The 110,347-nt window shown below is 60.3% G+C and carries 111 protein-coding genes (2 of these 111 running past the window's edge); 58 read left to right on the top strand and 53 right to left on the bottom strand.

What is annotated here, in order from left to right:
* Positions 1–818: the 3' portion of a LysR family transcriptional regulator gene (locus ACO07T_RS07085; RefSeq protein ID WP_422048814.1), read on the top strand. The gene continues 91 nt to the left of window position 1, outside the view; the window shows 818 of its 909 coding nt (coding positions 92–909); its start codon lies off the left edge, out of view; the stop codon is at positions 816–818.
* Between the two features lie 7 nt (positions 819–825).
* On the opposite strand, the gene ACO07T_RS07080 is transcribed toward ACO07T_RS07085, so the two are convergent.
* Positions 826–3,453, bottom strand: coding sequence for an ATP-binding protein (locus ACO07T_RS07080; RefSeq protein ID WP_422048813.1), 2,628 nt, complete (start codon positions 3,451–3,453; stop codon positions 826–828).
* 155 nt (positions 3,454–3,608) lie between these two features.
* A complete protein-coding gene (locus ACO07T_RS07075; RefSeq protein WP_247743965.1) occupies positions 3,609–4,196 on the bottom strand; it encodes a molybdopterin-dependent oxidoreductase in 588 nt (195 codons plus the stop codon).
* A gap of 212 nt (positions 4,197–4,408) precedes the next feature.
* On the opposite strand from ACO07T_RS07075, the gene ACO07T_RS07070 reads away from it, so the two are divergent.
* From ACO07T_RS07070 to ACO07T_RS07060, 3 genes are all read left to right on the top strand, one after another.
* The gene (locus ACO07T_RS07070; RefSeq protein ID WP_422048812.1) at positions 4,409–5,026 is read left to right on the top strand and encodes a LuxR C-terminal-related transcriptional regulator; all 618 of its coding nucleotides are present in this window, start codon (positions 4,409–4,411) and stop codon (positions 5,024–5,026) included.
* A 141-nt stretch (positions 5,027–5,167) separates the two neighbouring features.
* Positions 5,168–6,094 carry a lipid A-modifier LpxR family protein gene (locus tag ACO07T_RS07065; protein WP_422048811.1) on the top strand — a complete coding sequence of 309 codons (927 nt, stop codon included), beginning with the start codon at positions 5,168–5,170 and terminating at the stop codon, positions 6,092–6,094.
* Between the two features lie 125 nt (positions 6,095–6,219).
* Entirely contained in the window at positions 6,220–7,287 is a 1,068-nt protein-coding gene (locus ACO07T_RS07060; protein ID WP_422048810.1) for a Hint domain-containing protein, read from the top strand.
* Between the two features lie 8 nt (positions 7,288–7,295).
* Here ACO07T_RS07060 and ACO07T_RS07055 read toward each other — a convergent pair whose 3' ends face one another.
* Positions 7,296–7,673, bottom strand: coding sequence for a VOC family protein (locus ACO07T_RS07055; protein ID WP_422048809.1), 378 nt, complete (start codon positions 7,671–7,673; stop codon positions 7,296–7,298).
* A gap of 51 nt (positions 7,674–7,724) precedes the next feature.
* Here ACO07T_RS07055 and ACO07T_RS07050 point away from each other — a divergent pair, with 51 nt between their 5' ends.
* A complete protein-coding gene (locus ACO07T_RS07050; RefSeq protein ID WP_422048808.1) occupies positions 7,725–8,261 on the top strand; it encodes a winged helix-turn-helix transcriptional regulator in 537 nt (178 codons plus the stop codon).
* Here the strand turns inward: ACO07T_RS07050 and ACO07T_RS07045 are convergent.
* Both ACO07T_RS07045 and ACO07T_RS07040 read right to left on the bottom strand, forming a co-directional pair.
* A complete protein-coding gene (locus ACO07T_RS07045) occupies positions 8,233–8,859 on the bottom strand; it encodes a hypothetical protein (protein WP_422048807.1) in 627 nt (208 codons plus the stop codon). The two genes, ACO07T_RS07050 and ACO07T_RS07045, sit on opposite strands and share 29 nt — an antisense overlap.
* A 146-nt stretch (positions 8,860–9,005) precedes the next feature.
* A complete protein-coding gene (locus tag ACO07T_RS07040) occupies positions 9,006–10,001 on the bottom strand; it encodes a quinone oxidoreductase family protein (RefSeq protein WP_422048806.1) in 996 nt (331 codons plus the stop codon).
* 92 nt (positions 10,002–10,093) lie between these two features.
* On the opposite strand from ACO07T_RS07040, the gene ACO07T_RS07035 reads away from it, so the two are divergent.
* From ACO07T_RS07035 to ACO07T_RS07010, 6 genes are all read left to right on the top strand, one after another.
* Positions 10,094–10,927 carry a LysR family transcriptional regulator gene (locus ACO07T_RS07035; protein ID WP_422048805.1) on the top strand — a complete coding sequence of 278 codons (834 nt, stop codon included), beginning with the start codon at positions 10,094–10,096 and terminating at the stop codon, positions 10,925–10,927.
* Positions 10,928–11,094: 167 nt separating this feature from the next.
* Positions 11,095–11,715: a 30S ribosomal protein S4 gene (gene rpsD, locus ACO07T_RS07030; protein ID WP_209064300.1), complete on the top strand. Its 621-nt coding sequence runs from the start codon at positions 11,095–11,097 to the stop codon at positions 11,713–11,715.
* Between the two features lie 268 nt (positions 11,716–11,983).
* Positions 11,984–12,340, top strand: a complete 357-nt coding sequence (locus ACO07T_RS07025) for a hypothetical protein (RefSeq protein WP_209064302.1) — start codon at positions 11,984–11,986, stop codon at positions 12,338–12,340.
* A 268-nt stretch (positions 12,341–12,608) separates the two neighbouring features.
* Positions 12,609–13,694, top strand: a complete 1,086-nt coding sequence (hisC, locus tag ACO07T_RS07020; protein WP_209087632.1) for a histidinol-phosphate transaminase — start codon at positions 12,609–12,611, stop codon at positions 13,692–13,694.
* Positions 13,691–14,626, top strand: coding sequence for a prephenate/arogenate dehydrogenase family protein (locus ACO07T_RS07015; protein ID WP_422048804.1), 936 nt, complete (start codon positions 13,691–13,693; stop codon positions 14,624–14,626). Before hisC ends, ACO07T_RS07015 begins: the two co-directional genes overlap by 4 nt.
* The gene (locus ACO07T_RS07010; RefSeq protein WP_422048803.1) at positions 14,623–15,474 is read left to right on the top strand and encodes an extensin family protein; all 852 of its coding nucleotides are present in this window, start codon (positions 14,623–14,625) and stop codon (positions 15,472–15,474) included. The genes ACO07T_RS07015 and ACO07T_RS07010 overlap by 4 nt, the downstream gene beginning before the upstream one ends.
* Before the next feature lie 9 nt (positions 15,475–15,483).
* Here the strand turns inward: ACO07T_RS07010 and ACO07T_RS07005 are convergent, their stop codons facing one another.
* The gene (locus ACO07T_RS07005; protein ID WP_422048802.1) at positions 15,484–16,482 is read right to left on the bottom strand and encodes a DUF2125 domain-containing protein; all 999 of its coding nucleotides are present in this window, start codon (positions 16,480–16,482) and stop codon (positions 15,484–15,486) included.
* A 69-nt stretch (positions 16,483–16,551) separates the two neighbouring features.
* Between ACO07T_RS07005 and ACO07T_RS07000 the strand changes: the two genes are divergently transcribed.
* The 3 genes from ACO07T_RS07000 to ACO07T_RS06990 all read left to right on the top strand — a co-directional run bounded on the left by ACO07T_RS07000 (position 16,552) and on the right by ACO07T_RS06990 (position 20,660).
* Positions 16,552–17,076 carry a gamma-glutamylcyclotransferase gene (locus ACO07T_RS07000; RefSeq protein ID WP_422048801.1) on the top strand — a complete coding sequence of 175 codons (525 nt, stop codon included), beginning with the start codon at positions 16,552–16,554 and terminating at the stop codon, positions 17,074–17,076.
* A gap of 104 nt (positions 17,077–17,180) precedes the next feature.
* Positions 17,181–18,419 (top strand): biopolymer transporter ExbB, encoded by a 1,239-nt coding sequence (locus ACO07T_RS06995; RefSeq protein ID WP_422048800.1) that lies wholly within the window; start codon positions 17,181–17,183, stop codon positions 18,417–18,419.
* Between the two features lie 3 nt (positions 18,420–18,422).
* On the top strand, positions 18,423–20,660 hold the full coding sequence (locus ACO07T_RS06990) for a peptidoglycan -binding protein (RefSeq protein WP_422048799.1): 2,238 nt from the start codon (positions 18,423–18,425) through the stop codon (positions 20,658–20,660).
* Positions 20,661–20,717: 57 nt separating this feature from the next.
* On the opposite strand, the gene ACO07T_RS06985 is transcribed toward ACO07T_RS06990, so the two are convergent.
* The 3 genes from ACO07T_RS06985 to gloB all read right to left on the bottom strand — a co-directional run bounded on the left by ACO07T_RS06985 (position 20,718) and on the right by gloB (position 25,046).
* A complete protein-coding gene (locus ACO07T_RS06985; RefSeq protein WP_422048798.1) occupies positions 20,718–21,680 on the bottom strand; it encodes a M23 family metallopeptidase in 963 nt (320 codons plus the stop codon).
* Positions 21,680–24,010: an ATP-dependent Clp protease ATP-binding subunit ClpA gene (clpA, locus tag ACO07T_RS06980; RefSeq protein WP_209064318.1), complete on the bottom strand. Its 2,331-nt coding sequence runs from the start codon at positions 24,008–24,010 to the stop codon at positions 21,680–21,682. Before clpA ends, ACO07T_RS06985 begins: the two co-directional genes overlap by 1 nt.
* Positions 24,011–24,278: 268 nt before the next feature.
* Positions 24,279–25,046, bottom strand: a complete 768-nt coding sequence (gene gloB / locus ACO07T_RS06975; protein ID WP_422048797.1) for a hydroxyacylglutathione hydrolase — start codon at positions 25,044–25,046, stop codon at positions 24,279–24,281.
* A gap of 61 nt (positions 25,047–25,107) precedes the next feature.
* Between gloB and ACO07T_RS06970 the strand changes: the two genes are divergently transcribed.
* Positions 25,108–25,848: a class I SAM-dependent methyltransferase gene (locus tag ACO07T_RS06970; protein WP_209087618.1), complete on the top strand. Its 741-nt coding sequence runs from the start codon at positions 25,108–25,110 to the stop codon at positions 25,846–25,848.
* Between the two features lie 157 nt (positions 25,849–26,005).
* On the opposite strand, the gene ACO07T_RS06965 is transcribed toward ACO07T_RS06970, so the two are convergent.
* Positions 26,006–27,580 (bottom strand): hypothetical protein, encoded by a 1,575-nt coding sequence (locus tag ACO07T_RS06965; protein ID WP_422048796.1) that lies wholly within the window; start codon positions 27,578–27,580, stop codon positions 26,006–26,008.
* A gap of 439 nt (positions 27,581–28,019) precedes the next feature.
* Here ACO07T_RS06965 and ACO07T_RS06960 point away from each other — a divergent pair, with 439 nt between their 5' ends.
* From ACO07T_RS06960 to ACO07T_RS06935, 6 genes are all read left to right on the top strand, one after another.
* Positions 28,020–28,580, top strand: coding sequence for a F0F1 ATP synthase subunit delta (locus ACO07T_RS06960; RefSeq protein WP_209079564.1), 561 nt, complete (start codon positions 28,020–28,022; stop codon positions 28,578–28,580).
* Complete coding sequence (gene atpA / locus ACO07T_RS06955) at positions 28,580–30,118, top strand: F0F1 ATP synthase subunit alpha (protein WP_209064330.1); 1,539 nt, start codon at positions 28,580–28,582, stop codon at positions 30,116–30,118. The genes ACO07T_RS06960 and atpA overlap by 1 nt, the downstream gene beginning before the upstream one ends.
* Before the next feature lie 12 nt (positions 30,119–30,130).
* The gene (locus tag ACO07T_RS06950; RefSeq protein ID WP_209079565.1) at positions 30,131–31,003 is read left to right on the top strand and encodes a F0F1 ATP synthase subunit gamma; all 873 of its coding nucleotides are present in this window, start codon (positions 30,131–30,133) and stop codon (positions 31,001–31,003) included.
* 16 nt (positions 31,004–31,019) lie between these two features.
* Positions 31,020–32,444 carry a F0F1 ATP synthase subunit beta gene (gene atpD / locus ACO07T_RS06945; protein ID WP_209064333.1) on the top strand — a complete coding sequence of 475 codons (1,425 nt, stop codon included), beginning with the start codon at positions 31,020–31,022 and terminating at the stop codon, positions 32,442–32,444.
* A gap of 11 nt (positions 32,445–32,455) precedes the next feature.
* Positions 32,456–32,851: a F0F1 ATP synthase subunit epsilon gene (locus tag ACO07T_RS06940; RefSeq protein ID WP_209064335.1), complete on the top strand. Its 396-nt coding sequence runs from the start codon at positions 32,456–32,458 to the stop codon at positions 32,849–32,851.
* Positions 32,852–32,964: 113 nt separating this feature from the next.
* Positions 32,965–33,318, top strand: a complete 354-nt coding sequence (locus ACO07T_RS06935) for an H-type lectin domain-containing protein (protein WP_422048795.1) — start codon at positions 32,965–32,967, stop codon at positions 33,316–33,318.
* 126 nt (positions 33,319–33,444) lie between these two features.
* Here ACO07T_RS06935 and ACO07T_RS06930 read toward each other — a convergent pair whose 3' ends face one another.
* The gene (locus ACO07T_RS06930) at positions 33,445–34,506 is read right to left on the bottom strand and encodes an alpha/beta hydrolase (RefSeq protein WP_422048794.1); all 1,062 of its coding nucleotides are present in this window, start codon (positions 34,504–34,506) and stop codon (positions 33,445–33,447) included.
* Between the two features lie 120 nt (positions 34,507–34,626).
* Here ACO07T_RS06930 and ACO07T_RS06925 point away from each other — a divergent pair, with 120 nt between their 5' ends.
* Together ACO07T_RS06925 and ACO07T_RS06920 are read left to right on the top strand one after the other, a co-directional pair.
* Complete coding sequence (locus ACO07T_RS06925; protein ID WP_422048793.1) at positions 34,627–35,217, top strand: TetR/AcrR family transcriptional regulator; 591 nt, start codon at positions 34,627–34,629, stop codon at positions 35,215–35,217.
* A gap of 227 nt (positions 35,218–35,444) precedes the next feature.
* Positions 35,445–36,002: an adenylate kinase gene (locus tag ACO07T_RS06920; protein ID WP_422048792.1), complete on the top strand. Its 558-nt coding sequence runs from the start codon at positions 35,445–35,447 to the stop codon at positions 36,000–36,002.
* 54 nt (positions 36,003–36,056) lie between these two features.
* On the opposite strand, the gene ACO07T_RS06915 is transcribed toward ACO07T_RS06920, so the two are convergent.
* Together ACO07T_RS06915 and ACO07T_RS06910 are read right to left on the bottom strand one after the other, a co-directional pair.
* Positions 36,057–37,115 carry an ABC transporter ATP-binding protein gene (locus tag ACO07T_RS06915; RefSeq protein ID WP_422048791.1) on the bottom strand — a complete coding sequence of 353 codons (1,059 nt, stop codon included), beginning with the start codon at positions 37,113–37,115 and terminating at the stop codon, positions 36,057–36,059.
* A complete protein-coding gene (locus ACO07T_RS06910; RefSeq protein WP_209064345.1) occupies positions 37,112–37,906 on the bottom strand; it encodes an IclR family transcriptional regulator in 795 nt (264 codons plus the stop codon). The genes ACO07T_RS06915 and ACO07T_RS06910 overlap by 4 nt, the downstream gene beginning before the upstream one ends.
* Before the next feature lie 148 nt (positions 37,907–38,054).
* Between ACO07T_RS06910 and ACO07T_RS06905 the strand changes: the two genes are divergently transcribed.
* The 12 genes from ACO07T_RS06905 (at position 38,055) to ACO07T_RS06850 (ending at position 51,517) form a co-directional block, all read left to right on the top strand.
* Positions 38,055–39,311: an ABC transporter substrate-binding protein gene (locus ACO07T_RS06905; RefSeq protein ID WP_209064347.1), complete on the top strand. Its 1,257-nt coding sequence runs from the start codon at positions 38,055–38,057 to the stop codon at positions 39,309–39,311.
* A 100-nt stretch (positions 39,312–39,411) separates the two neighbouring features.
* The gene (locus tag ACO07T_RS06900) at positions 39,412–40,338 is read left to right on the top strand and encodes a carbohydrate ABC transporter permease (RefSeq protein WP_422048790.1); all 927 of its coding nucleotides are present in this window, start codon (positions 39,412–39,414) and stop codon (positions 40,336–40,338) included.
* A gap of 1 nt (position 40,339) precedes the next feature.
* Complete coding sequence (locus ACO07T_RS06895; RefSeq protein ID WP_422048789.1) at positions 40,340–41,188, top strand: carbohydrate ABC transporter permease; 849 nt, start codon at positions 40,340–40,342, stop codon at positions 41,186–41,188.
* Positions 41,185–43,251: an alpha-galactosidase gene (locus ACO07T_RS06890; RefSeq protein WP_422048788.1), complete on the top strand. Its 2,067-nt coding sequence runs from the start codon at positions 41,185–41,187 to the stop codon at positions 43,249–43,251. Before ACO07T_RS06895 ends, ACO07T_RS06890 begins: the two co-directional genes overlap by 4 nt.
* A complete protein-coding gene (locus ACO07T_RS06885; RefSeq protein ID WP_422048787.1) occupies positions 43,248–44,957 on the top strand; it encodes an IlvD/Edd family dehydratase in 1,710 nt (569 codons plus the stop codon). Before ACO07T_RS06890 ends, ACO07T_RS06885 begins: the two co-directional genes overlap by 4 nt.
* Positions 44,957–45,718, top strand: a complete 762-nt coding sequence (locus tag ACO07T_RS06880) for an SDR family NAD(P)-dependent oxidoreductase (RefSeq protein ID WP_209064356.1) — start codon at positions 44,957–44,959, stop codon at positions 45,716–45,718. Before ACO07T_RS06885 ends, ACO07T_RS06880 begins: the two co-directional genes overlap by 1 nt.
* Positions 45,719–45,721: 3 nt before the next feature.
* On the top strand, positions 45,722–46,612 hold the full coding sequence (locus tag ACO07T_RS06875) for a 2-dehydro-3-deoxygalactonokinase (protein WP_422048786.1): 891 nt from the start codon (positions 45,722–45,724) through the stop codon (positions 46,610–46,612).
* 4 nt (positions 46,613–46,616) lie between these two features.
* Positions 46,617–47,222 carry a 2-dehydro-3-deoxy-6-phosphogalactonate aldolase gene (locus ACO07T_RS06870; protein WP_422048785.1) on the top strand — a complete coding sequence of 202 codons (606 nt, stop codon included), beginning with the start codon at positions 46,617–46,619 and terminating at the stop codon, positions 47,220–47,222.
* The gene (locus ACO07T_RS06865; protein ID WP_422048784.1) at positions 47,219–48,079 is read left to right on the top strand and encodes an SMP-30/gluconolactonase/LRE family protein; all 861 of its coding nucleotides are present in this window, start codon (positions 47,219–47,221) and stop codon (positions 48,077–48,079) included. The genes ACO07T_RS06870 and ACO07T_RS06865 overlap by 4 nt, the downstream gene beginning before the upstream one ends.
* Complete coding sequence (locus ACO07T_RS06860; protein WP_422048783.1) at positions 48,076–50,013, top strand: beta-galactosidase; 1,938 nt, start codon at positions 48,076–48,078, stop codon at positions 50,011–50,013. Before ACO07T_RS06865 ends, ACO07T_RS06860 begins: the two co-directional genes overlap by 4 nt.
* Before the next feature lie 146 nt (positions 50,014–50,159).
* A complete protein-coding gene (locus ACO07T_RS06855) occupies positions 50,160–50,615 on the top strand; it encodes a MarR family winged helix-turn-helix transcriptional regulator (RefSeq protein ID WP_422048782.1) in 456 nt (151 codons plus the stop codon).
* 5 nt (positions 50,616–50,620) lie between these two features.
* Positions 50,621–51,517, top strand: coding sequence for an alpha/beta fold hydrolase (locus ACO07T_RS06850; RefSeq protein WP_422048781.1), 897 nt, complete (start codon positions 50,621–50,623; stop codon positions 51,515–51,517).
* 103 nt (positions 51,518–51,620) lie between these two features.
* On the opposite strand, the gene ACO07T_RS06845 is transcribed toward ACO07T_RS06850, so the two are convergent.
* Together ACO07T_RS06845 and ACO07T_RS06840 are read right to left on the bottom strand one after the other, a co-directional pair.
* Positions 51,621–52,535 (bottom strand): manganese-dependent inorganic pyrophosphatase, encoded by a 915-nt coding sequence (locus tag ACO07T_RS06845; RefSeq protein ID WP_422048780.1) that lies wholly within the window; start codon positions 52,533–52,535, stop codon positions 51,621–51,623.
* 104 nt (positions 52,536–52,639) lie between these two features.
* A complete protein-coding gene (locus tag ACO07T_RS06840) occupies positions 52,640–53,641 on the bottom strand; it encodes a TraB/GumN family protein (protein WP_422048779.1) in 1,002 nt (333 codons plus the stop codon).
* 116 nt (positions 53,642–53,757) lie between these two features.
* On the opposite strand from ACO07T_RS06840, the gene ACO07T_RS06835 reads away from it, so the two are divergent.
* From ACO07T_RS06835 to ACO07T_RS06825, 3 genes are all read left to right on the top strand, one after another.
* Complete coding sequence (locus ACO07T_RS06835; protein WP_422048778.1) at positions 53,758–54,417, top strand: DUF2161 domain-containing phosphodiesterase; 660 nt, start codon at positions 53,758–53,760, stop codon at positions 54,415–54,417.
* Between the two features lie 124 nt (positions 54,418–54,541).
* Positions 54,542–55,069 (top strand): GrpB family protein, encoded by a 528-nt coding sequence (locus ACO07T_RS06830; protein ID WP_422048777.1) that lies wholly within the window; start codon positions 54,542–54,544, stop codon positions 55,067–55,069.
* Between the two features lie 22 nt (positions 55,070–55,091).
* Entirely contained in the window at positions 55,092–55,631 is a 540-nt protein-coding gene (locus ACO07T_RS06825) for a chloramphenicol phosphotransferase CPT family protein (RefSeq protein WP_422048776.1), read from the top strand.
* Positions 55,632–55,637: 6 nt separating this feature from the next.
* On the opposite strand, the gene ACO07T_RS06820 is transcribed toward ACO07T_RS06825, so the two are convergent.
* The 5 genes from ACO07T_RS06820 to ACO07T_RS06800 all read right to left on the bottom strand — a co-directional run bounded on the left by ACO07T_RS06820 (position 55,638) and on the right by ACO07T_RS06800 (position 59,895).
* Positions 55,638–56,225 carry an NAD(P)H-dependent oxidoreductase gene (locus ACO07T_RS06820; RefSeq protein ID WP_422048775.1) on the bottom strand — a complete coding sequence of 196 codons (588 nt, stop codon included), beginning with the start codon at positions 56,223–56,225 and terminating at the stop codon, positions 55,638–55,640.
* Positions 56,226–56,364: 139 nt separating this feature from the next.
* Positions 56,365–56,745 (bottom strand): VOC family protein, encoded by a 381-nt coding sequence (locus ACO07T_RS06815; protein WP_422048773.1) that lies wholly within the window; start codon positions 56,743–56,745, stop codon positions 56,365–56,367.
* 67 nt (positions 56,746–56,812) lie between these two features.
* Positions 56,813–57,553, bottom strand: a complete 741-nt coding sequence (locus ACO07T_RS06810) for a helix-turn-helix domain-containing protein (protein WP_422048772.1) — start codon at positions 57,551–57,553, stop codon at positions 56,813–56,815.
* Between the two features lie 378 nt (positions 57,554–57,931).
* On the bottom strand, positions 57,932–59,569 hold the full coding sequence (groL, locus tag ACO07T_RS06805) for a chaperonin GroEL (RefSeq protein ID WP_422048771.1): 1,638 nt from the start codon (positions 59,567–59,569) through the stop codon (positions 57,932–57,934).
* Between the two features lie 38 nt (positions 59,570–59,607).
* On the bottom strand, positions 59,608–59,895 hold the full coding sequence (locus ACO07T_RS06800; RefSeq protein ID WP_209064394.1) for a co-chaperone GroES: 288 nt from the start codon (positions 59,893–59,895) through the stop codon (positions 59,608–59,610).
* 242 nt (positions 59,896–60,137) lie between these two features.
* Here ACO07T_RS06800 and ACO07T_RS06795 point away from each other — a divergent pair, with 242 nt between their 5' ends.
* The 5 genes from ACO07T_RS06795 (at position 60,138) to ACO07T_RS06775 (ending at position 65,613) form a co-directional block, all read left to right on the top strand.
* Positions 60,138–61,637 (top strand): malonate--CoA ligase, encoded by a 1,500-nt coding sequence (locus ACO07T_RS06795; protein WP_422048770.1) that lies wholly within the window; start codon positions 60,138–60,140, stop codon positions 61,635–61,637.
* Positions 61,638–61,640: 3 nt separating this feature from the next.
* Entirely contained in the window at positions 61,641–62,525 is an 885-nt protein-coding gene (locus tag ACO07T_RS06790) for an alpha/beta fold hydrolase (protein ID WP_422048769.1), read from the top strand.
* Positions 62,526–62,758: 233 nt separating this feature from the next.
* Entirely contained in the window at positions 62,759–63,847 is a 1,089-nt protein-coding gene (gene rsgA / locus ACO07T_RS06785) for a ribosome small subunit-dependent GTPase A (RefSeq protein WP_422048768.1), read from the top strand.
* Between the two features lie 150 nt (positions 63,848–63,997).
* Positions 63,998–64,564, top strand: a complete 567-nt coding sequence (locus ACO07T_RS06780) for a hypothetical protein (protein WP_209087567.1) — start codon at positions 63,998–64,000, stop codon at positions 64,562–64,564.
* Between the two features lie 185 nt (positions 64,565–64,749).
* Positions 64,750–65,613: an EamA family transporter gene (locus tag ACO07T_RS06775; RefSeq protein WP_422048767.1), complete on the top strand. Its 864-nt coding sequence runs from the start codon at positions 64,750–64,752 to the stop codon at positions 65,611–65,613.
* Between the two features lie 25 nt (positions 65,614–65,638).
* On the opposite strand, the gene ACO07T_RS06770 is transcribed toward ACO07T_RS06775, so the two are convergent.
* Positions 65,639–66,094, bottom strand: a complete 456-nt coding sequence (locus ACO07T_RS06770) for an NUDIX domain-containing protein (protein WP_422048766.1) — start codon at positions 66,092–66,094, stop codon at positions 65,639–65,641.
* Between the two features lie 111 nt (positions 66,095–66,205).
* Between ACO07T_RS06770 and ACO07T_RS06765 the strand changes: the two genes are divergently transcribed.
* Positions 66,206–66,991 carry an esterase/lipase family protein gene (locus ACO07T_RS06765; RefSeq protein ID WP_422048946.1) on the top strand — a complete coding sequence of 262 codons (786 nt, stop codon included), beginning with the start codon at positions 66,206–66,208 and terminating at the stop codon, positions 66,989–66,991.
* Entirely contained in the window at positions 66,984–68,147 is a 1,164-nt protein-coding gene (locus tag ACO07T_RS06760) for an alpha-D-ribose 1-methylphosphonate 5-triphosphate diphosphatase (protein ID WP_422048765.1), read from the top strand. The genes ACO07T_RS06765 and ACO07T_RS06760 overlap by 8 nt, the downstream gene beginning before the upstream one ends.
* A 114-nt stretch (positions 68,148–68,261) precedes the next feature.
* Here ACO07T_RS06760 and ACO07T_RS06755 read toward each other — a convergent pair whose 3' ends face one another.
* The 6 genes from ACO07T_RS06755 to lgt form a co-directional block, all read right to left on the bottom strand.
* Complete coding sequence (locus tag ACO07T_RS06755) at positions 68,262–69,341, bottom strand: 5-(carboxyamino)imidazole ribonucleotide synthase (protein ID WP_422048764.1); 1,080 nt, start codon at positions 69,339–69,341, stop codon at positions 68,262–68,264.
* Positions 69,334–69,825 (bottom strand): 5-(carboxyamino)imidazole ribonucleotide mutase, encoded by a 492-nt coding sequence (gene purE / locus ACO07T_RS06750; protein WP_422048763.1) that lies wholly within the window; start codon positions 69,823–69,825, stop codon positions 69,334–69,336. Before purE ends, ACO07T_RS06755 begins: the two co-directional genes overlap by 8 nt.
* 247 nt (positions 69,826–70,072) lie before the next feature.
* Positions 70,073–70,213 (bottom strand): hypothetical protein, encoded by a 141-nt coding sequence (locus ACO07T_RS06745; protein ID WP_209064415.1) that lies wholly within the window; start codon positions 70,211–70,213, stop codon positions 70,073–70,075.
* Between the two features lie 177 nt (positions 70,214–70,390).
* Complete coding sequence (gene pgeF, locus ACO07T_RS06740; protein ID WP_422048762.1) at positions 70,391–71,149, bottom strand: peptidoglycan editing factor PgeF; 759 nt, start codon at positions 71,147–71,149, stop codon at positions 70,391–70,393.
* Positions 71,146–72,204, bottom strand: a complete 1,059-nt coding sequence (locus ACO07T_RS06735; protein ID WP_422048761.1) for a class I SAM-dependent methyltransferase — start codon at positions 72,202–72,204, stop codon at positions 71,146–71,148. Before ACO07T_RS06735 ends, pgeF begins: the two co-directional genes overlap by 4 nt.
* Positions 72,201–73,097 (bottom strand): prolipoprotein diacylglyceryl transferase, encoded by an 897-nt coding sequence (gene lgt / locus ACO07T_RS06730; protein WP_422048760.1) that lies wholly within the window; start codon positions 73,095–73,097, stop codon positions 72,201–72,203. The genes ACO07T_RS06735 and lgt overlap by 4 nt, the downstream gene beginning before the upstream one ends.
* A 111-nt stretch (positions 73,098–73,208) precedes the next feature.
* On the opposite strand from lgt, the gene ACO07T_RS06725 reads away from it, so the two are divergent.
* The gene (locus ACO07T_RS06725) at positions 73,209–73,448 is read left to right on the top strand and encodes an accessory factor UbiK family protein (RefSeq protein ID WP_058239539.1); all 240 of its coding nucleotides are present in this window, start codon (positions 73,209–73,211) and stop codon (positions 73,446–73,448) included.
* 65 nt (positions 73,449–73,513) lie between these two features.
* Here the strand turns inward: ACO07T_RS06725 and ACO07T_RS06720 are convergent, their stop codons facing one another.
* A complete protein-coding gene (locus ACO07T_RS06720) occupies positions 73,514–74,338 on the bottom strand; it encodes a PhzF family phenazine biosynthesis protein (protein ID WP_422048759.1) in 825 nt (274 codons plus the stop codon).
* Between the two features lie 262 nt (positions 74,339–74,600).
* Between ACO07T_RS06720 and ACO07T_RS06715 the strand changes: the two genes are divergently transcribed.
* From ACO07T_RS06715 to ACO07T_RS06700, 4 genes are read left to right on the top strand one after another with little or no spacing between them, the layout of a single operon-like run.
* Positions 74,601–75,101, top strand: a complete 501-nt coding sequence (locus tag ACO07T_RS06715) for a YbjN domain-containing protein (RefSeq protein WP_209064425.1) — start codon at positions 74,601–74,603, stop codon at positions 75,099–75,101.
* 31 nt (positions 75,102–75,132) lie between these two features.
* The gene (gene proC, locus ACO07T_RS06710; RefSeq protein WP_422048758.1) at positions 75,133–75,948 is read left to right on the top strand and encodes a pyrroline-5-carboxylate reductase; all 816 of its coding nucleotides are present in this window, start codon (positions 75,133–75,135) and stop codon (positions 75,946–75,948) included.
* Positions 75,941–76,279 (top strand): tRNA-binding protein, encoded by a 339-nt coding sequence (locus ACO07T_RS06705; protein ID WP_209079605.1) that lies wholly within the window; start codon positions 75,941–75,943, stop codon positions 76,277–76,279. The genes proC and ACO07T_RS06705 overlap by 8 nt, the downstream gene beginning before the upstream one ends.
* The gene (locus ACO07T_RS06700) at positions 76,276–77,229 is read left to right on the top strand and encodes a 2-hydroxyacid dehydrogenase (RefSeq protein ID WP_422048757.1); all 954 of its coding nucleotides are present in this window, start codon (positions 76,276–76,278) and stop codon (positions 77,227–77,229) included. Before ACO07T_RS06705 ends, ACO07T_RS06700 begins: the two co-directional genes overlap by 4 nt.
* Positions 77,230–77,266: 37 nt before the next feature.
* On the opposite strand, the gene ACO07T_RS06695 is transcribed toward ACO07T_RS06700, so the two are convergent.
* The gene (locus tag ACO07T_RS06695; RefSeq protein ID WP_209079607.1) at positions 77,267–77,872 is read right to left on the bottom strand and encodes a thymidine kinase; all 606 of its coding nucleotides are present in this window, start codon (positions 77,870–77,872) and stop codon (positions 77,267–77,269) included.
* A gap of 414 nt (positions 77,873–78,286) precedes the next feature.
* Between ACO07T_RS06695 and ACO07T_RS06690 the strand changes: the two genes are divergently transcribed.
* A complete protein-coding gene (locus ACO07T_RS06690) occupies positions 78,287–78,742 on the top strand; it encodes a hypothetical protein (RefSeq protein ID WP_422048945.1) in 456 nt (151 codons plus the stop codon).
* Between the two features lie 3 nt (positions 78,743–78,745).
* Positions 78,746–79,621 carry a helix-turn-helix transcriptional regulator gene (locus ACO07T_RS06685; protein WP_422048756.1) on the top strand — a complete coding sequence of 292 codons (876 nt, stop codon included), beginning with the start codon at positions 78,746–78,748 and terminating at the stop codon, positions 79,619–79,621.
* A 404-nt stretch (positions 79,622–80,025) separates the two neighbouring features.
* On the opposite strand, the gene ACO07T_RS06680 is transcribed toward ACO07T_RS06685, so the two are convergent.
* Together ACO07T_RS06680 and truA are read right to left on the bottom strand one after the other, a co-directional pair.
* Entirely contained in the window at positions 80,026–81,147 is a 1,122-nt protein-coding gene (locus ACO07T_RS06680; protein WP_422048755.1) for a beta-ketoacyl-ACP synthase III, read from the bottom strand.
* Positions 81,148–81,280: 133 nt separating this feature from the next.
* Positions 81,281–82,048, bottom strand: coding sequence for a tRNA pseudouridine(38-40) synthase TruA (gene truA / locus ACO07T_RS06675; RefSeq protein ID WP_422048754.1), 768 nt, complete (start codon positions 82,046–82,048; stop codon positions 81,281–81,283).
* A gap of 107 nt (positions 82,049–82,155) precedes the next feature.
* Here truA and ACO07T_RS06670 point away from each other — a divergent pair, with 107 nt between their 5' ends.
* Genes ACO07T_RS06670 through ACO07T_RS06660 form a run of 3 tightly spaced genes read left to right on the top strand, consistent with a single transcriptional unit; the run spans position 82,156 to position 85,012 of the window.
* Positions 82,156–83,568 carry a YcjX family protein gene (locus ACO07T_RS06670; RefSeq protein WP_422048753.1) on the top strand — a complete coding sequence of 471 codons (1,413 nt, stop codon included), beginning with the start codon at positions 82,156–82,158 and terminating at the stop codon, positions 83,566–83,568.
* Positions 83,565–84,020 carry a GNAT family N-acetyltransferase gene (locus tag ACO07T_RS06665; RefSeq protein WP_422048752.1) on the top strand — a complete coding sequence of 152 codons (456 nt, stop codon included), beginning with the start codon at positions 83,565–83,567 and terminating at the stop codon, positions 84,018–84,020. Before ACO07T_RS06670 ends, ACO07T_RS06665 begins: the two co-directional genes overlap by 4 nt.
* A complete protein-coding gene (locus ACO07T_RS06660) occupies positions 84,017–85,012 on the top strand; it encodes a YcjF family protein (RefSeq protein WP_422048751.1) in 996 nt (331 codons plus the stop codon). The genes ACO07T_RS06665 and ACO07T_RS06660 overlap by 4 nt, the downstream gene beginning before the upstream one ends.
* A gap of 110 nt (positions 85,013–85,122) precedes the next feature.
* Here ACO07T_RS06660 and ACO07T_RS06655 read toward each other — a convergent pair whose 3' ends face one another.
* The gene (locus ACO07T_RS06655) at positions 85,123–85,530 is read right to left on the bottom strand and encodes a group III truncated hemoglobin (protein ID WP_422048750.1); all 408 of its coding nucleotides are present in this window, start codon (positions 85,528–85,530) and stop codon (positions 85,123–85,125) included.
* Positions 85,531–85,837: 307 nt separating this feature from the next.
* Here ACO07T_RS06655 and ACO07T_RS06650 point away from each other — a divergent pair, with 307 nt between their 5' ends.
* The 3 genes from ACO07T_RS06650 to ACO07T_RS06640 all read left to right on the top strand — a co-directional run bounded on the left by ACO07T_RS06650 (position 85,838) and on the right by ACO07T_RS06640 (position 90,078).
* Positions 85,838–86,035, top strand: a complete 198-nt coding sequence (locus ACO07T_RS06650; protein ID WP_422048749.1) for a hypothetical protein — start codon at positions 85,838–85,840, stop codon at positions 86,033–86,035.
* Between the two features lie 404 nt (positions 86,036–86,439).
* Positions 86,440–89,361 carry an isoleucine--tRNA ligase gene (gene ileS / locus ACO07T_RS06645; RefSeq protein WP_422048748.1) on the top strand — a complete coding sequence of 974 codons (2,922 nt, stop codon included), beginning with the start codon at positions 86,440–86,442 and terminating at the stop codon, positions 89,359–89,361.
* Between the two features lie 264 nt (positions 89,362–89,625).
* Positions 89,626–90,078, top strand: coding sequence for a methylated-DNA--[protein]-cysteine S-methyltransferase (locus ACO07T_RS06640; RefSeq protein WP_422048747.1), 453 nt, complete (start codon positions 89,626–89,628; stop codon positions 90,076–90,078).
* Positions 90,079–90,275: 197 nt separating this feature from the next.
* Here the strand turns inward: ACO07T_RS06640 and ACO07T_RS06635 are convergent, their stop codons facing one another.
* The 21 genes from ACO07T_RS06635 to ACO07T_RS06535 all read right to left on the bottom strand — a co-directional run.
* Positions 90,276–90,971 (bottom strand): CDP-alcohol phosphatidyltransferase family protein, encoded by a 696-nt coding sequence (locus tag ACO07T_RS06635; protein ID WP_209064457.1) that lies wholly within the window; start codon positions 90,969–90,971, stop codon positions 90,276–90,278.
* A 119-nt stretch (positions 90,972–91,090) separates the two neighbouring features.
* Positions 91,091–91,915 carry an NAD(P)-dependent oxidoreductase gene (locus tag ACO07T_RS06630; protein WP_422048746.1) on the bottom strand — a complete coding sequence of 275 codons (825 nt, stop codon included), beginning with the start codon at positions 91,913–91,915 and terminating at the stop codon, positions 91,091–91,093.
* Positions 91,916–91,959: 44 nt separating this feature from the next.
* Positions 91,960–93,360, bottom strand: a complete 1,401-nt coding sequence (locus ACO07T_RS06625; RefSeq protein ID WP_422048745.1) for a PepSY-associated TM helix domain-containing protein — start codon at positions 93,358–93,360, stop codon at positions 91,960–91,962.
* 72 nt (positions 93,361–93,432) lie between these two features.
* Positions 93,433–93,786, bottom strand: coding sequence for a DUF2946 domain-containing protein (locus tag ACO07T_RS06620; protein WP_422048744.1), 354 nt, complete (start codon positions 93,784–93,786; stop codon positions 93,433–93,435).
* 13 nt (positions 93,787–93,799) lie between these two features.
* Complete coding sequence (yihA, locus tag ACO07T_RS06615; protein ID WP_209064463.1) at positions 93,800–94,453, bottom strand: ribosome biogenesis GTP-binding protein YihA/YsxC; 654 nt, start codon at positions 94,451–94,453, stop codon at positions 93,800–93,802.
* The gene (locus tag ACO07T_RS06610; RefSeq protein ID WP_422048743.1) at positions 94,453–95,196 is read right to left on the bottom strand and encodes an MOSC domain-containing protein; all 744 of its coding nucleotides are present in this window, start codon (positions 95,194–95,196) and stop codon (positions 94,453–94,455) included. The genes yihA and ACO07T_RS06610 overlap by 1 nt, the downstream gene beginning before the upstream one ends.
* Positions 95,196–97,022, bottom strand: coding sequence for a membrane protein insertase YidC (gene yidC, locus ACO07T_RS06605; protein WP_209087510.1), 1,827 nt, complete (start codon positions 97,020–97,022; stop codon positions 95,196–95,198). Before yidC ends, ACO07T_RS06610 begins: the two co-directional genes overlap by 1 nt.
* 144 nt (positions 97,023–97,166) lie before the next feature.
* Positions 97,167–98,720, bottom strand: a complete 1,554-nt coding sequence (locus ACO07T_RS06600; protein ID WP_422048742.1) for a putative bifunctional diguanylate cyclase/phosphodiesterase — start codon at positions 98,718–98,720, stop codon at positions 97,167–97,169.
* Between the two features lie 61 nt (positions 98,721–98,781).
* Positions 98,782–99,651, bottom strand: a complete 870-nt coding sequence (gene ttcA, locus ACO07T_RS06595; RefSeq protein ID WP_209064470.1) for a tRNA 2-thiocytidine(32) synthetase TtcA — start codon at positions 99,649–99,651, stop codon at positions 98,782–98,784.
* A 286-nt stretch (positions 99,652–99,937) separates the two neighbouring features.
* Positions 99,938–100,441 carry a hypothetical protein gene (locus ACO07T_RS06590; RefSeq protein WP_422048741.1) on the bottom strand — a complete coding sequence of 168 codons (504 nt, stop codon included), beginning with the start codon at positions 100,439–100,441 and terminating at the stop codon, positions 99,938–99,940.
* A 100-nt stretch (positions 100,442–100,541) separates the two neighbouring features.
* Positions 100,542–100,799, bottom strand: coding sequence for a membrane protein insertion efficiency factor YidD (yidD, locus tag ACO07T_RS06585; protein ID WP_422048944.1), 258 nt, complete (start codon positions 100,797–100,799; stop codon positions 100,542–100,544).
* An 87-nt stretch (positions 100,800–100,886) separates the two neighbouring features.
* Positions 100,887–102,194 (bottom strand): ATPase, encoded by a 1,308-nt coding sequence (locus ACO07T_RS06580; RefSeq protein WP_209064475.1) that lies wholly within the window; start codon positions 102,192–102,194, stop codon positions 100,887–100,889.
* Positions 102,195–102,350: 156 nt separating this feature from the next.
* The gene (locus tag ACO07T_RS06575; RefSeq protein WP_422048740.1) at positions 102,351–102,884 is read right to left on the bottom strand and encodes a prepilin peptidase; all 534 of its coding nucleotides are present in this window, start codon (positions 102,882–102,884) and stop codon (positions 102,351–102,353) included.
* A gap of 12 nt (positions 102,885–102,896) precedes the next feature.
* Positions 102,897–103,745, bottom strand: coding sequence for a tetratricopeptide repeat protein (locus ACO07T_RS06570; RefSeq protein WP_209087500.1), 849 nt, complete (start codon positions 103,743–103,745; stop codon positions 102,897–102,899).
* 30 nt (positions 103,746–103,775) lie between these two features.
* Positions 103,776–104,336 (bottom strand): tetratricopeptide repeat protein, encoded by a 561-nt coding sequence (locus ACO07T_RS06565; RefSeq protein WP_209064481.1) that lies wholly within the window; start codon positions 104,334–104,336, stop codon positions 103,776–103,778.
* 25 nt (positions 104,337–104,361) lie between these two features.
* The gene (locus tag ACO07T_RS06560; RefSeq protein WP_422048739.1) at positions 104,362–105,336 is read right to left on the bottom strand and encodes a type II secretion system F family protein; all 975 of its coding nucleotides are present in this window, start codon (positions 105,334–105,336) and stop codon (positions 104,362–104,364) included.
* 12 nt (positions 105,337–105,348) lie between these two features.
* Complete coding sequence (locus ACO07T_RS06555; RefSeq protein ID WP_209079627.1) at positions 105,349–106,317, bottom strand: type II secretion system F family protein; 969 nt, start codon at positions 106,315–106,317, stop codon at positions 105,349–105,351.
* Between the two features lie 6 nt (positions 106,318–106,323).
* The gene (locus tag ACO07T_RS06550) at positions 106,324–107,796 is read right to left on the bottom strand and encodes a CpaF family protein (protein WP_422048738.1); all 1,473 of its coding nucleotides are present in this window, start codon (positions 107,794–107,796) and stop codon (positions 106,324–106,326) included.
* 14 nt (positions 107,797–107,810) lie between these two features.
* The gene (locus ACO07T_RS06545) at positions 107,811–109,049 is read right to left on the bottom strand and encodes an AAA family ATPase (RefSeq protein WP_209087497.1); all 1,239 of its coding nucleotides are present in this window, start codon (positions 109,047–109,049) and stop codon (positions 107,811–107,813) included.
* 299 nt (positions 109,050–109,348) lie between these two features.
* The gene (locus tag ACO07T_RS06540) at positions 109,349–110,002 is read right to left on the bottom strand and encodes an OmpA family protein (RefSeq protein ID WP_209087495.1); all 654 of its coding nucleotides are present in this window, start codon (positions 110,000–110,002) and stop codon (positions 109,349–109,351) included.
* A 14-nt stretch (positions 110,003–110,016) separates the two neighbouring features.
* Positions 110,017–110,347 carry the final stretch of a type II and III secretion system protein family protein gene (locus tag ACO07T_RS06535; protein WP_209064493.1) on the bottom strand. 1,067 nt of this gene lie beyond the right edge of the window, so only the last 331 of its 1,398 coding nucleotides appear in the window; the start codon falls outside the window, past its right edge; its stop codon occupies positions 110,017–110,019.

Here is a 110,347-nt window from a genome sequence, read left to right as displayed (position 1 = left end):
CGGTGACAAAGGCGGTGGCCGATGTCGAGCAAGAGGTTGGAACCGCTCTGTTTTACCGCCACGCGCGCGGGGTGGCTGCCACTGCGCAGGGTCGACAGTTTGTGGATCGCGCGGCCCGTATTCTGGCGGATGTGGATCAGCTCACCTCGGATGTGGATGCGGCGCGGCAAACGCGCGAGCAGGTGCTGCGGATCGGTATTGCGCCAAGCTCCATGGAAGGGTTGATGAGCCGCGCTGTGTGGTCTCTGGTGAATGCGCATCCGGATGTGCGGGTGCATGTGCGGGGCACCTCGTTTGAAGCGGGGCTGCAGCTCTTTCGTCAGGGGGATCTTGATGCGTTTATCGGGCCTTCGCGCCCGCTGATGGCGGAGCCGGGCGCGCGCGCGGAGGCTTTGGCACCGCTGCAAGTGCGGTTGTTTGTGCGCCACGAGCATCCCTTGCTTGGGCGGCAAGTCACTGCGCGGGATTTGGTGGGCTTGCCGCTGATCGTGCCTGAGACCAGCGGACCTTATGCGGAACAGATGCAAAATGTGATGCCGCAGATGGAGGGCGACCTGCTAAGGCGGCTGCATATCATGCAGAACTTCGCGATGGCCGCCGGGGTTGTGGAGCGCAGCGATGCGGTGGGAATGGTGGCGGCCAGCTATGCGGAGAGCCGCCATTTCCGTGCCCGTTTTGACGTGTTGGATTTTCCAGACCAAGGCCCTGTCTCGATGGCTGTGGTGTTTCGCAGCGGCCCGCGACGCGGACAGGCGCTGGGCTGGTTTCTGGAAGCGTTGCAGAGCTTTCCACCCACAACGGGTGCGGAGATGCCTTAGCGCGGTCTCATTCGGCCGCGTCTGAGGGCAGGTGATCCATCAGCGCGGCGCGGGTCTCGCTCCAGATCGCAGGGAAAGCGGCCAAGGCGCGCTCAAACCCGCTGTCGTCTTGCATTTTGGCGGCGGTGTCGGCTTCGACCAGCTGTGCGTGCAGGCTGCGCGCGCCAAAGACCGCCGCGGCCCCTGCCAGATTGTGGCACATTTTGGCGACGGTGGCGGGGTCACTGTCGGGCGCGGCGATCGCGTCGCGCAGCGTGTCCCCTTCGTTGAGGAAGCGGGTGAGCAGCCGAGCAAACGTGTCTGTAGGCAGGCCGGACCGGTTGTTGGTCAGGGTTTTGATGTCGACAGCCACGGAGGCTGTTTTTGCGCCGTCTTCTTCGCCCGAGGCTTTGGCGGTGCTCAGGGTTTGCAACGTGTCCTGCAGGGCCGCCCGATCCAGAGGTTTGGCGAGGAAGCCGTTCATGCCGGCTTCTTTCAGGCGCAGGCGTTCGGTTGGCAGGATATTGGCGGAGACCGCAATGATCGGCGTGTGTTTGTTGGGGCCGTTGCCGCCGCGAATGGCGAGGGTGGCCATCAGCCCGTCCATCACCGGCATGGCAATGTCCATCAGGATCACATCAAAGGCGGCCACGTTGGCCTGTTCCAGACCCTGCTCGCCATCAGCGGCAACGATCACCTCATGGCCGGCATTGCGCAGCATTTCTTCGGCCAGTTCGCGGTTGATGGCGTTGTCTTCGACCACCAGAACGCGGCGTTTGATGGCGGTGGCGGGTGCGCTTTCCTCGGCGTGCTGGGGCGGGCGGCGGCCCGGTGCCATGGGCAGGCGCACCCAGAACACGCTGCCTTGGCCTTCGGTGCTTTCAACCCCAAGTGTGCCGCCCATGGCGGTGACGATGCGGCGTGCGATGCCAAGGCCGAGACCGGTGCCGCCGGGCACTTGCCCAAGGCCGGTGTCGTTGGTGACAAAATCCTCAAACACCTTGTCCAGACGGTCTTCGGCTATGCCGATGCCGGTGTCGCAGACGCGCAGCTCGATCACCGGCGTGTCGTCGATGGTTTCGGGCAGCGCCTCAACCTCAACCGTGATGGCGCCTTTGTTGGTGAATTTGATGGCATTGCCGATCAGATTGAGAAGCACCTGTTCCAGCGCGGCGCGGTCGGTGCGCACCCAGGCGCGCGGGGCCCCTTCCCAGCGCCAACTGAGGGCGTTGCCGCGCGCGGAGGCTGCGCTCAGTTGGCTGTCGACCAGCTCCTGAAGCAGAACCGACAGGTCTGTGCAGGCCAGTGAGATATTGAGCACACCGGCCTCATGGCGGGCGATATCAAGCACCGTGTCCACATGGCGCATGAGCACGCGGCCCGAGATTTCCATATTGCGGATGTAGCGGGTTTGCGCGGTGGTCAGGGCGGTGTCGTTGAGCAGGCTGAGATTGCCGAGCATGCCGTTGAGCGGCGTGCGGATTTCGTGGCTCATCACGGTGAGGAACTCTGCTTTGGCGCGCTCGCCAGCCAGCGCCTGATCGCGGGTTTTGACCAGCTCCTGCTCGGCGGCGACGCGGTCCGAAATGTCATGCATGAAGCCCAAAAGGATCGGGCGGCCGTCTTCTTCGGCAACTTCCACGGAGATTTCGCCGGGGAAGAGCGTGCCGTCGGCGCGCCGCAAATCCGAGCGGATGCGGCCACGGCCCGCGAAATGGTCGGACTGGCCGTTGCGAATGCGTTCCATCGCGGCCTTGTGGATGGCGTCGGTTCCAGGCGGGGCGATCAGGTCGATCACATTCTGGCCGCGAATGTCCTCAAACTTGTATTGGAACATGTCTTCGCAGGCTTTGTTGAATTCCAGCAGGCGGCCTTCGCCGTCGGTCACCAGCACGCCGTCCAGCGAGGTGGTGAGGATGGTGCTCATGCGGTTGTTGGCTTCGGTCAGGGCCTGGCCGTGCTGGCGCGCGAGTCGGTAGTTGTTGAAGGCGTGGATGACCAGCGCAAGCAGGGCGACGAGGAGCAGGGCGATCAGGGCGGTCAGGCGCAGCAGCGTGTCTGCCACTTGCGCGCGCTGGCGGTCTGCCTGTTCGGCGAAGAAGGTCAGCCCTTTCAGGGACAGGGTGCGGGTGTCGTTGCGCAGATGCGCTGAGTCTTTGGTGAGTTGCGGCAAGGCGGCGCGCAGTTCGGCATCGGGCGCGTCAATGATCGGCACCGTGTCGATGACAAAACTGTGCACACGCTCCAGCGCGGCATCAAACTCCGGCACCGAGGTCAGGCGCAGGTAGACGGGCGAGGTCGCCAGCGTGGTGACGCGGCTGTAGAGAATGTCATAGCGCAGCCGCAGGCGGGCGAGGCCGCCTTCCGGATCCAGAATGGCGGTTTCCAGAGCGGTGGTGAAATCGCGGCTTTCCAGCTCGACCTGGTTGAGGGACCAGTCCACGTCATCGGAGGCTTTGGCGCGCACCTCGCGGAAGTTGGAGAGCACCTCATAAGCGGCGTAAGCGGAGAAGACTGTCAGCACACAGACAAGCACGATGAGGCCGATGCTGAGGCGGCGGCGCCAGGGAGAGCGATCTGGGGAAAGGGACGCCCGCGTCGCGTGGCGGCGTTGCGTGGCGTGATCCTGCGCGGTTTGTCCGGAGCGCGCGCTCACGGCTTTGCCTCCGGTACCGGACAGAGACCCGTCATGCTGCGTTCGCGCGAATATACCAAAACCAACCCACATACTTAAACATACGCTTGCGGCGCGCTGAGGAGCCCTTGGGCTCGTGGAAAGACTCGTGACAGGCTTTGCGACATGCGCAAAAGCTAGTCGATGACTTCAATTCTGTCGAGTTGCCAAATGCTGCGCGAGTAGATTTGCGATGTGCGATATTTCTCATCGGAATCAAACGGGTAGATCACCCAGAGCGGGCCTTTTTCACGGCGGTGCATGGTGTCACCGTTCATTTCATAGGCCAGAATGGGCGCGTCGCCTTCAAGCGAAGCAACTGGGATCTCGATGGTGTAGTCGTTAATCGCGGAGGCCCGAAGCGTGTTGCCAGAATTCCCCAATTCTTCAAGCAACAACGCTATCGGTACACCCGTGAACATAAGAACCCCTTCGGTCCATATGGTCGATGTTGAAATGGAGGCTGCCGGTAATTCGCGCAGCATCTCCAAATCGAACTGAGCTGTGTCGTCGACATTGGTTTTGTCGATCGTGCCCGACACAGTCAGGATGACGCTTCCGGATGGCGTGTCCATGGCGTCGGCAGCCCGGAGGGCTGTCGTGAGTGGTAGCAACAAGCTGAGTGCAAGCGCGAAAGTCGCGGATGTTTTTGGTCGCATTTTTCTGCCGCCTCGTTTGCTTGACGTTAGCGTTAACTGCTTGGATTCGATGGTGCACGTGAGCATGAGGATAAACCTCCTATACAAAGGGGTAGGTTTTCGATTTAACCTCGCGTAAGGTGGCGAGGGATGGTCACATATTCGCTAAGGTTGAAAAACAGTGATGGTGTTTCGCGGCAGTAAATGCTTCACTTTTCTCGGCTTAAATGGGGATATCAAACCCTTGCAGTTTCCGGGGCTGGGCGAGATATGTCCAGTACGAAGCGCGGAGTGAGTTGTTGAAGATACTAATCGCTGATGATCATGATCTCTTGAGAGATACCGTGGTGGCGTTTGTGGAAGCGGCCGGTGCGATGTCGACCGTCGGGGTTTCCGATCTGGATGGTGCGCTCGCCGCATTGGATGAAACGGCTGACTTCGATCTTGTGCTTCTGGATTACAATATGCCGGGTATGCGCGGTCTGGACGGGTTGAAGCAAGTGCTTGCGCATAAGGTTTCCCCGCGGGTGGCGCTGATTTCCGGTGAAGCCTCACGCGACGTGGTGCATCGGGCGATGGCGGCGGGCGCTGCCGGATTTGTCCCCAAAACCTTGCCAGCCAAATCTTTGGTCAATGCCATTCGGTTTATGGCGGCAGGGGAGCAATTTGTGCCTGCGGACCTGCTGACCGAAGAGGCGATAAGCACAGAGCGTCACCCGATTGCGCAAAAGCTCACCAAACGCGAAATGGAAGTTCTGCAGGGGCTTGCTGAAGGCAAAGCCAACAAAGAGATCGCGCGTGATCTTGATCTGTCAGAGCCGACAATCAAGCTGCATGTGAAAAATCTCTACCGCAAGATTGGTGCCGCGAACCGGACGCAAGCGGCGCTGATTGCGCGCGAGGCGGAGCTGTTCTGAACCGCGCCGGGCGCACTGCGCGGCTTTGATGCTATTTTGCCGCAAAGTTTCCTTAACTTCACCTGACTGGAGCGCTCAAAGGTTCTTTAAGCGCTTGTGTGCTTTATGCAGCGCCAAGGAAACTACCGCTGGAGATAAACCATGTTGGCGCGCATTTTTGCGACTGTTGTTGCAATTGGAGTCACTGCCGGATTCACTGCGCATTCTGCGATGGCAGAGGGGCGCAGCTATCTTGGGTTTGGCAACCTTCTTGTGAATGATGTGATTGGCGACGGGTTTGACCGCTGGCGCACCGGCTCCTATGGCACCAGCCGTGTCTGGGGATATGATTGGGACGGCGCGTTGCCGGAAGCGGCAGGCGATATTTTAGAGCTGCGCCTGGGGGGCGAGGTGATTGCGCCCAGATCGCTTGTGAACCCAAGCCCCTCTGATCGTCCGTTTGCAGGGATGTTGAGCGCCGGTGTGCACACGCATTTTCAGCGCAGCGGTACGGAATTCGCATTGGGTGGCGATTTGGTGGCCATTGGCCCAATGACCCATCTGGATGAGCTGCAAAACGCCATTCACGACCTGATCAATGTGTCCCAATCCTCACCTGAAGTGCGGGCCGCTCAAATTCCCAACACCTGGCGTCTGCGCGGTGTGGCAGAGATTGGCCGTGAAGTGCGGATGGGCGGGCAGTCCCGCTTGCGTCCGTTTGTTGAGGCACGTGCCGGTGACGAAAGCCTTGTGCGCGCCGGATTTGACCTGACCATCGGCAAATTTGGCGAAGGTGAGCTTTTGGTGCGGGACTGGGTGACCGGTCATCGCTATCGCACGATTCGCAACCATCAGCCGGGCTGGAGCTTTGTGGCTGGTGCAGATGTGGCACATGTTTTTGACAGCGTGTTCCTGCCGGAAGACCGCGGCATCGCGCTAGAGGATATGCGCAGTCGGGTGCGTGCCGGTGTGCATTGGCGTGGCCAGAAACACCATGTTTTTTATGGTCTGACGTGGCTTTCTGAAGAGTTCGAAGCGCAGGATGAGGCGCAGGTTGTCGGGGCCATCAAGCTCGATTTCAAATTCTAAAAGGAGCTGGCGCGGCACGGCCGCGCGGCGCCCTCCGCCGGATTTTGCGGAGAATCGGGTAGGCAATTCTGTCCGATTTTGTTAACCTGCCGTTAATAAAAAAAGACATGGCAGGTTATCGGGCAATGAAGACGGGCTTTCGTGGCACGTTTGTCATCTCCTGGTCACAGACAGAAATAGACGGTCAGAAGGCCGCACCGCTACAAGCGCTGGACACGGGCGTGGTGTGGTCCTGGTCACAGGAAGCCGTCCGTGTGGACGGCCCCACGGGGCTATTGCGTCTGGACCGAGGCGAAGAAGGGGCAAACATCCGCAAACGGGCGGCGCATATGGTGCGTCGGCTGGTTGGGGCTGCGGTGAATACGCAGACCCATGTGACATCTTTGGATGAAATCGAGGTTGAGGATCCGCTCATGGAGGGCGGGTTCGTGGTGACCGACGGCACCGACAGCTATACGGCGACGGTGATCGAGGTTGCGGGCAGTGCCCCGCTGTTGATGTTTTTGGATGAGCTGCCGCCGAAGAACCGGCAGCTCTGGGTGGTGCATCATGCGATGAGCGCGCTGCAGCGCCCGAAGGCGGAGGCCAGCAGCGGTGTGATCTGTTTCACGCCGGGTACGCGCATTGCCACGCCGGAAGGGCCACGCCTGATTGAAGAGCTGCGCGAGGGTGACCGGGTGCAGACCCGGGACAATGGCGCGCAAGAAGTTCAGTGGATTGGCAGTCGCCGGATGACCGGCGCGCGCCTTTTTGCGATGCCCAAGCTGCGCCCGATCCGCATCCGGCCCGGTGCGCTGGGCATTGAGCGCCCTGATCAGGAGCTGATTGTCAGCCCGGAGCACCGGATGCTGGTGCGCGGCGCGGCGGCGCGGGCGCTGTTCAATGTGCCTGAGGTTCTGGTGACCGCGCGGGATCTGGTGAACGGGCGCACGGTTGCGGTGGACAGCGCGCTGAAGGAAGTCACCTATGTGCATCTGCTGTTGCCAAGCCACGAGGTGATCTGGGCCAATGGCGTGGAAACCGAGAGCTTCCACCCCGCCAGTGCGGAGATGGACAGCCTTGCGCCGCAAGACCGCGCGCGTCTGGCCGCGCATCTGCCGGATGTGGCCGACGATCCGCACAGCTATGGCGCCTATGCGCGGCGCAATCTGACCACCAGCGAGGCGGCCATTCTGCTGCATGACGCCGCCTGACCTCTGTCTCAGCCGGTCTGGCTGAGATCTTGTGCGAGCATCAGGGCGTTTTCGTCCGGATCATAGAATGTGGCGAGTTTGACCATGCCCGGGACTTCTTCCGTGGGCCCGTCAAACCGCACATTGGCCCCTTCCAGAGCACTGCGGGCCGCGTCGATGTCCGCAACGCCAAAGACCGGCACACAGTTGCCGGGATTGGGCTCTTCCTGCTCGCCAAAGCCCAGTGTGACGCCTTCGGTGTTGGTGGCCATTTCGCTCCAGCCCGCCTCATCAAGGTGATAGCGCAGCTCAAATCCAAGCTTTTCCTGATACCACGCGGCGCTGGCGTGACGATCTTTGACCGAAAGGGCCAGGGTGATGCGGTTGTCGACGGGGGCGAGAGCCATGGGCGGGTCCTTATGTCTTGTGTGAAATGCAAAATAAAGTAACTATACTTTATGGACATTCATTCCCTTGTCAAGCTGACCTCCCGCGCCTGGGCGCTGGACATTCTGGCGCATATGCATGCGGGGGTGTCGGGGCGGCAGGCCGCTTTGCTGACCGCCACCGGAGCGGGGCGCACGGCATTTGCCGCAAGTTTGCAGCATCTGATGGCGCTGGGACTGGTGGAGCGCAATCCGGGGCATGGGCATCCGATCCGGCCTGAGTTTCGGCTCACGCAGGAAGGCGCGGCGGCGGCGGCGCTGGCGCGTCGCGTGTTACAGGCGGTGCCTGATGGTGCGCAGTTGGGGGTGCTGCGCAAGAGCTGGACGGTGCCGGTGCTGGCCTTGGCAAAACAGCCTCAGCGGTTTTCGGGGCTGCGGGCCGGGTTAGGCGCAATCACAGATCGGGCGCTTTCCGCGTCGTTGCAGCGGCTGGAGGCACAGAACTGGGTGGCGCGGGAGATTGATCTCTCGCAACGGGTGCCGTTTCCGGTCTATCAGGCGGTGAACGCCGGTGGTGAAATCAGCCGGATTGTGGCGATGGCTGCGTGACTTCGGGCGCGGGGCAGACCTTCATCTTTTGCTTCGTGACGTTGAAGTGGGCGTGGTAATAGTAGGGGCTGTCGGGGTCGAGTTTTTTGAACGCCTCAAAGGCCTGATCAAAACCCATGCAGAACAGATTGTCGGTCATGTCAAAGATGTGCTGGATGCCGTCATGGCGGCTGTATTCTTCCTCCGGATACACCTCCTCGTACATCTGATGGGTCACAGCGCGACCCTCTTCTGAGAGGTTGAGGCATTTCACAAAGTCCAGACGCACCTGCGTGTGCGCGATGGTGTAGGGGCTGTGGTTTTCCGCCCTGTCAAAGCTCACGAAATGGGACACGAAATCAGCATTGGCCAGCGCAAGAAGGAAGGGGCGGTGCAGCACGGCGTTAACGGCAAGCGACGTGCCCCGTTCGCGTCCGGCTTCCTGATCGTGATAGTGTTGGAGGTAGAGCGGCGGATCAAAGGCCTCCAGCGCGGCCCACTCAACGGGGCAAAATTCCTGCGCAAGCTCCGCGTAGCTTGGGTTGGCAGGGCGAAACACTGCGAGCGCCAGCAGGAAAGTGACGTAGCCAATAAGGGCTGCCGCAATAAGACGCTTCATAACGTGTTCCACTCAATCTATGCGGTCTTGTTTTGGAGGTGTGCCGCGGCGGGAATGGGGAGTAATTGCGGCGAATTTGGACGGGGCAGGGGGCGATCTGTTGCGAGGGAGGAGTGGCTCCGCCATTTCGGCGGGGCGGCTTGATGTCAGTCGATTGTGAGCACCAGTTTTCCAGTGGTGGCGCCGCTTTCCAATTGTCGGTGCGCCTCTGATGCTTCGGAGATTGGCAAGGTGGAGATTTGCGGGCGCAGGATGTCATTCTCCAGAAGCGCAAAGACGCGGGTTAGGTCGGCCTGGAATGCTTCGGGCGCGTTGAGGAAATAGGTATAGATGTCGCTGACACGCACGGCGACGGACTTTTGGAAGTGTTTGGCGAGATCTTCGGCAAATGTCCCTGTGGGCGGACCTGCGAGGAAGCCAAACAGAACCACAGTGCCCAAGGGGGCGAGGGCGTCCAAATCCGTGGCAAGTGTGGCGCCAGAGATCGGGTTCAGGCTGAGGTCGACACCGCGACCGCCGGTGATTTCTTTGACCTTATCAGTGACGTTTTCCGTGCGGTAGTCGATCACATGGTCGGCGCCCTGAGCGCGGGCATAGTTCATCTTGTCAGTGCTGACCGAGGCGATGACTGTCATGCCGAGGTGCTTGGCGATGTGCTGAATCATGGTGCCAACACCACCAGCGGCCGCATGTACGAGAACCGATTTTCCTGCCGCCGCACCGCCCAAGTTGACCAGCATGTGGTATGCGGTCATGGCGTTCACCGGCAGCGCAGCGGCCTTGGCGAACGGGGTGCTGTTTGCAATTTTGGTGACGTAGGGCGCCGCCACAATAGAGTGGGTGCCATAGCCGCCTGCGCCAATCGGGCCCATCCAGGCAACGCGGTCGCCCACAGCGAATTGGGCGACATCTTCGCCAACGGCTTCTACCACACCCGCGCCTTCCACGCCCGGGACATGGGGCAGGTCGGGCATCATGCCATCAGGCATCTCACCGCGCCGGATAATGGTGTCGATGAAATTCACAGCGGCGGCGTGGTTGCGGATCAGCACTTCGTTTGGTTTTGGAGACTGCGGCGCGCAGGCTACCTTTGTGAGGACGTCGGCGGCTCCGGTGTGGGGGAGCTCAATAGCATAAGGCATGTGTTTTCTCCTGTGTCTGAAGGAGAAGTTAGGTGACCGCGCTTGAGAAGATAATGGTTGAAAATAAGAGTTATAATCTCAAAAATGAGATAATGATCTACAACGACCTTGCCTTGTTTGTCTCTGTCGCGCGCCATCTCAGTTTTTCTGAGGCGGCAGAAAGTCTTGGCATACCTCTCAGTCGGGTGAGCCGCCGGATCGCAGGGTTGGAGACCCAGCTGGGGGTGCGGCTTTTTGAGCGAACCACAAGGCAAGTGCGGCTCACGGAGGAGGGGCGTCGGCTGTTTGATCAGAGCCAAGGCGCGGTTGAGGCGCTCCAGAATGTGGCTGGAATTCTGGAGCTACCGGCACAGCAGACCATTCGCGTGACGGCATCGCCTTTGGCGGCGCGGGTCTCCATCGGGCCGCGGCTCCTGGCCTTTGCCGCAGATAATCCCACGGTCCGGTTTGACCTGATAGCGGCAAATGCCAATCTCGATTTCTTCCGCGACAATATTGATCTCGCCTTTCGGCTGGGGCCGTTGGAGGATTCCAATCTGATTGCCCGGCGGCTCTGGTCTGTGCCTTATCGGTTCTGCGCGGCTGCTGGATTTTGCGAGGCGCATGGAGTGTCGGGGGAGGTGTCACGCGAGGTGCTGCTGGGCCTGCCAGCGGTGTGTACGCAGCAGGCGTGGATTTTGAGCAATGGCGAGCGGTTGCAGCCTTCCAACGTTGCGCATGTGCTCGATGATCTCAATCTGGTGGCTGATGCGGCGCGGATGGACTTTGGCGTGGCGCTGTTGCCTGAAGATCTGGTGAGGGACGGTTTGGTTCCGTTGGAGGTTTCGGATGTGCCGCCGGTGTCGCGGGACATGTATGCGGTCTATCCCAGCCGTCGGCTCTTGCCAGATCGCATGCGCAGGCTTATCGACTTTATGGCAGCTTAAGCGGCGCTGCCACTGATAGGGCACTCCCCGCTTGACTCCCCAAGAATCCCCCGTATAAGCGCGCATTCATTGGTGTTGGTGGCCCTCGCAAGAGGAACCCTGTCACGTCGGCAAAATCCGGCGAGAGGACAACGCCCTTCGAAAACCTGAACGAAGGAGATCAGCAGATGACAAAAAGAACTGCTGCCAAGTACAAAATTGACCGCCGGATGGGCGAAAACATCTGGGGGCGTCCTAAATCCCCAGTCAACCGTCGTGACTATGGCCCGGGCCAGCACGGTCAGCGCCGCAAAGGCAAACTGTCCGACTTCGGCACCCAGCTGCGCGCAAAGCAGAAGCTGAAAGGCTACTACGGCGACCTGACCGAGAAGCAGTTCCGTCGCATCTACGCAGAAGCGGAACGTGTAAAAGGCGACACCGGTGAAAACCTGATCGGTCTGCTCGAGCGCCGTCTGGACGCCGTTGTATACCGCGCGAAATTCGTTCCAACCGTCTTTGCTGCACGTCAGTTCGTGAACCACGGCCACGTGCTGGTGAACGGCAAGCGCGTGAACATCGCGTCTTACCGCGTGAAAGAAGGCGACGTGATCGAAGTGCGCGAGAAGTCCAAGCAACTCGCAGTGCTGCTGGAAGCTGTTCAGCTGGCAGAGCGTGATGTGCCTGACTACATCGAAGCAGATCACTCCAAAATGACCGCAACTTTCGTGCGCGCACCTGGCCTGTCCGACGTGCCTTACCCGGTCATCATGGAACCAAACCTGGTCGTGGAATTCTACGCGAAGAACTAATCTTCGCCGCGACATTTGGAAATTCTGGAGAACCCGCCCTTGTGGCGGGTTTTTCTATGTTTGCAGTGCAGGCTTGGGTTGTGCGTGGGCGATGGGTCGCAAAATCGGTGATTTGTCCAGCGATAAACCTGCTTAACGCCCTGATTTCTATTTACAATTTTAGCGGTTCGGTTGCCAGAATCTTAAAAAAGTGCAAGCGTATCAACAGTATTAACGAGGCAGCATCGGGGGCTGCGCCGGATCGACATTGGTGCAAAGGAGTAAAGGCATGGTCGAAGCGGTCGGAATATTGGGCGAGACCACAGGTTGGCATGGATTGAGCGCGACGCAGAATGCAATGCTGCACGCGGCACTGGCCAAATACAGTGGGCAGGCACCGCAGGTGCCGGTGGAAAGTCCTAAGACAGAAGTGGTTCAACCTGTGCAGCAGGCGGCGCAAACGCAGCGGCCGGCGCATGAGACACAGCGCAATCGCGCCGTGGACGGTGCCGTGATGAGTGCGATCCGTTCGGCGGTGTCGAGCTATCAGAACGCGCAGAACGGCAACTTTGCCACCATCCTGAAAGACAAACTGGATGCGGCGGGGATTGATACCAGCAAATCGGTGGTGGATTACTACACCTGATTGCGGGTTGGCCGCGCGCGGCATCTGACACAGACAGCAGAGGCAGGCGCTTCGTTTCGGGCGCGTGTGATGAGGCGGCATCCTTGGGTGCCGCTTTTCTTTTGTGGGCATTTGATCCGGGGTTCTGGTTCATGCTCTGGCAAGGCACATGGGGTGGCTGGGCAACAGGCGGGCGTTCCGTTGAGGCAAAAGCGCCCCTTGCGGTTGTGATGTCTTTCCAAGCGGGCAGGGCGGGGCTAAACAGCAAGCCAGCGAAGGAGTGAAACGCATGTCAGAAATTCAGCCGCAGCCGGGTGTGTTGGACATCGAGTTGTATGTTGGCGGGAAGGCCACAGTTGAGGGCGTGAAAGACGTTGTGAAACTGTCTTCCAATGAGAACCCATTGGGGTGCAGTGACGCGGTCACCGAGTTTCATGCCAAGACCGGGTTCAACCTGCATCGCTATCCTTCGACCGATCATGCGGAGCTGCGCCAGGCCATTGCAGAGGTGCACGGGCTGGATGTGAACCGCATCATCTGTGGTGTGGGCAGCGACGAGGTGCTGCAGTTCATCGCGCAGGCCTATGCCGGTGTGGGCGATGAGGTGGTCTATCCGGAGCACGGCTTCTCCATGTATCCGATCCTTGCCAAGATGGTGGGCGCAAAGCCTGTGCCGGTGGCAGAGCGTGAACGGGTTGTGGATGTGGACGCCATTCTGGCGGCCTGCACCAAGCGCACGAAGATCGTCTTTATCGCCAATCCGGCCAACCCGACCGGCACGATGATTGGCGGCAATGACATGGCGCGGCTGGCGGATGGTCTGCCCAAGGGCTGTATTCTGGTGCATGACGGCGCCTACACCGAATATGTGCAGGGCTTTGACGGCGGGGCCGGGCTTGTGGAAGCGCGCAGCAATGTGGTGATGACCCGCACCTTCTCCAAGATTTACGGTCTGGGCGGATTGCGCGTGGGCTGGGGCTATGCCTCCAAAGAGATCATTGATGTGCTCAACCGGGTGCGTCAGCCGTTCAACCTCTCAAATATCCAGATGAAGCTGGCGGAAGCGGCGGTGCGTGATCAGGAATGGGTGGCCAAATGCCGGGCGGAGAACACGCGTCTGCGGGCGTGGCTGGCAGAAGCGCTGATGGAGATCGGCGTGCCGTCTGACACCTCCTGCACCAACTTCATTCTGGCGCGGTTTGCCGATCAGGAAGAGGCGGAAGGCTGCAACGCTTACCTCGCCTCCCAGGGGCTGATTGTGCGGCAGGTGGCGGGCTACGGGTTGCCCAACTGTCTGCGGATCACCGTGGGGGATGAGCCAAGCTGCCGCCGGGTGGCCCATGCTATCGGTCAGTTCAAGGCCGGTGCACGATGAGCGACGTGGTGTCCGCGCCGGTTTATAACCGTGTGGCCCTGATTGGCCTTGGGCTGATTGCCTCCTCGATGTTCTGGGCGATCAAACGCGCGGGGCTTGCGGGCGAGGTCACAGGCTTTGCCCGTTCTGAGGAAACCCGCGAGACCGCGCGACGGATCGGCCTGTGTGACCGCGTGTGCGACAGCGCCAAAGAGGCGGTAGAGGGCGCGGACCTTGTGGTGCTCTGTGTGCCGGTGGGCGCGATGGGCGCTGTGGCCGCCGAGATTGCTCCGGCATTGGCGCAGGGCGCAACCGTGACGGATGTGGGCTCTGTGAAGCGCCATGTGATTGACGCGGTGGCCCCGCATTTGCCCGAAGGCGTGCATTTTGTTCCCGCGCACCCGCTCGCGGGTACCGAGCATTCCGGCCCGGAAAGCGGCTTTGCCGAGCTGTTTGACAACCGCTGGTCCCTGCTGGTGCCTGTTGAAGGCAGCGCGCCTGAGGCGGTCGCCAAGCTGCGCGCGCTGTGGGAAGGCATGGGCGCGAATGTGGATGAGATGGACGCGGACCACCATGATCTGGTGTTGGCCGTCACCAGCCACGCGCCGCACCTGATTGCCTACACCATGGTGGGTGTCGCCGACGATCTGCGCCGCGTTACAGACAGCGAAGTGATCAAATACTCCGCCGCCGGTTTCCGGGATTTCACGCGGATTGCGGCCTCTGATCCGACCATGTGGCGCGATGTCTTCCTGACCAACAAAGACGCGACGCTGGAGATTCTGGGGCGCTTCACCGAAGAGCTGTTTGCGCTGCAACGGGCGATCCGCACCGGAGATGGCGATCATCTGCACGCCTATTTCACCCGCACGCGGGCGATCCGGCGCGGCATTATCGAAGCCGGACAGGACACCGCAGAGCCGAACTTTGGCCGGGGTGCGCCAAGCGCATGAGGCGCGTTTCAGGATATCTGCTGGGTGTCCTGAGCTTGGGCGCAGTTTTGACAGCGGCCACGCCCATTGCACAAGCCAATGCGCCCGAGCGCAGCCTGCGCCCTGTGACGCGGCTGATGGTGTTTCCGGTGGCGCTGCCAAGCTTTGCCCCGGACCGGTCTTTGCGCCCTGTGATCCGGCCAGGATCGGGCGGTGCCGTGGCCAATATCGTGCCGGTGTCAGCCTCTGTGCAAAGCTCATTGGCTGCACTGGAGCCAGTGGCGCAACCCATACCCGCACGGGTGACGCGGGAAGAGAAAAAGGCGCGCAAGGCGGCCGGGATCGGTAAGATCTGTCGGGACCGCGATTTGATCGGTAAAGAGGTGCCTCCTGTGCCTGCGAAGCTGCCCGGCTGTGGCATTCGGCGCGGGGCGGTCAAGCTCTATGAAGTGGACGGCGTTGCGCTGAGCACACCGGCGGTGATGACCTGTGACACCGCCAAAGCCCTGAAAAAATGGGTCAACAAAGGCGCAAAGAGAGCCGTGCGCAACTACGGTGGTGGCATCGACACGATTAAGGTGGCGGCGGGCTATTCCTGCCGGACACGCAACCACAAAAAAGGCGCCAAGATCAGCGAGCACGGCAAGGGCAAGGCGATCGATATTTCAGCGCTGGTACTGGAAAACGGCGACACAATCTCAGTGCTGCGGGACTGGGGCAAAGGCAAGCGTGGCCGGATGCTCAAGAAAATGCACAAAAGCGCCTGTGGACCGTTTGGCACGGTGCTGGGGCCGAATTCGGACCGTTTCCACCGCGATCACTTCCACTTTGACACGGCGCGCCACCGTGGCGGACCTTACTGCCGGTAAGCGGCGCGTTTAACGCAGCACGATTTTTGGCGCGGGGCCAATGGGCAGCGGGCCGAGATGGGTTGCGCCGCGTTTGAAAGTCAGCGGAATGTCGAGCGTGTCGGCGTTGCCCGAAAGCCCGGCGATAAAACCAAGCGCCTGCTCGACCGTGTCCACCACAGAGGCGGGCACCTGTTCAGATTGGCGGGCAACCTGCAGAATGTCGCGCCAGTTGACCGCGCGGATGGTGATTTCACCGGTCGGCACACCAAAGCGGTCGATGGTCACGGCGCCGGCGGCATTAAGCTCCAGATCGCCCCAGATGATCTCAGCCAGAGTGAGATCCAGCGCGACGGGCTGTGGCCGGTCCTGTTCAATGGCGGAGCGATCCCACGGGCGGCTGAATTCGGCGGTCAGATCGGTCTGAAAGCTGGAGAAGCTGCGCGGCAGGTCGAGATCTGCAGGCAGGTTGAGCACGGCGGTCGGGGCAAACTCATCGGCCTGAAACGCGAGACGGTAGCGCGCGGGATTATCCTCCTGCCGGTGCATGGCAATGTTCACCGCGTTGGCCAGAAGCTCCCAGCCCTGTGAGGAGCTGATGGCAAGCCCGTCGATTGCGACATTGCTGCGCGCCAGTGTCAAATCGGTGCCCGGCTCCAAAATCAGGGAGGCGCGCATGTCTGTGGTGTTCACCGTCAGCTTTTCAGCCGGGGTCGAAATGGTCTGGGTGTTTGGCCAGACGGCAATCACGTGGTGCGGACGGTAGGTGAGCGCCAAAATCTGAAAGAAGGGCGCATCCCAGGCAACGCTTGTGTCCGGATCCGCGAGGGTCACGTTGGTGAGTGTGCTGTCCAGACGGCTGGGGAAGCCGCGCAGGGAGAGGTCGCTATATTCGGCGACCCAGCCATCATTCTGGCGTGCCTCAAACCATGCGGGGATGCCTTTGGAGAGGCCCCAGTATCCTGCGAGCCAGAAACCGGACCATGCCATGGCCGCCAGAGCAATCAGAACTGTGAGACGTTTCATCATGGCTGGCCCTTTCTCCCCGATCCAGTTTGGTGTTTAACGGCGCAAAGCCAGTAGGACCAGAGGCAGCATATGTGGGTATTTGGATATGGGTCCCTTTTGTGGAACCCCGGTTTTGAAGTCGCCGAACAGGCGGTGGCGCGGCTTGACGGCTGGCACCGCAGCTTTTGCATGCGCTCCATCCATCATCGCGGCACGGTTGAGCACCCCGGTTTGGTGCTGGCATTGGACGCCGAAGTGGGCGCGCATTGTCAGGGGCTGGCGCTGAAGGTGGCAGAGGGTCATGAGGCGCGCACGCTTGAGTATCTGCGCGAGCGTGAGCTGATAAGCTCGGCCTATCTGGAGCGCAACCTGCCGTTGACGCTGACCGATGGGCGCGTGGTAGAGGCGGTGACCTATGTGATCGACCCCGAACATGTGCAGTATTGCCACCTGCCACTGGCGGAGCAGGCGGCGATCATTTCCACCGCTGTGGGCGGGCGCGGGCCGAACACCGAATATTTGCACAACACCGCCAATCACCTGTTTGAGCTGGGCATTGTAGATGCGGATTTGACCTGGTTGTCTCGCGAAGTAAGCAGAATGACCACAGCCTGAGACCGGCGCGGGGCTGGGGCTGGAAATACCTTGGCACATGAAGGACATGCCAGTAGGGTGAGCGCTGAATAACGCAGAATAAACAAGTGTCAGGATCCGTCCTCATGGATCAGCCGGACCGCAAAGTCGAGCCGCATTTCTCTAAGCCAACGCGCCAGATTTTCCTGATGGTGAGCGTTTTGGGAATGACCGGGGCTTTGGGCTATTTTGCCCTGCCGCGTGTCTTGCCTGTGTTTCAGGCAAACCCCTATCTGAATGGCTTTATCATCTTTGTCTTTTTGATCGGCGTGGCCGCGACCTTTGGTCAGGTGCTGTCGCTGATTTCCTCGGTGCGCTGGATCGAGGGGTTTGCGGGGCTGCGCGACGGCTATGACGCGCACAATCCGCCGACGTTGCTGGCACCGCTGGCGAGCCTGCTGAGGGAACGCGGGGCGCATGGGCAGATTGCTTCTTCCTCGGCGCGCTCCATTCTGGATTCGGTGGCCACCCGTGTGGATGAGGGGCGGGAAATCACGCGCTACCTCGTCAACATGCTGATTTTTCTGGGCCTTTTGGGCACCTTCTACGGCCTTGCAACCACCGTGCCTGCGGTGGTGGACACGATCCGCAGCCTTGATGTGGGCGGTGGTGAAGGCGGGGTTGAGGTGTTCTCGCGTCTGATGACCGGGCTCGAAAGCCAGCTGGGTGGCATGGGCGTGGCCTTTGCTTCCTCGTTGCTGGGGCTTGCGGGGTCGCTGATTGTGGGCCTGCTGGAGCTGTTTGCCGGCCATGGACAGAACCGGTTTTATCGCGAACTCGAAGAATGGCTGAGCTCGATCACGCGGGTGGGTTTTGCCACCAGCGATGGTGAAGGCGGCGATATTCAGGTGCTGGGCGCGGCGTTTGAGCATATGTCGGGCCAGCTTGATCAGCTGCGCGAGACCATGATCGAAACCGCGCAGATGCGCGGGCAGAACAGCGGCCAGATGGGCGAGCTGATCGAGGCGGTGAACCGCATGGCGGACCGCGCGGACACGCAGACGCCTGTGACCCAGGCGCTGTTGCGGCTGGCGGAAGGGCAGGAGGCGCTGCTGGCCAAGATGGGCGAAGGGACTGTCGGGGACGGTGGCATTGATGCGGAAAGCCGGATGCGGCTGCGCTCGATTGATGTGCAGATGCTGCGCATTCTGGAAGAGATTTCCGCCGGACGTCAGGAAAGCATGGCGGAGCTGCGCACCGAGCTGAGCGGGATTTCCCGTGTGCTGCGGCGGCTGGCCAAGGCGCAGGAAGCGGAAAACGCCGCGCCCAACACCAAGGTGCAGCTCAAGCGCTCGCCAATCTCCAAAGGTGGGCAGGAGGGCTAAGCTATGGCCCTCTCGCGGCGCACAGGACAACGGTTTCAAGGCTCGATCTGGCCCGGTTTCGTGGATGCGATGACCGGGCTTTTGCTGGTGCTGATGTTTGTGCTGACGATTTTCATGATCGTGCAGTTTGTGCTGAGTGAGACCATCACCGGACAGGAAAGCGAGCTTGATGCGCTTCAGGGCGAGGTGGCGGCGCTGGCGGATGCGCTGGGGCTGGAGCGGACGCGCACGCGCGATTTGGAAGGCGAGCTGAGCGGTTTGACGGCGACGTTGACGGATCGGGACAGCCAACTGCGCGAGCAGGAAGCGCTGATCGCGGCTTTGACGGCAACGCGGGATGCCCAAGGCGCAGCGCTGGAACGTGCGCGGGCCCAGATCACAAGCTTTGAAGCGCAGGTGGCGACACTGCTGGCGCAGCGCGATGACGCACAGGCCAATGTGGCCGCGCTGGAAGTGGCACGCGATGCGCTGATTGATGAACGCGCGGCGCTCAATCTTGCGCTGGCGGCGGCGCGGGATGAAATTGATGCAGGCGCGGAGGCAGCCCGTTTGGCGGCGGCGGAAGCAGAGGCGATGGAAGCGCTGATTGCGAGCCTGCGCGAAGATGTGGCCGAGGGGCAGTTGCAGATTGATGAGCTGGGCGCTGAGGCGGACCAACTGGACCGCGCACTCACCGAGCAGGAACAGCAGCGTTTGCTTGAGGCAGCGGCGGCGGAAGAGCTGCGCAAGCGGTTGGAGAACGCCGATGCGGAGCTGACCGCCATGACGCTGGCGCTGGAAGAGCAGCGCAAAGAGGCTGAGGACACGCTAACGCTTTTGGCCGCGGCGGAGGCTGCGCGGGACGATCTGGACCTGAAACTGGCCGCGGCGCTGGTGGAGGGGCAGGACGTGGGCTCTGATCTGGCGGAGGCCGCGCTGCAACTGGCAAAGCTTCAGACGGAGCTGGACACACGCGATGGTCAGCTGGCTTCGGTGAAAGCGGAATTGGCAGCGACATTGCTGGGGCTTGAAGAGAACCGGCGCACCGTGAGTGATTTGCAGGCGCAACTGGTGCAGGAAGTGGCCGCGCGCGCCACCGCGGAAGCGCAGGTTTCTGAACGCTCTGACGATCTGGCGACGCTTGAGGCCCAATTGGCCGAGGCGCTGGCCGCAAAACTGGCTGCGGAGACCGAAGGTGCTGCCTCTTCTGCGCAGGTGGACGGTCTGACCGCGCGGGTTGCCACGCTTGAAGATCAACTGGCAGCGGCGGTGGCCGCGCAGGTACAGGCGCAGGACAGCGGCAATGATCTGCGTGAGCGGCTTGCGGCGGCTCTGGCGGCGAAGCTTTCCGCAGAGCAGCAGCTGCGCGACGGTGATGATGTGCAACAGGCCCTTGCGGCGGCACTGGCGGCCCAGCGGGCGGCGGAAGCGGCGCAGGCCGACGCGTTGAGCGAGGCGGAACGCCGGGATGTGTTGCTGTCAGAGGCCAACAAAGCGTTGTCAGAAGAAGAGGCCAGATCGGCGGAGAGCCAACGCCAGATCGCAGTGCTTAATCAGCAGATTGCCGCGTTGCGCGCACAGTTGGGATCGCTGCAGGGCATTCTGGATGAATATGCAGAGCGGGATGCGGCGGCGCAGGTCCAGCTTGAGGCGCTTGGCTCTGATCTCAACGCGGCTCTGGCGCGGGCCGCCGCAGAGGAGCGCAGACGGCGGCAGTTGGAAGAGGCGGAGCGCAAGCGGCTGGAAGAAGAGAAGCTGGCGCTTGAGGCCGAGGCCGCTGCGCTGGCGGCGGAGACGCGGGATCTGGCGCAGTATCGCTCTGAGTTCTTTGGGCGTTTGCGCAATGTGCTTGGCGCGCAGGAAGGCGTGCAGATTGTCGGTGACCGCTTTGTGTTCTCTTCAGAAGTGCTGTTCCCGCCGGGTGGTGCGCAGCTGTCACCGGAAGGACAGAGTGAGGTCGCCAAGGTGGCGGGCATTCTGCAGGGCGTGGTGGATGACATTCCGGCAGAGATCAACTGGATCCTGCGGGTGGATGGCCACACCGATGATGTGCCGATTTCCGGTGGCGTTTTTGCCGATAACTGGGAGCTGAGCCAAGCGCGGGCGCTGTCTGTGGTGCGCTATCTGATTGATGTGCTGGGCCTGCCGCCCACGCGCCTGTCGGCCAATGGCTTTGGTCAGTATCAGCCGGTGGATCCGGCGGACTCTGAGGAGGCACGGGCGCGCAACCGGCGGATCGAGCTGAAATTCACAGAGAAATAAGTGGTTCCAAAGGAGCTGTTTGATCATTTGCTGCTCCCTACATGCGGGGCAGCGATCTCATTCTATCGTCAGGATCGTCGTTGACTGATCAAGAATGGCGCCGTCCCGCTTGAGCAGAACCTCACCTGTGTAGGTGCCTTTGGGCCAGCCGCCTTGCGGTGTGCGGCGCCCGCCAGCGCGGAAATACTGTGCCTGTGCGCGGTCCAGCAGCATGGTCTGCGTGTAGACAGCGCCTTGCGGGCCATTGATCGTAAAGGACATCTGATCGCCCGGACGGCTGCCAAAAGCGTGCCCAAACAGCACCAGCGCCTTGGCCTGGGCAGGGATGCGCTCGCGCCCGGCCATGCCGTCCTTGACCCGGTCATATTCCGGAATGCCAACCTCAAATCCGATGCGGATCAAACCGCCCGCCACATAGGAAATAGGCTCTGCCCAGAGGGAGCTGTGTGCGCCGCCGCAGGTGCCGAGGGTGTCGGCGGAGAAGGGATCAACCACCTGATCATTGTGGCGCACAGAGATGTGCAGATGCGGAAACTGTGTGCGCCCGGACAGACCGATCTCGCCTAAGGGCTGGCCGCGTTTGACCTGATCTCCGGTGGCGACGCTGACGGTGTTGCGCTTCATATGGCAATATTGGGTGACCCAGCCGTCGCCGTGGTCAATCGCAACCCCATTGCCGCAGTCGCGCCCGTTGAGTTTGGGAATGTCTTCGGTGCGGATGATCTGATCGCGCATGCCGTCGCGCACGCCCAGAACCACCCCGCCCGCAGCGGCGAGCACATTGACCCCTTCAGCCATGGCCTTGGATGTGGGGAGAGCAAAATCCGTGCCTTTGTGCCCGTCATAAGTCAGCCCGCCGCAAGTGTGATCCCGTGTGCCGCCCGAGCTGTCCTGATCGACATAGTTCTGAATGAAGCAGGTTTCGCCCAGCTCACAGTCGACAGGCAGCGAAAACAATGGCGCGCCCGCAGCGGGGAAAGCTGCGAGCGCGCCAAGAAGTGCGATGCCAGTGAGGCGCATCAGTCCGCCGTCAGCAGCGGCGGCTGTTTGTCGCCAGTGATGCGCGGCTTGTCCGGGCCGGACAGATCGAGCACCAGCTCGCCGTCTCTGACCTTGACCTTGACCACGCCGCCTTTGGCAAGCTTGCCAAAGAGCAGCTCTTCGGCGAGCGGCTTTTTGATGTGCTCCTGGATCACGCGGCCAAGCGGGCGGGCGCCCATCTTGTCGTCATAACCCTTATCCGCCAGCCACTGCGCGGCCTTAGGTGTGAGCTCGATGGTCACGTTGCGGTCCATCAGCTGGGCCTCAAGCTGCAGCACGAATTTCTCGACAACCTGCAGGATGGTCTCTTTCGGCAGCGGCTGGAAGGAGATCACCGCGTCCAGACGGTTGCGGAATTCCGGAGTGAACGTGCGCTCGATCGCAGCGGTGTCTTCGCCCTCGCGACGGTCGCGGCCAAAGCCGATAGCGGCCTTCGCCTGCTCGGTGGCACCCGCGTTGGAGGTCATGATCAGAACCACGTTGCGGAAGCTCACGGTGCGGCCGTTGTGATCGGTCAGCTCGCCGTTGTCCATCACCTGCAACAGGATGTTGTAGACATCGGGGTGGGCCTTTTCGATCTCATCAAGCAGCAGCACGCAATGCGGGTGCTGATCCACGCCATCGGTCAGAAGACCGCCCTGATCAAAGCCGACATAGCCCGGAGGCGCGCCGATCAGGCGGGAGACCGCGTGTTTCTCCATGTACTCAGACATGTCAAAGCGCAGAAGTTCCACACCCAGCGTGTCTGCCAGCTGTTTGGCGACCTCGGTTTTACCGACACCGGTCGGACCGGCGAAGAGGTAGTTGCCGATGGGCTTTTCAGGCTCGCGCAGACCGGCACGGGCCAGTTTGATGGCGGAGCTGAGCGCCTCGATGGCTTTGTCCTGACCAAACACCACGCGCTTGAGGGATTTTTCCAGATCCTTGAGCACTTCGGCGTCGTCTTTGGAAACGTTTTTCGGCGGGATGCGCGCGATTTTGGCGACCACGCCCTCGATCTCTTTCACGCCGATGGTCTTGCGGCGTTTGGAGGCGGCCAGCAGATGCTGCGCGGCACCGGCCTCGTCAATCACGTCGATGGCTTTGTCCGGCAGTTTGCGGTCATTGATGTAGCGCGCAGAAAGTTCCACAGCGGTTTTGATCGCATCGGCGGTGTATTTCACACCGTGATGCTCCTCAAAATACTCCTTGAGGCCTTTGAGGATCTTGATGCTGTCCGGCACGGTTGGCTCGTTCACGTCGATTTTCTGGAAACGACGGGACAGGGCACGGTCTTTCTCAAAGTGCTGACGGAACTCTTTATAGGTGGTGGAGCCCATGGTGCGCAGTTTGCCACCCTGAAGCGCAGGCTTCAGCAGGTTGGAGGCATCCATTGCGCCGCCGGAGGTGGCACCGGCACCGATCACGGTGTGGATTTCGTCGATGAAGAGAACGGCATCGGGGTGATCTTCGAGCTCGGTCACCACGGCCTTGAGGCGTTCCTCAAAGTCACCGCGGTAGCGGGTGCCGGCGAGAAGGGCGCCCATATCAAGGGAGTAGATCGTGGTCTGGGAGAGAACCTCTGGGATTTCGCCCTGCACGATTTTGCGCGCGAGACCTTCGGCGATGGCGGTTTTGCCGACGCCCGGATCGCCCACCAGAAGCGGGTTGTTCTTGCGGCGGCGGCACAGCACCTGAATGCAGCGCTCGACCTCATGATCGCGGCCGATCAGAGGGTCAACGTCGCCTTTGTTCGCTTTGGCGTTCAGGTCGACGCAGTATTTGGCCAGCGCGCTTTCTTTGCCTTCGCCGCCCTCTGCGGTGCCTTCGATGCGCTGTTCGCTCTCATCTTCGGCGCCAGAAACCGGACGCGCCTCGCCAAAGGCGGGGTTCTTGGCCACGCCATGGGCGATGAAGTTGACCGCGTCATAGCGGGTCATGTCCTGCTCCTGCAGGAAGTAAGCGGCGTTGGATTCACGCTCCGCAAAGATCGCCACCAGCACATTGGCACCGGTGACTTCGGTGCGGCCTGAGCTTTGGACATGGATCGCGGCGCGCTGGATAACGCGTTGGAATGCGGCGGTCGGGACCGCCTCGCTGCCTTCGATGTCGGTGACCAGATTGGACAGGTCATCGTCAATGAATTCGATCAGGTCGCTGCGCAATTCGTCGATGTTCACGCCGCAGGCCTGCATCACGCGCAGGGCATCTGGCTCTTCCAGCAACGACAGGAGCAAATGCTCCAGCGTGGCAAACTCATGTTTGCGCTGGTTGGCCTGTGCAAGTGCGGCATGAATGGCTTGTTCGAGCGTGTTTGAAAATGACGGCACGGTGTGACTGCTCCCTCCGAGGTTAGATGAAGGCGGAACCTCCGCGTATCATCATAGGGTCTGTACTGTTAAAGTTTGGTCGATTGTCGGCGGTCTTCAAGGACTTTCTGTAAAATTTGACACAGATTGTCGCAGGATGCAGCCTAAGGTTGGGTCACTCTGTTGTGAAACGCTGAAGGAATGGGCTGCAAAACGGCCAGTAAAGGCTGGATTTGAGGCGGCGCCATGGCTTTGCGCAACGCCGACCTGTATGATTTGGCAAAGCCGATCAAAAATGATCTTTGCGCTTGCGAATTTCGGTGAAGACCTCCTCAGCCGTGGCATCCGGCATGCCGATGGCGGCCTGAAGGGCCGGATCGTCCCCGCGCAGGAAGGGATTCGTGGCCTTTTCCTGCCCGAGGCTGGAGGGCACGGTGAATTTCCCCTCCGCGCGCAAGGCATCCACCTCAAGGATCCGCGCGGTCAGAGCCGGATTGTCCTCGCCCAGAGAGGCGGCAAAGGCGCAGTTGGAGGCGGTGTATTCGTGACCTGAGCAGACGGTTGTGGTGTCAGGAAGGGCGGCGAGCTTGCTGAGGCTTTTAAACATCTGCGCTGGTGTGCCTTCAAAAAGACGGCCGCAGCCCATGGCCATCAGACTGTCGCCGGTGAAGACGGCCTGAGTGTCGGGGAAGTGAAAGGCGATGTGGCCCACGGTGTGGCCTGACACATCAAGCACCACGACTTCTTCACCCGCAAAATCAAAGCTGTCGCCCTCTGCCAGTGCGAGATCCAGCGTGGGCAGGCGGTGGGCGTCGGCGCTGGCACCAATCACCTTGGCGGGATGTTCCGCAAGAATAGCGGCGAGACCGTCGATATGATCCCAATGGTGATGGGTCAAAAGCACATGGCTGAGCTGCCAGTTGCGCTCGGAAAGGGCTGCGAGAATCGGGCCGGGTTCGGGCGCATCGACCAGTGCAGTGGCTCCGCTGGCCTCGTCATGCACCAGAAAGGCGTAGTTGTCTGACAGGCAGGGAATGGTCACGATCTGATGGGGCATGGAAATCCGCCTCTGCATGGTTATGTTAGCACTAGATTTGCCGATCAGAGAGCCAGGCGCAATGCATCTTGATGTGCAGGACCTACGCAATTTCTATTACCGCAGCACTTTGGGGCGTGCGGCCCAAAAGGCTGTGCGTGACGAATTGCTGGAGCTTTGGCCTGAGGCGAAGGGGCAAACGGTCGTTGGGTTTGGTTTTGCGGTGCCGTTGTTGCGGCCCTATCTGGCAGAGGCGCGGCGCGTTGTTGGCCTGATGCCGGGGCCGCAGGGGGTGATGCCCTGGCCTGCGGGGATGGCGAATGTTGCGACGCTCTGTGAAGAGACGCTTTGGCCGATTGCGACGGGACATGCGGACAAGCTGGTGATCATGCACGGGCTTGAAACCAGCGAGCGGCCCGGAGATGTGTTGGCGGAGGCCAGTCGCGTGCTGGGGCCGGGCGGGCGCGCGGTGTTCATTGTGCCGCACCGTTCCGGCATGTGGTCGCGCAGCGATAAGACACCTTTTGGCTTTGGCCGCCCTTATTCTACGGCGCAGCTGGAAGGCTTGCTGAAGCAGCACGGGTTTATGCCGGAGCGGCACCGCGCGACGCTGTATCAGCCGCCAAGCCACAAACGTTTCTGGCGCAAGACCGGCAACCTACTGGAGAGCTTTGGCAAGACGGTGTCGCCGGTGATGGCGGGGGGCGTGCTGATTGTGGAGGCCAGCAAACGGGTTCAGGCTCCAAGCGGGCCCGGGGTGCGCACACGGGTCACGCGGCAACTGGGCGTTCTGGCGCCCAGCCCGGAAGTGGCACCAGCCTAGGGTCTGATGACATTCACCGCACACCCCCGGTTTGAGACCAAAATCCACCAGCGCAAGGCAATTTGGTGATGTAAAGGTGGCCCCTTTTCGAACCAAAATAACGCGCTATGAGCAAAATTCGTCTCGCGCCGGAGCGCGCGCTGAATGTCAACAGACCCTAGGCCACGTTGCGCAGGATGGTGATGCGCGGATCGTCATCGGCGATACCGACACCGCTTTCAAAATCTTCCTCAAGCAGTTTGAGCACCGCCACATCGCCCACGTAGATCTCGGAATAGGCCACTTCAAAGCCGTTGCCGTAGGTGTGGTTGACGATGTCGACCTCGCCCTGCAGCTCGGGCGGGATGTTGATTGTCAGATGATTGCCTGTGAGGGTGCGCAAAACTGCGGGACCCTGATCAAAGGCATCAGGCATCACATTGAGCACCAGCGTGTCATCACCCGCGTTGCCATCCACATAGTGTCCTAGGCCAAAGGTGATGTGGTCATCCCCATCCCCGCCAAAGAGCGCGGTGTCGTTGTTTTTCACCAGATCAGCGGTGATCACATCGTCGCCTTCACCGCCAAAGAGGTGCACTGGTCCGTCGCTAGCCTCGGTCACAGTGATTGTGTCATCGCCTTCACCGCCATGCGCGAGGTGGCTGCCGCCCACAAGTGTCAGCGTATCGTTGCCTTCTTTCAGCGCGATCAGGCTGTTTTCCTCGGCGGTCAGCGTGTCATCGGAGGCGGTGCCGGTCAGATGGTTGAGGGCAAACATGCGATGGGCGCTGGCCCCATTGGTCTCGTCTTTGAAATAGCCGCTGTCAGGGTCAAAGACGCTGGTGAGCTCTACATCCTCCGCAGAGAAATCGGTGACGCCTTCAAGTCGCACAGTGCGGGTTTCGACATTGTCGGGGTTCAGCGGGTTTTGCCAGCTGATGTGCACATCCGTAAAGGCGCCATCCGGATCTGTGGTGGTCGTGATCTCCGGCGTCGGGATCTGCGCGAGGTCGGGCATATTGGCGCTGGCGCCGATGTCGACCAGAAGCATGTCCTCTTCGGTGTCAAAATCGGTGATCCGCGCCACGATGAGGTCTTCGCCGTCCTCGCCATCGCGAATGGCCGTGGCCGCGTCCACATCCAATGCGTAGACATCGGCACCGGCACCGCCGGTCAGCACATGGGCAAGCGTGTCTTCCGGGAAGCCGGACAGGGGCCGCATCAGGAATGTGTCGTCGCCATCGCCGCCATCGGCGTGGGCTGCATCGCCCTCTGCCGACTGGGAGGCTTTCAGAAAGAAGGTGTCATCCCCGTCGCCGCCATAGCCGCGGGCGGCCTGTGAGATGTGCATGTAGTCTTCGCCGTCCCCGCCAAAGCCCTGCACGGAGCCGCCGATCTTGAAGGCGTCGTTGCCGTCTTCGCCGTGAACTTCGCCCGAGCCCCAGGAGATCAATGTATCCTCGCCATCGCCCGCCATAATGTTGTCGCTGCCGCGGGCAATCAGGCTATCGCCGTCATCGGTGCCCATGATCGCGTCTTCGAAAGTCGGGGCGGCGGTATCAGGCTCGGTGGGGGTGTCACCGGAGCTGTCGGGAGTTTCTTCAATCAGGTTGGAGGAGGTGTCCTCATCGGGCTGATCACCCTTTTCCGGCGGAGTGGTCCCATCTTGGTCGTCGTTTGAGGACCCCATCACATCCACAACGGCGGTTGCTGCGCCGATGCCCAGCAGAGAGAGAATTACAAGCGGTCCCATGACTACCTCAGAAATTTAGAATCGGACTCCGTCCGCCGAGGAAGTATTGAGCGCGTAGTAGATTGAAATTTCGTTGATACATGCCGCAGGCGACTGGAACCGCGCTGCGCCGGGCGTGCCGAATTGTCGCACTTTGTGACGCAGCGCAACTTCTGGTCAGCGGCAATATTAGGAAATCTTTTGGGTTTCGCCTATAAAACAGGTCCATAGGATATGTTTACAGCCGCTTGCCCCCGTGTCTTGACAACGGATGGTTTGATGGCTTTGGAGGCCGATTTTCTGACCTCCGTATTGCCGTGCAAACTTGTTGCTAGGCGAGCGTCCCTCTGCTACACCCGCGACGGATTTTAACGCCTCGTTAGTCCCGGGGCCATAAACGCCCTCGTTTTTTGCATACAATTGTATGCGAGAGGTGAGGCCAGCAAGCGGAAGGGTGGACGTGTCCGAACCAGCTTCGATCTCCTCCGGCATTGCAGAACGCTATGCCGCCGCGGTCTTTGAGATCGCACAAGAGAACAATGCGCTGAGCGAATTGGAAAGCAGCCTCGAAGGCCTGAGCGCGGCAGTCGCCGACAGCGCAGAGCTGCGTGATCTGATCAATTCGCCTTTGATCAGCCGCGATGAACAAGGTGCAGCCATCACGGCCGTTGCCCAAAAAATCGGTGTACAAGATGTACTGGTGAACGTGCTGGGCCTGATGGCGCAGAAACGTCGCCTGTTTGTGCTGCCGCAGCTTATTGAGCACCTGCAAGCGATGCTTGCGGAGCACAAAGGCGAAGTGACTGCAGAGGTCACCAGCGCCAAGGCATTGACCAAAACCCAGAGCGAAAAGCTGGCCAAGACCCTGGCCGCGCGCGTGGGCAAAGATGTCAAGATTAATGCGACCGTTGACGCGTCTCTCGTCGGCGGTCTTGTCGTTAAAGTGGGCTCGAAGATGATCGATACCTCGATCCGCTCCAAGCTCGCATCCCTACAGAATGCAATGAAAGAGGTCGGATAATGGGTATCCAAGCAGCCGAAATCTCTGCGATCCTTAAGGAGCAGATCAAAAACTTTGGCCAAGAGGCCGAAGTGGCCGAAGTCGGCCGTGTGCTTTCCGTCGGCGACGGTATTGCGCGCGTCTACGGCCTGGACAACGTTCAAGCCGGTGAGATGGTTGAATTCCCAGGTGGTATTCAGGGCATGGCGCTGAACCTGGAAAACGACAACGTGGGTGTCGTGATCTTCGGTTCTGACCGTGACATCAAAGAAGGTGACACTGTTAAGCGCACCAACTCCATCGTGGACGTTCCAACCGGCAAAGGCCTGCTGGGCCGTGTTGTTGACGGTCTGGGCAACCCGCTGGACGGCAAAGGTCCGATCGACTCTGACACACGTGGTGTTGCAGACGTTAAAGCGCCGGGCATCATCCCGCGTAAATCCGTTCACGAACCAATGGCGACCGGCCTGAAGTCCGTTGACGCGATGATCCCAATCGGCCGTGGCCAGCGTGAGCTGATCATTGGTGACCGTCAGACCGGTAAAACCGCCGTTGCCCTGGACGCGATCCTGAACCAGAAATCCTACAACGACGCCGCAGGCGACGATGAGAGCAAGAAGCTGTACTGCGTATACGTTGCGGTTGGCCAGAAGCGCTCCACTGTTGCTCAGCTGGTGAAGAAGCTGGAAGAAACCGGCGCGATTGAATACTCCATCGTTGTGGCCGCAACCGCGTCCGACCCGGCACCGATGCAGTTCCTGGCACCTTACGCCGCAACCGCGATGGCCGAGTACTTCCGTGACAACGGCAAGCACGCGCTGATCATCTATGATGACCTGTCCAAGCAGGCTGTGGCGTATCGTCAGATGTCCCTGCTGCTGCGTCGTCCGCCCGGCCGTGAAGCGTATCCTGGTGACGTTTTCTACCTCCACTCCCGTCTGCTTGAGCGTTCCGCGAAGCTGAACGAAGACTTCGGTGCAGGCTCGCTGACCGCGCTGCCGATCATCGAAACCCAAGGTGGCGACGTTTCCGCGTTTATTCCGACCAACGTGATCTCCATCACCGACGGTCAGATCTTCCTTGAAACCGAGCTGTTCTATCAGGGTATCCGTCCTGCTGTGAACACCGGTCTGTCGGTTTCCCGTGTGGGTTCCTCCGCGCAGACTTCCGCGATGTCTTCCGTTGCGGGTCCGGTGAAACTGTCCCTCGCGCAGTACCGTGAGATGGCAGCCTTCGCTCAGTTTGGTTCCGACCTTGACGCCGCAACCCAGCAGCTGCTGAACCGTGGTGCACGTTTGACCGAACTGATGAAGCAGCCTCAGTACTCCCCGCTGACCAACGCAGAAATCGTCTGTGTGATCTTCGCGGGTGTGAACGGCTACCTCGACAAAGTGGACGTATCCGAAGTTGGCCGCTTTGAAGAAGCTCTGCTGACCTTCCTGCGCAGCAAGCACGCCGACCTGCTTCAGTGGATCACCGACGAAGATCCGAAGATCAAAGGCGAGGCCGCTGACAAAGTGAAAGCCGTTCTGGACGCGTTCGCCGCTGACTTTTCATAAGGGGTTCGGACAATGCCTAGTCTGAAGGACCTAAAAAACCGGATCGAGAGTGTGAAAAACACTCGGAAGATCACAAAAGCCATGCAGATGGTTGCCGCGGCGAAACTTCGCCGCGCGCAGGAAGCTGCTGAGCAGTCGCGCCCCTATACAGAACGGTTTAACGCCGTTCTGGCCGGGCTCGCGGCCTCGGTTGGCGGCTCTGACTCTGCACCTAAGCTGCTTGCAGGGACCGGCAGCGATCAGACCCACCTTCTGGTGGTGATGACCGCTGAACGCGGCCTCTGCGGTGGCTTCAACGCAAACATTGCTAAGTTGGCGCGTGCGAAAGCTGCGGAACTGAAAGCTGAAGGCAAAACCGTCAAGGTTCTGACCGTCGGCAAGAAGGGCCGTGACGCGATCAAACGCGAATTGGGTGATGACTTTGTAGGCCACGTGGACCTCACCGAGGTGAAACGCGTGGGTTACGACGACGCTCAGGGCATTGCCCGTGACATTCTCGTGCGCTTTGACGCGGGCGAATTTGATGTCGCAACGATCTTCTACTCGAAGTTCGTGAACGTCGTGAGCCAGATCCCGACCGCACAGCAGATCATCCCGGCCGCATTTGAGGCTGAGGAAGGTGGCGAAGCAACTCTGTATGACTACGAGCCCAGCGAAGAGGCCATTCTGGCTGACCTGCTGCCGCGCGGCGTGGCTACGCAGATTTTCTCTGCACTGCTGGAAAACGGTGCCTCTGAGCAGGGTGCGCGGATGTCTGCAATGGACAACGCAACCCGCAACGCAGGCGACATGATCGACAAGCTGACCATCGAGTTTAACCGCTCACGTCAGGCTGTGATCACCAACGAGCTTATTGAAATCATCTCGGGCGCGGAAGCGCTCTAAGAACCGGAGACGAAACATGGCAAACGCAAAAGGTAAGGTGACTCAGGTCATCGGCGCTGTTGTCGACGTGCAGTTCGACGACACTCTGCCGGAGATCCTGAACGCACTGAACACCGAAAACAACGGTAAGAAACTGGTTCTGGAAGTTGCCCAGCACCTTGGTGAAAACACCGTTCGTACCATCGCAATGGACGCAACCGAAGGTCTGGTTCGCGGCGCAGCAGTGGAAGACACTGGCGCTCCGATCTCGATCCCGGTTGGCAACGCGACCCTCGGTCGTATTCTGAACGTGATCGGTGAGCCGGTTGACGAAGGCGGCCCAGTGGAAGCGAAAGAAACTCGCGCCATCCACCAGCCAGCACCTGAGTTCGCTGAGCAGGCAACCGAGTCCGAAATCCTCGTCACCGGCATCAAGGTGATCGACCTTCTCGCACCTTACTCCAAAGGTGGTAAGATTGGTCTGTTCGGCGGCGCCGGCGTGGGCAAAACCGTTCTGATCATGGAACTGATCAACAACATCGCAAAAGTGCACTCCGGTTACTCGGTGTTCGCAGGTGTTGGTGAGCGTACCCGTGAAGGGAACGACCTCTATCACGAGATGATCGAATCCAACGTGATTAAGCCTGACAACCTCGAAGACTCTCAGGTTGCTCTGGTTTACGGCCAGATGAACGAGCCTCCCGGTGCGCGTGCCCGTGTTGCGCTGACCGGTCTGACCCTGGCGGAACAGTTCCGTGACCAATCCGGTACCGACGTTCTGTTCTTCGTGGACAACATCTTCCGCTTTACCCAAGCGGGTTCCGAGGTGTCCGCGCTTCTGGGCCGTATTCCTTCTGCTGTGGGCTACCAGCCAACACTGGCCACCGACATGGGTGCGATGCAGGAACGTATTACCTCTACAAAGTCCGGCTCGATCACCTCGATCCAGGCTGTGTATGTTCCAGCGGACGACCTTACCGACCCGGCACCAGCGACAACCTTTGCTCACTTGGACGCGACAACCGTTCTGTCCCGTGCGATTTCCGAACTGGGTATCTACCCGGCTGTGGACCCGCTGGACTCCAGCTCGCGCCTGATGGACCCATCTGTTGTGGGTGAAGAGCACTACAACGTGGCCTTTGAGGTTCAGGGTATTCTCCAGCGCTACAAGTCGCTGCAGGACATCATCGCGATCCTCGGCATGGACGAACTGTCTGAAGAAGATAAGCTGACCGTTGCGCGTGCGCGTAAGATCCAGCGTTTCCTCTCCCAGCCGTTCGACGTTGCGAAGGTCTTCACCGGTTCTGACGGTGTTCAGGTGCCTCTGGAAGACACCATTGCTTCGTTCAAAGCTGTTGTGGCTGGCGAATACGACCACCTGCCTGAAGGCGCCTTCTACATGGTTGGCGGCATCGAGGAAGTGATCGCAAAAGCCGAGAAGATGGCTGCTGAAGCGGCCTAAGGAGGCCCGACATGGCAAACGAACTGCAATTTGATCTGGTCAGCCCTGAGCGGAGCCTTGCTTCGCTCCAGGCGACCGCCGTGCAGATCCCTGGCGCTGATGGTGACCTCACCGCAATGCCAGGCCATGCGCCTTTGCTGACCTCGCTGCGCCCAGGTGTGGTGCGGGTTCAGACGGCGGATGGTGAGAAGGATTTTGTGGTGACCCGCGGCTTCGCGGAAATCTCTGCAGAGTCGATCTCGGTGATCGCGGAACACGCACATAGCGGTGACACCGTGACCAAGGCAGATCTTGAGGACGTCATCGCAGACGCCCGCAAGGCCGCAGCCGAAGCCGGTGAAGAGCACAAAGACGGTGCGGAGAAATTCCTCTCCGATCTGGAACAGCTCATGGAAGATATGGTCTGATCCCAACCGGGACATGACCAACATGAGGCCTCGCCACCACGGCGGGGCCTTTTGCGTTTTCGTAACCATATTTTGGCTTGATGCTGCCTTTATTGGCTTGCACACAGATGGCGATGAAACGGATACGAAATAGCTATGTCGGGGTGGATCAGGGGGATGTGGCCCTCTTCTCCGACTTTGAAGAAAATGGACAGATGTGGACCGGGGATGGGCCACGGGAGCGGCGCAAACTGGTCAAGTTTCGCTCCAGGTACCGCGTGCCGCCGGCGGTGCATGTGTCATTGTCGCTGTGGGATATGGACAGCGGCCCGAACATCCGATCCGAAGTGGTGGCGGAGGAGATTACCAACCTTGGATTTCAGCTCGTATTCCGCACCTGGGGCGACAGCCGTGTGGCGCGTGTGCGCATGTCCTGGATGGCGATCGGAGAGCTGGCTTATGCGGATGACTGGGTGATCGCGGATTGATGCCTGTGGCGGCGTGCCGAGCCTCGTTGGGGGGAGTCAACAGCCATGGTCGCCGTTCGCCTACCAATGTCAGCTTAAGTGCAGGAGAAAGTGGAGATCATATTGCGATGACCTCCACCACTCATTTTAGGCGTTGAAGAATTCCGCAACGGCATCGGTCGAGGCTTTGACGGCCTCTGGTTTGTAGTAGAAATCCACGTGTCCGAATTCGTCAAAGGCCAGCTCTTTGTGGTCGTTGGTCAGCTTCTCCACAAACTGGGTGGAGCAAGGAGCGGTGAAGGCCGTGCTGCTGTATATTGTCAGGGTGGGCTGCACGATTTTATCCGCATAGGCTTCGGCGAGGGAGAACAATGACTGCATGCTTTGATCGGCGATATGCATGTTCGAAAAATTCGGAACCGCTTCCGGTCCTTTGGCACCTGTGCGGCCGTAGTAGTCATAGCTCGCTTCAGCCATTGATGGGAACGGCGCAGCTTTGACGAAGTCTTCACGTGAAATTTCATCATCTAGTCCGAAGGTATCAACGTAGACCGGCTCGCCAGTTTCATACATTGTCTGCATCGACGCATTTGCAGCAGCAATCATTTGGTTGGTCATGCCACGGTCGGTCCACTGAAATGCATCCGCCGCCATCATGCCGGAGACGAGAGCGATTTTCTTGATGCGGTGGTCGGTCACAGCGGCAGAGGCGATGATAGAGCCCCCCTGGCACACGCCCAGACCGTAGATTTCGTCAACAAACGGCAGGGTGCCAAGATAGGACACGGCGTCCCATGTGTTCTCGATCAGGCGGAACATGTAGCGCGATTTCATATGTTCGCCGGGAAGCGCGGGAGAGGAGCCCATGCCCATGTAGTCGAAACCAAGATAGATAAAGCCGCGCGCGGCCATTTCAGGGCCGTAGGTCGCTGGGATCTGGTCCTTGACCTGCGGGAAGGGGCTGGCACCGACAATGGCCTTGTAGGTCTTGGCCGGATCGAAGTCTTCGGGCAAATACAGATCGCCCACGAGATCAAGGCCGAAGGATTTGAAAGTGACGGGGTTTGTTCCGGGTTTGAAGGACATATCAGAAGCTCCTGCGTTGATGGGAAGGGATGTCTGTTTCGCGCCTGCGCCCCAGCCCGCGAAGGACATCAGGGAAGCAAGCGAGGCGGTTTGGATGAGGTGGCGTCTTGAGAGGTTGGTCATTGTCGTGGTCCACTGGTTTCCAGGATCGTGTTTCACCTTGCTAAAGTAAATCGCTGTGTTTACTTAGGTGGGGTGAGTGTCTCTTGTAAACAGATAATTTTACTTTTGAGGTCGAAAATCGTGAAACGCACTGAAAAAAAACGAAAAGATATTATCGATGCGGCGATCGATGAGTTCCGTGAGCAGGGGTTTCTGGGGGCCAAGACCACCTCAATCGCCAAAAAAGCGCAGGTTTCGAGTCGCACGCTCTACAATCACTTCGAGAGCAAAGAGGCGCTGTTTGAAGCCATCTCGGCGATCATGTTGGAGCAGAACCAGAGCATGGAGCCGGTGGCCTACGACCCAAGCGGCGATTTTGTAGAGCAGTTAAAGGATGCTTTGTGGCGGTATATCGCGGTCATAACAGACGAGACGGCCATCGGATTGAACCGCATGGTTCTTTCTGAGCTGATCCGCGATCTTGAGCGTTCCCGGAAATTCTTCACCGAGACGGAAACCCATGACTATCCGATGACGCGGTTGATTGGAGAGGCCATGGAGGCGGGCGTGCTGCGTAAGGCGGATCCGGTTTTTGCCACCAACCAGCTGTTGGCGCTCGTCAAAAACTTCTTCTTCTGGCCGGAATTTTTCCTCGGCGAGACTCCGGCGCCAAAGGATGCCTTGGATGATTGCGTCGCAATGTTTTTGGCGCACTATAAGGCGGGCGGTTGATCGGGGGGCACCAACGAGAGGAAGCGCCGTTTGGAAGTCGTGGCCGAAGCAATCACCAACCTGGGGTTTCAGCTCGTATTCATCTGGATGGCGATTGGGCAGCTGGCTTATGCGGGTGGTTGGGTGATTTCGGAGTTCCCCTAAGTTGTACGTTCCGATAGGGAAGGCGTTCGCATCGGCCTGTTTCGGCTAAAGCAGCGCAAAAATAGTATTGGGACACATCAAATATGACGCAGTCAGGCGAACAGCCAAAGATTTATGTTTTTGGCGCTTCCGGTAGCGGCTCCACCACTCTGGCGCAGCGCGTTGCGGAGGCCACTGGGCTTGTCCATGTGGATGCGGATGATCATTATTGGGCGCCCGTTGATCCGCCTTTTTCGGTGAAGAACCCGCCTCAGGAGCGGGTGCGCCTGATGAGAGAAGCAATGGGGGATGCTGGTTGGGTGCTGTCAGGATCCTGCAATGGCTGGGGCGAGTCGTTGATGGCGCAGGCTGATCTGTTGGTGTTTACAACGCTAGCGACGGAGATACGTATTCAGCGTTTACGCGCACGTGAATCCAAGCGTTTTGGCAACCGGATCAAAGAGGGCGGCGACATGTACCAAATCCATCGGGATTTCATCGAATGGGCAAAAGGTTACGATGATCCGGCGTTTCATGGCCGCAATATTGAGATGCATGAGCGCTGGATTGAGACGCAGGACACACCAATCTGCCGCATCGATTCCAGTGATCCACTCGACGTATCTGCGCAGGCGGTGTGCCGCGCGCTTGCTGAGCTCTAATGACAGACGCCCCGCTCAAAGAACGGGGCGTCTGTTTGTTTCTTGTTCCGTCACTCAGCGGATGCGCGCGCCGGTGTCGGGGTCAAACAGGTAGATGCGCTCAGCCGGGATTGTGAGGCCGACTTTTGCGCCCTCGGGGCTGCGATCATCGCCGCGTTCCTCAACAATCAGGCGGGTGTCGCCGATGCCGCCCAGATAGCAGTAGGACACGCCACCAAGCGCTTCAGTGAGCTCGATGGTGAGCTGGTCGGCGCTGTGATCCAGTTGCAGATGCTCCGGGCGAATGCCAAGCGTCACTTTGGTCTGGCTCTGCGGCAATGCGATGGGGGAGGGGATGGGCGCGGAGAAGGCCGGGTTTCTCAGCGTGCCGTCCACCACATCACAGTCCAGGAAGTTCATCGAAGGCGAGCCGATGAAGCCCGCCACAAAGCGGTTGTCGGGATCGCGGTAGAGATCCAGCGGCGCGCCGACCTGTTCGATACGGCCATCACGCAGCACCACGATCTTGTCGGCCATGGTCATGGCTTCGACCTGATCGTGGGTCACGTAGATCATGGTGGCGCCGATTTCCTGATGCAGGCGAGCGATTTCCACGCGCATGTCTACACGCAGTTCCGCATCCAGGTTGGAGAGCGGTTCGTCAAACAAGAAGACCTCCGGCCCGCGCACAATCGCCCGGCCAATGGCGACACGCTGGCGCTGACCACCTGAGAGCGCTTTGGGTTTTCGCTTGAGGTATTGATCCAGTTTGAGGATGGAGGAGGCCTTTTGCACCTTCTCCTCAATCTCGGCCTTGGGCACGCCGTTCATGCGCAGGCCAAAGCCCATGTTTTCGGCCACGGTCATATGCGGGTAGAGCGCGTAGGTCTGAAACACCATGGCGACGCCACGCTTGGCCGGATCCATGTGGGTGACATCGCGAGACCCGATGTTGATGGTGCCGCCGGTGGTCTCCTCCAGACCGGCGATCATGCGCAGCAGCGTGGATTTGCCGCAGCCTGACGGGCCAACAAACACACAGAATTCGCCATCTTCGATCTGCAGATCCACGCCGTGGATCACCTGCGTTTCGCCGTATTTCTTGATGGCCCCTTGCAGAGTTACGCCTGTCATGTGGTCGCTACCTTTTGTTGTCTGGTTTCGGGGAAACGCCATGCCTGGGCTTCCCGGCCAATTTGAGCGGCGGTTTCCATCACGCGCGGCGCCCAGGTTTCAAGTTGATCAAGTGAGGTTCGGCTGGTCGGGCCGGTCACGGACAAAGCGCCCAGCATGCGGCCATTGGGTGTGAGAACCGGCGCTGCGATACAGACGATGCCGGGTTCATGTTCTTCCCGGTCAAAGCCGTAGCCGCGCGCCCGGATGTTTTCGAGCTCGGCGCGCAAGTCTTCCCCTGTCACCAAGGTGGTGGGGGTGAAGCGGTGAAAGCTCTGTTGTGCTATCGCAGAAGCCAAAGTGGCTTCGTCCAGAAAGGCCATCATCGCTTTGCCAACGCCGGTGCAGTAGGCGGGGCCAACCTTGCCAGCTTGCGAGTACATCTCAACCGGGTCACGCGCGTTGCGTTTGTCCACATAGAGCACCTGCGAGGCGTCCAGCTGCGCGAGGTGCACGGTTTCACCGGTGGCTTGTGAGAGCGCATCCAGATGTGGGCGCGCGATGGGGGCAAGCGAGCTTTGTGTCCATGCGGCATGGGCCAGACGCACCAGACGAATGCCAAGCGTATAGGTTTGCCGCTCGCTGTCATAAGACAGCATGCCCTGATTGGTCAGGGTTTGCAGAAACCGATAGAGCGTCGCCTTCGGGAAGGCGCTTTGTTCCTGCAGCTCTCCAAAGCGCACAGGCCGCTCAAAGGCGGCCACTTGATCAAGCACATCCAGTGCTTTGCCGACTGTTCCGTCGCCTGCCATGACGCTTCTATGCTCCTCCGCTTTCCTGCGGATCCGCAGGAATCTGTTGACAACCTAGCTCGAACAGGGTGTAGTTTTCAATATGTAAAACGAGGTTTCAAATAATGAAACCAAAACTTACATAATTTTGGAGCACAGGGAGGACACAATGCTTTCCAAAATGAAAACCACTGCAGCCGCGGCCGCGGTTGCTTCGGCGTTTGCTGTACCGGCTTCCGCGGAGCTGAGCGGCGATCTGACCATTTTCCTGGACACGTCGAACCCGGCGCCGCGCGCGACAATGGAAGCGATGATTGCGCGTTTCGGTGAGAAGCACCCGGACCTGAACATCGAAACCACTGTGATCGATCGCGAAGCCTATAAGACCCAGATCCGCAACTTCCTGACCGCAAATGCGCCGGATGTTGCCACCTGGTATGCCGCCAACCGTATGCGCCCCTACGTAGAAGCGGGCCTGTTTGAAGATGTATCCGATCTCTATGCAGAGCCAGCCATCGCAGAAGGTCTGGCTTCCACCAAAGGCGCTCTGACCATTGACGACAAGCAGTGGGGCGTGGCCTACACCTACTATCAGTGGGGTGTTTACTACCGCAAAGACATCTTTGCCGAGCTGGGCCTGTCTGAGCCAACCACCTGGGACGAAGAGAAAGCCAACTGCGCCAAGATCGTAGACTCCGGCCGTGCCTGCTACACCATCGGCACCAAGTACCTGTGGACCGCTGGCGGCTGGTTTGACTATCTGAACATGCGCACCAACGGCTTTGATTTCCACATGGATCTGGCGGCTGGCAACGTGTCTTGGGAAGACGAGCGCGTGAAGCAGACCTTCATGAACTGGAAAGAGCTGATCGACATGGGGGGCTTTATTGCTGACCACCAGACCTACAGCTGGCAGGAAGCGCTGCCGTTCATGGTGAACGGTGAGGCGGCGGCCTATCTGATGGGTAACTTCGCAGTGGCTCCGCTGCGCGAAGCAGGTCTGTCTGATGACCAGCTGGACTTCTATCAGTTTGTGAAAATCAACCCGGACGTTGCACTCTCTGAAGATGCACCAACCGACACCTTCCACATCCCTGCAAACGCGAAGAACAAAGAAGCGGCACGTGAGTTCCTGCGCTTTGCCACTTCGCCAGAAGAGCAGACCATCATCAACAACGGCAAGAACCTGGGTCAGCTGCCTGTGAACGCTGCCTCCTCCGTGGATGATGACAAGTTCCTGCAGCAGGGCTTTGAGATGCTGTCCACCAACTCCACCGGTGGTGTGGCGCAGTTCTGGGATCGTGATGCCCCGGCAGAGATGGCCAAAGTCTCCATGGAAGGTTTCCAGGAGTTCATGGTGAAGCCAGATCAGCTGGACAAGATCCTGGCCAAGCTCGAGCGCGCACGCGGTCGTATCTACAAATAAAAACAAGGCGTTGGCTTGGCCGTCTGGCCAGTTGACCGCCGTTTGACACGAGAGGCGGGGGAATTCTCCGCCTCTCAGCCCTCAAACCCCGGGTTATGTTATGACCGTTTCTTCTGAAATTCCTGAAACCGAAAGCTGGTTCCACCGCAATCAACAGCGCATCGCGCCCTGGGTTTTCCTGGCGCCGGGCATCCTGTTTTTCGCGGTCTATGTGATCGCGCCGGTGTTCCAATCTTTCAACCTGTCGCTCTATGAGTGGGACGGGTTGGGCGAAAAGACCTATGTGGGCTTTCGCAACTATGAAGACCTTTATTGGGAGTATGTAGATCGAGACGCCTTCTTTGTGTCGTTGAAAAACAACGTGCTGTGGCTGTTTCTCTACCTGCTTGCCATTCCTGCTGGCCTGTTCATTGCGCTGTTTCTGAACCAGACCGTCGCGGGCATCCGTATCTATAAGTCGCTGTTTTTCTTTCCCTTCGTGATCAGCCAAGTGGTGGTTGGTCTGGTGTTCAGCTGGTTTTACGATCCGAACTTCGGCCTGCTGAACACGATGCTGGGCTGGGTCGGCATGGGCCCGATCAATGTGCTTGGGAACGAAGACCTTGTGACCTACGGCATCGTTGCTGCGGGTCTGTGGCCGCAGACGGCTTACTGCATGATCCTCTACCTCACCGGCCTGAACGCGGTGGATCCGGAGCAGATCGAGGCTGGGCGTCTGGATGGGGCGAAGGGCTGGAAAATGCTCTGGCACATTATCCTGCCGCAGCTGCGCCCGGCGACCTTCATTGCCTTTGTGGTGACGATCATCGGGGCGCTGCGCTCGTTTGATCTTATCTCCATTATGACACAGGGCGGCCCGTTTGGCAGCTCGCGTGTGCTGGCTTACTACATGTTTGAAGTGGCGCTGTCGGAATACGGTTTCCGCATGGGCTATGGTGCGGCGATTGCCGTGGTGCTGTTCCTGATCATGCTCTGCTTTATCACCTACTTCCTGTGGTCGATGTACCGCGAAGAGAAGGGGCGCTGAGATGTTTCCACAACCGATTGAAAAACAGCCTCATGCCGCGCAGCTTGCCTACAAGACCATGCTGCCGATTGCGCTGCTGCTTTGGCTCGCGCCACTGCTGGCCGTGGCTCTGTTCTCCATCAAGCCGGATGCGGATTTCACCTCCGGCAACTATTGGGGGCTGCCGTCAAGCTTTGAGGGGGCAGCGAACTATGGGCGGGTCTTCTTTGACTCCGATATGCCGCGCTATCTGCTGAATTCCTTCATGATCACCATTCCAACGGTGATCGGGGCGGTGGCGCTGAGCTCGATGACGGGGTTTGCGCTTGGGATTTACAAGTTCCGCGCCAACCTCTGGATCTTCTTTATGTTTGTGGCCGGAAACTTTGTGCCGTTTCAGATCCTGATGGTGCCGGTGCGCGACCTGACGCTGGACATGGGGCTTTACAACACCAAGACCGGTCTCGTGCTGTTCCATGTGGCCTTCCAGACCGGGTTTTGCACACTGTTTATGCGCAACTTCATCCGCGCTCTGCCATTTGAGCTGATTGAGGCGGCACGGGTGGAAGGCGTGAGCGAGTGGCGCATCTTCTGGTATGTGGTGCTGCCACTGATGAAACCGGCTTTGGCGGCGCTGTCGGTGCTGATCTTCACCTTCATCTGGAACGACTACTTCTGGGCGGTGGTGTTGACACAAGGGGCGGAGAGCCAGCCTGTGACCGCGGGGATCACCTCGTTTAACGCGCAGTATCGTGCGGCGTACCACCTGATGAGCGCAGGCTCGATTGTGGCGGCGCTGCCCCCTGTGGCGATGTTCTTCCTGATGCAACGGCACTTCATTGCCGGTCTCACTTTGGGAGCTGTGAAGTGACGCAAGCTTTGCAAACCTGGCGCATTGATGCGCCGGGTCAGACATTGGTGCTTGGTTCAGACGGGGGCGTGCCCGGCGCGCTCTACTGGGGCGCTCCGTTGCCTGTGGGAGACGATTTGAGCGCACTTGCAGCGGTGACCGCGCGAGACGTGACCGGCGGCATGATCGACGCACTGCCCGCCCTGTCGCTGTGTCCGGAAGCGGGCAACAGCTTTCAGGGGCAAGCGGGGCTGGTGGCTTACCGCGATGGGCAGGCGCTTTATCCACGTTTCAAGCTGGTTGAGGCCGACGGCGCGCGCTTTGTCTGCGAGGACGCGGAGGCCGAGCTGATCCTGACCTTCACTTTCGCCGTTGAGGGCGATGTGATTGCCGCGTCAACCACGCTGTCCTCCCATGCGGAGATCACCCTGCACCATCTGGCCGCGCCGGTGTTGCCGGGGGCGCAGATGGGGGCGGAGATTTTGCATTTCTCGGGCCGCTGGGTTGGTGAGTTTCAGATGGAACGCAGCCCATGGCGCGCAGGGGTTCTGATGCGGGAGGCGCGCACGGGCCGTTCCGGCCAGGAGCACCCGCCGCTGGCCTATTTTCCTGAGCAGGGCGCAAGCAATACACAAGGCCAGGTCTTTGCGATGCACTACGGCTGGTCCGGTGGGCACGTGATGTATGCCGAAGAGCTGCCCGATGGACGGCGTCAGATCCAGTGGGGCCATGCCACCGGAACGCGCCGCACAGGGACGCGGTTTGAGACCGGAAAGCTCTATCTCTCGGTGTCTGACACAGGGTTGAATGGCTGCGCGGTGGCGTTTCAGCGCCATCTGCAGGAGCATGTGGTGACCTGGCCGCATCCGGAGCGTCCGCGCCCGGTGCACTACAATTGCTGGGAAGCGATCTACTTTGACCACGACTTTGAGGAACTCAAGGCGATTGCCGACCGGGCGGCGGCGCTGGGCGCGGAGCGCTTTGTGCTGGACGATGGCTGGTTCGGGAAGCGCGATGACGACACCTCCAGCCTTGGGGATTGGGACATTGATCCACGCAAGTGGCCGGACGGGCTGAGCCCGCTGATTGATCATGTGGCGTCGCTTGGGATGGTGTTTGGCCTGTGGTTTGAGCCGGAGATGGTCAACCTCGACAGTGATCTGGCACGGGCACATCCGGAGTGGATCCTGGGGCCGGTGGATCAGATCGAAGGGCGCCAGCAGCGGGTGCTGGATATGGCCAATCCTGAGGTGCGCGACCACCTTTACGGCAAGATCAGCGCGATCCTGGAAAGCCACGACATTGATTACATCAAGTGGGATCACAACCGCTTGCTGCCCGTGGCCGATGCGGCGCAGGCGGAGGGCATCTATGCGCTGATGGGGGCGCTTCGCGCGGCTTTCCCGCAGGTGGAAATCGAGAGCTGCGCCTCTGGTGGGGGGCGGATCGATGCGGGGATTTTGCGCCATACGCAGCGGGTTTGGCTGAGTGACAGCAATGACGCGCTGGAGCGGTTGCGCATTCAGCATGATGCGGCGCTGATGCTGCCCGCGGCGATCACCGGCAGCCACGTTGGGCCACGCCATTGTCACACCTCCGGACGGGTGCATGACATCCATTTCCGCGCCTGGGTGGCGGCGCAGCGGCATATGGGGTTTGAGATGGATCCCCGTGAGCTGACCGATGCGGAAGCGGAGGTGCTGCGCCGTGTCACCGCGTGGTGGAAGGTCAATCGGGACTGGCGCATGTCAGCGGACATTCTGCGGCTGGACGTTGCGGACAGCAGTGTGATTGCGGAGCAGCAACTGGCGCAGGACAAGACGCGCTTTGTGGTTTTTGCCGGTAAGGCGGACACCGGGAGTCAGATCATGCCGCGCCCTCTGAGGCTCACGGGTTTGGAGCCGGATGCGCGCTATGAAATTGAGCTGATCAACCGCGATGAGGCACATCATTTGTCCCGTCGCGAGATGCCGATAAAAGACAGGCCGCTCACGGTGAGTGGCCAGATATTGATGCAACACGGACTCATCCTGCCGTGGTCCTTCCCGGACCGGATGTGGGTGATTGAAGGAAAACGAGTATGACCAAGAAACGCCGCTCCCAGCATTGGTATGGCAAGCTGGACAAAGACGGGTTCATTCACCGCAGCTGGATGAAAAACCAAGGCTTTCCGGATCACGCTTTTGATGGGCGCCCGATCATCGGGATTTGCAACACCTGGTCGGAGCTGACGCCTTGTAACTCGGGTCTACGCACGCTGGCCGAAGGCGTGAAGCGCGGGGTCTGGGAGGCGGGTGGCTTCCCGGTCGAGTTCCCGGTGATGTCGCTGGGTGAAACCCAGATGAAGCCCACTGCGATGCTGTTCCGCAATCTGCTGGCGATGGATGTGGAAGAGAGCATCCGCGCCTATGGGATTGACGGTGTTGTGCTGCTGGGCGGCTGTGACAAGACCACGCCGGGGCAGCTGATGGGCGCGGCGTCTGTGGACCTGCCGACCATCGTTGTGAGCTCCGGCCCGATGCTGAACGGGAAGTTCAAGGGCAAGGACATTGGCTCTGGCACCGATGTCTGGAAGTTCTCTGAAGAGGTCCGCGCGGGCGAGATGACCTTGCAGGATTTCATGAATGCGGAAAGCGGCATGAGCCGCAGCGCGGGCGTGTGCATGACCATGGGCACGGCCTCCACGATGGCCTCCTTGGTGGAAGCCATGGGCATGGCGCTGCCGACCAATGCGGCATTGCCTGCGGTGGATGCGCGCCGGATGGCGCTGGCGCATCTGACCGGCAAACGCATTGTGGAGATGGTGGATGAGGATCTGAAACCTTCTGACATCCTCACCAAAGAAGCCTTTGAAAACGCCATTCTGGCCAATGCGGCAGTGGGGGGCTCCACCAACGCTGTGGTGCATTTGCTGGCGCTTGCGGGCCGTGTGGGTGTGGACCTGACGCTGAAAGATTTTGAGATCGGCTCAGACATCCCGCTGCTGGTCAACTGTATGCCGTCGGGCAAATACCTGATGGAAGATTTCTGCTATGCAGGCGGTGTGCCTGCCGTGTTGAGCCAGTTGAAGGATCACGTGCGTCCGGCCAACACCGTGTTGGGCAAAGATATTGCGACCTATCACGAGGGGGCTGAGATCTATAATGACGACGTGATCCGCCCGCTCGATAATCCGGTTAAACCCGCCGCCGGTCTGCGTGTGCTGCGGGGCAATCTTGCGCCCAACGGGGCGATTGTGAAGCCTTCCGCGGCGACGGATGCGCTTTTGGAGCATGAGGGCGAGGCCTTTGTGTTTGAGAACATCGAAGACCTGAAAGCCAATATTGACCGTGACGATCTGCCGGTGACGCCGGAAACTATTCTGGTGCTGAAAGGCTGTGGCCCGAAGGGCTATCCGGGGATGCCGGAGGTGGGCAATATGCCGATTCCGGCCAAGCTGGTGAAAGAGGGCGTGCGAGATATGATCCGTGTGTCGGATGCGCGTATGTCAGGCACGGCCTTTGGCACGGTGATCCTGCATGTCAGCCCGGAAGCACAGGCCGGGGGCACGCTGGCGCTGGTGAAAACCGGTGACCGCATCAAAGTGTCAGCGCAAAACGGTGTGCTGGAGCTGCTGGTGGATGAAGCAGAGCTTGAGGCGCGCCGTACCGACTGGCAGCCCGATCCAGAGCATTATACACGCGGCTACGCAAAACTTTATTACGACCACGTGTTGCAGGCCGACAAAGGTGCGGACCTCGACTTCCTCGTCGGCAAGGATACACGTTTGGTCACACGGGAGAGCCACTGATGGCAGGCACGATTTTTCCAGATCTCAAAGGCAAGTCCGTTTACATCACAGGCGGGGCCAGTGGAATCGGCGCGGCCCTGACCGACGGGTTCATGGCGCAGGGCGCAAAGGTGGCCATCATCGGGCGCTCCGCTGCGGATGACTTCATCGCAGAGATGGAAACCAAACACGGCGCAACGCCTCTGTTCATGCAGGGTGATATCTCTGACATTCCGCGTCTGCGCGAGACCATCCAGCAGGCGGTGGGAGAACACGGCGGTCTGGATGTGGTGGTGAACAACGCCGCCAACGACCAGCGCCATGCACTCGATGAGGTGGACGAAGCGTTCTACGACTGGATGCAGGCGGTGAACCAGAAAGCCTATTTCTTTGCCTGTCAGGAAGCGGCGCGGCAGATGACGGACGGCGGCTCGATCATCAATTTCAGCTCGATCAGCTACATCATGGGCAACGCAGGCTACCCGATTTACACGGCGGCCAATGCGGCGATCACGGGGATGACCCGTTCGCTGGCGCGGGAGCTGGGGCCAAAAGGCATTCGCGTCAATGCGCTGGCACCTGGCTGGGTGTTGACCCAGAAACAATTGGACATGTGGGCCGAGCCGGAGGCGCTGGCGGCGCATATGGAGCGTCAGTGCCTCAAAGAGCATCTGAAGCCCGAGGATATGATCGATCCGACGCTGTATCTCGCCTCCAATGCCAGCCGGATGATGACGGGCCAATGTATGGCAGTGGACGGCGGCGTTGTGGTTTCGGGGTAAGTGATGAGCGTGCAAGCAGAATGGATTGCGGTGGATTGGGGCACCTCTCGGTTGCGGGTCTTTGCTATGGCGGGCGAGAGGGTGCTGGCCACGGCAGAGTCCGAGCAGGGCATGTCCAAGCTCAGCAAGGCAGAGTTTGAGCCAGCTCTGATGGCGCTGGTTGGCGATTGGCTGGGCGATGGCGTGACCGATGTGATTGCCTGCGGCATGGTTGGCGCGCGTCAGGGTTGGGTTGAGGCGCCTTATAGCGCGGTGCCTGCGCCTGCCTTGGCGGAACGGATCATTCGCGTGCCAGACACGGATGCGCGCCTGCGCGTGCATGTGGTGCCGGGCCTGAAGCAGATGAAACCCGCCGATGTGATGCGGGGCGAAGAGACCCAGGTTGCTGGGTTTCTGTCCAAGCATCAGAACTGGGACGGTGTTTTGTGCCTTCCGGGGACCCATACGAAATGGGTGCACGTGAGCGCGGACGAGGTGGTGAGCTTTCGCACCTTCATGACCGGAGAGATGTTTGCGCTTCTGTCCAAACAGTCGGTGCTGCAGCACTCGGTTGGCGAAGGCTGGGACGAAGAGGCCTTCCGCGCGGGCATGGATGTAACGCTGTCGCGCCCGGAAAATCTCGCGACAGAGCTGTTTGCGATCCGGGCCAGCGACCTGCTGGAGGCGACGCCTGCGGCTGTTGGCCGTGCGCGGCTCTCCGGCCTTTTGCTGGGCGCTGAGTTGGCGGCATCGCGCCCCTATTGGCTGGGGCAGCAGATCGCAGTGATTGGCGATGCGGCGCTTTCAAATATCTACGCTGAGGCGCTCAAGGCGCAGGGCGGGTTTGTCTCTGTGGTGGACTGCCAGGAAATGACACTTGCGGGGCTGATCGCCGCGCGCAACCTTTTGGGATAACAACATGAGCCGGTCGATTATTGCGATCTTGCGCGGGGTGACCCCGGGCGAAGTGGACGCGATTGCACAGGAAATTCTCGCTGCAGGCATTGATAAGATCGAGGTGCCGCTGAACTCGCCGGAGCCGCTGGAGAGCATCGGGTTGCTGGCAAAATCCATCGGCGCGCAAGCGCTTGTGGGCGCGGGTACGGTGCTCGATGTGGCGCAGGTGGACGCGGTGAAAGCGGTTGGTGGGCAGTTGATTGTTTCGCCCAACTGCGATGTGGACGTGATTGCCCATACCGCAAGCCTTGGCATGGAAAGCTGGCCCGGCGTGTTCACCCCGACAGAAGCTTTTGCCGCGCTGAAGGCTGGCGCAACAGGGCTGAAGCTGTTCCCCGGTGATATGGCGGGGCCAGCAGGCCTTAAAGCGATGCGCGCCGTGCTGCCCAAAGACCGTGCAGTCTATGCTGTGGGCGGTGCGGGGCCGGATAACTTTGGTGAGTGGGTCGCGGCAGGCGCGAGCGGGTTTGGCATCGGCTCTGCGATCTACAAGCCGGGGATGAGTGCAGCTGATGTGCGCGCCAAGGCAGATGCGATTGTGGCGGCCTATGATGAGGCCATGGCATGAGCGTGGTCTTTGACAATCGGGTCTGTGAACTGGGTGAAGGGCCGCTCTGGCATCCGGTGCGTGAGCAATTTTACTGGTTTGATATCAAAGGCAAACGCCTGCTGACCCAGAAAGAGGGCGTGCAGCAGGAATGGGTGTTTGATGAGTTCTTCTCCGCCGCTGGTTGGGTGGATGAGGAGACACTCCTCGTGGCCTCAGAGACCGCGCTGTGGCGGATGGATCTGGAATGCGGCCTGCGGGAGCATGTGGTCGATTTGGAAGCCGACAATCCGGTGACCCGCTCCAATGACGGGCGCGCGGATCCTTGGGGCGGTTTCTGGATCGGAACCATGGGGAAATCTGCGGAGGCCAAAGCAGGGGCGATCTATCGCTTCTACAAAGGGGAACTGCGCCAGGTGGTTGGAGACATCACCATCTCCAACGCGATCTGTTTTGATCAGACACGCGCCTGTGCCTATTACACCGACACGCCAACAGGGCAGGTGATGCGCCAAAGCGTGGATCCGGAGACCGGCTGGCCTGAGGGCGCGGCGGAGGTTTATCTCGACCTGAAGCCGGAAGGGTTGAACCCGGATGGCGCGGTCGTGGATGCCGAAGGCAATGTCTGGATCGCGCAATGGGGGGCCTCGCGTGTGGCGGTCTATGATCCTGCGGGCAGCTTTGTGAAGGCCGTGGAGGTGGGCGGGGTACAAGCCTCTTGTCCGGCCTTTGGTGGCCCCGAGCTGCGTGATCTCTATGTCACCACAGCGGCGGAAGATCTGGCGGCTGATGTTCTGGCTGCTGAGCCACAGAACGGTATGACATTTGTGCAGGAAAACGCCGGTCAGGGCGTTGCGGAACCGCGGGTGATCCTATGAAGCAAGAGCTGGGCGTCTGTTATTATCCGGAGCACTGGCCGGAGGAGATGTGGGCGAAAGATGCTGCCAATATGATCGCGGCAGGCATCATCTGGGTGCGGATTGGCGAGTTTGCCTGGAGCCGCATGGAGGCTGTGGCGGGCACGCTGACGCTGGAATGGCTGGACCGCGCGATTGAGGTGCTGGGCAGCGCTGGCCTGAAGGTTGTGCTGGGCACACCGACCGCGACACCGCCGCGCTGGATGATCGACAAACACCCCGACATGCTGGCGGTGGATGAGGCTGGCAATCCGCGCAAGTTTGGCTCCCGTCGGCATTATTGCTTCAGCCATGAAGGGTTTAAGGCGGAAAGCGCGCGGATCACCAAGATCATTGCGGAGCGCTATGGCAGTAACCCATATGTGGCTGCGTGGCAGACCGACAATGAGTACGGCTGTCACGACACGATCATCAGCTATTCAGAACCTGCAAAGGTCGCGTTTCAAGCCTGGTGCAAGGCGCGCTATGGCACTGTTGAGGCTCTCAATGAGGCCTGGGGCAATATCTTCTGGTCGATGGAGTATTTCTCCTTTGATCAGATCGACTTGCCCAACCTCACGGTGACCGAGCCGAACCCCGCACATGTGCTGGCCTTCCGCCGGTTTTCTTCGGACCAGGTGGTGGCGTTTAACAAGGTGCAGACCGATATTCTGCGCGCCCACACGGATGCGCCGCTGATCCACAACTACATGGGGCGCATTCTGGAATTTGACCATTTTGACGTGGGCGAAGATCTCGATATCGCGAGCTGGGACAGCTATCCGATTGGCTTCCTGTCTGACCGATTGGAAGCGTCAGAGGACCATAAGGCGCGGTTCCTGCGCCAGGGCGATCCCGACATGCAGGCTTTCCACCACGATCTTTATCGTGCGGTAGGCAAGGGCCGTTGGTGGGTCATGGAACAGCAACCCGGCCCGGTAAACTGGGCACCGTACAACCCCGCGCCTTTGCCAGGGATGGTGGCGCTGTGGTCGCTGGAGGCCTTTGCCCATGGGGCAGAGGTGGTGAGCTATTTCCGCTGGCGGCAGGCACCTTTTGCGCAGGAGCAGATGCACGCCGGGCTGCAAACGCCCGATGGTCGTGAAGCACCGGGCATGGATGAGGCGCGCGCGGTGGCCAAGATATTGGCCGCTTTGCCCTCGCAAGAGACACAGCAGGCCGAAGTGGCGCTGGTGTTTGATTATCCTTCGGATTGGGCTTGGCACACACAGCCGCAGGGCGCTGGGTTTGACTATTTCAGACTGGTGTTTTCGGCCTACCGCGGGCTGCGCCGTGCGGGGCTTTCGGTGGACATCGTAAGCGCATCTTGCCGGGATTTCACAGGCTACAAAGCGGTGTTTACACCGGGCGTGGCGACGGTGGATCCGGCATTGGTGGAGGCGGTGAGTGCGGCTGGCGCGCTGGGCATCTACGGGCCGCGCACAGGGGCGATTACCGAAGACTTCTTTATCCCTGCGGGTGGACGCCCGGAGTTGCCGGGGCTGGATGTGCGCGTTGAGCTGATTGAAAGCATGCCACCTCATGCGGGGATACCGGTTGCTGGCGGTGGTGTGGCCGATCACTGGCACGAACGGCTGAGCGGCGCAGCAGAGGTGTTGCTGGCAACCGAGGCTGGCGCGCCGGTGCTGATGGGGCAGGGAGACCGTTGGTATCTCGGCAGCTTCCCCGACGATGCGTTGTGGGATCGGCTTGTGGCTATGGTGGCTGCGAAGGCTGGTTTCACTGTCAGCCCCGTGCCGGAAGGCCTGCGCAAACGCCGCTTTGGAGAGCTGGAATTTGTGATCAACTACAATGGCTTTGCGGAAAGCCTTGGGGATTTGACAGTGCCCGCCTGTGGCGTTGCGGTGCTCAAAGACGGCGCGCCAATTGCGGTGAGTGATCTGAGCCGGAGCTGATCTAGGTCTTCCAAATTGATACACAGAAAGGGCGAGGGGGTTTCTCTCGCCCTTTTTTGGTTGGCGTGACGTCAACGTCAAGATGGCTTGTCAAAGCAGATGGTTCGTATACGAATTAGACGAAACAAATTCGGATGCGAACCAAAATGGCCAGACAACCCCGTCTGTTTTTTCTGATCAACAAAGCCTATGCGGCGCTGGCGCGGGCGTCTGAGCGAAAGACGCAAGCCCAGGCTGGGCTGTCGATGCCGCAACACGGTGTCTTGGCGCTTTTGTCCAAAGAGGACGGTCAAACGGTGACCGATTTGGCCAAGGCGCTTTCGATGCGCAAATCAAGCCTCAGCGGGTTGATTGACCGTATGGTGGAGCGCGGCTTTGTCCGTCGTGCGCGTGAGGATGCTGATGGGCGCGTGGTGAGAGTATACCTTGAACCGTCTGCGCAGGACTTACTGCACCGCACGTTGCCTTTGGTTCAGCACATCAACGGGCTTCTGCTCGCGCCTTTTGACGAGGCTGAACAGGAGGTGATCGGGCGGTTCCTGAGCCATATGGCTGAGAATGCGGAAGAGATCATTGATCAGGTGGACCTTTCTGAGGAGTAGGTGTGATGTTGGATATGAGTGAAGTTGCTGTCGAAGATGTAACGCTCACCACGGAGGATGGCACCGCGTTGGCCGGCACGCTCTATCGAGGGGCTGCGCCGCAGGTGGCGATCCTGATTTCGGCAGGGACCGGATATCCGCGCAGGTTTTATCGTCATGCGGCGGCCTATCTGGCGGCGCGGGGGGCGGTGGTGCTGACCTATGATTTTCGGGGAATTGGCGAGAGCGGGGCAAAGGACCTTGCAGCATCGAAGATCGACTACCCCGACTGGGGACGGCAGGATATGACGGCGGCGCTAAGCTGGTTGGCGCAGGAAGCGGAGGAGCTGCCGCTGACCACATTGGGACACAGCGTTGGCGGGCAGTTTGTCGGGTTTGCGCAGAACAATACGCTGGCGGTGCGACATGCTTTTGTGGCGGTGGGCAGTGGATACTGGCGGCTGCACAAGCTAGCTAATTGGCCGCTGGAGCTGTTTTGGTGGTGGGGCTATGGCAGCTATTGCCTTGCGCGATATGGATTTATTCCGGCCGGCGGCATCTGGGGCGGAGAGGCTCTGCCGCCTAAGGTGTTTCGGACATGGCGGCGGTGGAGCAGCCGGAGGAGCTATCTGTTGCCGGACCTCGCCTCAGGCAAATACCCGCATCACTACGATCAGGTGACCGCCCCGATATGTTCCTGGTCCCTGAGTGATGATCCGATTGCAACTGAGGCCGCCTCGGAAGACACGCTGTCTTATTACTCCCATGCAGAGAAGCATTTGGCTTTGCGCAAACCAGGGGCGCTGGGTGTCAAGAAGCTGGGTCACGAAGGAGCGTTTCGCAAAGGGCGAGAGGCGCTTTGGGCGGAGCTGTGGGAGTGGCTGGCGGAAGGGGCGTTGCCTGAGGGGGCTGTGGCGAAATGATTGGTGAGGTGCGCAGAGATTGCGCACCCTACGGAGTGGTTGTGGCATAGAAAAAGGCCGGTGTGGGGACACACCGGCCTTTTGTTTTGAGATATGTGCGCGATCAGACTTTGAGGTTTGGAATGATCTGCTTTTTGCGGCTCACAACGCCTGGCAGCACGACGCTGTCACCCTCGGCGGTTGCGTCAAAGGACTTCGCTGCAACGGTTTTCACCAGATCGTTTGGCACCAGCAGGGTGCTTTCTTCGTTCAGGATGTCCACCACGAAGAGCAGAACCTGATCCACGCCATCCTCGGAGGCCACGGTGGTCATGCTGTCCATCAGGGACGCTTTACGGTCCAGCACGATGGCAGGAGAGGTGGTTTCCAGAACGGAGACGCGGAATTTGGTGCCGTCGACTTCGTATTCTTTGGAGTCCATGCGCAGCAGCTCTGCGTCGGAGAAAGAAGACACGTCGGATTTTGCGGCAAACATATCAGCAGCATAAGACGGGATGTCGATGCCCAGATCAGCGGCCAGTTTCTCGGCCACAGCTTTGTCGTGGTCGGTGGTGGTCGGGCTGCGGAATTCCAGCGTGTCAGACAGGATGCAGGTCAGCATGGTGCCTTTGATCCAGTCTGGCATGTCGATGTCGCCCATCAGGTCGTGCATGATGGTCGCGGTGCAGGCCACCGGGCGGATGGTGATGTCGATCGGGCCTTTGGTTTCCAGACCGCCGACCAGCTTGTGGTGGTCGATGATCGCCTGAACGTCTGCGCCGTTGATGTTGGCTGGCAGCTCGGCCGGGTTGTTGGTGTCGACAATCACCACGGCGGCGTCATCTGCGACGTCGGCAATGATCTCTGGCTTGGTCAGGTCCCAGCGCTCCAGCAGCCATGCGGCTTCGGTGTTGGGCTCGCCCAGCAGCTTTGCTTCGGCTGGGGTGCCTTTGATTTCAGATAGATACCACGCCCAGATGATGGGGGAGCCGGTGGAATCGGTGTCAGGAGACTTGTGGCCAAAAACCTGAATGGTCATGTCGAGAGGTCCTTAGAAAACAGGGGAATATTGCGGATTTGCGCGCCTTATAGAAGGGCGCGCGGGCTTTGTCACGGGGGCAGGCGCCGGGGCGGCGATTTGGCCTAGAGCGGCAGGCGGGTCACGGTGAAGCCTGCCGCCTCAAGCTGGGCCAGAACGCCGTGGTCGCCGGGCAGATGCAGCGCGCCAAAGGCGACAAGCGAAGGGGTCTTGGCCAGCGCGGGGGCGAGGGTCTTGACCCAAGCGGTGTTTCGGGTTTTGATCAGGTCTTCTTCGACCTGCTGAAGCAGGGTGGCGATGCGCTCTGCGTCGGCATCGCCCTGCGCTGCCTGCAGCATGTCCGCACGGTTGAGTTCCCAGATAAGCTGAATGGTTTCAGAGAGATACATGTCGATCACCGTGGGGATCATATCAGCCCCCGAAAGATCAGTGCCCAGATCAAGGCTCCAGCGCAGATCATCGACCTGCTGCTCGATCGGGTCGCCAGCCAGAAGCCCAATCAGGCTTTCGGTGTCGTCCAGAGAATGCCGGGGCAGATCACGCGCTTGGGCAAGCGCTTCAATCTGCAGATCCAGCCCTTTTTTGCCAGATTTAACAACATCAAAGGCGCAGGGTGGCACCATCAGCGTCATGCCCAGAAACCAAGGCTGATAGCGCGCAGCCAGGAAGGGCGGCATGCCACGGGCCTTCAGTTGATCAGAGACTTTGGCCCAGTTCTCATCTCCGAGACGGTCGATCAGGGAGGGGCCGGACTGGATCAAAAAGAGCTCCGGATTTTGGGTCAGGTGACGCTGAAAGCCAAGTTGGGCCTCCGACGTCATCTCCATAAAGAGCTGCTGGGGCGGTGGCGTGAGGCTGCGCAGGCGCTCTACGGTGGCGGTGTGCTCAGGCAGGTGCAGATGGAAGGTTCCGATGATGTGGGAGACAACCCCGTCTTTCTCCACCTGCCAGAGCAGACCTTCGGAGAAGGGCGCTTGTGCGGCGGCTTCAAGCATCGCCGTGCGTTCCGCCAAGGGGCGCTGCTCAAACTGGTTTGGGCCTTCGCAATTGGCCATGGCTGCCCCGGAAAAACCGAGCAGAAACAACATCGTCGTGAAAATGCGCATCAGAAACCTCATAGGAATTGGCGCCAAATTAGCAGTTTGCCTCCTGCGCTCAAGAGCGCGCTTACCGTCTGGCAAAGCGTGGTGGGCATTTGCCCAAATTGTCGCTACCAAGAGGTATGAGCAAGATCGCCGAAACAGAGCTTTATGCCCCGATCAAAGCCTGGCTGGAGGTGCGGGGATTTGAGGTGAAAGCCGAAGTTGGTGCTGCGGATGTGGTGGCGATGCGGGCAGGGGAAGAGCCTGTCATCATAGAGTTAAAGACTGGTTTCTCCCTCGCGTTGCTGCAACAGGCGGTGGCACGGCAGGCGGTGACGGATGCGGTCTATGTGGCGGTGCCGCGCTGGAAGGGGCGGGCCGGATGGAAGGCGTTTTCCGGCAATATTGGCCTGTGCAAACGGCTTGGCATCGGGGTGCTTTCGGTGCGGCTCAAGGATGGCGCGGTGGAGGCGCATTGTGATCCGGTGCCGTTTCAACCGAGAAAATCCAAGGCCCGTAAGGTCAAGCTTTTAAAGGCGTTTTCGCGCCTTGAGGGAGATCCGAATGTGGGCGGGACGCGCGGCGCAACCGTGACGGTTTACCGTCAGGATGCGGAAAAATGCGCGGTCTATCTCAATGAAAACGGCGCAAGCCGGGGGCGGGATGTGGCCGGTGGCACAGGTGTGGAGAACGCAACCACCCTGATGCGGGACAACCACTATGGCTGGTTTGAGAAGGTCGAAAAAGGCGTCTATATGCTGAGCGAATCTGGCGTGGCGGCGCTGGCAGATGCGGGTTAAGCGTTGCGCCGGGACGGTGCATTAATCTGCAAAAGTGGCCCTGTTGGCACGTCGGTATCGCGTCGGTATTGCGGCTGTTTCGCGGAGGTGGAATTTTTTGGACTTGAAAGGTTAATGCAGCGGCATGGTTTTGGTTGTGGAACATGATCCCGCATGGGCGGCGGGCTTTGCGAAAGAGGCGGCTGCGATCCACACGGCACTGGGCGCAGAGGCGATCGAGTTGTATCACATTGGCAGTACCTCTGTGCCCGGACTGGTGGCCAAGCCGATCCTAGATCTGCTTGGTGAGGTGGCGGATCTGGCGGCGGTGGATGCGGCCACTGCGCAGTTTGAAGCGCTGGGCTATGAGGTGATGGGAGAGCTCGGCATCCCGAGGCGGCGGTATTTTCGCAAGATGGACGCTGCGGGGCAGCGCAGCCATCACTTGCATGTGTTTGAAAGAGGCTCTGCCCATGTGGTACGCCATCTGGCGTTTCGCGACTACCTGCGGGCGCATCCGGAGGTGGCGGCGGATTATGGCGCGTTGAAACGCCAGCTGATCGCGGAAGGGCGCGGCGATTGGGAGGCGTATATTGACGGCAAAGACGCCTTTGTGCAGCGGGTTGAGGCGGAGGCTTTGGCCTGGGCGCGGGGGCGTTTAGGGTCCATTTGACGGGTCAAAAAGGGAGGCGTGCGTGTCGGGACAGATCATTCTTTTACATGGCCCTTCAAGCAGCGGGAAAACGACGCTTGCGCGGGCCTTGCAGCAGGTCATTGAGCTGCCGTTCTGGCACATCTCGATTGATCATCTGCGTGATAGCGGTGTGCTGCCGTCTGAGCGCTTTGCGAATGGAGATTTTGATTGGCGCGATGCACGCGTGTCGGTGTTTGACGGATTCAATGCCTCGCTCGCGGCCTATGCCGCAGCTGGAAACAATCTGATCATTGAACATATTTTGGATGATCCGCGCTGGGTGGATGACCTCAAGCGCTTGCTGGCGCCGTTTGATGTGTATTTTGTTGGGCTGCATTGCGCTTTGCAGACGTTAGAAGCGCGGGAGCAGGCGCGGGGGGATCGCCCTCTGGGGAGTGCCGCGCAGGATTTCCATCAGGTGCATGAGGGCCGGGTCTATGATCTGGAGATTGATAGCGCGCGGCCCGTTCAAGACAATGTCGCACGGGTTTTGACCGGGTGGCGCTCGGGTGAGCGACGGTCGGAGTTTAGGGACGCCTAAGGCGGTCTAGCTCGTTGTTGGCGGTTCCAAGGTGAGGCCCGTCTGGTAGCTGCGCTCAAGGAGCGCGGCGCGGCGGGGGGCGGAGCCGGTGGTGCCGTTCAGAAGTTCGATCTTGAGCGGGGCGAGGCCGAAGTAGCCAAAGGTGCCTTTGCTCCAGAGGGTGTTAAGCGCTGCCGTATAGCCCTCTTCTTCCATCTCGTCAGAGCGCGCGCCTGCGGGGATGAGCAACACGCCGGTGCGGGGTTTCAGCAGGCTTTGTTCGGGATCATCGAGCTGATCATAGGCCCAACCCCAGCTAAAAACACGGTCCATCCAACCTTTCATCATCGACGGCATGCCCCACCAGAACAGCGGGAAGACAAGGCAGATCGCGTCACACCGCTCGACGCGCTCCTGCTCGCGCCGCACGTCGGGCGGGGGCGTGTCTGTGCTCTCGATATCAGCCATGGACCAGAGCGGAGAGAAGCCTTCTGCGTTGAGATCGGCCAGCTCGGTGGTGTGACCCGCTGCCTGTGCTCCGCGCATAAATTCGGCGGCAACCGCATGGCTGAAAGAGGCGGGGTTGGGGTGGTCGATCACCGTGAGAACATGCATGTCGTCTGATCCGGTTTGGCTGTGTTCTCAGAGAGATAGGGGAGGCGGCGGTGGATTGCGAGGGGGGGGGGGCGGCTTGGCAGGAAAGGTGGGGCTTTGCGCTACGCCCCGCCCGCGCTTCTTAATCCGTGGTCGCTGTCTAGGCCATGGAGCTCAGACCAAAGATGTTGCCTTCGGTGTCTTTGCAGAGCGAGACAAAGCCGAATTCGCCTATGGAGAACTTGGGACGCAGGACTTGGCCGCCGGCGGCTGTGACACGGGTTTCCTCAGCAGTGCAGTCTTTGGTGTTGAAATAGACAATGGTGCCGCCTGCGCCCGGTTGGGCGTGGGGTGATTTGGAGAGGGCGCCGCCTGCGCCGTAAAGGCTCATGTCGGTTGGAAAAGCGCGCATTTGGGTTTCGCCGGTGAGGTCGCCGATGTCTTCCAAGCTGCAGTCAAACACGGTTTCGTAAAAGGCGGCGGCGCGGGGGAGGTCGGTGACGTAGATGTCAAACCAGCCGATGGTGTTCATTTTGGGCATGAGGCGCTCCTGTGCATGTGGTCATGCAGGGAGCTTAGGCGGCGCGGCGGGTGGCGTATTGTAGATTTCAGACATCGAATTTGCGCGCGTACTGGCCGGGTGTGTAGCCCGTGGCGCGGCGGAAGGCGTGGATGAAATGGGATTGGTCGGCGTAGGAGAGCGAGGGCTCGCCGCCAAGGGATTGTTGCAGGCGCAGGACTTTGAGGAAGTCGTGGGGCGTAAAGCCGGTGGTTTGTTTGAGCACACGCTGGAGCTGGCGCGGGGAGAGCTGTGCGGTCGCGGCCATGTCTGCGACGGAATGGATGGTGTCGATCCGCGCGAAGATCTTTTCCGTGACGGGGTTTGCGATGAGGATACCGCGGGTGTGGAGGTCTTCGACGAAGGAGATAAGCGCGGTCTGCTGGGCGTCTGGGGTTTGGCCAATAAGCGCGGCGTTGATGTCTTTGAGGGGCAGCGTGCCGAGATATGGCTGGTCGATCAGGCCATGGGAGATGGGCGCGCGGTCGCGTTGCCAGACGCCGGGCAGGAAGCGGATGTTGAGGAAGTGGAAGCTGCGGCCGAGGTTCAGCTCTTCGGCAGAGGCGCTGAGGCGGGTGACGCCGGTGATCTCCGGGGTGCGTTGGTCAAAAACGATGTAGGTGCAGGCGTCGGGCAGGGCGTGGAAGCGGTAGTCGGCAGGCAGAGGCTCTGGTGTGCGAAGGGATAGGAAGCGATGAACGATGCCGCGCAGGTGCTCCGGCGGCGCGGTTTCGGTGAACAGGACGCCGTCGGTGGTTTTGTCTTTGCTGTTGCCTTTGGGGTTGTACATTTCGAGCTCCGGGAGAGGCCTTTAGGTAAACTAAGTGGTGGGCCCGGAACAAGGGCGCAGCTGGTATGGAAAGTGGCAGATCAGAAGGGCAGCGCCTGAGCCTGGGTGGGCGCTAGGTGCGGTCGTGTCTGGCAGTTTATCTGGCCAAGAGACTCTGCCGTTTTGGGGAGAGAAGAACGACGCAAATGCGCCCTCCCATGGGGAGGGTCGGGCGCTGCCCGGATTGGTCATCCGGGCTTGGGCGTTTCTTGCAGCACATAGCGAAAAAGGGCCGCCCGAAGGCGACCCTTTGAAACGTGTCTGGCGGAGGCTTTCGTGACCTTGGCCCTTGCGGGGCCAAGGCACTATCGCCATCACAATCCCTGACGGGAGTTGTGATTACATCATGCCGCCCATGCCGCCCATGTCAGGCATTGCAGGTGCGCCTGCGCCTTCTTTGGCTGGCTTGTCTGCAACCATCGCTTCGGTGGTGATCAGCAGGCCTGCAACGGAGGCCGCGTCTTCCAGAGCGGTACGGGTCACTTTGGCTGGGTCGATCACACCGAAGGAGAACATGTCGCCATATTCTTCGGTCTGTGCGTTGAAGCCGAAGGAGGTGTCGTCGCTCTCGCGGATTTTGCCCGCCACAACGGCACCGTCAACACCGGAGTTCTCTGCGATCTGACGCAGAGGTGCTTCGATGGCTTTGCGCACGATGTTGATGCCCGCGTTCTGGTCAGCGTTTGCGCCTTCCAGACCTTCCAGTGCTTTACCAGCCTGAACCAGAGCAACACCACCGCCGACGATCACGCCTTCCTGCACAGCTGCGCGGGTTGCGTTCAGAGCATCGTCCACACGGTCTTTGCGCTCTTTCACTTCCACTTCGGTCATGCCGCCAACGCGGATCACAGCAACACCGCCTGCCAGTTTGGCAACGCGCTCTTGCAGCTTCTCACGGTCGTAGTCGGAAGAAGTTTCTTCGATCTGAGTGCGGATCTGAGCCACGCGTGCTTCGATCTCTGCTTTCTCGCCTGCACCGTCAACGATGGTGGTTTCGTCTTTGGTGATCTCGATTTTCTTGGCGGTGCCGAGCATGTCCATGGTGACGTTCTCGAGCTTCATGCCCAGATCTTCGGAGATAACCTGACCACCGGTCAGGATTGCGATGTCCTGCAGCATGGCTTTGCGGCGGTCGCCGAAGCCAGGTGCTTTAACAGCAGCAATTTTCAGGCCGCCGCGCAGTTTGTTCACAACCAGAGTTGCCAGCGCTTCGCCTTCCACGTCTTCTGCGATGATCAGAAGAGGCTTCTGGGACTGGATCACTTGCTCAAGCAGTGGAACCATTGGCTGCAGGGAAGACAGTTTCTTCTCGTGCAGCAGCACCATGCAGTCGTCCAGATCAGCGATCATTTTGTCTGCGTTGGTCACGAAGTAAGGGGAGAGGTAGCCGCGGTCGAACTGCATACCCTCAACAACATCGGTCTCGGTTTCCAGACCTTTGTTTTCCTCAACGGTGATCACGCCCTCGTTGCCAACTTTCTGCATCGCGTCTGCGATCTGCTGGCCGATTTCGGCTTCGCCGTTTGCGGAGATGGTACCAACCTGAGCAACTTCTGCGGAGTCAGCAACTTCGCGGGATGCGGATTTGATGCCTTCAACAACTTTCGCAGTTGCCAGATCGATGCCGCGCTTCAGGTCCATTGGGTTCAGACCAGCAGCAACCTGCTTGAGGCCTTCACGCACGATGGCTTGTGCCAGAACGGTTGCAGTGGTGGTGCCGTCGCCGGCTTCGTCGTTGGTGCGGGAAGCAACTTCCTTCACCATCTGTGCGCCCATGTTCTCGAACTTGTCTTCCAGCTCGATCTCTTTGGCCACAGAGACACCGTCTTTGGTGATGCGTGGTGCGCCGAAGGATTTCTCCAGAACAACGTTACGGCCTTTTGGGCCGAGGGTCACTTTGACTGCGTCTGCGAGAACGTTCACGCCGCGCAGCATTGCATTGCGGGCTTCGGTGTCGAATTTGACGTCTTTTGCCATTTTATAGGCTCCTAAATTCGTAAATTGCGGTCAGACGATCAGGCAATGATGCCCATGATGTCGGATTCTTTCATGATCAGCAGCTCTTCACCGTCAACGGTGACTTCGGTGCCGGACCATTTGCCAAACAGGACTTTGTCGCCCGCTTTCACGTCGAGCTCGACGCGTGCGCCTTTGTCGTCACGTGCGCCTGCGCCCACGGATACAACTTCGCCTTCAGCTGGTTTTTCTTTGGCGCTGTCTGGAATGATCAGACCGCCTGCGGTTTTCTCGTCGCTTTCAACGCGGCGAACGAGCACGCGGTCATGCAGAGGTGTAAAAGCCATGACTAGGTTTCCCTAATTAAAGTGTCTCCCTGACTCCTCAGCGGAGCCGTTATCACTCCCTAATGGCGAGTGCTAACGGCGAAAGAGGTAGGGGGCGAATGCGGGGGAGTCAACGGCTGTTACAGAAGTTTCTTGTTTTGGGCGGAAAATGGGGGCGCAGGCTTTGTTTTATGGTTCTTGAAAATCCTGTCGGGATGCCCAAAGGTCGGCCCGCAAGCCAAACCGACGAAGGATGAACCGGCGTGACCAACACACTTTATGACGCATTGATTGCGCCTCATGCGCAGAATTCGGCTGTTTTTCTGGAGTGCGATGACGGGGTTCTGGTGACCTATCAGGATTTTGTGGCCCGGGCCGCGCAGATGGCGCGTGTGTTGGCAGAGGCCGGTGTGGCGCCCGGTGAGCGGGTGGTGGTGCAGGGGCCAAAGACGCGCGATGCGCTGGCGCTTTATGGCGGCGCGCTGCAGGCGGGGGCGGTCTATCTGCCGCTCAACACCGCCTATACGCAGGAGGAGGTGCGCTATTTCTGCGAAGACGCGACACCCAAGCTGATTGTCTGTGACGCCAAAGATGCGGCGCAGATCGGAGAGATCGCAGCGGATGTGGGCGCGCAGGTTTTGACCCTGACCGCAGAGGGCGGGAGCCTGAGCGCGGCGGCGGATGCGCAGCCTGCAGCGTTTGAGACGGTGGCGCGCGGGCCAGAGGATCTGGCAGGGTTGCTTTACACCTCCGGCACCACCGGACGCTCCAAAGGTGCGATGATGTCGCATAAAAACCTGCTGTCCAATGCGCAGTCGCTGACCGATCTGTGGCAGATCACATCCGAGGACAAGTTGGTTCATGCTTTGCCGATTTTCCACACCCATGGGCTGTTTGTGGCGATGAACACCTCGCTGCTGGCCGGCGCGCGGGTGCGGCTGATGGCGCAGTTCGATCTGGAGATGATCCTGAGCGCCTTGCCGCAGTCCACGCTGATGATGGGCGTGCCGACGTTTTACACGCGGCTACTTGGCGATGCGCGGTTTGACAAAGACCTTTGCGCCAATATGCGGCTGTTTATTTCCGGCTCAGCACCGTTGCTGGCAGAGACCCATCAGGCCTTTGAGGCGTGCAGCGGGCACCGCATTTTGGAGCGGTACGGCATGACGGAGACCAATATGATCACTTCCAACCCTTACACGGGCGCGCGGGTGGCGGGCACCGTGGGCTATGCGCTGTCGGGCACCGAGGTGAAGATCACCCATCCGGAGACCGGCGCGACCCTGCCCTATGGGGAGATCGGTATGATCGAGGTGCGCGGGGACAATGTGTTTCAGGGCTATTGGCAGATGCCGGAAAAGACTGCTGAGGAGTTGCGCGAGGATGGGTTTTTCATCACCGGCGATTTGGCAGTGATGGAACCGGATGGGCGCGTGACCATTGTGGGGCGGGCGAAAGATCTCATCATCTCAGGGGGATATAATATCTACCCCAAGGAGGTTGAGGATGTGCTCAACGATCTGGAAGGGGTCTCTGAAAGCGCGGTTTATGGCGTGCCCCATGCGGATTTTGGCGAGAGCGTGATTGCGGCTTTGGTGGCGCAGCCCGGTGCCACGCTGGACGTGGAGGCGATCAAGGCAGAGGTGGACAAACGGCTGGCGCGGTTCAAACATCCGCGGGTGTATCAGATCATGGACGCCCTGCCGCGCAACACCATGGGCAAGGTGCAGAAGAACGTGCTGCGGCAAGAGCACAAAGGGTAGAAGATGCAGATCACGGCAAATGGCATTCAGATTGAGGTGGAAGATCACGGACCGCGCGAAGGCGTGCCGCTGGTGCTTATTCGCGGGTTGGGGTCGCAGCTGATCCATTGGCCTGCAGAATTTGCGCAGGGTCTGGCCGACGCTGGGTTTCGCGTGGTGGTGTTTGACAACCGCGATGTGGGGTTGTCGCAGCGCTGCCCCAAGGAGGGCGTGCCCAGTCAGGCGGAGGCGATTACGGCGCAGGCCTTGGCGGAGGGCGCGGTGCCAGCGGCTTATCGTCTGAATGACATGGCGGCGGACACCATTGGCGTGATGGATGCGCTGGGCATCGAGACAGCACATGTGTTTGGCATGTCGATGGGCGGGGCGATTGTGCAGCTCTTGTGCATGGATCACGCCGCGCGTTTGCTGAGCGGCACCATCGTGATGGCCACGGCGCGCCCCTTTGCGGAGCGCGGGGGCAACGCGGAGTGGCTGGCAACCTTGTTGGCGCATCCGGTGGCGCGGGAGGATTTCATTGCCAATGCGCTGCGGGAATATGAGTTCTGGGGCAGCCCGGCTTATCCGATGACAGAAGCAGAGCTGACGGCGCAGGCAGGGCTGGCCTATGACCGGGGCTTTGATCCGGAAGGTGTGAACCGGCAGGTGCTGGCGGTGATTGCCTCCACAGACCGACGGCATGATCTGACCCAAGTGACGGTGCCCTGTCAGGTCATTCACGGCGAAAGCGACACGTTGATCCCGCCGGAGGCGGGGGCGGAGATTGCCGGGTTGATCCCCGGGTGTGACTATCACGCGATTGACGGCATGGGGCATGTGATCACGCCGAAACAGGCGCCGATGCTGGTGGCGATGATGCAGGATTTTGTGGCGCGCCACGCGGGCTGAATAATTGACGCGCGCGGGCCTTGGGCGTAGAGCTAGGGCAACTCAGATGGAGGTTTTATGGCCCGGTATCAGGATGCCTGAACATGGCGGGTGGCAGAGTGCCCACCCGATGCACCAACAGATCAGCGACCCAAGCGCTTTGGCGCGGGGCTGAGCGTTTGTGCCCCCACTATTTTCTGTTACCTTTCGGCCAGATGCGCAGCGTGTGGCTGATCCATGAGAGTTCATGACCAATGACACGGGACTATTCCCAATTTTTGCCCAGCAGTGGCACCCCTTCTGACACCCCCAAGCGCGCGCCGCTGGATATTCTGGGCTGGCAGCCTTTCTTTGCCCAGCAGACCGATCTCGATGCTCTGGAGGCCTCTCCGCCGGTGCGGGTGGTGGAAGTGCATCGCAACGGATTGCGTGTGCGCGGCGACGGCATTGAGGCGCTGATCCCGCCGGGGCCTGAGGCCACGGTGGGGGACTGGCTTTTGTATAATGCGGAGCTGCCGAGCCACAGCGAAGTGCTGGAGCGCAAGAGCCTGTTTAAACGCCGCGCCGCCGGGCACGACCGCAGCATTCAGATGATTGCCGCCAATGTGGACACCGCCTTTGTGGTGACCAGCTGCAACAATGATTTCAACGTGGCGCGGCTGGAGCGGTTTCTGGCGCTGGCCTTTGAGGCGGATGTGACGCCGGTGATCGTTTTGACCAAGGCGGATCTGTGTGAAGACACCGCGCCCTTTGTGGACGAGGCGCAGCGGATTTCGGATCGGGTGCCGGTGGTGTTGCTGAACGCCAAAAGCGAAGAACCTGCCGCAAAGCTCGCCGACTGGTGCGCGCCGGGGCAGACGGTGGCGTTCCTTGGCACCTCCGGTGTGGGGAAATCCACGTTGGTCAATGCGCTCTTTGGCAGTGAGCAGGCCGAGACCGGGGCGATCCGTGAGGATGACAGCCGCGGGCGGCACACCACCACGGCGCGGCAGTTGCATTTCACCGAGGCCGGACTGGCCATTCTGGACACGCCGGGGATGCGCGAGTTGCAGCTTGCGGAGGCAGGTGACGGCTTGGCGGATTTGTTTGCCGATGTGGTCGAGCTGGCGACGCAGTGCAAATTCCGCGATTGCGCCCATGAAAGCGAGCCGGGGTGCGCCGTGCGTGCGGCGATTGCGGCGGGCACGCTGGATGCGGATCGGCTGGAGCGGTGGCGCAAGCTGGAGGCAGAGGAGCGGCACAACACCGCCTCGCTGGCAGAGCGACGGGCCTATGACAAAAACTTCGGCAAGATGATCAAAACCGTCACCAAAGCCCATAAAGGGCGAAAGGGGCGCAAGTAGCCGTCATTTTCTCCCCAAAACAGAGGCGTTCGGAGTGATCCGGGCGCCTTTTCTCTGCGTATCTTTCTCAAACCGGCCAGAAAAACTCTGAATACTGGTCTGAATTCTGGGCGGGGGTGGACCTAAAGCGCGCAAGGGAGGGCGACAACCATGCATTTTAGAATGCCGATCCGGGAACGCTCTTTGATGCTCTGCCTTACGCTCGCGCTTGCGCTCGGCTGGGGGGCAACCGCCAAGGCGGAGACCTCTGCCACCGCCGCGCCGGAGGTGGAGAGCCTGTTGGGGCAGCCTCAGGCGCTGGGCTCAGGACAGTTTCGTTATCTGGGTCTGAAAGTCTATGATGCACAGATGTTTGCACCGCAGGGGCAGGGATTTGACCGCGATGGGAAATATGCGCTGAAGATCGAATATCAGCGCAAGATCCGGCGCAAGATTTTACTGCGGGCGTCGCTGGAAGAGCTGACACGGATTGAAGGCGAACAGGCAGATCACGCGGATATCCTGTCCAAGCTGACCAGTTGTTACCGCGACATCCAGCCGGGCGACCGGATTGTGGCGGCCCCCAGAGGTGCGGATGCGTTGCGGTTTTGGGTGAATGGCACCCAGACCTGCACCCTGCAGCATGACAATATTCGGGATCGCTATATGGCGATGTGGATTGGAGATAAGGCGCGCAATCAGGACTTTGCGCGCGACGTGATGGCTGAGCAAAGGTAGCGGGGCTGACAGCTCCCCCCAGCGTGGCGGTGCCGCGTTCCGCTCGATGCGGTATCGCGAAATGTCTCGTTGCCTTGCATTAAGCCCGGCCCCTCTGTTGCTGCTTTGGTCCGGCGGCGACACCCGGGGCTGCGCGTGGTCGGGATGGCTTGCTCGTCCCGGCCACGCGTGTCACTCAGGGCGGTATGAGACTTTTGCTTCTGACCGCCATCACGATGACCGCCTTTGCCGCGAACTCTGTTCTGAACCGCGCCGCTGTGGGCGGGCTTGGCATGGATGCCATGAGCTTTGGTGTGATCCGGCTTGTCTCCGGCGCGCTGGCGCTGGGGGTGCTGATTGCCTGGCAGAAGCGTGGCTTTGCCATTGGCGGCGTTGGACGCGGCGTCGCGGTGGCGGGCCTTCTGGCGTATATCTTTGGCTTCTCATTGGCCTATCGCGGCTTGGATGCGGGGCTTGGCGCGCTGATCCTGTTTGGCGTGGTGCAAATCACCATGTTTGGCGGCGCGGTGGTGGCGCGTGAAGACATGCCGATGACCCGATGGCTTGGTGCCGGATTGGCGCTGGCGGGGCTGGTCTGGTTGCTTGCGCCGGGTTCAGGCGGGAGCGCGGGCGGTGCCGTGTCGGTGGCCCATGCGGCAGCGATGGCGGCGGCGGGCCTTGGCTGGGGCATCTATTCGCTGCAGGGACGCAAAGAATCAGATGCGACGCAGGCCACGGCGATGAACTTCATTCTGGCCGCGCCGGTGGCGGTTTTGCTGAGCTGGGCGCTGGCTGGCGAAATTGTGATCGGCGGTGCTGCGGCGCTGAGCGGGCAGGGCGTGGCGCTGGCGGTGGTCTCTGGCGTGATCACCTCGGGGCTGGGATATGCGCTGTGGTATGCGATCCTGCCGGGGCTGGGCGCAAGCCGCGCGGCGGTGGCGCAGCTGACCGTGCCGGTGATCGCCATGGCGGGTGGCATGGCGTTTCTGGCAGAGCCGCTGACCCTGCGGTTTGTCGGTGCAGCGGTGCTGGTGATTGGCGGCGTGCTGGTGTCGATGCGCAAGGCTTAAGCCGTAGCACAGCACTGCAGCGTGATTAGGGCTTCACGATGGGTTCCAGCGGATCATAGGTGAGACCGGTGCCCCAAGCTACATCGGGCAGGCTGTCAGGCTTAAACCGCACCTGGGTTAGCTCTTCACGTGAGAAAAACCGCCGCTCGGTGACGATGTTCTCCGGATCTTTCCAGTCGCGCGACAGGCTGCCTTCGGTGATGGTGCAGCGGAAATAGATGTCGACCTGATGAAAGCTGCCGCTTGGGTCGTGAAATTCATTGATCAGGCAGGGATCATGCACGGCGACGGTGAGGCCGCATTCCTCCCAGACCTCACGGGCGAGATTTTCTTTCAGCGAGCTGTGCCGCTCCACCCCGCCGCCGGGCACACACCAGAGATCGCTTTGACCTTCCGGGTAGGCATTCACCAGCAGCAGCTTGCCCTCTTGCAGGATAATGGCGCGGGCAGCGAGACGGGGAGAGGGCGAAGGCGGCGACATGCATAAAGTTCCGTAAGGTTTTTGCTTTTGTAGAGCGGGCGGAGCGCCTATCTCAAGGCCATGAGACATATGATCCGAAAATGCGCCGTTCTGGCCGCGCTCCTGCCGATGATGGCCGCGCCTGTGCTGGGCACCGTGCCAACTGAGACCGAAGACCCGCGGGCAGAGGAATGTGTGGTGATGCTGCATGGGCTGGCCCGCACCAAGAATTCTTTTGTGGTGATGCAGCTGGCGCTTGAGCGGCATGGCTATGAGGTGGTGCGGCAGGGCTATCCTTCGACCAAGGAAGACATCGCGCATCTGGCCTATGGCACCCTGCCTGAGGCGGTCGCGAAATGCGGCGACCGGAAGGTGCATTTTGTGACCCATTCCATGGGCGGCATTCTGCTGCGCCAGTGGTTTGTGAACAACCGGCCTGAAAATCTCGGCCGTGTGGTGATGTTGGGGCCGCCCAACAAGGGCAGCGAAGTGGTGGACGAGCTGCGCGATCTGGCGCCGTTTGAGTGGCTGAATGGTCCGGCGGGGCAGGAGCTGGGCACGGACGGGTTGCCAAGCGATCTGCCGCCGGTGGATTTTGAGCTGGGTGTGATTGCGGGGGATCGCTCTCTGAACCCCTATTTCTCAAGCCTGATCGAGGGGCCGGATGACGGCAAGGTTTCGGTGGCCAGCACCAAAGTGGCGGGCATGAAAGATCATATCGTCCTGCCGGTGACCCATACGTTTATGATGAACAATCCGGTGGTGATCGCGCAGGTGGAGGCCTTCCTTGCAGAAGGGGCTTTTGATCCGGAGCTGGGTTTTGAGGGGGCGGACGCCACCGTGCGGGCTTTGCAGCGGATTGTGGAAGATGACTGCGTGGCCTCTGCCTGTGATGAAGAGGCGCGCCGCGATGAGTGATCCGGCGCTGGATCTGGCGCTGGATCTGACGGGCGCGGAGGTGCTTTTGCCGGACGGTTTGGCGCAGGTCACGCTTGGTGTGCGCGACGGGGTCTTGACCGCACCGGGGCAGAGGCAGGGGCGTGCGATTGATCTGAGCGGGTTTCGGATATTGCCGGGCATTGTCGATCTGCACGGCGACGGTTTTGAGCGCCATCTGGCCCCGCGCCGCGGCGCAATGAAGAACCTTGGCGACGGGCTGATGTCGGTGGATGCGGAGCTGGCGGCCAATGGCATCACCACCGCTGTGCTGGCCCAATTCTGGAGCTGGGAAGGCGGCATGCGCAGCCCCGATTTTGCGCAGCGCTTTCTGACTGCGCTCGATGCAGCCGAAGGGCTGTTGACCGACATGCGGGTGCAGCTGCGTTTTGAGAGCCATTTGCTGTCTGACTACGCCGCTTTTGAGGCGGCGGTGGATGCGCACGGCGTGCCCTATGTGGTGTTTAACGACCACCTGCCGCATGCCGCCTTGGAGAAGGGTAAGAAGCCGCCCCGGCTGACCGGGCAGGCCTTGAAGAGCGGGCGCAGCCCGGAGGCGCATCTGGCCTTGCTTAAGGCGCTGCATGATGCGCGGGACGCGGTGCCGGAGGCAGTGGCCAGATTGGCGGCGCGTTTGGCAGCCAAGGGCGTGCGGCTGGGCAGTCATGATGATGACACAGCGGAGACACGGGCCTTTTGGCGGGCGCGTGGGCTGGCGATCAGCGAGTTTCCCGAGACACGCGCAGCGGCAGAGGCGGCGCAGGCAGCGGGCGATCCGGTGGTGATGGGCGCGCCCAATGTGGTGCGCGGCGGCAGCCATTCCGGGAATGTGACCGCCTCAGAGCTGGTGGCCGAAGGGCTGGTGGATGCGCTGGCCTCTGACTACCACTATCCGGCCCCCAAACAAGCGGTGCTGCGCATGGTTGAGGAGGGTGTCTGTGATCTGGCCACCGGCTGGGCGCTGATCTCGGCACGGCCGGCAGCGGTGCTGGGGCTGAGCGATCGCGGCACGCTTGAGGCGGGCAAACGCGCGGATCTGATTGTGATGGCACCGGATGGGCGCATTGGCGCAACGCTGGTGGGCGGGCGTGTGAGCCATATGGCCGGAGATGTGGCGGCGCGGTTTATGGCGGCCTGAGGGGAAAAGAGGGGGCTTCGCCCCTGCCACATCTATGATGTGGCTACCCCAGGATATTTGACGAATGAGAAGGCGGGGCCCCGCGACAGGGCCCTTTGACTGCGCCTTGAAGCCTTACTTGGCGGAGTCGCGTTTGACGCGGTTGACGTGGCCCATTTTGCGGCCTGCTTTGACCTCGGACTTACCGTAGAGGTGCACGGCGGTGTCGCGCTCTTTGAGCAGGGCGGGGAGCTGGTCCATGTCGTCGCCAATCAGGTTTTCCATCACCACATCGCTGTGACGCTGGCCGTCGCCCAGAGGCAGGCCGACCACGGCGCGGATGTGTTGTTCGAACTGATCCACCGCGCAGCCGTTTTGGGTCCAGTGACCGGAGTTGTGCACGCGCGGGGCGATTTCATTGACGATGAGTCCCTCAGAAGTGACGAAGAGCTCCACACCCATGACACCGACATACTCCAGCGCGTTCAGGATGTTGGCGGCAAGCAGCACCGCGTCCATACGCTGGGCGGCGGTGAGGCGGGCGGGCACGATGGTGGTGCGCAGGATGCCGTCCGCATGCACGTTTTCGCCCGGATCAAAGCAGGCGACCTGACCGTCGATGCCGCGCGCGGCAATCACGGAGACTTCGTGGGAGAAGTCCACGAAACCTTCCAGCAGCGCGGGGGCACCGGCCATATCGGCCAGCGCGGCCTCTGCATCGGCATCGGTTTTTAGGCGGGCCTGACCTTTGCCATCATAGCCGAAGCGGCGGGTTTTCAGGATCGCTGGCGCGCCGATCTCGGACACGGCGGCGGCCATGGTTTCGGCGTCGGTGACATCCGCGAAGGGCGCGGTTTTCAGGCCCAGTTCGCGCAGGAAGGTTTTTTCCGTCAGGCGGTCCTGGCTGACGCGCAGCGCTTCGCGGCCCGGGCGGATCGGCACATGGGCCTCAAGTATGTCGAGCGCGGAGGTGGGGATGTTTTCAAACTCATAGGTGATGACATCCACAGCTTCGGCAAAGGCGCGCAGGGCCTCGGCGTCGTCGTAGCTTTTCTGGAAGTGATAATTCGCCACGTGGCTGGCCGGACAATCGCCGCCGGGCTCATAGATGCAGGTTTTGTAGCCCAGACGGGAGGCGGCCACAGAGAGCATGCGGCCAAGCTGGCCGCCGCCGAGGATGCCGATGGTGGAACCGAGGGGAAGGGGATCAGTCATCTTGGGGTTCATCCGGGATAGAGGCCGAGAGGGCGTCGCGCCACGCATCAAGGCGGGTGGCAAGGTCAGCATCCTGCAGCGCCAGAATGCCTGCGGCCATGAGGCCTGCGTTGGCGGCACCGGCTGCACCAATGGCCATGGTGGCCACGGGGAAACCTTTGGGCATCTGCACGATGGAATAAAGGCTGTCGACACCGGAAAGCGCGCGGGTCTGGACCGGAACACCCACCACAGGCACGCGGGTTTTGGAGGCCATCATGCCGGGCAGATGGGCCGCGCCGCCTGCGCCTGCGATGATCACCTGCAGGCCACGATCTGCGGCTTCTTTGCCGTAAGACCAGAGGCGATCCGGGGTGCGGTGGGCGGAGACGATCTTCTTCTCGTAGGTGATGCCCAGCTCTTCCAGAATGGTGGCTGCTTCTTTCATGGTGGGCCAATCGGATTGGCTGCCCATAATGATGCCGACTTGAGGTGTGTCCGTCATATGCGCCTCTGACATGAGAATTTGGCGAGCGTTATAGACGGTTTAAGGATTTAAGCAACGGAGCCGATGGGCTTTGCGAAAATGCGCTGATGAGCGCGTGTGAAGCGGTGGCTGATTTGCGCATATGCGGGGCTGACATATGCAGAAGCGCAAAGCAGCCCGCAATTCTGGCAAGATGCTTTGCGCTTTTTCTGGAGGGTCGTGCGTTGAGGCAAGCGGGCAGCGCCGGAAGTGGGCGCCTCGCGCGTTACGCCACTTTTTTGAGCTGCACGCCTTTGCGCTTTGCAATGAATGCGGCGCGGCGCTGGCCACGGGCCCAAGGCATCTGAGGGGCGTCTGCTTTGGATGCGGCAACAACGGATTTGATAAAGCGGCTCTGGGTTTTCATGTCTGCTCTCCTTGGTCTTTCTGGCCTCTGTCGGGCCTATTGTTTCCAACTTGAGATCAGTCTCGTGTCGAATTGAGGCAGAGATGGGGCAGGATTGGTCAGATTTTAGGAAAATGCGGTGACAATTTGGCGGTATTGGTGAAGGCCTTTAAAACAAAGGCCTTTCATGGGCCGTGTTTAGAGGCGGATGCAGGAAATCAGGCGGCCGTAGTCTGCTTCTTTGGCGTGGGTGGTGCGGCGGTAGGAGTAAAACCTGTCTGCATCGGCATAGGTGCAGTGGCGGATCCACTCGGCCTCTCCGACACCCGCGCGGCGCAGGCGGTGCAGCCCGTAGGCGGGCAGGTCAAACAGCATGCGGTCACCTTCGCCATTGGCAAAGAAGCGGCTGTTCTCGGGGTCTTCGGCAAGGAAGTTGTCCAGAAACTCGGGGCCAACCTCATAGGCGCTTTGGCTGATGCAGGGGCCGATCACGGCGCGGATGTTGGCACGGGAGGCGCCGAGGGCTTCCATGGCCTCTACGGTGGCTTCGAGAATGCCGTCCAATGCGCCGCGCCAGCCTGCGTGGGCGGCCCCGATCACACCGGCCTCAGGGTCTGAGAACAGAACCGGCTGGCAGTCTGCGGTGAGGATCGAGAGCGCAAGGCCGGGTTGGTTGGTGACAATCGCATCGGTGCGCGGGCGCTCGCCAGTGATGGGGCCGGTGGCGGTGTAGACATCGGCGGAATGCACCTGATGCACGGAGGCGAGGTGGGCGATGTCGACCTCCATCGCATCGGCCACACGCTGGCGGTTGATCGCAACAATCTCAGACTGATCAGAGCTACCCATGCCGCAGTTGAGGCCTTCGAAGATGCCGGAAGAAGCGCCGCCGCGACGGGTGAAGAAGCCATGATGCACGGGGGCAAGCAGGTCCGAGGTGAGTATCTCAAGTGTCATGTGGTGCATCCTGCTGGGGGTGTGCCGCCTTCGGGGAAGAGCGCGAGGACTTTGAACAGGTTTCCCATTTCCTCGGGGTGCGTCAAGCGGCGATGTGCGGCGATGTGGCTGGCAAGCGCCGCGCCGCTGAGGTTTGCGGCCAGGGCCTGTGCGCGGGCGGTGATGCCGAGGCGCTCCAGAAACACGCCTTGCGGGGTGAGGCGGCTGTGGGCGCAGGGGGCGGCCTGTGCCAGGGCCTCAAAATCCACATGGGCAGTGAGGTCGCTTGCGCCCGGCGCGGCAAGCGGGTCGATGAAGGCGTGATCTTGCAGCGCCTGCAAGGTGTCGCCTTGAGACCGCCAGTCGCCGTAGTCAATCAAGAGCGCCACGCCGCCCGCGTCGCGGAGGCGGGTGCCGATCTGATCGGCGATGGCGCTGGCCTGTGGGCAGGTTTCAACGATGTTGTCTTGCACCGTGTCGGCAAGGCGGTGCGTGAGATGCGGCTGCGGCAGCTCTGGCCCCAAGGCAAAGGCAAGCGCGCCGTCGCGCATGGCGATCAGGCGCTCGTGCCAGCCTTCCGCGCCGCGCTGATATTGGCGGATCGGGAGGGCGTCAAAAAACTCGTTGGCGATGAGATACAGCGGCTGATCCGGCAGGGTGTCGAGGCTGTCGTGCCATATGACTTGATCGCCGAGGGTGTCGCGCTGTTTGGCGCGCAGGGTTGGGGAGGCTTCCACAAGGTGGATCTGGGCGGCGGCGTGAAAGCCGGGCACTGCGCGGGTGGCGCGCAGAATGTCGGCCATGAGCGTGCCGCGCCCGGGGCCGAGTTCGGCCAGTGTGAAAGGGGCAGGGGGGCCTTGATCAAGCCAGGCCTGCGCCAGCGAGAGGCCAATGAGTTCGCCAAACATCTGACTGATCTCCGGCGCGGTGGTGAAATCACCGGCGGCGCCCAGAGGATCGCGTGTGGTGTAATAGCCCAGCGTGGGATGCAGCAGCGCCTCACCCATATAGTCCGCCACGGTCATGGGGCCGTGGGCCTCAATCCGGGCGAGGAGATGCTGGGTCAATGTGCTCATGTGGCGGGCGCGGGGTCAGGGCGTGCGCGCAGGATCAGGTAGAGGCCGAGGGCGATCATGGGTAGCGAGAGCAGCTGCCCCATGGTGAAGCCGTAGCCGTTCATCTGCAGCGCGAGGCCGAGCGGGTTGCCCGGCGAAATGAACTGCGCATCGGGTTGGCGGACAAACTCTACGAGGAAACGCGCGGTGCCGTAGCCTGCAAGGAAGGTGCCGATCAGCGTGCCGGGGCGTTTGAGCGCGCCGCGGCGATAGGCGAGCCACAACATGAGGCTGCCAAGGATCACGCCTTCCATGAGGGCTTCATAGAGCTGGGAGGGGTGGCGCGCGCAATAGGCCACCAGCTGGCCGCAATCCTGCGCGGCCTGACCGGGGAAGATCACGCCCCATGGCAGATCGGTGGGGCGGCCCCAGAGCTCGGCGTTGATGAAGTTGGCGATCCGGCCCAGAAACAAGCCGATCGGTACGCCAAGTGCCATGGCATCCCCGACCTGCATCGGGCGCAGGTCATATTTGCGGCAATAGAGGAAGCCCGCGAAGATCACGCCCAGCATGCCGCCGTGAAAGGCCATGCCGCCATCCCAGATGCGGATGATGTCCCCCGGATTGGCGAGGTAGAAGGCCGGTTTGTAAAACAGCACATAGCCAAGGCGTCCGCCAAGGATCACGCCAAGGATGACCCAGCTGAGCAGATCTTCGACCTGTTGGGCGGTGATCGGCGCGGTGTTGTTGGGCCAGAGCGACGCGCGCTTGATGGTGGCCAGCACAATGCGCCAGCCGATCAGGATGCCGACAATATAGGCAAGCGCATACCAGCGCAGGGCAAATTCCATGCCAAAGGCGGAAATCGAGAAGATCTCTGGCGAGATATTGGGGAAGGGAATTTGTCCGCTCATGTGCCTCTCCGTTTGCGGCCCAAATGGCCGGGTGTGCGCGACAAAGTCAACCTTGTGTCTGCGGGCGTTGACGCCCATATAAGGGGTCAGGATCACAATGCGGAGAGAGCGATGCAAACCCGGAACAAATTCATGGACGACATGTCTCAGTTGATGACCAACGCCATGGGTGTCGCTCAGGGCGCCAAGGATGAGGCGGAGAACGCCATGAAATCGCTGATGGACCGCTGGCTGGCGGATCGCGATTTTGTCACCCGTGAGGAATTTGATGCGGTGCGCGCCATGGCGCAGAAGGCCCGTGAAGAAAACGAAGCCCTGAAAGCGCGGATCGAGGCGCTGGAGGGCAAGTAAGGCTTAGGCGTTTGCCGAGCTGAAGGCTGTGGGGCTGGCCGATGGGTCGGCCCTTTTTCTTTTGATTACAGCACGATTGTGCCTGTGATGCAGCTCTGCACGGCGCCGCCGACCCAGATCTCGCCGCCATCACTTTGCACATGCACGCGGCCTTTGCGCCCCAAGGCGGTGCCTTGTGCGGCGATGTAGCTGGGTGCGGCATGGCCTGCACCGATGAGCCATTGGGCGATGCCTGCGTTCAGGCTGCCTGTCACCGGGTCTTCCAGCCCGCGGGCGGTGAAGCCGCGCACCTCAAAGTCGGTTTCCGTTGCCGGGGCAACAACGCCGATGCGCAGGCCGTTCAGCGTGGCGTAGTCCGGCGAGATGGCCATGGCCGTGGCGTGATCGCGCAGCAGAAGCGCCGCCCAGCCGGGGCCATTGTCGACCCATGCGGCCTCTATGATGTCTGTCTCTGAGAGGCCGAGGCCTTTGATGGCGCGGGCGCGGGTGTCTGCATCCAGTGCGCCGCTGCGAGTGAGGGGCGGGGCCATGAAGAAGAGCTTCTCGCCGTCGCGGCGGATGCGGATCAGGCCTGCGCCGCAGTCTTGCAGGATGTCGCCGCCTTTGGGTGTGCCGCCTTGGTTGAGCCAGACTTGAGCGCTTCCGAGCGTCGGGTGGCCGGCAAACGGCAGCTCTTGTGCCGGGGTGAAAATCCGCACGCGGTAGTCGGCCGCAGGATCGCGGGGCGGCAGCAGAAAGCTTGTTTCACTCAGGTTGGTCCAGTTGGCGAGTTGTCCCATTTGGGCGTCGCTGAGGGGCTCTGCGTCGCCCACAACGGCCAGCGGGTTGCCAAAACTCGGGCTGTCGGTGAAGACATCGACCTGCGCAAAGGGGAATTCCTGCTGTCCCATCACTATCCTCTTGGAATCTGGTGAAAATCCGGGCATTGGGAACAGCCCTTCCTTGGGTCTCTCACCGGGCGGTGGAGACTTGTGCATACTTCACTTTAATCCACAACTTATTGCGTTATCCACAGATATTTTGCTTTACACATCGTAAAGGGCACCTCACCATATGTTGTAAGGGCGGTGGAGTTTTCCACAGTTCCTAGAGCAGGCACCAAGCGTTAGGGGAGCTGCCAATCCCCACGCGATAGCAAAACGAGGTGGCGCCATGGCATTATCAGAGCAGTTTCTGGAAGAAGACCTGCACCCTATTGATATCGTTGAGCATATCGCAGAGGTGCGGGACTGGAATTTTGAGCGGATCGCAGATGATCAGATCGCAATGGCGGTCGAAGGACAGTGGAAGACCTATTCCATCACGCTGGCCTGGTCTGCCTATGACGAGACTTTGCGGCTGGTCTGTTCCTATGAAGCGCAGCCGCCGGAAGAGAAGCTGCCGCAGCTTTATGAGACGCTGAATGCGGTGAATGATGAGTGCTGGTCCGGTGCCTTCACCTATTGGGAGCGCCAGCAGCTGATGATTTATCGCTATGGTCTGGTGCTGGCGGGCGGACAGGTGGCGAGCCCTGATCAGATCGACACGATGATCCGCAACGCGGTGCAGAACGCAGAGCGGTTTTACCCGGCGTTTCAGCTTGTGGTCTGGGGTGAGCGAACTGTGAAAGATGCAATGCAAGTTGCCATTGCAGAGGCCTACGGGCGGGCGTAACACTTGCCCCCAACAGGATAAGGGGGCTTTCATGGACATGACTTTGGTGGCCGAGCGCGGGCTGGTGCTTTTGGGCTGCGGCAAGATGGGCTCTGCGATGTTGCAGGGCTGGCTGGCGGATGGGCTGCCTGCGGGATCGGTCTGGGTGCAGGATCCCTTTCCCAGCGATTGGGTGCGGCAGAGCGGTGTCCATGTGAATGCAGAGCTGCCAGCCGCGCCTGCGGTGGTGCTGATCGCGGTGAAACCACAGATGATGGCGGATGCGCTACCGGTCTTGGCGGCCATGGGCAATGGCGAGACGCTGTTTGTCTCGGTTGCGGCGGGCATCTCCATCGGCACCTACGAAGATATTCTTGGCGAAAACACCCCGATCGTGCGCGCCATGCCCAACACGCCCGCGGCAGTCGGCAAGGGCATCACGGCAATCGTGGCCAATGGGCCTGCGGGAGAGGCCGGATTGGTTGCCTCTGAGGCGCTGCTTTCGGCAGTTGGGCAGGTGGTGCGTCTTGAGCGTGAAAGCCAGATGGATGCGGTCACCGGACTGAGCGGCTCGGGCCCGGCCTATGTGTTTCATATGATCGAGACCATGGCGGCGGCAGGAGAGGCACAGGGCTTGTCACCCGAGTTGTCCATGGCGCTGGCGAAAGCCACGGTGGCCGGTGCAGGCGCGCTGGCAGAGAGTGCTGAGGAAAGCCCCGCGCAGCTGCGCATCAATGTGACCAGCCCCAATGGCACCACGCAGGCCGGGCTGGAGGTTCTGATGGACACCGCAGAAGGGTTGCCGCCTCTGATGATCAAAACCGTGGGCGCGGCGGCGGAGCGGAGCCGGGAGCTGGCCAATGGCTGAGATCAGTTTTGACGATTTTCTGAAGGTCGATATTCGTGTCGGCACGGTGGTGCGGGCGGAAGATTATCCGGAGGCGCGCAAACCTGCGATCAAGCTCTGGGTGGATTTTGGTGATGAGCTGGGCGTGCGCAAAAGCTCGGCGCAGATCACCGCGCATTACAATCCCGCGGGGTTGATCGGCAAACAGGTGATGGCGGTGGTGAATTTTCCACCGCGCCAGATCGGCAAATTCATGTCGGAAATTCTGGTGCTGGGGCTGCCCGATGAGGCGGGAGAGATCACGCTGATCGGCCCGGACGGGCCGGTGCCTAACGGGGGGCGGATGCATTGAAATCGCTTTTGATCACACGGCCGCTGCCAGATGAGGTGCTCGCGGCGGCGCGGGCGCAGTTTTCGGTGACGGTGCGGCTCAACAACCTGCCGATGGAGGGGGATGAGCTGCGCGATGCCCTGCGCAACTTTGATCTGGTGCTGCCAACGCTGGGCGATGCTTTTGACCGCAAGGTGTTTGCCGATGTGGCGGCGCCGCGCTGCAAGATGCTGGCGAATTTTGGCGTGGGCTTCAATCATATCGACACCAAGGCCGCCAAGATGGCTGGCGTCACCGTGACCAACACGCCGGGCGCTGTGACAGACGCCACGGCGGATGTGGCGATGACGCTCATCCTGATGAGCGCGCGGCGCGCCGGTGAGGGCGAACGTCTGGTGCGCGCGGGTCACTGGCGCGGCTGGCATCCGACACAGATGCTGGGGATGCATCTGACCGGCAAGACCGTCGGCATCGCGGGCATGGGCCGCATTGGTCAGGCGATTGCCGCGCGCTGCCACTTTGGCTTTGACATGCCGGTGAAATACTGGAACCGCTCTGAAAAAGAGCTGGCCTTTCCGGCGGAGCGCGTGACCTCGATCACCGATCTGGCGTCGCAGGTGGATGTGCTGTTGGCAGCGGTGCCCGGTGGGGCGGACACCCATCATCTGTTTGATGCGGAGGTCTTTGCCGCGATGCAAAGCCACGCCCATTTCATCAATATTTCCCGGGGCGAAGTGGTGCATGAGGCCGCTTTGATCGCCGCTTTGGAGGCGGAAGAGATCGGCGGGGCGGGTTTGGATGTCTATGAGTTTGAGCCCAAGGTGCCGGAAGCTCTGCGCAAGCGCGACAACGTCACCCTGCTGCCGCATCTGGGCACAGCGGCGTTGGAAGTGCGCACGCAGATGGGGCTGATGGCGGTGGACAACCTGATCGCCTTTGCCCAAGGGCAAACGCCGCCAAATCTCGTTTAGATTATCGGCCTGAAAACCTGAGGCGCGGGCGGCGGGTTTACTCGGCCGCTCTGCGCTCCTTGGGCATGTCGCCCATGGCCTCGCGCCAGTGACGGCGGCAGAGGGACACATAGCTTTCATTGCCGCCAATCTGCACCTGAGCACCTTCGCGCAGGACATTGCCGGTCTCGTCCTGACGCACAACCATAGTGGCTTTCTTGCCGCAATGGCAGATGGTGCGCACTTCGCGCATTTCATCGGCCAGCGCCAGAAGTGCGGCGGAGCCGGGGAACAGTTGGCCCTGAAAATCGACGCGCAGCCCGTAGCACATGACGGGCACTTTCAGATCATCCACGGTGCGGGCCAGTTGCCAGACCTGCTCCTCGCTCAGGAACTGCGCCTCATCAATGAAGACACAGGCGATTTTTCCCTCGTCGATGCGGGCCTCGATCTTGGCAAAGAGATCAGAGCTTGGATCAAAGGTGTCTGCAGGCTCGGAAATGCCGATGCGGGAGGCGATGCGTCCGGCCCCTGCGCGGTGGTCGAGCTTGGCGGTGAGCAGATAGGTCTGCATCCCGCGCTCACGGTAGTTGTGAGAGGCCTGCAAAAGCACAGTCGATTTGCCGGCGTTCATGGTCGAATATTGGAAATACAGCTTGGCCATGGGCGGGTGATAAGACGCAACGGGCCATGGGTGCAAGACCGTGGGGGGAGGGCTGCGCGAAAAACTCTGACGGCGATGCACAGAGGTCGATCGCTGCGCCCGGTCGGCGGCTGAGACAGGTTTGTTTGGCGGGTGGAGCGCCCCCCGGGGTCAAACTGGTTGAACCATTGGGGATGTTGATCCCGGGATGCGCGGCCTGTTGGCCAACGGCGGATCTCCACGCAGATCTCCACCGCCCTCCTATGATCCGGCTGCACCCACCGGACACTGACATTGCCGGAGGAAACGCTTCCGGTCTTTCTCAAATGACAAAAATAGGGTTAATTCGAAAATGGGAAAAGAAATCTGCCTTTCCCCTCACGTGGGGGTGTGAGATGGAATGCGGCAGATCATTCAATGGGTTGGAACGAATATATGAGCGTTGTGGACAGTTATCTGAAGAAGCATTCCGAGGCCTTGGTGAAAGACGTCGGGATTGAGGCTGCCTGCGAGCTGACGGGCAAGTCCAAAGCAACGCTGGGGCGCTACTATTCAGGGCATGAGGAGCACGCGGACCGGTTTATGCCGATTGATGCGGTGGCCGCGCTGGAAGAGGCGGCGTCTTATCCGCATGTGACCGCAGCGCTTGCGGAGCTGCGGGGCAATTCGCTCAACCATGACAGCCGCCGCAACCCAAACAGCAAGGGGGGCGTCAACTCTGATGTGATCGCGCTCAGCCAGCGGTTTGCTCTGCTGATGGCGGAATACAACCAATCCATCGAGGATGGGGTGATCACGGTCACCGAGGCCAAACGTCTGTTGCGCGAAACCGTCGCGCTGCAGCAGGTTCTGGTGGATATGAAACTGCATCTGGAAGAGGAAACCGCCTAACCGATGATCGATGCGTCCGGGCGTCGGCCGCTTCTGGCGGCTGAGCGTCACACACCGGAACTGTTGCACGGGTTTCTGGCCGATCTGGAAGCCACGCAGACTTCAGCGGAGGTCTGGGCGCTGATTGTCGAGGTGGGGCAGACCCTGAACCTGCCGTATATTGATTTCATCTGCGCCAACAACTTCTCCAACTGGAAGCGGACGCTGTTTATCCGCACCTCCTATGACAGCACCTGGCTGAACACGCACAACAACGATCCAGAGACCTCCAAGTGGAGCTACTTCCGCACCCATGCGATCAATTGCCTGACGCCGATTGCGGTGGGGCTGGAGTTTGCGGATGAATTTCACCACATCCCGGAGCAGCGCTATAAGGTGCTCAAGGAGGCGGCCAAGCGTGGGTTGCGCGCGGGGTTCTCTATCCCTCTGAGGCTGAATGCGCCGCCGCAGGCCGCGCTGATCACCTTTTGCGGGGACCACTCCAAAAGAGAGATGCGACACATCATTCAGACTCATGGATGGGTCCTAAATACTGTCGCAATGATGGGTCATCAGCGGTATCTTGCTCATTTTGCGGCAGAATTTACCGAGCGGAACCAAATTTCGGACAAACAGCGCGAACTGCTGGAAATGATCGGGGCCGGGCTTCAGGACAAGGTGATTGCCGAGAAGCTTGAGATCTCTGTTTCTGCGGTGCGGCAACGGATGAAAAACATCCTCAGTAAAACCGGGCTGTCCAATCGCGCGGACCTTGCCGCGCTGGCGATGAGCGCCGGGCTGGTGAAAGATCCGCTGAACCGGATGCACAATGAGGAAGCGGGCATTCTGGTTGAGATGGATGATCCACCGGGCGGCAAGAATCTGGTGAAATACCGTTAGCATTTGAAATATAATGATTATTTTCGGGTTCTGATGTTTTTCGGAGCCCAAAGAAAAAGGTGCCCCGGAGAACCGGGGCACCTACACGTCATGAAAAGACATACAGGGAAAATATGTGCACGGGTGTGCATACAGGACTCCGCACGGGACAGCGCAGAGTAGAAGGGGATCAGTAAACTATCACCTCTCGAACCTCTTGTTTCAGGATGCCTGGGGTAGCACCGCGGCGAAACAACAGCTCCCTCCGTAGACCATGCTAGCGCATTACCTAGCGTGAGTCTGGTAGGGGAGACTGGGTGATCACAGTAAAGAGAGCTGTCAATTGTGATAGTTTTTTCGAGCTAGACTATCATTTCTGACAGTCGGTGTGCGGCAGTATACCGCACACTTCGAATCACACTTTGTTAATGACGCTTGACGAGCACGGATCCAACTGAATAGCCCGCGCCGAAGGAGCAAATCACCCCGTAGTCGCCTGCGTCCAGATCGTCAGAGTATTTAGAGAAGGCGATGATGGAGCCCGCAGAGGAGGTGTTGGCGTAGTCCTGCAGGATGTTGGGCTGTTCGCCGTCTTCCGGTGTGCGGCCCAGAACCTTCTTGCCGATGAAGTCGTTCATCGACTTGTTGGCCTGGTGCAGCCACAGGCGGCGCAGATTGTCTGGGGAGACGCCTTCCTCTTCGAGGTGGGACAGCATGTGGGCGGAGACCATTGGTACCACCTCTTTGAACACTTTGCGGCCGTTTTGCATGAACTGCATGTCGCGGCGGTCAACCACGCCATCGGGGCGGGAGCGGCGCAGGAAGCCGTTGTTGTTGCGGATGTTGTTGGAGAATTCGGTGGCGCAACGAGTCGAGATGATTTCGAAGTAGTCACCTTTGGCGTCTTCTGCACGCTCGATCACGGTGGCGGTGGCCACATCGCCAAAGATGAAGTGGCAATCGCGGTCGCGCCACTCCAGGTGGCCGGTGCAGATTTCCGGGTTCACAACGATGGCTTTGCGCACGGAGCCCGAGCGCACCATATCGGCTGCGGCCTGCAGGCCAAAGGTTGCAGAAGAGCAGGCCACGTTCATGTCAAAGGCAAAGCCGCCTGCGCCAAGCGCGTTCTGGATCTCGATCGCGATGGCCGGATAAGCACGCTCCATGTTGGAGGCCGCACAGATCACCAGATCAATCTCGGAGGCGTCAACCTGCGCCTGCGCGAGCGCTTTGGTGCAGGCATCAACGGCCATTTCGGTCATCACGCCGGGTTCGTCATCGCTGCGCTGACGCAGCAGCGGGTGCATCACGTCGGGGTTCAGCACACCTTCTTTGTCCAGCACATGACGCTGTTTGATGCCGGAGGCCTTGTAGATGAATTCGCTGGAGGAATGCTGCATGGGCTCCATCTCGCCGGCTTCGATGGCGGCGGCGTTCTGGGCGTTCATCTTGTCGGCGTAGGCATTGAAGCTTTCGACCAGCTCGTCGTTGGTGATGACTTGATCTGGCGTGAAGACACCGGTGCCGGTGATGGCTGGCTTGAACATGTTGGGCCTCAAGAGTTTCCTGTGACGGGCAAATAGCATGGATTTGGGCGAGAAGGTCAAGGGTTTACCCATGGTAAACTTTCAATTCTGCCTTGTTTTGTTGATCACAAGCGGAGGAGGCCGGTTTGCAAGATCAGGGAAAGGGGGCATCCGGATAGGTGACCCCAGCCAAATAGAGACCCTGTGGCGGACACACCGGGCCGCAGGCGGCGCGGTCGCGGGCCTCAAGCGCGGCTGTCACATCATCCGGCGTCCATGCGCCTGCGCCGACGCGCTCCAGCGTGCCGACAAAGCTGCGCACCTGATTGTGCAGGAAGGAACGCGCGCGCACGTGAAAATGGATTTCCGGCCCGCCTATGGTCTCCACGCGCTCCACGCGCAGTTCATCCAGTGTTTTCTGCGGGCTCGCCGCCTGACAGATAGAGCTGCGGAAGGTGGTGAAATCATGGTTGCCGAGCAGACGGTCTGCGCCGGCCTGCATGGCGGTGACGTCGAGTTCGTGTTTGACCTGCCAGACGAGCCCTGCCTCATGCGTGGCAGGGGCGCGGCGCATGAGAATGCGGAAGAGATAGCGCCGTTCGGTGGCGGAAAACCGGGCGTGCCAGTCGTCATCCACGCGGGCCGCGTTGACGATGGCCACAGGGTTGGGTTTGAGCTGGAAGTTCAGGGCCTCAGACAGGCGGAAAGGATCCCAGTCTTTTTCCATGTCACAATGGGCGACCTGCGCCAGACCGTGCACCCCCGCATCGGTGCGGCCTGCAGCGGCAATGGTGTGTTCGCGCGGCTCAAGCTTGGCCAAAGCGGCCTCAATGGCCCCCTGAACAGAGGGCTGATCGGCCTGGCGCTGCCAGCCTGCGAAGGGGGCGCCGTGGTATTCGACTTGGAGAGCATATCTGGGCATGGGCGTCCGGTTACCGCACTTGGGGGGGAATTTGAAGCCATTCTCACCACTGGAAATACAGGGGGCCGCCGCATAGGTTGAGGCAAACAGGCAGAGGGCCCAAGCCATTGGTCATAAGCACAATAACAGATGGGATCGCGCGACAGGTTGAGGCGGTGGCAGATGGGGTCAGCGGTGTGTTTGAGCCGGTGGTGCGGCTGGGGGTGACCGGGCTTGCGCGCTCTGGCAAGACGGTGTTCATCACTTCTCTGGTGGCCAACCTGCTGGATCGCGGGCGCATGCCTCAGCTTGCTGCCGCCGCAGAAGGGCGCATTGAGGCGGCGTTTTTGCAGCCGCAACCCGATCAGTTGGTGCCGCGCTTTGACTATGAGCGTCATCTGGCGATGATGACAGGGGCCGCCCCCCAATGGCCGGAGAGCACCCGGGCGATCAGCGAATTGCGGGTGTCGTTGCGGGTTCGGCCCAATGGCCTTCTGGCAGGGCTGCAGGGCGCGCGCACCGTGCATCTGGATATTGTGGATTATCCGGGGGAATGGCTGCTGGATCTGGGGCTGATGGAGAAGAGCTTTGCGCAGTGGAGCGCGGAGGTTCTGGAGCGGATCGCAGCGAGGGATGAAGCGGCCGAGTTTCTCGGTTTGATGCGCGCGATGAACGGCGCTGATGATCTGGATGAACCCAAAGCGCAGGATCTGGCGGCGGCGTTTGCGGAATACTTACAAGCGGCGCGCGCGGGCGGTTATTCTGATTGCACCCCGGGGCGGTTCTTGCTGCCCGGTGATCTGGCAGGCTCGCCGGTGTTGACCTTTGCGCCGCTTGCACCGGTGGAAAACGCGGGCAAGAACAGCCTGTGGCGGGCGTTTGAGAAACGCTTTGAGGCCTATAAGGCGCAGGTAGTAAAACCGTTTTTCCGCGATCATTTTGCCCGCATCGACCGGCAGGTGGTGCTGGTGGATGCGCTGGGGGCGATCCACGCGGGGCCGCGGGCGCTGGAGGATCTGCGCGGCGGGTTGGCGGACACGCTCACCGCGTTTCGCCCCGGACGCACGGCCTGGCTCACACGGCTGCTGGGTGGCCGGCGGGTGGAGAAGATCCTCTTTGCCGCCACCAAGGCCGACCATCTGCATCACAGCCAGCATCCGCAGCTGACCTCGATCATGCAGGCACTCACACGGGAGGCGGCGGATCGCGCGCAATTTGCGGGGGCCGAGACCGAGGCGCTGTCGCTGGCTTCTTTGCGGGCGACGGTGGAGGAAACCGTGAGCCATGACGGCGCGGCGCTTGATTGTGTGCGCGGGCGGTTGCTGGCGGATGGGCGGCAGGCGGCGTTTTATCCGGGCCAGTTGCCGGAGGATCCAAATGTGTTGCTGAACGCGGCCAAGGTGGGTGCAGAAGGCTGGCTGGATCAGGATTATCAGATCATGCGCTTTGCGCCTGCGGCCAACACCCTGCGCCCCGGCGAAGGCCCGCCCCATATCCGGATCGACCGCGCGGCACAGTTTTTATTGGGAGATGTGTTGTGACGGCGGTTCTGCGCCGTGCTCAAGCATCTGATGGGCCTGTGATGGGCGCGATCCTGCAAGGCTGGATTGAAGACACGTCGTGGATGCCGGTTTTGCACAGTCTGGCCGATACCCAAGCGTTCTGCGCGCATTTGGTTGAGGCAGAAGAGTGCTGGGTGGCTGAGGCGGATGGGCAGGTTCAGGGGTTTCTGGCCCGCAAAGACGGCTGGATTTCGGCGCTTTATCTGCGGCCGGAGGCGCAGGGGCGTGGGCTGGGCACTGGGTTGTTGGCACGTGCGCAAGAGGGCGCGGCAGAGCTGCATCTGTGGTGTTTTCAGGAAAATCACGCGGCGCAGAGGTTTTATGAGGCTGCCGGGTTTTGTGCGGAAGAGCGCACGGATGGCGCGGGCAATGCGGAGCGGTTGCCGGACATCCGGTATGTCTGGCGGCAAGAGCGGAGAGAGATGTCATGAGCAAAGGCCCGGTTTTGATTGATCTGGAAGACAGCCCTGCGCCCAAGGTGGCGGAGGCGGCGCCGGTGCCGGATTTGATGGTGGAGACGCCAAGCGGGCAGGCGATGCAGGTGGCGGCCAAGCTGGGGGCGGGTAAGCCGTCGCGGTTGGCGCGGCTGTTTTGGGCTTTGGTGGCGGCGTTTCTCGGGGCGGCGCTTTCGGTGGCGGCCTGGGATTTTGTCACCGGTCTCGTGGTGCGGTTTCCGCTCCTAGGTTGGGCGGTCATGGCAATCGGCGCGGCGGCTTTGGTGGTGGCTGTGCTGATCATCCTGAAAGAGCTGGCCGGTCTGGCACGGCTGCGGCGGGTGGATGGGCTCAAGGCGCGGGTGGATGCGGCGGTGCGGGCGCATGATCTGACGCAGGCACGGGGCGTTGTGGATGATTTGCTGCGGTTTTACCGCGGGCGGGAGGATCTGGCCTGGGGGCGGGATGGTCTGACCAAGCAGCGTGAAGAGGTGCTGGACGCGGATGCGCTGATCACTTTGGCGGAGGCGGAGCTCATGACGCCGCTGGATATGGCGGCGCAGCGCGAGGTAGAGACCGCGGCGCGGCAGGTGGCGGCGGTGACCGCGCTGGTGCCGCTGGCGCTGGCGGATGTCGTGGCGGCGCTGACGTCAAATGTGCGCATGATCCGGCGGATTGCGGAGATCTATGGCGGGCGCTCCGGCACATTGGGCAGCTGGCGGCTGTTTCGCGCAGTGATGACACATCTGGTGGCCACGGGGGCCGTGGCTGCAGGCGAAGACCTGATTGGCACGGTTGCAGGCGGCGGCGCTCTGGCCAAGCTCAGCCGCCGGTTTGGCGAGGGCATCGTGAATGGCGCGCTGACCGCGCGCGTGGGTGTTGCGGCGATGGAAGTGTGCCGTCCGCTGCCCTTTGGCGCAGGGCGCAGGCCTTCGGTGGCGGGGCTGGTGAAACGGGCCTTGACCGGGTTGTTTAACAAAGAGAGCTGAGGGGCAGCATGTCACAACCGGCCGCTGCGCCTGTGGCGGTTTGGGGAGCCTCCGGCGGGGATATTTAGGGCAAGAGGAAGCCGCAGAGTATCCCTGCTTAAGCAGAGGGATCAGCGCAGGATTGGGACGCCGCCGGGGCCTTTGATCTGTTCCACCACACCGGCACGCAGGGAGCGGCCGATTTTATGCGCCAGAGCAGACCAGGCGGCGGCTTGGTCCTCGGTCAGTTCACGTTCGAGCGTCATCTCAAAAAGCGCAAGCCAGGCGTCAAACATGCCGGGGCGCACATTGCCCGCCTCGCGGTGGACCTTCAGCGGATTGCCATCATAGCTGCGCTCATAAAGGATCGCATTGGCCCAGAAGTCGGCCACCTTGGCCTCATGGGCGGGCCAATCCTCCACATGCACGGCAAAGACCGGCCCGAGACCCGGGTGCTGGCGCACCATTTCATAAAACGCGGCCACCACGCGGGAGATCTCTTCGCGTGTCACGTCAAATTTTGGAGGCAATGTGGCCATGTCTCGGTGTCCTTTTGGACGTGCCTACAGAGGTGCTGCCGCGCACACAAGCGCGCAGGGCGCTTTGCGGGTGTGACATATGTGTTTTACTTGGGTTTGGGAAGTGAAACACTCGGGTTTGGTTGTTGAGCAAATCTGTCAAGTAACTGAAAATAAACAAAAATAATCTTGAGGTTGCGGATTTTTACGGATACCACTGGAGCACGAATTGATGCGGGGCTCGTGGTGAGTCTCGATAGCCAGCAGAACAACCACAGCCAGCCCGTCGCCAGCCAGTTTGGGTTCTGAAAAGCAAAAGGAAAGACCGATGACTGATAAAGCTTGCAACGTATGTGCGTTCTTTGACGGGGCTGCTGCTTCTGAAGCTGCGAAAGCCGATGCCGCGGGTCTGTGCCGCTTCAACGCGCCGACCTTCCTCACCGAAGAGGAAATGAAAGGCGCGGCGCAATGGCCGGTTGTGAAAAGCAACGACTGGTGCGGCAGCTTTGAAGGTCAGGCGGCCTAAGTCGTCGGCCTTGTGTCTGACGGTTTTCTGATCAGACCAGCGCGCCAGATGAGGCTCTTTTAGGTCCCTTCAGGTCACGCCACGTAGCCAGCTTTTGCCAGCCACGCCGCCAGACCACCCCGGACCCAGCCTGATCAAGCCAGCCCGTTTGGCAGCATGTGAGGGAGTTGCGATTGGCGCAGCTCCCTTTCTTATATGGTCTTGGGCGCTCTGCGGGGGCGATCATTGCTTTACCCCATGGGCTGAGCCGCCTATAAGGCGCTCATGACGCAGATATTCGCAATTATTATTCGAATTATCAGCCCGGCGCTCTGATCCAAGAACGAGCCGCCGGGACAAGGCGTATGGACTGCCGCGCCGCTCTACATCCTTCCAAATAAGACCGCCTGAAAAGGACCGGACACATGTGTGCCGATACCGTCAAAGAGACCCCAGAGTACAAAGATACGCTGAACCTTCCGAAAACCGATTTCCCGATGCGCGCGGGGCTGCCCAAGCGTGAGCCTGCGTGGCTGGAGCGTTGGGAAAAGCTGGGTGTGTATGACCGCCTGCGCGAGAAAGAGGGCCGCACGCCCTTCACGCTGCATGATGGCCCGCCCTATGCGAATGGCCATTTGCACATCGGTCACGCGCTGAACAAAACCATCAAGGATATGATCGTGCGCTCCCATCAGATGATGGGCCATGATGCGCGTTATGTGCCGGGTTGGGATTGCCACGGTCTGCCGATCGAGTGGAAGATCGAGGAGCAGTATCGCAAGAAGGGCAAAGACAAAGACGCGGTGGACATTGTCGAGTTCCGTCAGGAATGCCGCAAGTTTGCCGAGGGCTGGATCGACATCCAACGCGAGGAGTTCAAGCGTCTGGGCATCACCGGCAACTGGCCAAACCCTTACATCACCATGGATTATCATGCCGAGGCGGTGATTGCCGATGAGTTCATGAAGTTCCTCATGAACGGCACGCTCTATCAGGGCTCCAAGCCTGTGATGTGGTCTCCGGTGGAGAAAACCGCGCTGGCGGAAGCGGAAGTTGAGTATCACGACAAGGAAAGCTTCACGATCTGGGTGAAGTTTAAAGTGGCTGAGCCGGCCGATCACAAGCTGGCGGGCGCTTATGTGGTGATCTGGACCACCACGCCTTGGACGATCCCGTCCAACAAGGCGGTCGTGTTTGGCAAAGACATTGCCTATGGCCTCTATGAAGTGACCGGCACGCCGGAAGAAAGCTGGGCCAAGGTTGGTGACAAATTTGTGCTGGCCGACAATCTGGCCGGTGACGTGATGACCCGTGCGCGTCTGGATGCCGATATGTGGAAACGCGTCGGTGACGTGCCGGTGAGCGATCTGGAAGGTGTGGGGCTTGCCCACCCGCTGCATGGTGCGGACGGCGCGAACGGCGAATGGGATGACATGCGTGATTTCCGTGCCGCGGAGTTTGTGACCGACACCGAGGGCACCGGCTTTGTGCATTGTGCGCCAAGCCACGGTATGGAGGAATTTGAGCTCTACCGTGATCTGGGCATGTTGGAGAGCGTTCTGACCTATAACGTCATGGATGATGGCGGGTTCCGTGCGGATCTGCCGTTCTTTGGTGGCAAATACATCCTGAACCGCAAGGGCGGTGAGGGCGATGCCAACAAGACCATCATCGACAAGCTGGTGGAAGTGGGCGGCCTGCTGGCGCGTGGCAAGATCAAGCACAGCTATCCGCACAGCTGGCGCTCAAAAGCGCCGATCATCTATCGCAACACGCCGCAGTGGTTTGCGAGCGTGGATCGCAAGCTGGATGATGGCAAAGGCGAGATGGGCGACAGCATCCGCGAACGCGCGCTGCGCTCCATCGATGAGCTGGTGAAATGGACCCCGCAGAAGGGCCGTAACCGTCTTTATTCCATGATCCAGGACCGTCCGGATTGGGTTCTTTCGCGTCAGCGCGCCTGGGGTGTGCCGCTCACCTGCTTTGTGAAGAAAGGTGCGCTGCCCACTGATGAGGGCTTCCTGCTGCGCGATCCTGAGGTGAATGCCCGCATCAAGGCGGCCTTTGAGGAAGAGGGCGCGGATTGCTGGTATGTGGAAGGCGCGAAAGAGCGCTTCCTTGGTGAAGGCTACAACGCGGATGAGTGGGAGCAGGTGTTTGACGTGCTCGACGTGTGGTTTGACTCAGGCTCCACCCACGCATTTGTGCTGCGCGACCGTGAGGACGGCACCGAAGACGGCATCGCCGACGTTTACATGGAAGGCACCGACCAGCACCGTGGCTGGTTCCACAGCTCGCTGTTGCAGGCGTCGGCCACGTTGGGCCGCGCACCGTACCGCAATGTGGTGACCCATGGCTTTACGCTGGATGCCAAGGGCAACAAGATGTCCAAATCTCTGGGCAACACCATTGTGCCTGAGAAGGTTGTGCAGCAGTACGGCGCGGATATCCTGCGCCTGTGGGTGGCACAGACCGACTACACCGCAGATCAGCGTATCGGGGATGAAATCCTGAAAGGTGTGGCGGACAGCTATCGCCGCCTTCGCAACACCATGCGCTTTATGCTGGGCTCACTGAGCGGGTTCACCGAGGCGGATCGTGTGGATGTGGCGGATATGCCGGAGCTGGAGCGCTGGGTGCTGCATCGTCTGGCGGAGCTCGATCATCAGGTGCGCAAGGGCTATGCGGAATTCAACTTCCAAGGGGTTGTCTCTGCGGTCTTCAACTTTGCCACTGTGGAGCTGTCGGCCTTCTACTTCGATATCCGCAAGGATGCGCTTTATTGCGACGGCGACACGCTGAACCGCCGCGCGGCGCGCACAGTTCTCGATATCCTGTTCCACCGCCTGACCACATGGCTCGCGCCAGTGCTGGTGTTCACCATGGAAGAGGTCTGGCTGGAGCGCTTCCCAGGCGACGACAGCTCTGTGCATCTGATCGACTTCCCGGAAACGCCTGCGGATTGGCTCAATGAGCCGCTGGCCGCGAAATGGGCCAAGGTGCGTGAAGTGCGCCGTGTTGTCACTGCGGCGCTTGAGGTGCAGCGGACCGACAAGGTGATCGGTGCCTCGCTTGAGGCGGCGCCGGTGGTGCATGTGCGTGATGCTGAGGTGGTTGAGGCGCTTAAGACGGTGAACTTTGCCGACGTCTGCATCACCTCCACCATCGACGTGAACAACGACCCGAGCCCGGCAGAGGCCTTCCGCCTGCCGGAAGTGGAGGGTGTTGGTGTGGTCTTTGAAAAGGCTGATGGCGAGAAATGTCAGCGCTGCTGGAAGATCCTGCCTGACGTTGGCAAGCATAGCCATGACGGTGTCTGTGGCCGTTGTAACGACGCGCTGGGCTGAGGCTTTTGCCAAAGAGATTGAGGAGGGCGTCCGGTTCGGGCGCCCTTTTTTTGACCTTGGCCCGGAACAAGGCCGCAGGCCGCCGGGCCCGCGCACGACCGCCCGCAAGGGCGTGCGCTTTGGCGAGGCGGGCTGCATGCTGGGCGTTCGGATGTGCTTGGCTGGGATAAAGCGCGCGCTTGCGAAAGTTTGAGCGCACACCCGCGGTCCTGCGCTGACCCCCACGGCCTTGATTCCGGGCGGGGGAGGCGGCATCGTGGCGCCATGTTGCAAACCACTGTTGAAACCCCGACTGGCCCTATGACCTTGACCGAAGAGGACGGGGCCATCACCCGTGCCGAATGGGGGCAGGGGGGCGCGGACGACACGCCCTTGCTGCGGGAGGCAGCGGCGCAGTTGGTGGCTTATTTTGCTGATCCCGCGCGGGGATTTGATCTGCCCTTGCGGGTGGAAGCGTCGGAGTTTCAGCAGAAAGTCTGCGACGCCATGCTGGCGATCCCATTGGGAGAGACCCGCACCTATGGCGATCTGGCCAAAGAGATTGGTGTGCCGGCGCAGGCGATCGGTCAGGGCTGTGGCGGCAATCCGATACCGGTGATCATCCCCTGCCACCGCGTGCTGGGCGCGAATGGGCTTGGCGGGTTTTCAGGGCGCGGCGGTGTGGAGACCAAGGTCTGGCTGCTCAAACATGAGCGCGCGGGTGGGCTGTTGATTTGAAGCATCGTCCCCAAAATCTGAAACGCATGGCCTTCACCACCGTGCAGGAGGCGAAGCCGACCAGCCCCCGACCCTCCCCCAAGGGAGGGGGCTTCACCCCCACCCAGGGTCGGGGGCCGGTCTATGTGACCTGATACGGTTGTTGCAGATTTGTTGGGCGATGATCTAGAGCGGCTGTTACGCTGCGCAGAGGCCGCTCAGAGGCGTTCGCGGTAGAGGATTTGCTGTGCAGCGCCTGCGCCGAGAAGATAGACCGAGGTGGCCACAAGGCCCCAATGGGCCCAGCTTTCGGGGTGGAAATCGACCCATGCGGCCCAGCCTGCAAAGAAGGTCCATGCAAGCGCGGTGGGCAGAGACAGCCAGCGCCAGCGCTCGGTGCGCACCGGGTGGATGAACTTGATCGGCAGGAACATCGCCACCGCCAGAACGGTCACAAGCGCGAGGCTGACCCAGAAATTCGGCTCCACCGCGAAGATCACAATCACCAGCATGTTCCAGCATCCGGGGAAGCCCGAGAAGGAATTGTCTTTGGTTTTCATGCGGGTGTCGGCGAAATAGAGCGCCGAGGTGAAGGTGATCACGATGATTGCAAACCAGCCGGTCCAGCCGTCCATCAGCCCTGATTTAAAGAGCGCGAAGGCGGGGATGAACACATAGGTCAGATAGTCGATGATCAGATCGAGCAGCACGCCGTCAAACTCCGCCGCGTTTTTCTTCACGTCGTAGTGGCGCGCGAGCGGGCCGTCGATGCCGTCCACGATGAAGGCCACCACAAGCCAGAGGAACATGAGGCTCCATTTGCTATCAACTGCGGCGAGCATCGCCAGCATGGCGAAAACCGCCCCGGTAGCAGTGAAGAGATGAACGGAGAGCGCGCGTGCATGAAGTGTCATGTCGTTGTCATGCAGCAAAATGGGGCGTTTGGCAACGGTTGAGCGCGCCTCTTGCAAGGCACTTTTTAGAGAGATGCCTTTGTGATGGGCGCGGGTTTGTGAAAGCTTGGCGCGCGGGCTTAGGCGCGCGGTTTGAGCGCGCGGATCTGGGCTTTGATGAGATCAGGCAAAGCGGTGTCGGCCCCCTCGGGCGCGGCGTCAAGTGCTGAGGCCACGTCTTTGGTGAGGATGCCGATTGTGTTGTCCGCTTCCCAGCCGTCGCGGGCAAATTCGATCTCCTCAAATCCTGAGGCGAGCCAGTTTTGCCCCGATGAGGTGTGGATGAGGTCCAGCAGCGCGCGCTCTTCCAGACCGCTCTGATCGGCCCAATCGAGCACAAGGCGGGTCATGGCGGTGTTGGAGGCGGCGAGCAGATTGTTGAGCACTTTGGCCTGCATGCCTGCGCCAAAGCCTCCCATGTGGTGAAAATGCGCACCCATGGCCTCAAACAAAGGCTGATGTTTGGCGATGTCCTGCGGCGCGCCGCCAAGCATGAAGGACAGCCGGGCCTCTTCGGCGGCAACGGCAGCGCCGGACATGGGGGCGTCGATCAGGGTGATCTGCGGTGGGATCCGGTCGCGCAGCGCGCGGACGTAACGCGGCGACAGGGTGGAGGAGATGATGACGGTGGAGAGATGGGGCGCAGTTGCGATCAGGTTTTGCGCGCCAAAGAGCACATCGTCGGTCTGGGTAATGTCGCGCACCACGGTGATCAGCGTGGTGAGACGGGCTGCAAAATCGGGGAGGGGCGGAATATGCGGTGCAAGCGCGCCGAAGTCGGAGGACGGGCGCACATCAAAGCCTTTGGCGTCAAAACCTGCGGTACGGAGCGCGGCGAGCATCGGAGCGCCCATACGGCCACAGCCTGCGATGCCGACGCCGGTGGCGAAATGTGGATTGGTCAAGTTGTGGCCCCCGCCTGCGTGATGCCGGCGGGGGCTCACGTGATTTAAGAGAACGCGCGTTTGAGCGCTGGTACGTTTGAGAGCACTATAACGTCAAAGGCGAGCACGGCCAGCAGGGTGAGGCCCACAAGCGGGAAGGCGATGGAGACCACGGCGGCGATCAGGAGCGCGCCTTTCCAGAGCGGCATTTCACGCGGTGCTGGCGGGGCGGCGAGACGCAGGGCTTTGCCCGGGCGGCGTTTCACCCACATGACCACACCTGAGACACAGAGGAAGATCACCGCAAGGCAGAAGACCGTGTTCAGGATCAGGTTCCAAAGCCCCATGAGGCCCATATGGAAAGGGATGCTGACCGCCATGGATTTGCCCGCGACGGAATAGTCGGCAAAGCGCACCTCAGCGAGGATTTTGCCGGTGTATTGGTCCACATGCACGGTCACATCGCCCATCGGGTCGGTGCTGTCGCTGCTCATGCTGTCACGGTTGATGGTCCAGACGCCTGTTTCATCCCCCGGGTAAGCGACGCGGAAGCGGCCCTCCAGACCCAGCGCGCGACCCAGAGCCACGAGGCTGTTGATGTCGATTGCTGCGCCTTCGGGGGTGCCGGTGACGCCCACATCGGAGCCAGAGGCGGGCATTGGCGTTTGCTCCAGCGCCCAAGGCACGTCGTTCTGGTTGCCGTGGCCCATGGCGGCGTGGGTGCTGTCGGACAAAGGCACGTTGTTCCATTTCTCAGCCGGGAAGGTGGACCAGGCCTGAACAAATTTGCCGCCCCAGATGCCGGCCCATGCCAGACCGGAGATCAGGAAGATCACCATGAGGGCCGAGATCCAGAAGCCGACAACCGCGTGCAGGCTTTTCCAAAGCGCGCGGCCACGGGCGGCGAGGTTTGGCACCAGAACGGAGACGGAATTGCCACGGGGCCACCAGATGTAAAGCCCGGTGAGCACCAGAACGAGGCCGAGGCCTGCGGCGATCTCAATCAGGCGATCACCTGTGTCGCCCAGCAGGAGCGAACCGTGCACGTTGTCGGCAAAGTCATACCAGCCGGTGCGGCGGTCCCAGCTTTCCAGAACGGTGCCGGTGTAGGGATCAACAGCAACGAGCTGTTGGTTGGTCTCTGTTTTGACGCGGAAGACTGCCGCGAGGCTGTCGCTTTTGGGGCCAATGTATTCCACCACGGTGCCGGGGACGGCGTTGATGGCGGCCTCTGCCTGTTCTGAGATCGAGAGGGCGGAGGCTTGGGGCGTGACGGCGATTTTCTCCCCGTCGCGCCCGTCAAACTGGGTGATGAACATCATCATCATTCCGGTGATGGCAAGCATCATCAGGAAGGGGATCACATAGAGGCCGGCATAAAAATGCCAGCGCCATGCGGCGAAATAGAGTTTCTGAGACAGAGTGTTGGGGGCGGCTTCGCCGCTGAATTGGCTGTTCTGAGCCATGAAGATATCTCCTGACAGACCGCAGCCCGGGCAATCGGGGCGGTTTGGATAAAGCTAGGTTTTGAAGGGGTGTCAGGAGAGGGAAGGGGGGCCGCGCGCGTCATAGCGGCGGTGCAAGCCAGCGCTTTCGTGGGTGAAGCCCTGATGTTGCCAGAGCGCGGTGAGCGTGCCCTCCAGCAGCAAAGGGTGCGGGCCGTCCGCCACAATGGCGACGTCAGGCACAGCGGAGAAAGCGCAGGGGCTGCGCTCTTCGCCGGTGCGTTCGTGCAATGGCACAGGCTCGCCGTTTTCATCGACGAGCATCTCCACCATTTCATCTGCGGTACAGAGCACGAGCAGGATGTGGCCGTCGTCCATCACCTTTGGCATCCACCCTTTGGGGATGACAGCTGTCAGGCCGATGGCCAACAGCAGGATGAGGGGCAACAGCCGGTGCAATTTATGCGAGCCCTGCGATGATGGCACGCAGGGTGCCGATGCCGTCGCCCTTTTCAGAGCTGGTCAGCACCATCTCCGGATAGGCGGCCGGGTGTTTGGCGAGTTTCTCGCGCACCTGTTTGAAGATCTTTTCGCGGTCTTTCTCTTTCACCTTGTCAGCTTTGGTCATCACCACCTGAAAGGTCACGGCGGAGCTATCGAGAAGAGACATGATCTCTTCGTCCACGTCTTTCACACCATGGCGGCTGTCGATCAGCACAAAGGCGCGGCGCAGATTGGCACGGCCGGAGAGATATTGCTTGAGCAGGCGCTGCCATTTCTCCACCACCGGCAGGGGCGCGTTGGCATAGCCATAGCCCGGAAGGTCCACGAGATAGTGGCTGTCGGTCAGGGTGAAGAAGTTGATTTCCTGCGTGCGGCCCGGTGTGTTGGAGGCGCGGGCCAGACGGGTGCGCCCGGTCAGCGCGTTGATCAGGCTGGATTTGCCAACGTTGGAGCGGCCCGCAAAGCAGACCTCCACACGGTCACCGGCTGGCAGGCCATCCATGGCCACCACACCTTTGAGAAAGTCGGAGTTGGCACCATTGAAGAGCTTGCGGCCGCGCTCCAGCGCGATCGGCTCCGGGTCTTCGACAAATGGGAAGGGCAGTTGCATCAGAGAAGCTCCGCTGTGTCGCCGACGGAAATGTCGCCGGTTTTGGTTACGACACCGTAAACGCCGAAGTCCTGATGGCCATAGGCCCCCTTCAGTGCGCCCAGCGTATCGGCATCGCGCACGCCGGTATCGGGGTTGGATGTGGTGGCAAGACAGCGGGTGATGCGCTCGCGCACTTCGATTTCGGCGGTGCCAATGCGCAGGGTCTTTCCGATCCAGTCAAACTCGGAAAACGCTTCAAACCCGTCCAGCCAGATATTGCCGCGCCAGCGCTCTGTGGAGAGCGGTTGGCCAAGCAGTTCCTCGACCGCGCGGTGGCTGGCGGTGGCGTGGATCGCGATGGAGGGGAAGTTGCTGTCGGTCATGCCAACCTCGCCTGCGGGCACCAGTTTGGCACTGGCGGCGCGGTCTTTGGGCATGATCGGGCGGACCCAATCGATCAGCTTGTCGCCCTGGGTGGCGGGATCGATGGTGAGTTCCCACAGGTCAGGGTGGTTCAGGGTGATTTTGCCGCTGTCCTCATCCACCTTGGCGGTGATGGCCATCAGGGCAGGGGCCCCGGCGGCACGGGAGAAATTACGGCAGGAGGCCCATTCGCCACCTTCGGTCTTGGCGGCCTCATGGGCCACGGCCCAGCGGCGATCCCAGGGGAAGGTCTGGCCTTCGACCAAAGAAATGTGACCCACGGACTCGCGTCCGTGGGCCTTGATTGGGTGTCTCCAAAGTGCGGCAACTGTGCCCATCACTTGGCGTCCTCTTTTGGTTTTTTCTTAAAGCTGGCTTTGATGTTGCCAAATACGTCCGGTTTGTAGCCGTGCTGACGCATGATGGCGTACTGCTGCACGAAGGTGATCACGTTGTTGGTGATCCAGTAGACCACGAGGCCGGAGGCAAAGCTGCCGAGCATGAACATGAAGACCCATGGCATCCAGGCAAAGATCATTTGCTGGGTCGGATCGGTGGGCGCCGGGTTCAGCTTTTGCTGCAGCCACATGGAGATACCCAGCAGGATTGGCAGGATGCCGAGGCTGAAGATCTCAAAGAAGCCCAGTTCAGGGATGCCGAAGGGCAGCAGGCCGAACAGGTTGAAGATCGAGCTTGGATCCGGCGCGGACAGGTCGGTGATCCAGCCAAGCCATGGGGCGTGGCGCAGCTCCAGCGTCACGAAGATCACTTTGTAGAGCGAGAAGAAGATCGGGATCTGGATCAGGATCGGCAGACAGCCGGCCGCTGGGTTGACCTTTTCTTTCTTGTAAAGCTCCATCATGGATTGCTGCATTTTCTGACGGTCGTCACCGGCCGCTTCTTTCAGCTTTTCCATCTGTGGCTGGAGTTCTTTCATCTTCGCCATGGAGGCATAAGATTTATAGGCCAGCGGGAAGACGATGATTTTCAGGATCACGGTCAGGCCGATGATTGCCCAGCCCATGTTGCCGATCTGAACGTTCAGCCAGTGCAGCAGAGCAAAGATTGGCTTGGTCAGGAAGGCAAACCAGCCCCAGTCGATGGATTCAACGAAGCCCTGAACACCACCCTCGTTCTGATAGGCGCGGATGGTGGCCCATTCCTTGGCACCAGCAAAGAGCTGGCTGGAGGTGGTGGCGGTCTCGCCCTCGGCCACGGTGAGCGTGCGCATCACGGCTTCGGTCTGGTAGATGTCGCGGTTTGCGTCATATTTGGCGACCGATTTGAAGCCTGTGCCCGGTGCCGGGATCAGGGTGGCCATCCAGTAGTGGTCGGTGAAGCCGGTCCAGCCATTAGCCTCCACCTGTGTCACCTCTGCCGGTGCGCCTTCGCGCTGGTCAAAGGTGAAATCGGTCATGTCGTCATAGTCGATTTCGGCCAGCTCGCCGTCCGCCATGGAGACCATGCCTTCGTGCAGGATGAAGAAGTTCTTCAGATCCTCTGGCTGACCGTAGCGGGCAAGCACGCCGTATGGTGCGAGGGACACGGAGCCTGCGCCGGTGTTCTCAACCGACTGGTCCACGGAGAACATGTAGTTGTCGTCCACGGAAATGGTGCGGCGGAAGGTCAGGCCTGCGCCGTTGTCCCAAGACAGGGTTACGGGTGCGTCTTCGCTCAGGATGTCGCCGCTCTCAACAGACCAGAGGGTGTTGGAACCGGGCACCTGATCAAGGTTCAGACCTGCGCCGGGGGCCCAGCCGTAGAGCGCGTAGTAGGCGTTTGGCTCACCGTTGGGAGACAGCAGGGTCACGATCTCGGAATCGGCGTCCTGGGTCACGCGGTAATCGTTGAGTTTCAGATCGTCGATGCGGCCGCCCAGCAGGGAGATCGAGCCGGTCACGCGGTCGGTTGCGATGTCCAGACGGGGCGCATCTGCAGCGGCCGTTGGCTCCGCACCTGTGGCAGCGGCAGACGCCGTGTCGGTGCCAGCGCTGCTCAGGGCAGGGGCCGTAGACGGCGTGGCGGCATCAGTGCTTTCTGCGGTGATCGCCGGGGCGTTGGGATCCTCCACCGCTTCTGGTGGGGGAAACAGGGTGAACCAGATCAGGATGACGCCAAAGCTGAGCGCCGTCGCGAGGATGAGGTTCTTGTTCTGATCGTCCATTGCCGCAAGCCATCTGTCGTTGAAACGTTGGGGAGGTTCAACAGAGGTGGGGGCCAAAGGTCAAGGGGATTCGACTGGAATCACAGGAAAGCCGTTGTGTCGTTGCTTGTCTGTGCGGGTGGCGCGCGGCTGTTGGCGCGCAGATCAGCTCGGTTTGTTGCCGATCTGGAGGGCCGGGCCGATCTTTTCCTGATGGGCGGCCATCCATTTCAGGGTCTCATGGAACGGCATTGGGCGGGCGATGCCGTAGCCCTGCACGTGAGAGCAGCCCAGCTGCGCCAGCATGGCGTGTTCCGCGGAGTTTTCCACGCCTTCGGCCAGGGTTTCGAGGCCCAGACGCTCTGCCATGGTGACAATCGCGGCAATCATGCGCTGCTGCTCCTGATCGCGGTCCACATTTGTGACAAAGGAGCGGTCGATCTTGATGCGCTTTACCGGCAGGCGGCGGATCGAGGAAATGGAGGCGTGGCCGGTGCCAAAGTCGTCCAGATCCACGGAGCAGCCAAGGGCGGAGATGGCTTCAAGGTTGCGCACCACCATATCGTCAGGCGCACCAGCCACCACGCTTTCCAGCACTTCGATGCCGAGACGCGCAGGCAACAGCTCCGTGCGGTCGAGTTCCCACTGGATACGCTCTACCAAAGTGGGACTGCGCAGTTCTTCGCCTGCAAAATTCACGCCTACGACCGGCACGCTGTAGCCCGCATCATCCCATGCGCGCAGGGCATCGAGGGATTGGCGCAGCATCAGGTCGGCAAGCTGGCTCATCTGGCCGGTCTGTTGCAGGACGTCGAGAAACTGGATGGGGGCAAGGATGCCGCGTTCGGGGTGTTCCCAGCGGGCCAGCGCCTCAAAACCGGTTACAAGGCCGGTGTCGGTGGAGACCTGCGGCTGGAACCACGCGCGGATTTGGTCGCGCTGCAGGGTGCGGGCCGCTTCGCTTTGGGTTTTGCGGCGGGAGATCACCTTGCGGCCCATATCCGTGGAATAGGCGCGGATGTTGGAGGCACCGGTGAGCTGTGCCTCGTTCATGGCCATTTCGGAGGCCTGAATGAGCGCTGTCGCGGTTGGGCGGCTCAGACGTGAGGACAGGCAGAAGCCCACGGACACGCTGACATAGATGGAGGCCATCTGCAGGGGCACCGGCTCTTCCAAAGCGGTCTGGAAACGGGTGGCCATCTGGATGCCGCTTTCGACATCAAAATAGGCCACAGGTGCCAGTGCGACAACAAAGGCCGCATCACCGGAGCGGGCCACCATATCGTCAGAGCGCAGGGCGCTTTTGAGACGGTTGGCGACATTGCGCAGCACGTCTTCGGCGGCCTGATCGCCGTGGTTTTCACGCAGACGGGCAAAATTGTCGATCTTGATGGAGAAGCAGGCGGTCACACGACCGTCGTGCTCCAGCGTCGCCATCTTGTCCTGCATCTTGAGCTCAAGGCCCGTGCTGGTCAGCAGGCCGGTCAGCCCGTCTGTTTCACTGCGGCCGCGGCGCTTGCTGCTTTCGGAGAACGGCGAAAAGGCCAGAAACGGCAGCGGCAGCAGGAAGGCGCAGATCAGCAGGCCGATCTCGCCAAAGATGAACCATGCCGCCAGAGTCGCCAAAGGCACGACAAGCGGAAGCGCTTGCCGGACATGAGACTCCTGAACCCAGAATGCACGAAGCGATTCCAAGAGCTGTCCCAGCTTTGACTGCATTTGACGTTTCCCGTGCGGCATAAAACTCGAACTACTCTTATCGATTCTCTTAAGTGATCCGTTAACGCAGCTTAGGAATGCTGTCGGAATTTTGTTCAAATTTTACCGGATCACGCATCAAACCGGCAAAATCGAAGAGGTTCGGATCCATCATGTGACTGGGCCGTACGTTGGTGAGGGCCTTGAACATCACCTGTCGGCGACCGGGGCTGTTGGCCTCCCATTGGTCCAAAATCTGTTTGACCTGCTGTCTTTGGAGCCCGTCTTGCGAGCCGCAGAGATCACACGGAATGATAGGGTAGTTCATCGCATTGGCAAATTTCTCGCAATCGGCTTCGGCCACATGGGCGAGGGGGCGGTAGACAAACAGATCCCCTTCTTCGTTAACCAATTTGGGGGGCATGGTCGCCAGTCGCCCGCCGTGGAAGAGGTTCATGAAAAATGTTTCCAGAATGTCGTCGCGGTGGTGCCCCAGAACCACGGCGCTGCAGCCTTCTTCGCGGGCAATGCGGTAGAGGTTGCCGCGGCGCAGACGTGAACACAGTGCACAATAGGTGCGACCGGCCGGAACCTTGTCTTTCACGATCGAATAAGTGTCCTGATATTCGATGCGGTGCGGAACCTTCATACGCTCCAGAAATTCGGGCAACACGGTTGCCGGAAAGCCCGGTTGGCCCTGATCCAGATTGCAGGCCAGAAGCTCGACCGGCAAGAGGCCGCGCCACTGCAATTCATGCAAAATAGCCAACAGGGTATAGGAATCCTTGCCGCCGGAGAGGCACACAAGCCAGCGCGCGCCGCGCTCAATCATACCGTATTGTTCGATTGCCTCACGGGTTTGGCGTACGATTCGTTTGCGCAACTTCTTGAAACTAGCGGAAGAAGGCGCGCCGTGAAAAAGCGGGTGAATATCATCGAGATCATCAAGCATGTGCGCCTTATGCGAAGTCCTGGGCAAAGGTCAATCTGTCCCCAAAGTTATCCACAGGAGAGTCATGCGGCGCAAGCTGAGATTCGCAGTCAAAGGCCCTGTTTTTTAAGGTGCGCCTCAAAGGTGCACAAAAGATCGGTTTTTTAGTGAGCTTTTGCGCGCCAGAGGTGTGAAAAAATAAAAATGGGACCGCTTAAGGGGCGATCCCATTCTTAACCATTCGGCTCGTTGTCTTACGCCTTTGGTGTCAGGCGTCTGGCACCGCTGCTTCTGCGTGCTGAGCGGCTCACTGAACTTGTTCCTGGTTGCATTTGCGCGCCAGATCGAGCGCCTTGGCGGTGCCGGTCAGATCAACGGTAAAGCTGTAGTGTTTTTCCGGAAAGACAATCATGGTCTGCTCGCGGCGGATGGCCTCGTAAACAGCGGGGTTGTCGGTCAGGACGTAGCCGCCGCTGTAGCCCTTAGTGATATTGCCGCGCATGCCGGTGGCTTCGCCAACATAGATTTCATCGCCAAGCAAAATGCCAACCGCTTCTTTGTCGCCGCGCTTGATGTCGGTTTCCGCGGTGGTGAAAACGCCGATGTAGCCGATGCCGCGATCTTTGGTCAGGCCCATTTGGATCACGTTGTCGAGCTGATCCTTGGTTTCAACAAGGCAGGATTTCTTTTCGGTGTCGATGTGGACGTTCCACCCCTCAATCGCGCCGTAGCCGATAAATTTATCCGCATAGCTGGTGGAAGCGGCGAGTGTGGCGACACATGAGGCCGCGAGAAGACGTGAAAAACGCATGGGAAAACTCCAAACAAATCAATGGGTGATGCCACAGCTCTAGGTAGATTGACTGCCCCTGTCCAGAGTGCCACGCGCGCGCGGCAGAAATCGGCGGGTTTCAGGACTTTGAGCAGCCGCAGTGTTTGTCGTCTTTGCCGTCCGGCACCGGATCATAGCCTGAGCTGCCGAGCGGATGGCAGCGCCCGATGCGGCGCAGGGTGAGCCAGCTGCCCTTGACCGCGCCGTGTTTTTCCAAGGCTTCCAGCGCATAGGCGGAACAGGTGGGCTGATAGCGGCAGTTAAACCCCACCCATGGGCTGAAAATCAGCCGGTAAGCTTTGACCGGAATGGCGAAAAGGCGGGCGAGGGGTGTCATGGCCGCAATGTAGGCTTTGGTGGTGAAAAGAAAAAGGGGGCGCAGCACAGCTGATCCCCCTGAGACTGTCTTTGGCAATGGGGCCTGTTACTTCACAATGTGCTCGTCTTTCACAAACATATTGGACCAGGCGCGGTCGATCAGGTCAGGACGCATCTGGTAGGGAATGCCCTCAAATTCGCAGATGGAAATCATCTGGTCGATCAGGAACACCGGCTGATAGTTCGCATAGGTGTTGTCGATCGTGGGGTATTTGGTTTTCAGCAGGTGCACGAGGCTGGCTTCGTCCAGCGGCAGGCCTTTTTTCTTCGCCACAAGTGCGAAGATTTTCAGGAAGTTCTCCTGACTTGGGCCATCGATTTTGATCTTGTAGAAGATCCGGCGCAGCGCCGCTTGGTCAAAGATCTCATTCGGGTGGAAGTTGGTGGAGAAAATGACAAGCGTGTCAAAAGGCACCTCGAATTTCTCACCGGACTGAAGGGCAAGGATGTCTTTGCTTTCCTCAAGCGGAACAATCCAGCGGTTCACGAGCGCCTGAGGCGGCTCTTCCTGGCGGCCCAAGTCGTCCACGATGAAGATGCCGCCGCTGGATTTCAGCTGCAAAGGTGCCTGATAGGTGCGCGCGGTTGGGTTGTAGACCAGATCGAGCATGCTGAGGGACAGCTCACCCCCGGTGATCACGGTGGGGCGGTCACATTTGACATAGCGGCTGTCAAAGCGCGCGGTGCGGCGCAGGCTCGACATGTCTTGCTCTTCGGCCTCAGCGGCAGAGTGCACAATCGGGTCATAAACGGTGATCACCTGACCGGCGTATTCGATGGCGTGGGGCACATAGACCTTGTCGCCCATCGCGTCGCGAATGCCGTTGGAAATCGAGGATTTACCGTTGCCCGGAGGGCCGTACATCAGGATGGAGCGGCCGGAACCCACAGCCGGTCCCAACTGATCCAGCAGGGTGGGGGGCAGGATGAGATGCCCCATGGCGTTGGTCAGTTGGTCCCGGGTGATCTGGATGTTGCGGATGGACTGGCGTTTGACCTGCTCGCGGTAGACTTCGAGCGGCACTGGCATGGCGCCGAAATACTCGGACTGGGCCAGCGCATCCATGGCGCGGGATTTGCCGGCGTCGGTGAGCTGATAGCCCATCTCATTGCCGCTGTTGGCGTTGAGTGTGCCGGTGGCCTCAAGCAGCTTCTGCTCGCGCGCCATATCCACCAGTTGTTGGGTGACGGCGATGGGCAGGCAGACGGCTTTGGCGATTGCGGTGACCATGTCCACGTTTTTGCGGAAGATGGTTTTCAGCAGAATGTCCCGCATCATGACAACAGGCAGTTGCATGTCTTCGAGCCGCTTGGGGGGCGGCGGGGCCATCACATTGGTGGTCTGCATATTCATGGATGGATCGCTCCTAATCGGGCCACGGCTGGCCCCATTGCTGTTTCCATCTCATAGACAATCAAAAGGTGGCGTTTTTTGGGCCGCATCAAGCCGCGAAGGTGAAGCTTGTGCAGACAGCGCCTCGTAAAAAAGCGCCTTCGCCAGATGAGGGCGTTACTGGCCGTAAAGAGCGCCAAGCAGGAGGTAGGTGCAGAGCATCAGGCCGATGCCGGTGCCCATGGGCAGGGTCATCTGATCGCCTTTGCCCACTGCCACGCCGTCGGCCGAGGGTTTCAGCCGCCATGCGGCCCAGTCGGGCGCTAGTTTGCGCAGCGGTGTGAAGCGCACGATCAAGGTGGCAACGGTGGCGGCGATCAGCGAGGCAAAGGCAATCCACATCATGTCGCCCGCGTCTGCGCGATCCACAAAAAGCGCGCCCACGGCGGCCATTTTCACGTCGCCAGCCCCCATCTGCCGGAGCATCCACATCAACAGGAGGATGGCAAAGACCACCGCGTAATTGGCGAAGCGCCAGACAAAATCCATCAGCGGCAGGGAGGCGAGGCCGACCACAACAAAGACGGCAAAGAGCGCCCAAACGGTCATGTTGCTGATCCGTTTGAACTTCATGTCGACATAGAAGGCATACAGGCAAATCGGGAGCGCCAAGATCAGCGACCATAGCGCAAAACTGCTGGAAACCTGCATCTTTATAAAGCCTTAGGTGCGCTCAAGCGCATCCAGAGCACGGACCGCCGCCTCAAAGTGCTGCGGGTGCGTTTCGATGGCTTCGCGCAGCAGAACCTTGCCGGTTTCGGTGTCGCCCTGCTTGATCGCGGAAAGCGCAAGCGTGTGCAGCAGCTGCGCGCGCTCGGTTTGTACCATGGGCACCACAGGCAGCGTGTATTTGCGCTGCGCGCCACGGGCGAGAACCATGTTGTTCTTGGCGGTGAAGAGCGTGCTGTCCTGACGGATGGCCTCGCCAAACAGACGTTCCGCTTCGGCATAGTCGCCGCGGGTCAGTTTGGAGTAACCCCAGTTGTTCATCACACCACCGGGGCGGGTGGTGAGACCTACGGCGATTTCATAGAAGCTGTCGGCGCGGTTCCATTCCTGATTGCTGTCCGCAATCATGGCCTCAAGGCGATAGCGCTTGAAGGTCTCATGGGTGGGGGGAATGCTGTCCAGCGTCTTTTCGGCTGCGTCCCACTGGCCCGCGCGGATCTGCGCATCGGCGAGATCAACGCGGTCGTTTGCGGTGCTCTCTTTGTGCTTGGTGACACGTGTCCAGGCCGGGACGGCCTCGGTGAAGCGTTTGGCACGCACATAAGACACCGCCAGCCCACGCTGAATATCAATGCGGTCAGGGTTGTCGTTCAACGTGCGTTGGAAATAGGCAATGCCTTCGTTTGGGTCCGCTACCGTCAGCATCACATCTGACAGGTTGCTTTCATCCAGCGCGTTCACGTCCTGAATCGCGCGCTCAACGCTCTCTTGGTCGCTATCGGAGCAGGCTGCCAAAACAGCCAAGCTTAGCCCGCAGATCGACCCCAACACAGTATGGCGCATTTTTGCGTCCTTTGCTGCTCGTGCCTTCAACTATGGTGTCTGACGGATGAGATAGTCACTGCTGCCCCGTCGAACCAACTTATATTCTTGTGGTTTTTCGTCAGCATAGCTGGGTTGATTCGATTTTGCGAGCGCTAAGCGCAAATTATCCCGGATTGCGTCACTTTCGCCATTGTCCAGCGCATAGGCCCGTCTGAGGATCTGTTCGGCCTCGGCGTTTTTGCCCTGTTCCATCAGCGCAACGCCAAGATTGTTCCAGGTTTCGGGGTTTGTGTCGTCCGCCTGTGTGGCCTCGCGCAGCATGGTTTCCGCCTGTCCCAAGCGGCCCATGACCAAATTGGCGGTGCCGACAGCAGAGATCACCTCGGGGGTGCGGCCCTGATCCACGGCGGCGCGCACAAAGGCGTCCATGGCCAGCTCATATTCGCCCGCATCCATCAGGCGCCAGCCCACAAGCAAACCGTCAACCGCCGGTTCAGAGCGGTCCACGGCGGGCGCGTAGGGGCTGTCTTTGGACGCCCCAAGGCCGCCCGTGTCACAGGCGGCCAGTGAAAATGCTGCGATAAGGGCGCAGGCCCGAAAACCTGTCATCTTTTTTGCTTTTGCTCGTTTTGCCTTATTGGCCGAGCTGTGTGATCCCGATCACGGATGGGCTGACCAGAATGATCAACAGCGGCGGCACTGTGAGCATCATTGTGGCCAATGTCATCTTTGTTGGCAACTTGTTTGCCGCCTCTTCCGCCCGCATCACACGTTTGTCACGCATCTCTCCGGCATAGACCCGCAGGGCCTCGGCAATCGAGGTACCAAAGGTGGCGGACTGGATCAGCACGGTCACAAAGGAGGACACATCCTGCACGCCGCAGCGCTCGCCCATGTCAGAGAGCACCTGAGATTTGTCCTTACCGGCTTTCATCTCCTGCGCGACGATCTGAAATTCCTGGCTGAGCGCCGGATAGGAGGCGCGCAACTCGGCCGCAACGCGAACGATGGATTGATCGAGCGACTGACCGGCTTCCACGCAAACCAGCATCATATCGAGGCTGTCAGGGAAGCCTGCGGTGATTTCCTCTTTGCGCTCTTCAACGCGGCGGGTCACCCAGTATTTTGGCAGCATGTAGCCTGCCGCACCGGGACCAAGGGTCCAGAGCATCATGTCGGTGGTGCTGGAGTCCGGGGTCTGCTTCACAAAAATGAAGTAGCTCACACCCAAGATCAGACCGCCGATGCCCAGAAGAAACTGCGCCAGGTGATAAGCGCGCACCGCGTCGCGGGAGGGGTAGCCTGCCTGCATCAGTTTGAGGCGGACAGAGCTCAGTTCCTCTTCGCTTTGAGGCTCCAGGAAGGCTTTGTATTTGTCGAGTTTGGCGTTGGCCGCCTTGCGGCGCAGCTTGTCCTGTTGTGATTTCTTGGTGTCTGTCTTGCCGCTTTGCGCGCGCTTGAGCTTTTCGATGGGGTCATCCTGACGGGCGACCATCATGGCGAAAACCAGCAGGGCAAAGAAGCCGCCAAGCACCAGAACAGCGAGTAGGGGACCTTGGGGACCGATCATGTCGGTCAACATCAGGTTCAAGGCTTCCATAGTGGTCATAGGGATTTCTCCTCAAACTTTGATGTTGGTCAGGATTTTCATCACGATGAGGTTCAGGCCAAGGAACATGCCCACGGCGATACAGCCGGGAATGTAGAGCCAGTGGTCTTTGACTTCGTCGTAGTAGTTCGGGTCCATCACGTTGATCACGATCAGCGCCAGAACCGGGAAGGCGGACAGGAATTTGCCAGACCATTTCGCCTCGGCGGTGATGGCTTTCACGCGGCGGAACAGGCGGAAGCGAGCGCGGATCACCTTGGACAGGCCGGCGAGGATTTCCGCGAGGTTACCACCGGATTGCTGCTGGATGGTCACGGCCACAGACAGAAAGCGCATGTCCTGCATGTCTAGGCGTTCGGCCATATCCTTGAGCGCGTCGCCCATGTCGCGGCCATAGGCGGCCTCATCGGCGATCACACCAAATTCGGTGGCCAGCGGGTCTTCGATTTCCTTGGACACGATCTGAATGGCGGAGGAGAACGGGTGGCCCACCCGCAGGCTGCGCACCATGAGTTCGATGGCGTCAGGCAGCTGCTCTTCGATCAGAGAAATGCGTTTGTTGGCCTTCATCGACACCCAGGTGAAGACGCCGCCAACCCCCATCATCACGCTGATGGCGGCGCGGGTCACAGTGCCTGTTTGCGTGCCGACGGAGAGACCCACAAAGGCAAAGATGGTGAGCGCGACCATGATCAGGATCAGCTGTTGTGGCGAGAAGGCGATGGCCGCTTTCTGGGCCTTTTCAGCCAGCACCGAATAGAGCGGGATGCCGCGGTTTTCGGTGTGTTGCTTCATCTCCTTGCGGAGCTGTTCCAGCACCTCTTCGCGCTTGGCGCCCTTGTCGAGCATCTCAAGGCGTCGGTTGACGCGGCTGTTCAGGCTGATCGATTTGCCAAAAACAGTCAGGTAGATGCCTTCGACCAGAACGAAGACACCCACAAAGATAAGCCCGTAGACAATGAGTTCGGGTGAGAATGGCATGTCGTCTTACCCCGCAGACGGTTCGTAAATTTCAGGTGGCAGGTCATAACCCCAGAGGCGGAAGCGCTCGGAATAGTGGCTGCGCACGCCGGTGGCGGTGAAGTGACCGATAATCTTGTTTTCCGGCGTCAGGCCGGTACGCTGGAAGCGGAAGATCTCCTGCATGGAAATCACATCGCCCTCCATGCCGGTGATCTCGGTGATGGAGGTCATCCGGCGCGAGCCGTCTTGAAGACGGGAGGCCTGTACGATCAGGTTGACCGCCGAAGAAATCTGGCTGCGCACCGCTTTGATCGGCATTTCGATCCCGGCCATGGCGATCATGTTTTCCAGACGGGAGATACCATCGCGCGCGTTGTTGGCGTGGATCGTGGTCATGGAGCCGTCGTGACCGGTGTTCATGGCCTGCAGCATGTCGATCACTTCTTCGCCGCGGGTCTCGCCCACGATGATGCGGTCAGGACGCATCCGCAGCGCGTTTTTGAGACAGTCGCGCGGGGAGACTTCGCCTTTGCCTTCCACGTTGGGCGGGCGGCTTTCCATCCGGCCCACATGGGTCTGCTGCAGCTGAAGTTCCGCCGTATCCTCGATGGTCAGGATGCGTTCGGCGTTGTCGATAAAAGAGCTGAGCGCGTTGAGCGTAGTGGTCTTACCGGAGCCGGTACCACCGGACACAATCACATTGAGGCGCGTGGCCACGGCGGCCTGAAGATAGGCGGCCATTTCCTCGGAAAAGGCACCAAAGCGCACCAGATCGTCGATGCCCAGTTTGTCTTTCTTGAACTTACGAATGGAGACCAGCGAGCCGTCCACCGCAATCGGGGAGACCATGGCGTTAAAACGCGAGCCATCGGCCAAGCGGGCGTCCACATAGGGATTGGATTCATCCACCCGGCGCCCCACGGCGGAGACGATTTTGTCGATGATGCGCAGCAGGTGGCGTTCGTCTTTGAAAACCACATCGGTCAGCTCCAGCTTGCCGGCGCGTTCCACAAAGATCTGCTTGGGGCCGTTCACGAGAATATCGTTGACGGTTTCGTCCTGCAGGAGGGTTTCCAGCGGACCAAGGCCCGTGACCTCGTCATAGAGCTCCTGAAAGACCGTCGTGCGCTCTTCGCGGTTCAGGACAATAGCCTTTTCCTGCAGCACTTCGGTGGCAATCGCCGTGATTTCCGAGCGCAGTTCCCGCTCGGAGGCTTTGTCGAGCGCAGCAAGGTTCAGGTTGTCCAGAAGCTCGCGGTGCAGCTCAAGTTTGATTTCCCCAAGCCGCTCCTTGCGGCGGCGTTCCTTATCGCCCGCGACCACTTCGCCAGCGGCCTGCTGCGCCATCGGGCGGCGCATGATCTTTTTGGCCTCGACCGCAGCTTCCGGTGCAGGGGCCGTGGGGGCGGGCTTTGCAGCTTTCTTCTGCGCGACCGCCGCCTTTTGGGCGACTGCGGCGCTGGGCTTGGCGTCGGCTTTTTTATAGCGGGAGAACATGGGGTGATCCCTCTTTAGGCAGCTTTGTCGTCAGATTGATCGAGCGCGTGCAGGCTGGTGGCCAGTTTGGCGATTTCCTTGCGCAGCGGGTTTTTGGCCGCTGAGACCGCGAGGGGTTGGCCGTGGTCTGAGGCCTGCGCGATCTGCTTGCCGCCGTCCGGCAGGTGCAGATCGATGGAGATGCTCAGGCTTTCGGCCAGACGCTTGACGCGGCTTTTGCCCGCCAGATCTGTAAATTTCGGCGCGCGGTTCATCACGTAGCGCAGCTTTTCAAACGGCAGGTCTTCGGCCTGCAAAGCCCGTTTCAGGCGCATTGCGTTCTGCGCGGAGCGCATGTCGATTTCCATGGTCGCAAAGTAGACATGGGCCGCCTGCAGCACGACTTCGGACCACTGCACAAGCGTGGAGGGCATGTCCACGATCACGTAGTCATAGTGCTTGCGCGCCATTTCCAGCACCCGCTCGATGTCTTCGGGGCCAACCAGATCCAGCGGGATGATGTCTGCGGGCGCGGTGAGCACATGCAGGATGTCTTCGTATTTCTGCAGCGCCTGACCGAAGCTGTCGCTGTCCATACTTTCGGTATCGGTGATCAATTCAAACACCGAGTCCGGGCGTGGCAGATCCAGGTAGGTGGACATGGTGCCAAACTGCAGATCGAGATCGACCAGGCAGACGCTTGGCGGTGTGTCGCCAATGGTTGCCAGCTCCCAGCCGAGATTGGTGGCCAGAGTGGTCGCGCCGGTGCCGCCTGCAAGACCATGCACGGCGATCAACACGCCTTCGCGGGATTCCGAGGAGGCTGACAGGGTGACTTTGCTTTCCGGTCCAGCGGCTTTGGCGGTTGTGGTGGTCCGCAACTTTTCGATGGCGGCCTGAAGCTCGCCCGGTGGCAGCGGGTAGGGGATGAATTCGTCAGCGCCGTGGCGCAGCAAATGGTGCAGGGACGCGGGCGTAACATCCTCTGCAATCAGAAGCGTGCGGATATTGCGGTTGCGTGCCTCTGTGATGATCGCTGTCAGATCGTCCAGCGCGTCTTCATCCATGTCATCAATCGCCAGAGCAATAAATTCCAGATGTTCGGCATCCGGTTGCTCCATGAATGGAAGCGCGTCTTCAAACCCCAGGTCGCCCCATTGCTCCCCAAGCGCCTCTTCCATGTCCACGATCAGAAGCTCAAAATTCTGCACATCCCGGCAAATTGTGCATGCCAGGATCGGACTTTGATCAGTTTGCAGCGGTTCGCTACTCATATTCAGCCTCTAGTTCGCTTGCGCTTGACGCGCGTGATGTTGTGCAGAGGTGCCCACCTCGTTCAGCGTTTGGACTTCAGGGAAGCCCCCAGTGCCGCGAATCTTCGCAAGGGCACTTTGCCTCAAGAACGAACATCCCCCTCAACTGGGGCAACATTGGGGCCAAAAAGCCGAAATTGTGCGGAATTGTGCGACGATCAGCGGGTGGGGCGGGGATCGTTTCCCAAACAAAACAAAGCCGACCCAAGGGCCGGCTTTGTGTAACTCTTTGTTTTGTGAGCGACTTTGGGCTCTTTGTGTTATTCGCCGCCGCCAGAAACCGCGAGGCCGGAAATTGCCGTCGTCGGGAGGGCGCTGTTCACGTATTCGCGATAGACAATTTGGGCATATTTTCCGTCAAGCACGGTGGGGTGGCGATCCACAAAACCTGTGACTTCGGTCACGGTCCGGCGGTTCTGGCGTTCGCGGCCCTGGCTCACGACGAGAGGTTGGGTTTTCCCGAGAGAAACAACCGCTTCAAGCCGGTCGCTGCCGATGCCCTGGGATCCGAGGTAGGCCACAACGGCGCGTGCGCGACGCAGGCCGAGCTGTTTGTTGTAAGCGCTAGAGCCCACCGCATCTGTGTGGCCATAGACTTTGAAGCGCACTTCAGGGAACTGTTTGATCCAGACCGCCTGCTGGCGCAGGATGGCGCGCGCCTGTTCATCAAGTTCGGCGCTGTCAAAGCGGAAGTTCACCATATCCGGCACTTCTTCAGCGAAACGGTTGGCGAGGCTCAAGACGTAGCTTTGATCGCCATTCTGGATGCCAAGGTTATTGACGGTGGCCTGGCCAAATGTGCCGCTGTCAACGACGGAACCAGCTTCGCGGAACCATGACGGCACGGCGCTGTTGTCGCCGTCAGAACAGGCGGCTGCGAGGAAAAGAGTGAGGATTGCCAGTTTCTTCAACATGTCGCGTCCTTCCCTTAATCCATCACGTAGCCGTAAGAGCCATTGAAATCCTGCTTGGCCACTTCACCTGCAGCACCGGTTTGTTTCTTGGTATTGCTGGTCACATGGCCAAAGAGGAAGAGTTCCTGCTCTGTGGGGGGCTTGATCCGATCTGTGGGCAGCGCGAGCGCTTCGCCACGGGTGGGGGTTACCAGATGGGCCGTTACAATGATCACCAGTTCAGATTGTGACCGCTGATAGTCGGCGCTGCGGAACAGGGTGCCCAGAACTGGGATGTCGCCGAGCCAAGGCACCTGGGCATTGTTGTCCAGGAAATCGTCTTCCAGCAGGCCCGCAATCGCAAAG

It is taken from the genome of Shimia sp., from assembly GCF_965227725.1.
In the GTDB taxonomy this organism is placed as follows: domain Bacteria; phylum Pseudomonadota; class Alphaproteobacteria; order Rhodobacterales; family Rhodobacteraceae; genus Shimia.
Note: the sequence above shows the minus strand (reverse complement) of the source record. Positions and strands in the feature narration are given on the sequence as shown.

What these genes read in the sequence shown, in the direction of transcription:
- ACO07T_RS07075 (WP_247743965.1), bottom strand. Translation starts at nt 4,196, where the DNA reads ATGCTCACGTGCACCATCGAATCCAAGCAGTTAACGCTAACGTCAAGC.
- ACO07T_RS07065 (WP_422048811.1), top strand. Translation starts at nt 5,168, where the DNA reads ATGTTGGCGCGCATTTTTGCGACTGTTGTTGCAATTGGAGTCACTGCC.
- ACO07T_RS07060 (WP_422048810.1), top strand. Translation starts at nt 6,220, where the DNA reads ATGAAGACGGGCTTTCGTGGCACGTTTGTCATCTCCTGGTCACAGACA.
- ACO07T_RS07055 (WP_422048809.1), bottom strand. Translation starts at nt 7,673, where the DNA reads ATGGCTCTCGCCCCCGTCGACAACCGCATCACCCTGGCCCTTTCGGTC.
- ACO07T_RS07050 (WP_422048808.1), top strand. Translation starts at nt 7,725, where the DNA reads ATGGACATTCATTCCCTTGTCAAGCTGACCTCCCGCGCCTGGGCGCTG.
- ACO07T_RS07045 (WP_422048807.1), bottom strand. Translation starts at nt 8,859, where the DNA reads ATGAAGCGTCTTATTGCGGCAGCCCTTATTGGCTACGTCACTTTCCTG.
- ACO07T_RS07040 (WP_422048806.1), bottom strand. Translation starts at nt 10,001, where the DNA reads ATGCCTTATGCTATTGAGCTCCCCCACACCGGAGCCGCCGACGTCCTC.
- ACO07T_RS07035 (WP_422048805.1), top strand. Translation starts at nt 10,094, where the DNA reads ATGATCTACAACGACCTTGCCTTGTTTGTCTCTGTCGCGCGCCATCTC.
- rpsD (WP_209064300.1), top strand. Translation starts at nt 11,095, where the DNA reads ATGACAAAAAGAACTGCTGCCAAGTACAAAATTGACCGCCGGATGGGC.
- ACO07T_RS07025 (WP_209064302.1), top strand. Translation starts at nt 11,984, where the DNA reads ATGGTCGAAGCGGTCGGAATATTGGGCGAGACCACAGGTTGGCATGGA.
- hisC (WP_209087632.1), top strand. Translation starts at nt 12,609, where the DNA reads ATGTCAGAAATTCAGCCGCAGCCGGGTGTGTTGGACATCGAGTTGTAT.
- ACO07T_RS07015 (WP_422048804.1), top strand. Translation starts at nt 13,691, where the DNA reads ATGAGCGACGTGGTGTCCGCGCCGGTTTATAACCGTGTGGCCCTGATT.
- ACO07T_RS07010 (WP_422048803.1), top strand. Translation starts at nt 14,623, where the DNA reads ATGAGGCGCGTTTCAGGATATCTGCTGGGTGTCCTGAGCTTGGGCGCA.
- ACO07T_RS07005 (WP_422048802.1), bottom strand. Translation starts at nt 16,482, where the DNA reads ATGATGAAACGTCTCACAGTTCTGATTGCTCTGGCGGCCATGGCATGG.
- ACO07T_RS07000 (WP_422048801.1), top strand. Translation starts at nt 16,552, where the DNA reads ATGTGGGTATTTGGATATGGGTCCCTTTTGTGGAACCCCGGTTTTGAA.
- ACO07T_RS06995 (WP_422048800.1), top strand. Translation starts at nt 17,181, where the DNA reads ATGGATCAGCCGGACCGCAAAGTCGAGCCGCATTTCTCTAAGCCAACG.
- ACO07T_RS06990 (WP_422048799.1), top strand. Translation starts at nt 18,423, where the DNA reads ATGGCCCTCTCGCGGCGCACAGGACAACGGTTTCAAGGCTCGATCTGG.
- ACO07T_RS06985 (WP_422048798.1), bottom strand. Translation starts at nt 21,680, where the DNA reads ATGCGCCTCACTGGCATCGCACTTCTTGGCGCGCTCGCAGCTTTCCCC.
- gloB (WP_422048797.1), bottom strand. Translation starts at nt 25,046, where the DNA reads ATGCCCCATCAGATCGTGACCATTCCCTGCCTGTCAGACAACTACGCC.
- ACO07T_RS06970 (WP_209087618.1), top strand. Translation starts at nt 25,108, where the DNA reads ATGCATCTTGATGTGCAGGACCTACGCAATTTCTATTACCGCAGCACT.
- ACO07T_RS06965 (WP_422048796.1), bottom strand. Translation starts at nt 27,580, where the DNA reads ATGGGACCGCTTGTAATTCTCTCTCTGCTGGGCATCGGCGCAGCAACC.
- atpA (WP_209064330.1), top strand. Translation starts at nt 28,580, where the DNA reads ATGGGTATCCAAGCAGCCGAAATCTCTGCGATCCTTAAGGAGCAGATC.
- ACO07T_RS06950 (WP_209079565.1), top strand. Translation starts at nt 30,131, where the DNA reads ATGCCTAGTCTGAAGGACCTAAAAAACCGGATCGAGAGTGTGAAAAAC.
- atpD (WP_209064333.1), top strand. Translation starts at nt 31,020, where the DNA reads ATGGCAAACGCAAAAGGTAAGGTGACTCAGGTCATCGGCGCTGTTGTC.
- ACO07T_RS06940 (WP_209064335.1), top strand. Translation starts at nt 32,456, where the DNA reads ATGGCAAACGAACTGCAATTTGATCTGGTCAGCCCTGAGCGGAGCCTT.
- ACO07T_RS06935 (WP_422048795.1), top strand. Translation starts at nt 32,965, where the DNA reads ATGAAACGGATACGAAATAGCTATGTCGGGGTGGATCAGGGGGATGTG.
- ACO07T_RS06930 (WP_422048794.1), bottom strand. Translation starts at nt 34,506, where the DNA reads ATGACCAACCTCTCAAGACGCCACCTCATCCAAACCGCCTCGCTTGCT.
- ACO07T_RS06920 (WP_422048792.1), top strand. Translation starts at nt 35,445, where the DNA reads ATGACGCAGTCAGGCGAACAGCCAAAGATTTATGTTTTTGGCGCTTCC.
- ACO07T_RS06915 (WP_422048791.1), bottom strand. Translation starts at nt 37,115, where the DNA reads ATGACAGGCGTAACTCTGCAAGGGGCCATCAAGAAATACGGCGAAACG.
- ACO07T_RS06910 (WP_209064345.1), bottom strand. Translation starts at nt 37,906, where the DNA reads ATGGCAGGCGACGGAACAGTCGGCAAAGCACTGGATGTGCTTGATCAA.
- ACO07T_RS06905 (WP_209064347.1), top strand. Translation starts at nt 38,055, where the DNA reads ATGCTTTCCAAAATGAAAACCACTGCAGCCGCGGCCGCGGTTGCTTCG.
- ACO07T_RS06900 (WP_422048790.1), top strand. Translation starts at nt 39,412, where the DNA reads ATGACCGTTTCTTCTGAAATTCCTGAAACCGAAAGCTGGTTCCACCGC.
- ACO07T_RS06895 (WP_422048789.1), top strand. Translation starts at nt 40,340, where the DNA reads ATGTTTCCACAACCGATTGAAAAACAGCCTCATGCCGCGCAGCTTGCC.
- ACO07T_RS06885 (WP_422048787.1), top strand. Translation starts at nt 43,248, where the DNA reads ATGACCAAGAAACGCCGCTCCCAGCATTGGTATGGCAAGCTGGACAAA.
- ACO07T_RS06880 (WP_209064356.1), top strand. Translation starts at nt 44,957, where the DNA reads ATGGCAGGCACGATTTTTCCAGATCTCAAAGGCAAGTCCGTTTACATC.
- ACO07T_RS06875 (WP_422048786.1), top strand. Translation starts at nt 45,722, where the DNA reads ATGAGCGTGCAAGCAGAATGGATTGCGGTGGATTGGGGCACCTCTCGG.
- ACO07T_RS06870 (WP_422048785.1), top strand. Translation starts at nt 46,617, where the DNA reads ATGAGCCGGTCGATTATTGCGATCTTGCGCGGGGTGACCCCGGGCGAA.
- ACO07T_RS06865 (WP_422048784.1), top strand. Translation starts at nt 47,219, where the DNA reads ATGAGCGTGGTCTTTGACAATCGGGTCTGTGAACTGGGTGAAGGGCCG.
- ACO07T_RS06860 (WP_422048783.1), top strand. Translation starts at nt 48,076, where the DNA reads ATGAAGCAAGAGCTGGGCGTCTGTTATTATCCGGAGCACTGGCCGGAG.
- ACO07T_RS06855 (WP_422048782.1), top strand. Translation starts at nt 50,160, where the DNA reads ATGGCCAGACAACCCCGTCTGTTTTTTCTGATCAACAAAGCCTATGCG.
- ACO07T_RS06850 (WP_422048781.1), top strand. Translation starts at nt 50,621, where the DNA reads ATGTTGGATATGAGTGAAGTTGCTGTCGAAGATGTAACGCTCACCACG.
- ACO07T_RS06845 (WP_422048780.1), bottom strand. Translation starts at nt 52,535, where the DNA reads ATGACCATTCAGGTTTTTGGCCACAAGTCTCCTGACACCGATTCCACC.
- ACO07T_RS06840 (WP_422048779.1), bottom strand. Translation starts at nt 53,641, where the DNA reads ATGCGCATTTTCACGACGATGTTGTTTCTGCTCGGTTTTTCCGGGGCA.
- ACO07T_RS06835 (WP_422048778.1), top strand. Translation starts at nt 53,758, where the DNA reads ATGAGCAAGATCGCCGAAACAGAGCTTTATGCCCCGATCAAAGCCTGG.
- ACO07T_RS06830 (WP_422048777.1), top strand. Translation starts at nt 54,542, where the DNA reads ATGGTTTTGGTTGTGGAACATGATCCCGCATGGGCGGCGGGCTTTGCG.
- ACO07T_RS06820 (WP_422048775.1), bottom strand. Translation starts at nt 56,225, where the DNA reads ATGCATGTTCTCACGGTGATCGACCACCCCAACCCCGCCTCTTTCAGC.
- ACO07T_RS06815 (WP_422048773.1), bottom strand. Translation starts at nt 56,745, where the DNA reads ATGCCCAAAATGAACACCATCGGCTGGTTTGACATCTACGTCACCGAC.
- ACO07T_RS06810 (WP_422048772.1), bottom strand. Translation starts at nt 57,553, where the DNA reads ATGTACAACCCCAAAGGCAACAGCAAAGACAAAACCACCGACGGCGTC.
- groL (WP_422048771.1), bottom strand. Translation starts at nt 59,569, where the DNA reads ATGGCAAAAGACGTCAAATTCGACACCGAAGCCCGCAATGCAATGCTG.
- ACO07T_RS06800 (WP_209064394.1), bottom strand. Translation starts at nt 59,895, where the DNA reads ATGGCTTTTACACCTCTGCATGACCGCGTGCTCGTTCGCCGCGTTGAA.
- ACO07T_RS06790 (WP_422048769.1), top strand. Translation starts at nt 61,641, where the DNA reads ATGCAGATCACGGCAAATGGCATTCAGATTGAGGTGGAAGATCACGGA.
- rsgA (WP_422048768.1), top strand. Translation starts at nt 62,759, where the DNA reads ATGACACGGGACTATTCCCAATTTTTGCCCAGCAGTGGCACCCCTTCT.
- ACO07T_RS06780 (WP_209087567.1), top strand. Translation starts at nt 63,998, where the DNA reads ATGCATTTTAGAATGCCGATCCGGGAACGCTCTTTGATGCTCTGCCTT.
- ACO07T_RS06775 (WP_422048767.1), top strand. Translation starts at nt 64,750, where the DNA reads ATGAGACTTTTGCTTCTGACCGCCATCACGATGACCGCCTTTGCCGCG.
- ACO07T_RS06770 (WP_422048766.1), bottom strand. Translation starts at nt 66,094, where the DNA reads ATGTCGCCGCCTTCGCCCTCTCCCCGTCTCGCTGCCCGCGCCATTATC.
- ACO07T_RS06765 (WP_422048946.1), top strand. Translation starts at nt 66,206, where the DNA reads ATGGCCGCGCCTGTGCTGGGCACCGTGCCAACTGAGACCGAAGACCCG.
- ACO07T_RS06760 (WP_422048765.1), top strand. Translation starts at nt 66,984, where the DNA reads ATGAGTGATCCGGCGCTGGATCTGGCGCTGGATCTGACGGGCGCGGAG.
- ACO07T_RS06755 (WP_422048764.1), bottom strand. Translation starts at nt 69,341, where the DNA reads ATGACTGATCCCCTTCCCCTCGGTTCCACCATCGGCATCCTCGGCGGC.
- purE (WP_422048763.1), bottom strand. Translation starts at nt 69,825, where the DNA reads ATGACGGACACACCTCAAGTCGGCATCATTATGGGCAGCCAATCCGAT.
- ACO07T_RS06745 (WP_209064415.1), bottom strand. Translation starts at nt 70,213, where the DNA reads ATGAAAACCCAGAGCCGCTTTATCAAATCCGTTGTTGCCGCATCCAAA.
- pgeF (WP_422048762.1), bottom strand. Translation starts at nt 71,149, where the DNA reads ATGACACTTGAGATACTCACCTCGGACCTGCTTGCCCCCGTGCATCAT.
- ACO07T_RS06735 (WP_422048761.1), bottom strand. Translation starts at nt 72,204, where the DNA reads ATGAGCACATTGACCCAGCATCTCCTCGCCCGGATTGAGGCCCACGGC.
- lgt (WP_422048760.1), bottom strand. Translation starts at nt 73,097, where the DNA reads ATGAGCGGACAAATTCCCTTCCCCAATATCTCGCCAGAGATCTTCTCG.
- ACO07T_RS06725 (WP_058239539.1), top strand. Translation starts at nt 73,209, where the DNA reads ATGCAAACCCGGAACAAATTCATGGACGACATGTCTCAGTTGATGACC.
- ACO07T_RS06720 (WP_422048759.1), bottom strand. Translation starts at nt 74,338, where the DNA reads ATGGGACAGCAGGAATTCCCCTTTGCGCAGGTCGATGTCTTCACCGAC.
- ACO07T_RS06715 (WP_209064425.1), top strand. Translation starts at nt 74,601, where the DNA reads ATGGCATTATCAGAGCAGTTTCTGGAAGAAGACCTGCACCCTATTGAT.
- proC (WP_422048758.1), top strand. Translation starts at nt 75,133, where the DNA reads ATGGACATGACTTTGGTGGCCGAGCGCGGGCTGGTGCTTTTGGGCTGC.
- ACO07T_RS06705 (WP_209079605.1), top strand. Translation starts at nt 75,941, where the DNA reads ATGGCTGAGATCAGTTTTGACGATTTTCTGAAGGTCGATATTCGTGTC.
- ACO07T_RS06695 (WP_209079607.1), bottom strand. Translation starts at nt 77,872, where the DNA reads ATGGCCAAGCTGTATTTCCAATATTCGACCATGAACGCCGGCAAATCG.
- ACO07T_RS06690 (WP_422048945.1), top strand. Translation starts at nt 78,287, where the DNA reads ATGAGCGTTGTGGACAGTTATCTGAAGAAGCATTCCGAGGCCTTGGTG.
- ACO07T_RS06685 (WP_422048756.1), top strand. Translation starts at nt 78,746, where the DNA reads ATGATCGATGCGTCCGGGCGTCGGCCGCTTCTGGCGGCTGAGCGTCAC.
- ACO07T_RS06680 (WP_422048755.1), bottom strand. Translation starts at nt 81,147, where the DNA reads ATGTTCAAGCCAGCCATCACCGGCACCGGTGTCTTCACGCCAGATCAA.
- truA (WP_422048754.1), bottom strand. Translation starts at nt 82,048, where the DNA reads ATGCCCAGATATGCTCTCCAAGTCGAATACCACGGCGCCCCCTTCGCA.
- ACO07T_RS06660 (WP_422048751.1), top strand. Translation starts at nt 84,017, where the DNA reads ATGAGCAAAGGCCCGGTTTTGATTGATCTGGAAGACAGCCCTGCGCCC.
- ACO07T_RS06655 (WP_422048750.1), bottom strand. Translation starts at nt 85,530, where the DNA reads ATGGCCACATTGCCTCCAAAATTTGACGTGACACGCGAAGAGATCTCC.
- ACO07T_RS06650 (WP_422048749.1), top strand. Translation starts at nt 85,838, where the DNA reads ATGACTGATAAAGCTTGCAACGTATGTGCGTTCTTTGACGGGGCTGCT.
- ileS (WP_422048748.1), top strand. Translation starts at nt 86,440, where the DNA reads ATGTGTGCCGATACCGTCAAAGAGACCCCAGAGTACAAAGATACGCTG.
- ACO07T_RS06640 (WP_422048747.1), top strand. Translation starts at nt 89,626, where the DNA reads ATGTTGCAAACCACTGTTGAAACCCCGACTGGCCCTATGACCTTGACC.
- ACO07T_RS06635 (WP_209064457.1), bottom strand. Translation starts at nt 90,971, where the DNA reads ATGACACTTCATGCACGCGCGCTCTCCGTTCATCTCTTCACTGCTACC.
- ACO07T_RS06625 (WP_422048745.1), bottom strand. Translation starts at nt 93,360, where the DNA reads ATGGCTCAGAACAGCCAATTCAGCGGCGAAGCCGCCCCCAACACTCTG.
- yihA (WP_209064463.1), bottom strand. Translation starts at nt 94,453, where the DNA reads ATGCAACTGCCCTTCCCATTTGTCGAAGACCCGGAGCCGATCGCGCTG.
- ACO07T_RS06610 (WP_422048743.1), bottom strand. Translation starts at nt 95,196, where the DNA reads ATGGGCACAGTTGCCGCACTTTGGAGACACCCAATCAAGGCCCACGGA.
- yidC (WP_209087510.1), bottom strand. Translation starts at nt 97,022, where the DNA reads ATGGACGATCAGAACAAGAACCTCATCCTCGCGACGGCGCTCAGCTTT.
- ACO07T_RS06600 (WP_422048742.1), bottom strand. Translation starts at nt 98,720, where the DNA reads ATGCAGTCAAAGCTGGGACAGCTCTTGGAATCGCTTCGTGCATTCTGG.
- ttcA (WP_209064470.1), bottom strand. Translation starts at nt 99,651, where the DNA reads ATGCTTGATGATCTCGATGATATTCACCCGCTTTTTCACGGCGCGCCT.
- ACO07T_RS06590 (WP_422048741.1), bottom strand. Translation starts at nt 100,441, where the DNA reads ATGCGTTTTTCACGTCTTCTCGCGGCCTCATGTGTCGCCACACTCGCC.
- yidD (WP_422048944.1), bottom strand. Translation starts at nt 100,799, where the DNA reads ATGACACCCCTCGCCCGCCTTTTCGCCATTCCGGTCAAAGCTTACCGG.
- ACO07T_RS06580 (WP_209064475.1), bottom strand. Translation starts at nt 102,194, where the DNA reads ATGAATATGCAGACCACCAATGTGATGGCCCCGCCGCCCCCCAAGCGG.
- ACO07T_RS06575 (WP_422048740.1), bottom strand. Translation starts at nt 102,884, where the DNA reads ATGCAGGTTTCCAGCAGTTTTGCGCTATGGTCGCTGATCTTGGCGCTC.
- ACO07T_RS06570 (WP_209087500.1), bottom strand. Translation starts at nt 103,745, where the DNA reads ATGCGCCATACTGTGTTGGGGTCGATCTGCGGGCTAAGCTTGGCTGTT.
- ACO07T_RS06565 (WP_209064481.1), bottom strand. Translation starts at nt 104,336, where the DNA reads ATGACAGGTTTTCGGGCCTGCGCCCTTATCGCAGCATTTTCACTGGCC.
- ACO07T_RS06560 (WP_422048739.1), bottom strand. Translation starts at nt 105,336, where the DNA reads ATGACCACTATGGAAGCCTTGAACCTGATGTTGACCGACATGATCGGT.
- ACO07T_RS06555 (WP_209079627.1), bottom strand. Translation starts at nt 106,317, where the DNA reads ATGCCATTCTCACCCGAACTCATTGTCTACGGGCTTATCTTTGTGGGT.
- ACO07T_RS06550 (WP_422048738.1), bottom strand. Translation starts at nt 107,796, where the DNA reads ATGTTCTCCCGCTATAAAAAAGCCGACGCCAAGCCCAGCGCCGCAGTC.
- ACO07T_RS06545 (WP_209087497.1), bottom strand. Translation starts at nt 109,049, where the DNA reads ATGAGTAGCGAACCGCTGCAAACTGATCAAAGTCCGATCCTGGCATGC.
- ACO07T_RS06540 (WP_209087495.1), bottom strand. Translation starts at nt 110,002, where the DNA reads ATGTTGAAGAAACTGGCAATCCTCACTCTTTTCCTCGCAGCCGCCTGT.